General features: G+C 64.7%; 115 protein-coding genes and 3 pseudogenes (2 of these 118 running past the window's edge). 59 read left to right on the plus strand and 59 right to left on the minus strand.

The genetic code is table 11. The features are described 5' to 3' along the window. A protein-coding gene (locus ACWW36_RS23955) for a purine-cytosine permease family protein (protein ID WP_456138436.1) crosses the window boundary here: on the plus strand, window positions 1-618 show its 3' end. It extends 759 nt beyond the left edge of the window; 618 of the gene's 1,377 nt are visible here — the last part of the coding sequence; the start codon falls outside the window, past its left edge; it ends in the stop codon at window positions 616-618. Here the strand turns inward: ACWW36_RS23955 and ACWW36_RS23960 are convergent. The 4 genes from ACWW36_RS23960 to ACWW36_RS23975 are packed head-to-tail and all read right to left on the minus strand — an operon-like array spanning window position 548 to window position 4,101. Next, window positions 548-1,444 (minus strand): alpha/beta fold hydrolase, encoded by an 897-nt coding sequence (locus tag ACWW36_RS23960; RefSeq protein WP_456138437.1) that lies wholly within the window; start codon window positions 1,442-1,444, stop codon window positions 548-550. The two genes, ACWW36_RS23955 and ACWW36_RS23960, sit on opposite strands and share 71 nt — an antisense overlap. A 35-nt stretch (window positions 1,445-1,479) precedes the next feature. After that, on the minus strand, window positions 1,480-1,992 hold the full coding sequence (locus ACWW36_RS23965) for a GNAT family N-acetyltransferase (protein ID WP_456138438.1): 513 nt from the start codon (window positions 1,990-1,992) through the stop codon (window positions 1,480-1,482). 58 nt (window positions 1,993-2,050) lie between these two features. After that, window positions 2,051-2,971, minus strand: a complete 921-nt coding sequence (locus tag ACWW36_RS23970) for an RNA polymerase sigma-70 factor (RefSeq protein ID WP_456138439.1) — start codon at window positions 2,969-2,971, stop codon at window positions 2,051-2,053. Beyond that, window positions 2,941-4,101, minus strand: coding sequence for an NAD(P)/FAD-dependent oxidoreductase (locus ACWW36_RS23975; RefSeq protein WP_456138440.1), 1,161 nt, complete (start codon window positions 4,099-4,101; stop codon window positions 2,941-2,943). The genes ACWW36_RS23970 and ACWW36_RS23975 overlap by 31 nt, the downstream gene beginning before the upstream one ends. Before the next feature lie 141 nt (window positions 4,102-4,242). Between ACWW36_RS23975 and ACWW36_RS23980 the strand changes: the two genes are divergently transcribed. The 5 genes from ACWW36_RS23980 to ACWW36_RS24000 all read left to right on the plus strand — a co-directional run bounded on the left by ACWW36_RS23980 (window position 4,243) and on the right by ACWW36_RS24000 (window position 8,653). Then, window positions 4,243-5,208, plus strand: a complete 966-nt coding sequence (locus ACWW36_RS23980) for a substrate-binding domain-containing protein (protein WP_456138441.1) — start codon at window positions 4,243-4,245, stop codon at window positions 5,206-5,208. A 7-nt stretch (window positions 5,209-5,215) separates the two neighbouring features. Next, window positions 5,216-6,310 (plus strand): CapA family protein, encoded by a 1,095-nt coding sequence (locus ACWW36_RS23985; RefSeq protein WP_456138442.1) that lies wholly within the window; start codon window positions 5,216-5,218, stop codon window positions 6,308-6,310. Window positions 6,311-6,483: 173 nt separating this feature from the next. Further along, on the plus strand, window positions 6,484-7,068 hold the full coding sequence (locus ACWW36_RS23990; RefSeq protein ID WP_456138443.1) for a TetR/AcrR family transcriptional regulator: 585 nt from the start codon (window positions 6,484-6,486) through the stop codon (window positions 7,066-7,068). 33 nt (window positions 7,069-7,101) lie between these two features. Continuing rightward, the gene (locus tag ACWW36_RS23995) at window positions 7,102-7,803 is read left to right on the plus strand and encodes an SDR family NAD(P)-dependent oxidoreductase (RefSeq protein ID WP_456138444.1); all 702 of its coding nucleotides are present in this window, start codon (window positions 7,102-7,104) and stop codon (window positions 7,801-7,803) included. Window positions 7,804-7,831: 28 nt separating this feature from the next. Then, complete coding sequence (locus ACWW36_RS24000; protein ID WP_456138445.1) at window positions 7,832-8,653, plus strand: acyl-CoA thioesterase domain-containing protein; 822 nt, start codon at window positions 7,832-7,834, stop codon at window positions 8,651-8,653. Window positions 8,654-8,656: 3 nt separating this feature from the next. On the opposite strand, the gene upp is transcribed toward ACWW36_RS24000, so the two are convergent. The 6 genes and pseudogenes from upp to ACWW36_RS24030 form a co-directional block, all read right to left on the minus strand. Further along, on the minus strand, window positions 8,657-9,286 hold the full coding sequence (gene upp, locus ACWW36_RS24005) for a uracil phosphoribosyltransferase (protein ID WP_456138446.1): 630 nt from the start codon (window positions 9,284-9,286) through the stop codon (window positions 8,657-8,659). Between the two features lie 17 nt (window positions 9,287-9,303). Continuing rightward, complete coding sequence (locus ACWW36_RS24010) at window positions 9,304-10,548, minus strand: URC4/urg3 family protein (RefSeq protein ID WP_456138447.1); 1,245 nt, start codon at window positions 10,546-10,548, stop codon at window positions 9,304-9,306. Further along, complete coding sequence (locus ACWW36_RS24015; protein ID WP_456138448.1) at window positions 10,545-11,819, minus strand: GTP cyclohydrolase II; 1,275 nt, start codon at window positions 11,817-11,819, stop codon at window positions 10,545-10,547. Before ACWW36_RS24015 ends, ACWW36_RS24010 begins: the two co-directional genes overlap by 4 nt. Before the next feature lie 238 nt (window positions 11,820-12,057). After that, window positions 12,058-12,822 carry a hypothetical protein gene (locus ACWW36_RS24020; RefSeq protein ID WP_456138449.1) on the minus strand — a complete coding sequence of 255 codons (765 nt, stop codon included), beginning with the start codon at window positions 12,820-12,822 and terminating at the stop codon, window positions 12,058-12,060. Between the two features lie 222 nt (window positions 12,823-13,044). Beyond that, window positions 13,045-13,281, minus strand: a complete 237-nt coding sequence (locus ACWW36_RS24025) for a hypothetical protein (protein ID WP_456138450.1) — start codon at window positions 13,279-13,281, stop codon at window positions 13,045-13,047. 803 nt (window positions 13,282-14,084) lie between these two features. Then, window positions 14,085-14,324, minus strand: a pseudogene (locus ACWW36_RS24030) (DivIVA domain-containing protein); the annotation flags it as partial. Between the two features lie 516 nt (window positions 14,325-14,840). On the opposite strand from ACWW36_RS24030, the gene ACWW36_RS24035 reads away from it, so the two are divergent. The 10 genes and pseudogenes from ACWW36_RS24035 to ACWW36_RS24080 all read left to right on the plus strand — a co-directional run bounded on the left by ACWW36_RS24035 (window position 14,841) and on the right by ACWW36_RS24080 (window position 25,938). Further along, a complete protein-coding gene (locus ACWW36_RS24035; protein WP_456138451.1) occupies window positions 14,841-15,782 on the plus strand; it encodes a cupin-like domain-containing protein in 942 nt (313 codons plus the stop codon). Continuing rightward, on the plus strand, window positions 15,782-16,357 hold the full coding sequence (locus ACWW36_RS24040; RefSeq protein ID WP_456138452.1) for a hypothetical protein: 576 nt from the start codon (window positions 15,782-15,784) through the stop codon (window positions 16,355-16,357). The genes ACWW36_RS24035 and ACWW36_RS24040 overlap by 1 nt, the downstream gene beginning before the upstream one ends. A 3-nt stretch (window positions 16,358-16,360) precedes the next feature. Then, complete coding sequence (locus ACWW36_RS24045) at window positions 16,361-17,167, plus strand: hypothetical protein (protein ID WP_456138453.1); 807 nt, start codon at window positions 16,361-16,363, stop codon at window positions 17,165-17,167. Between the two features lie 27 nt (window positions 17,168-17,194). Further along, window positions 17,195-18,346 carry a hypothetical protein gene (locus tag ACWW36_RS24050; RefSeq protein ID WP_456138454.1) on the plus strand — a complete coding sequence of 384 codons (1,152 nt, stop codon included), beginning with the start codon at window positions 17,195-17,197 and terminating at the stop codon, window positions 18,344-18,346. A 2,082-nt stretch (window positions 18,347-20,428) separates the two neighbouring features. Continuing rightward, complete coding sequence (locus ACWW36_RS24055) at window positions 20,429-21,691, plus strand: hypothetical protein (protein ID WP_456138455.1); 1,263 nt, start codon at window positions 20,429-20,431, stop codon at window positions 21,689-21,691. Window positions 21,692-22,381: 690 nt separating this feature from the next. Beyond that, window positions 22,382-23,062, plus strand: coding sequence for a DUF3887 domain-containing protein (locus ACWW36_RS24060; protein WP_456138456.1), 681 nt, complete (start codon window positions 22,382-22,384; stop codon window positions 23,060-23,062). 257 nt (window positions 23,063-23,319) lie between these two features. Further along, window positions 23,320-24,216, plus strand: a complete 897-nt coding sequence (locus ACWW36_RS24065; RefSeq protein WP_456142607.1) for an aminoglycoside phosphotransferase family protein — start codon at window positions 23,320-23,322, stop codon at window positions 24,214-24,216. 56 nt (window positions 24,217-24,272) lie between these two features. After that, a pseudogene (locus ACWW36_RS24070) lies at window positions 24,273-24,794 on the plus strand (peroxiredoxin); the annotation flags it as partial. Between the two features lie 126 nt (window positions 24,795-24,920). Then, window positions 24,921-25,256: pseudogene (locus ACWW36_RS24075) on the plus strand (DUF742 domain-containing protein); the annotation flags it as partial. A gap of 280 nt (window positions 25,257-25,536) precedes the next feature. Further along, window positions 25,537-25,938 (plus strand): type II toxin-antitoxin system VapC family toxin, encoded by a 402-nt coding sequence (locus ACWW36_RS24080; RefSeq protein ID WP_456138457.1) that lies wholly within the window; start codon window positions 25,537-25,539, stop codon window positions 25,936-25,938. A 132-nt stretch (window positions 25,939-26,070) separates the two neighbouring features. Here ACWW36_RS24080 and ACWW36_RS24085 read toward each other — a convergent pair whose 3' ends face one another. From ACWW36_RS24085 to ACWW36_RS24100, 4 genes are read right to left on the minus strand one after another with little or no spacing between them, the layout of a single operon-like run. Further along, window positions 26,071-26,946 carry an SMP-30/gluconolactonase/LRE family protein gene (locus ACWW36_RS24085; protein ID WP_456138458.1) on the minus strand — a complete coding sequence of 292 codons (876 nt, stop codon included), beginning with the start codon at window positions 26,944-26,946 and terminating at the stop codon, window positions 26,071-26,073. Between the two features lie 45 nt (window positions 26,947-26,991). After that, window positions 26,992-27,372: a DUF4267 domain-containing protein gene (locus ACWW36_RS24090; RefSeq protein ID WP_456138459.1), complete on the minus strand. Its 381-nt coding sequence runs from the start codon at window positions 27,370-27,372 to the stop codon at window positions 26,992-26,994. A gap of 20 nt (window positions 27,373-27,392) precedes the next feature. After that, the gene (locus ACWW36_RS24095; protein WP_456138460.1) at window positions 27,393-27,710 is read right to left on the minus strand and encodes an NIPSNAP family protein; all 318 of its coding nucleotides are present in this window, start codon (window positions 27,708-27,710) and stop codon (window positions 27,393-27,395) included. A 58-nt stretch (window positions 27,711-27,768) separates the two neighbouring features. After that, window positions 27,769-28,245: a DUF1772 domain-containing protein gene (locus ACWW36_RS24100; RefSeq protein ID WP_456138461.1), complete on the minus strand. Its 477-nt coding sequence runs from the start codon at window positions 28,243-28,245 to the stop codon at window positions 27,769-27,771. A 97-nt stretch (window positions 28,246-28,342) separates the two neighbouring features. On the opposite strand from ACWW36_RS24100, the gene ACWW36_RS24105 reads away from it, so the two are divergent. Next, window positions 28,343-28,933 (plus strand): TetR/AcrR family transcriptional regulator, encoded by a 591-nt coding sequence (locus ACWW36_RS24105; RefSeq protein ID WP_456138462.1) that lies wholly within the window; start codon window positions 28,343-28,345, stop codon window positions 28,931-28,933. A gap of 18 nt (window positions 28,934-28,951) precedes the next feature. Here the strand turns inward: ACWW36_RS24105 and ACWW36_RS24110 are convergent, their stop codons facing one another. Further along, a complete protein-coding gene (locus ACWW36_RS24110; RefSeq protein WP_456138463.1) occupies window positions 28,952-29,539 on the minus strand; it encodes a TetR/AcrR family transcriptional regulator in 588 nt (195 codons plus the stop codon). 138 nt (window positions 29,540-29,677) lie between these two features. On the opposite strand from ACWW36_RS24110, the gene ACWW36_RS24115 reads away from it, so the two are divergent. After that, window positions 29,678-31,228, plus strand: a complete 1,551-nt coding sequence (locus ACWW36_RS24115; RefSeq protein WP_456138464.1) for a PE family protein — start codon at window positions 29,678-29,680, stop codon at window positions 31,226-31,228. A gap of 64 nt (window positions 31,229-31,292) precedes the next feature. Beyond that, the gene (locus ACWW36_RS24120; RefSeq protein WP_456138465.1) at window positions 31,293-31,571 is read left to right on the plus strand and encodes a hypothetical protein; all 279 of its coding nucleotides are present in this window, start codon (window positions 31,293-31,295) and stop codon (window positions 31,569-31,571) included. Window positions 31,572-31,687: 116 nt separating this feature from the next. Here ACWW36_RS24120 and ACWW36_RS24125 read toward each other — a convergent pair whose 3' ends face one another. After that, window positions 31,688-32,470 carry an alpha/beta hydrolase gene (locus ACWW36_RS24125; RefSeq protein WP_456138466.1) on the minus strand — a complete coding sequence of 261 codons (783 nt, stop codon included), beginning with the start codon at window positions 32,468-32,470 and terminating at the stop codon, window positions 31,688-31,690. 259 nt (window positions 32,471-32,729) lie between these two features. Between ACWW36_RS24125 and ACWW36_RS24130 the strand changes: the two genes are divergently transcribed. Further along, window positions 32,730-33,398, plus strand: coding sequence for a class I SAM-dependent methyltransferase (locus ACWW36_RS24130; RefSeq protein WP_456138467.1), 669 nt, complete (start codon window positions 32,730-32,732; stop codon window positions 33,396-33,398). Window positions 33,399-33,411: 13 nt separating this feature from the next. Here ACWW36_RS24130 and ACWW36_RS24135 read toward each other — a convergent pair whose 3' ends face one another. Further along, the gene (locus ACWW36_RS24135) at window positions 33,412-35,292 is read right to left on the minus strand and encodes a putative bifunctional diguanylate cyclase/phosphodiesterase (protein ID WP_456138468.1); all 1,881 of its coding nucleotides are present in this window, start codon (window positions 35,290-35,292) and stop codon (window positions 33,412-33,414) included. Between the two features lie 285 nt (window positions 35,293-35,577). Continuing rightward, entirely contained in the window at window positions 35,578-36,945 is a 1,368-nt protein-coding gene (locus ACWW36_RS24140) for a cytochrome P450 (RefSeq protein ID WP_456142608.1), read from the minus strand. Window positions 36,946-37,326: 381 nt separating this feature from the next. Between ACWW36_RS24140 and ACWW36_RS24145 the strand changes: the two genes are divergently transcribed. Together ACWW36_RS24145 and ACWW36_RS24150 are read left to right on the plus strand one after the other, a co-directional pair. Next, window positions 37,327-38,031 carry a dienelactone hydrolase family protein gene (locus tag ACWW36_RS24145; RefSeq protein ID WP_456138469.1) on the plus strand — a complete coding sequence of 235 codons (705 nt, stop codon included), beginning with the start codon at window positions 37,327-37,329 and terminating at the stop codon, window positions 38,029-38,031. A 131-nt stretch (window positions 38,032-38,162) separates the two neighbouring features. Next, entirely contained in the window at window positions 38,163-40,283 is a 2,121-nt protein-coding gene (locus ACWW36_RS24150) for an Rv1355c family protein (protein ID WP_456138470.1), read from the plus strand. Window positions 40,284-40,376: 93 nt separating this feature from the next. Here the strand turns inward: ACWW36_RS24150 and ACWW36_RS24155 are convergent, their stop codons facing one another. Together ACWW36_RS24155 and ACWW36_RS24160 are read right to left on the minus strand one after the other, a co-directional pair. Next, window positions 40,377-40,808 carry a hypothetical protein gene (locus tag ACWW36_RS24155; protein WP_456138471.1) on the minus strand — a complete coding sequence of 144 codons (432 nt, stop codon included), beginning with the start codon at window positions 40,806-40,808 and terminating at the stop codon, window positions 40,377-40,379. A 557-nt stretch (window positions 40,809-41,365) separates the two neighbouring features. Beyond that, window positions 41,366-41,908: a putative immunity protein gene (locus tag ACWW36_RS24160; RefSeq protein ID WP_456138472.1), complete on the minus strand. Its 543-nt coding sequence runs from the start codon at window positions 41,906-41,908 to the stop codon at window positions 41,366-41,368. 109 nt (window positions 41,909-42,017) lie between these two features. On the opposite strand from ACWW36_RS24160, the gene ACWW36_RS24165 reads away from it, so the two are divergent. Beyond that, the gene (locus ACWW36_RS24165; protein ID WP_456138473.1) at window positions 42,018-42,704 is read left to right on the plus strand and encodes a DUF899 domain-containing protein; all 687 of its coding nucleotides are present in this window, start codon (window positions 42,018-42,020) and stop codon (window positions 42,702-42,704) included. Between the two features lie 92 nt (window positions 42,705-42,796). Here the strand turns inward: ACWW36_RS24165 and ACWW36_RS24170 are convergent, their stop codons facing one another. Next, entirely contained in the window at window positions 42,797-43,228 is a 432-nt protein-coding gene (locus tag ACWW36_RS24170) for a hypothetical protein (RefSeq protein WP_456138474.1), read from the minus strand. A gap of 344 nt (window positions 43,229-43,572) precedes the next feature. Between ACWW36_RS24170 and ACWW36_RS24175 the strand changes: the two genes are divergently transcribed. Beyond that, window positions 43,573-44,544 (plus strand): alpha/beta hydrolase, encoded by a 972-nt coding sequence (locus ACWW36_RS24175; protein ID WP_456138475.1) that lies wholly within the window; start codon window positions 43,573-43,575, stop codon window positions 44,542-44,544. Between the two features lie 103 nt (window positions 44,545-44,647). Here ACWW36_RS24175 and ACWW36_RS24180 read toward each other — a convergent pair whose 3' ends face one another. From ACWW36_RS24180 to ACWW36_RS24205, 6 genes are all read right to left on the minus strand, one after another. Beyond that, the gene (locus ACWW36_RS24180) at window positions 44,648-44,911 is read right to left on the minus strand and encodes a hypothetical protein (protein WP_456138476.1); all 264 of its coding nucleotides are present in this window, start codon (window positions 44,909-44,911) and stop codon (window positions 44,648-44,650) included. Between the two features lie 154 nt (window positions 44,912-45,065). Continuing rightward, window positions 45,066-46,538: an FAD-dependent monooxygenase gene (locus ACWW36_RS24185; protein WP_456142609.1), complete on the minus strand. Its 1,473-nt coding sequence runs from the start codon at window positions 46,536-46,538 to the stop codon at window positions 45,066-45,068. Window positions 46,539-46,900: 362 nt separating this feature from the next. Continuing rightward, on the minus strand, window positions 46,901-47,500 hold the full coding sequence (locus tag ACWW36_RS24190) for a hypothetical protein (protein ID WP_456138477.1): 600 nt from the start codon (window positions 47,498-47,500) through the stop codon (window positions 46,901-46,903). Window positions 47,501-48,196: 696 nt separating this feature from the next. Next, window positions 48,197-48,571, minus strand: coding sequence for a VOC family protein (locus ACWW36_RS24195; protein WP_456138478.1), 375 nt, complete (start codon window positions 48,569-48,571; stop codon window positions 48,197-48,199). An 84-nt stretch (window positions 48,572-48,655) separates the two neighbouring features. Continuing rightward, window positions 48,656-49,168, minus strand: a complete 513-nt coding sequence (locus ACWW36_RS24200) for a DinB family protein (RefSeq protein ID WP_456138479.1) — start codon at window positions 49,166-49,168, stop codon at window positions 48,656-48,658. An 86-nt stretch (window positions 49,169-49,254) separates the two neighbouring features. After that, window positions 49,255-49,398 (minus strand): hypothetical protein, encoded by a 144-nt coding sequence (locus tag ACWW36_RS24205; RefSeq protein WP_456138480.1) that lies wholly within the window; start codon window positions 49,396-49,398, stop codon window positions 49,255-49,257. Window positions 49,399-49,761: 363 nt separating this feature from the next. On the opposite strand from ACWW36_RS24205, the gene ACWW36_RS24210 reads away from it, so the two are divergent. Continuing rightward, complete coding sequence (locus tag ACWW36_RS24210; RefSeq protein ID WP_456138481.1) at window positions 49,762-50,100, plus strand: hypothetical protein; 339 nt, start codon at window positions 49,762-49,764, stop codon at window positions 50,098-50,100. Window positions 50,101-50,132: 32 nt separating this feature from the next. Then, window positions 50,133-50,789: a maleylpyruvate isomerase N-terminal domain-containing protein gene (locus tag ACWW36_RS24215; RefSeq protein WP_456138482.1), complete on the plus strand. Its 657-nt coding sequence runs from the start codon at window positions 50,133-50,135 to the stop codon at window positions 50,787-50,789. 380 nt (window positions 50,790-51,169) lie between these two features. Here ACWW36_RS24215 and ACWW36_RS24220 read toward each other — a convergent pair whose 3' ends face one another. Both ACWW36_RS24220 and ACWW36_RS24225 read right to left on the minus strand, forming a co-directional pair. Next, window positions 51,170-52,435, minus strand: coding sequence for an MFS transporter (locus ACWW36_RS24220; RefSeq protein WP_456138483.1), 1,266 nt, complete (start codon window positions 52,433-52,435; stop codon window positions 51,170-51,172). 238 nt (window positions 52,436-52,673) lie between these two features. Further along, on the minus strand, window positions 52,674-53,048 hold the full coding sequence (locus ACWW36_RS24225) for an NYN domain-containing protein (RefSeq protein WP_456138484.1): 375 nt from the start codon (window positions 53,046-53,048) through the stop codon (window positions 52,674-52,676). Window positions 53,049-53,090: 42 nt separating this feature from the next. On the opposite strand from ACWW36_RS24225, the gene ACWW36_RS24230 reads away from it, so the two are divergent. Next, window positions 53,091-53,813 carry a hypothetical protein gene (locus ACWW36_RS24230; RefSeq protein ID WP_456138485.1) on the plus strand — a complete coding sequence of 241 codons (723 nt, stop codon included), beginning with the start codon at window positions 53,091-53,093 and terminating at the stop codon, window positions 53,811-53,813. Window positions 53,814-53,858: 45 nt separating this feature from the next. Next, window positions 53,859-55,280, plus strand: a complete 1,422-nt coding sequence (gene proS / locus ACWW36_RS24235) for a proline--tRNA ligase (RefSeq protein ID WP_456138486.1) — start codon at window positions 53,859-53,861, stop codon at window positions 55,278-55,280. A 57-nt stretch (window positions 55,281-55,337) separates the two neighbouring features. Here proS and ACWW36_RS24240 read toward each other — a convergent pair whose 3' ends face one another. Continuing rightward, a complete protein-coding gene (locus ACWW36_RS24240; protein WP_456138487.1) occupies window positions 55,338-55,886 on the minus strand; it encodes a TetR/AcrR family transcriptional regulator in 549 nt (182 codons plus the stop codon). Window positions 55,887-55,986: 100 nt separating this feature from the next. Between ACWW36_RS24240 and ACWW36_RS24245 the strand changes: the two genes are divergently transcribed. Further along, window positions 55,987-56,472: a hypothetical protein gene (locus ACWW36_RS24245; RefSeq protein WP_456138488.1), complete on the plus strand. Its 486-nt coding sequence runs from the start codon at window positions 55,987-55,989 to the stop codon at window positions 56,470-56,472. A 110-nt stretch (window positions 56,473-56,582) separates the two neighbouring features. Here ACWW36_RS24245 and ripD read toward each other — a convergent pair whose 3' ends face one another. The 3 genes from ripD to ACWW36_RS24260 all read right to left on the minus strand — a co-directional run bounded on the left by ripD (window position 56,583) and on the right by ACWW36_RS24260 (window position 58,741). Further along, window positions 56,583-57,176, minus strand: coding sequence for an NlpC/P60 family peptidoglycan-binding protein RipD (gene ripD / locus ACWW36_RS24250; protein ID WP_456138489.1), 594 nt, complete (start codon window positions 57,174-57,176; stop codon window positions 56,583-56,585). Between the two features lie 244 nt (window positions 57,177-57,420). Beyond that, window positions 57,421-58,407, minus strand: a complete 987-nt coding sequence (locus ACWW36_RS24255; protein WP_456138490.1) for a squalene cyclase — start codon at window positions 58,405-58,407, stop codon at window positions 57,421-57,423. Further along, window positions 58,391-58,741: an MmcQ/YjbR family DNA-binding protein gene (locus ACWW36_RS24260; protein ID WP_456138491.1), complete on the minus strand. Its 351-nt coding sequence runs from the start codon at window positions 58,739-58,741 to the stop codon at window positions 58,391-58,393. The genes ACWW36_RS24255 and ACWW36_RS24260 overlap by 17 nt, the downstream gene beginning before the upstream one ends. Window positions 58,742-58,889: 148 nt before the next feature. On the opposite strand from ACWW36_RS24260, the gene aceA reads away from it, so the two are divergent. Then, window positions 58,890-61,190, plus strand: a complete 2,301-nt coding sequence (gene aceA, locus ACWW36_RS24265) for an isocitrate lyase ICL2 (RefSeq protein ID WP_456138492.1) — start codon at window positions 58,890-58,892, stop codon at window positions 61,188-61,190. Here aceA and ACWW36_RS24270 read toward each other — a convergent pair. Next, window positions 61,187-61,681 carry a hypothetical protein gene (locus tag ACWW36_RS24270; protein WP_456138493.1) on the minus strand — a complete coding sequence of 165 codons (495 nt, stop codon included), beginning with the start codon at window positions 61,679-61,681 and terminating at the stop codon, window positions 61,187-61,189. The two genes, aceA and ACWW36_RS24270, sit on opposite strands and share 4 nt — an antisense overlap. A gap of 52 nt (window positions 61,682-61,733) precedes the next feature. Continuing rightward, window positions 61,734-62,168, minus strand: a complete 435-nt coding sequence (locus ACWW36_RS24275; RefSeq protein WP_456138494.1) for a PAS domain S-box protein — start codon at window positions 62,166-62,168, stop codon at window positions 61,734-61,736. A gap of 81 nt (window positions 62,169-62,249) precedes the next feature. Here ACWW36_RS24275 and ACWW36_RS24280 point away from each other — a divergent pair, with 81 nt between their 5' ends. Next, window positions 62,250-64,322 carry an MMPL family transporter gene (locus ACWW36_RS24280; protein WP_456138495.1) on the plus strand — a complete coding sequence of 691 codons (2,073 nt, stop codon included), beginning with the start codon at window positions 62,250-62,252 and terminating at the stop codon, window positions 64,320-64,322. Between the two features lie 57 nt (window positions 64,323-64,379). After that, a complete protein-coding gene (locus ACWW36_RS24285; protein WP_456138496.1) occupies window positions 64,380-65,222 on the plus strand; it encodes a class I SAM-dependent methyltransferase in 843 nt (280 codons plus the stop codon). 3 nt (window positions 65,223-65,225) lie between these two features. Here ACWW36_RS24285 and ACWW36_RS24290 read toward each other — a convergent pair whose 3' ends face one another. Both ACWW36_RS24290 and ACWW36_RS24295 read right to left on the minus strand, forming a co-directional pair. Continuing rightward, a complete protein-coding gene (locus ACWW36_RS24290) occupies window positions 65,226-67,730 on the minus strand; it encodes a hypothetical protein (RefSeq protein WP_456138497.1) in 2,505 nt (834 codons plus the stop codon). Between the two features lie 47 nt (window positions 67,731-67,777). Then, complete coding sequence (locus tag ACWW36_RS24295; RefSeq protein WP_456138498.1) at window positions 67,778-68,548, minus strand: peptidoglycan-binding protein; 771 nt, start codon at window positions 68,546-68,548, stop codon at window positions 67,778-67,780. A gap of 652 nt (window positions 68,549-69,200) precedes the next feature. On the opposite strand from ACWW36_RS24295, the gene ACWW36_RS24300 reads away from it, so the two are divergent. Together ACWW36_RS24300 and ACWW36_RS24305 are read left to right on the plus strand one after the other, a co-directional pair. Next, a complete protein-coding gene (locus tag ACWW36_RS24300; protein WP_456138499.1) occupies window positions 69,201-70,493 on the plus strand; it encodes a septum formation family protein in 1,293 nt (430 codons plus the stop codon). A 10-nt stretch (window positions 70,494-70,503) separates the two neighbouring features. After that, on the plus strand, window positions 70,504-71,271 hold the full coding sequence (locus ACWW36_RS24305; RefSeq protein WP_456138500.1) for a glutamine amidotransferase: 768 nt from the start codon (window positions 70,504-70,506) through the stop codon (window positions 71,269-71,271). 1 nt (window position 71,272) lies between these two features. On the opposite strand, the gene ACWW36_RS24310 is transcribed toward ACWW36_RS24305, so the two are convergent. Further along, window positions 71,273-71,641, minus strand: coding sequence for a hypothetical protein (locus tag ACWW36_RS24310; protein WP_456138501.1), 369 nt, complete (start codon window positions 71,639-71,641; stop codon window positions 71,273-71,275). A 186-nt stretch (window positions 71,642-71,827) separates the two neighbouring features. Between ACWW36_RS24310 and ACWW36_RS24315 the strand changes: the two genes are divergently transcribed. Continuing rightward, complete coding sequence (locus tag ACWW36_RS24315) at window positions 71,828-72,271, plus strand: Fur family transcriptional regulator (RefSeq protein ID WP_456138502.1); 444 nt, start codon at window positions 71,828-71,830, stop codon at window positions 72,269-72,271. Window positions 72,272-72,307: 36 nt separating this feature from the next. After that, window positions 72,308-74,539 (plus strand): catalase/peroxidase HPI, encoded by a 2,232-nt coding sequence (katG, locus tag ACWW36_RS24320; protein ID WP_456138503.1) that lies wholly within the window; start codon window positions 72,308-72,310, stop codon window positions 74,537-74,539. Between the two features lie 68 nt (window positions 74,540-74,607). Here katG and ACWW36_RS24325 read toward each other — a convergent pair whose 3' ends face one another. The 3 genes from ACWW36_RS24325 to ACWW36_RS24335 form a co-directional block, all read right to left on the minus strand. Then, entirely contained in the window at window positions 74,608-75,300 is a 693-nt protein-coding gene (locus ACWW36_RS24325) for an Rv0518 family GDSL lipase (RefSeq protein WP_456138504.1), read from the minus strand. A gap of 91 nt (window positions 75,301-75,391) precedes the next feature. Then, window positions 75,392-76,636: an acyltransferase family protein gene (locus ACWW36_RS24330; protein WP_456138505.1), complete on the minus strand. Its 1,245-nt coding sequence runs from the start codon at window positions 76,634-76,636 to the stop codon at window positions 75,392-75,394. 249 nt (window positions 76,637-76,885) lie between these two features. Next, window positions 76,886-77,545: a cysteine hydrolase family protein gene (locus ACWW36_RS24335; protein WP_456138506.1), complete on the minus strand. Its 660-nt coding sequence runs from the start codon at window positions 77,543-77,545 to the stop codon at window positions 76,886-76,888. 66 nt (window positions 77,546-77,611) lie between these two features. Between ACWW36_RS24335 and ACWW36_RS24340 the strand changes: the two genes are divergently transcribed. Beyond that, window positions 77,612-78,274 (plus strand): alpha/beta hydrolase family protein, encoded by a 663-nt coding sequence (locus tag ACWW36_RS24340; RefSeq protein WP_456138507.1) that lies wholly within the window; start codon window positions 77,612-77,614, stop codon window positions 78,272-78,274. A gap of 51 nt (window positions 78,275-78,325) precedes the next feature. Here the strand turns inward: ACWW36_RS24340 and ACWW36_RS24345 are convergent, their stop codons facing one another. From ACWW36_RS24345 to ACWW36_RS24355, 3 genes are read right to left on the minus strand one after another with little or no spacing between them, the layout of a single operon-like run. Continuing rightward, complete coding sequence (locus tag ACWW36_RS24345; RefSeq protein WP_456138508.1) at window positions 78,326-79,066, minus strand: DUF899 domain-containing protein; 741 nt, start codon at window positions 79,064-79,066, stop codon at window positions 78,326-78,328. A 29-nt stretch (window positions 79,067-79,095) separates the two neighbouring features. Then, window positions 79,096-79,815 carry a DUF899 family protein gene (locus ACWW36_RS24350; RefSeq protein ID WP_456138509.1) on the minus strand — a complete coding sequence of 240 codons (720 nt, stop codon included), beginning with the start codon at window positions 79,813-79,815 and terminating at the stop codon, window positions 79,096-79,098. After that, window positions 79,812-80,588, minus strand: a complete 777-nt coding sequence (locus tag ACWW36_RS24355; protein WP_456142610.1) for an ArsR/SmtB family transcription factor — start codon at window positions 80,586-80,588, stop codon at window positions 79,812-79,814. Before ACWW36_RS24355 ends, ACWW36_RS24350 begins: the two co-directional genes overlap by 4 nt. 99 nt (window positions 80,589-80,687) lie before the next feature. Between ACWW36_RS24355 and ACWW36_RS24360 the strand changes: the two genes are divergently transcribed. From ACWW36_RS24360 to yaaA, 3 genes are all read left to right on the plus strand, one after another. Next, window positions 80,688-81,824 carry an alkaline phosphatase family protein gene (locus ACWW36_RS24360; protein ID WP_456138510.1) on the plus strand — a complete coding sequence of 379 codons (1,137 nt, stop codon included), beginning with the start codon at window positions 80,688-80,690 and terminating at the stop codon, window positions 81,822-81,824. A gap of 474 nt (window positions 81,825-82,298) precedes the next feature. Beyond that, window positions 82,299-82,904 (plus strand): NlpC/P60 family protein, encoded by a 606-nt coding sequence (locus ACWW36_RS24365; protein ID WP_456138511.1) that lies wholly within the window; start codon window positions 82,299-82,301, stop codon window positions 82,902-82,904. A gap of 37 nt (window positions 82,905-82,941) precedes the next feature. Next, entirely contained in the window at window positions 82,942-83,688 is a 747-nt protein-coding gene (gene yaaA, locus ACWW36_RS24370; protein ID WP_456138512.1) for a peroxide stress protein YaaA, read from the plus strand. Window positions 83,689-83,696: 8 nt separating this feature from the next. Here the strand turns inward: yaaA and ACWW36_RS24375 are convergent, their stop codons facing one another. Beyond that, entirely contained in the window at window positions 83,697-83,987 is a 291-nt protein-coding gene (locus tag ACWW36_RS24375; RefSeq protein WP_456138513.1) for a DUF1330 domain-containing protein, read from the minus strand. Window positions 83,988-84,318: 331 nt separating this feature from the next. On the opposite strand from ACWW36_RS24375, the gene ACWW36_RS24380 reads away from it, so the two are divergent. After that, window positions 84,319-84,801, plus strand: a complete 483-nt coding sequence (locus tag ACWW36_RS24380) for a hypothetical protein (protein WP_456138514.1) — start codon at window positions 84,319-84,321, stop codon at window positions 84,799-84,801. Here the strand turns inward: ACWW36_RS24380 and ACWW36_RS24385 are convergent. After that, complete coding sequence (locus ACWW36_RS24385) at window positions 84,798-85,304, minus strand: hypothetical protein (protein WP_456138515.1); 507 nt, start codon at window positions 85,302-85,304, stop codon at window positions 84,798-84,800. The two genes, ACWW36_RS24380 and ACWW36_RS24385, sit on opposite strands and share 4 nt — an antisense overlap. A gap of 235 nt (window positions 85,305-85,539) precedes the next feature. Between ACWW36_RS24385 and ACWW36_RS24390 the strand changes: the two genes are divergently transcribed. Beyond that, the gene (locus tag ACWW36_RS24390; protein ID WP_456138516.1) at window positions 85,540-86,400 is read left to right on the plus strand and encodes an oxygenase MpaB family protein; all 861 of its coding nucleotides are present in this window, start codon (window positions 85,540-85,542) and stop codon (window positions 86,398-86,400) included. Between the two features lie 23 nt (window positions 86,401-86,423). On the opposite strand, the gene ACWW36_RS24395 is transcribed toward ACWW36_RS24390, so the two are convergent. Continuing rightward, window positions 86,424-88,055, minus strand: coding sequence for a fatty acid--CoA ligase (locus ACWW36_RS24395; protein WP_456138517.1), 1,632 nt, complete (start codon window positions 88,053-88,055; stop codon window positions 86,424-86,426). A 130-nt stretch (window positions 88,056-88,185) separates the two neighbouring features. On the opposite strand from ACWW36_RS24395, the gene ACWW36_RS24400 reads away from it, so the two are divergent. Together ACWW36_RS24400 and ACWW36_RS24405 are read left to right on the plus strand one after the other, a co-directional pair. Then, window positions 88,186-88,551 (plus strand): hypothetical protein, encoded by a 366-nt coding sequence (locus tag ACWW36_RS24400; protein ID WP_456138518.1) that lies wholly within the window; start codon window positions 88,186-88,188, stop codon window positions 88,549-88,551. Between the two features lie 60 nt (window positions 88,552-88,611). Then, entirely contained in the window at window positions 88,612-88,851 is a 240-nt protein-coding gene (locus ACWW36_RS24405; RefSeq protein ID WP_456138519.1) for a hypothetical protein, read from the plus strand. A 79-nt stretch (window positions 88,852-88,930) separates the two neighbouring features. Here ACWW36_RS24405 and ACWW36_RS24410 read toward each other — a convergent pair whose 3' ends face one another. Beyond that, on the minus strand, window positions 88,931-89,803 hold the full coding sequence (locus ACWW36_RS24410) for an alpha/beta fold hydrolase (protein WP_456138520.1): 873 nt from the start codon (window positions 89,801-89,803) through the stop codon (window positions 88,931-88,933). Between ACWW36_RS24410 and ACWW36_RS24415 the strand changes: the two genes are divergently transcribed. From ACWW36_RS24415 to ACWW36_RS24425, 3 genes are read left to right on the plus strand one after another with little or no spacing between them, the layout of a single operon-like run. Beyond that, a complete protein-coding gene (locus ACWW36_RS24415; protein ID WP_456138521.1) occupies window positions 89,794-91,245 on the plus strand; it encodes an amidase in 1,452 nt (483 codons plus the stop codon). The two genes, ACWW36_RS24410 and ACWW36_RS24415, sit on opposite strands and share 10 nt — an antisense overlap. A 9-nt stretch (window positions 91,246-91,254) precedes the next feature. Continuing rightward, on the plus strand, window positions 91,255-92,106 hold the full coding sequence (locus ACWW36_RS24420) for a hypothetical protein (protein ID WP_456138522.1): 852 nt from the start codon (window positions 91,255-91,257) through the stop codon (window positions 92,104-92,106). Window positions 92,107-92,137: 31 nt separating this feature from the next. Then, a complete protein-coding gene (locus ACWW36_RS24425; protein WP_456138523.1) occupies window positions 92,138-93,052 on the plus strand; it encodes an alpha/beta fold hydrolase in 915 nt (304 codons plus the stop codon). A 3-nt stretch (window positions 93,053-93,055) separates the two neighbouring features. On the opposite strand, the gene ACWW36_RS24430 is transcribed toward ACWW36_RS24425, so the two are convergent. Next, on the minus strand, window positions 93,056-94,267 hold the full coding sequence (locus tag ACWW36_RS24430) for an enhanced intracellular survival protein Eis (RefSeq protein WP_456138524.1): 1,212 nt from the start codon (window positions 94,265-94,267) through the stop codon (window positions 93,056-93,058). A 91-nt stretch (window positions 94,268-94,358) separates the two neighbouring features. Between ACWW36_RS24430 and ACWW36_RS24435 the strand changes: the two genes are divergently transcribed. Further along, window positions 94,359-94,733, plus strand: a complete 375-nt coding sequence (locus ACWW36_RS24435; RefSeq protein WP_456138525.1) for an ACT domain-containing protein — start codon at window positions 94,359-94,361, stop codon at window positions 94,731-94,733. On the opposite strand, the gene ACWW36_RS24440 is transcribed toward ACWW36_RS24435, so the two are convergent. Then, window positions 94,734-94,958, minus strand: coding sequence for a hypothetical protein (locus ACWW36_RS24440; protein WP_456138526.1), 225 nt, complete (start codon window positions 94,956-94,958; stop codon window positions 94,734-94,736). A 47-nt stretch (window positions 94,959-95,005) separates the two neighbouring features. On the opposite strand from ACWW36_RS24440, the gene ACWW36_RS24445 reads away from it, so the two are divergent. Together ACWW36_RS24445 and ACWW36_RS24450 are read left to right on the plus strand one after the other, a co-directional pair. Beyond that, entirely contained in the window at window positions 95,006-95,500 is a 495-nt protein-coding gene (locus tag ACWW36_RS24445; protein WP_456138527.1) for a macro domain-containing protein, read from the plus strand. After that, window positions 95,497-96,597, plus strand: a complete 1,101-nt coding sequence (locus tag ACWW36_RS24450; protein WP_456138528.1) for a carboxylate-amine ligase — start codon at window positions 95,497-95,499, stop codon at window positions 96,595-96,597. The genes ACWW36_RS24445 and ACWW36_RS24450 overlap by 4 nt, the downstream gene beginning before the upstream one ends. On the opposite strand, the gene ACWW36_RS24455 is transcribed toward ACWW36_RS24450, so the two are convergent. Both ACWW36_RS24455 and ACWW36_RS24460 read right to left on the minus strand, forming a co-directional pair. Beyond that, on the minus strand, window positions 96,581-97,285 hold the full coding sequence (locus tag ACWW36_RS24455; RefSeq protein WP_456138529.1) for a 2OG-Fe dioxygenase family protein: 705 nt from the start codon (window positions 97,283-97,285) through the stop codon (window positions 96,581-96,583). The two genes, ACWW36_RS24450 and ACWW36_RS24455, sit on opposite strands and share 17 nt — an antisense overlap. Before the next feature lie 48 nt (window positions 97,286-97,333). After that, the gene (locus ACWW36_RS24460; protein ID WP_456138530.1) at window positions 97,334-98,608 is read right to left on the minus strand and encodes a competence/damage-inducible protein A; all 1,275 of its coding nucleotides are present in this window, start codon (window positions 98,606-98,608) and stop codon (window positions 97,334-97,336) included. A 39-nt stretch (window positions 98,609-98,647) separates the two neighbouring features. Here ACWW36_RS24460 and ACWW36_RS24465 point away from each other — a divergent pair, with 39 nt between their 5' ends. Further along, complete coding sequence (locus tag ACWW36_RS24465; protein ID WP_325332924.1) at window positions 98,648-99,034, plus strand: PaaI family thioesterase; 387 nt, start codon at window positions 98,648-98,650, stop codon at window positions 99,032-99,034. A 9-nt stretch (window positions 99,035-99,043) separates the two neighbouring features. Here the strand turns inward: ACWW36_RS24465 and ACWW36_RS24470 are convergent, their stop codons facing one another. After that, the gene (locus ACWW36_RS24470; RefSeq protein ID WP_456142611.1) at window positions 99,044-101,818 is read right to left on the minus strand and encodes a glycosyl hydrolase 2 galactose-binding domain-containing protein; all 2,775 of its coding nucleotides are present in this window, start codon (window positions 101,816-101,818) and stop codon (window positions 99,044-99,046) included. A gap of 75 nt (window positions 101,819-101,893) precedes the next feature. Continuing rightward, on the minus strand, window positions 101,894-102,640 hold the full coding sequence (locus ACWW36_RS24475) for a glucose 1-dehydrogenase (protein WP_456138531.1): 747 nt from the start codon (window positions 102,638-102,640) through the stop codon (window positions 101,894-101,896). Window positions 102,641-102,708: 68 nt separating this feature from the next. Here ACWW36_RS24475 and ACWW36_RS24480 point away from each other — a divergent pair, with 68 nt between their 5' ends. Then, window positions 102,709-103,782, plus strand: a complete 1,074-nt coding sequence (locus tag ACWW36_RS24480) for an NAD(P)H-dependent amine dehydrogenase family protein (RefSeq protein ID WP_456138532.1) — start codon at window positions 102,709-102,711, stop codon at window positions 103,780-103,782. Here the strand turns inward: ACWW36_RS24480 and ACWW36_RS24485 are convergent, their stop codons facing one another. Together ACWW36_RS24485 and ACWW36_RS24490 are read right to left on the minus strand one after the other, a co-directional pair. Beyond that, window positions 103,783-104,217 carry an ATP-binding protein gene (locus ACWW36_RS24485; protein ID WP_456138533.1) on the minus strand — a complete coding sequence of 145 codons (435 nt, stop codon included), beginning with the start codon at window positions 104,215-104,217 and terminating at the stop codon, window positions 103,783-103,785. It abuts the gene before it with no gap. Window positions 104,218-104,261: 44 nt separating this feature from the next. After that, window positions 104,262-104,657 carry an STAS domain-containing protein gene (locus tag ACWW36_RS24490; RefSeq protein ID WP_456138534.1) on the minus strand — a complete coding sequence of 132 codons (396 nt, stop codon included), beginning with the start codon at window positions 104,655-104,657 and terminating at the stop codon, window positions 104,262-104,264. Between the two features lie 249 nt (window positions 104,658-104,906). On the opposite strand from ACWW36_RS24490, the gene ACWW36_RS24495 reads away from it, so the two are divergent. The 5 genes from ACWW36_RS24495 to ACWW36_RS24515 all read left to right on the plus strand — a co-directional run bounded on the left by ACWW36_RS24495 (window position 104,907) and on the right by ACWW36_RS24515 (window position 110,376). Next, window positions 104,907-105,719: an HAD family hydrolase gene (locus ACWW36_RS24495; protein WP_456138535.1), complete on the plus strand. Its 813-nt coding sequence runs from the start codon at window positions 104,907-104,909 to the stop codon at window positions 105,717-105,719. A gap of 99 nt (window positions 105,720-105,818) precedes the next feature. Further along, window positions 105,819-106,952 (plus strand): nitronate monooxygenase, encoded by a 1,134-nt coding sequence (locus tag ACWW36_RS24500; RefSeq protein ID WP_456138536.1) that lies wholly within the window; start codon window positions 105,819-105,821, stop codon window positions 106,950-106,952. Window positions 106,953-106,993: 41 nt separating this feature from the next. Further along, window positions 106,994-107,401 (plus strand): hypothetical protein, encoded by a 408-nt coding sequence (locus ACWW36_RS24505; RefSeq protein WP_456138537.1) that lies wholly within the window; start codon window positions 106,994-106,996, stop codon window positions 107,399-107,401. 150 nt (window positions 107,402-107,551) lie between these two features. Then, window positions 107,552-108,130, plus strand: a complete 579-nt coding sequence (locus ACWW36_RS24510; RefSeq protein WP_456138538.1) for a TetR/AcrR family transcriptional regulator — start codon at window positions 107,552-107,554, stop codon at window positions 108,128-108,130. Further along, the gene (locus ACWW36_RS24515) at window positions 108,127-110,376 is read left to right on the plus strand and encodes a molybdopterin-dependent oxidoreductase (RefSeq protein WP_456138539.1); all 2,250 of its coding nucleotides are present in this window, start codon (window positions 108,127-108,129) and stop codon (window positions 110,374-110,376) included. Before ACWW36_RS24510 ends, ACWW36_RS24515 begins: the two co-directional genes overlap by 4 nt. 1 nt (window position 110,377) lies before the next feature. Here the strand turns inward: ACWW36_RS24515 and ACWW36_RS24520 are convergent, their stop codons facing one another. Together ACWW36_RS24520 and ACWW36_RS24525 are read right to left on the minus strand one after the other, a co-directional pair. Next, window positions 110,378-110,779, minus strand: a complete 402-nt coding sequence (locus ACWW36_RS24520) for a VOC family protein (RefSeq protein ID WP_456138540.1) — start codon at window positions 110,777-110,779, stop codon at window positions 110,378-110,380. Between the two features lie 17 nt (window positions 110,780-110,796). Further along, window positions 110,797-111,642, minus strand: coding sequence for an SDR family NAD(P)-dependent oxidoreductase (locus ACWW36_RS24525; protein ID WP_456138541.1), 846 nt, complete (start codon window positions 111,640-111,642; stop codon window positions 110,797-110,799). Between the two features lie 101 nt (window positions 111,643-111,743). Between ACWW36_RS24525 and ACWW36_RS24530 the strand changes: the two genes are divergently transcribed. Continuing rightward, window positions 111,744-112,340 carry a DUF2867 domain-containing protein gene (locus ACWW36_RS24530; protein WP_456138542.1) on the plus strand — a complete coding sequence of 199 codons (597 nt, stop codon included), beginning with the start codon at window positions 111,744-111,746 and terminating at the stop codon, window positions 112,338-112,340. A gap of 8 nt (window positions 112,341-112,348) precedes the next feature. Then, window positions 112,349-112,753 (plus strand): acyl-CoA thioesterase, encoded by a 405-nt coding sequence (locus ACWW36_RS24535; RefSeq protein WP_456138543.1) that lies wholly within the window; start codon window positions 112,349-112,351, stop codon window positions 112,751-112,753. On the opposite strand, the gene ACWW36_RS24540 is transcribed toward ACWW36_RS24535, so the two are convergent. After that, window positions 112,750-112,754 carry the end of a hypothetical protein gene (locus tag ACWW36_RS24540; protein ID WP_456138544.1) on the minus strand. Its footprint extends 517 nt past the window's final position, so 5 of the gene's 522 nt are visible here — the last part of the coding sequence; the start codon falls outside the window, past its right edge — the gene reads right to left on this strand; the stop codon is at window positions 112,750-112,752. The genes ACWW36_RS24535 and ACWW36_RS24540 overlap by 4 nt on opposite strands.

The following is a 112,754-nucleotide window of genomic DNA, read 5'->3' on the forward strand; positions in this document are numbered from 1 at the left end:
ATTGTGTTGGCGTACATCTTCGTTCAGGGCATCGGCATTGCAGCGGGTGACGTTGTCTCGGAGCAGACGGCCGAGGGGGTGCGGTCGGTGATGGGTGGTGGCCTGCTGGGCGGCGTGGCCCTGGCCGTCATCGCGCTGGCGTCGGTCGGTTCGGGGGTGATGAACGACTACAGCGGATCTCTGGCGTTGCAGACCATCGGTGTGAGGGTGCGGCGACCCGTGTCGGCGGTGATTGTCACCGCGCTTGCGTTCGCGTTGATCCTGTGGCTGCACGCCGCCGACACTGCGACGCGCTTCCAGGACGTGCTGCTGCTGGTGAGTTACTGGATTCCGGCGTTCGTCGCGGTCGTCGTCATCGACTGGCTGTTCCGCATCCGTGGCCGCGCCAGCATCAACCCGGCCGAAGAACCGACGGACCGCCGCGACGCGGTCGTCGCGCTTCTGGTGTTCGTACTTGCCTACGCCGCCGCGATTCCGTTCATGAACACGTCGCTGATCGAAGGTCCGGTCGCCAAGGCGCTGCATGGTGCCGACATCGCGTACTTCGTCAATCTGGCGGCGGCAGTGGTGCTGTATGGCGGGTATCGATTGATTCGGTCGTCATCTCGCTCGTCTTAGCGATGAAGTCGTCGATCAGGTCGACCACTTCGGTGGGCCGCTCGACGTGCGGAAAGTGGCCGACGCCCTCCAGTACTTCGAGGCGGCTTCCCGGCCGTGCCGCCTGCGCCGCGTAGGCGTGGTCGACCGGGATGATCTGGTCTTTGTCGCCCCAGATCGCCATGGTCGGCAATTCCGACCTCACATGCAGTCGATTCAGCGCGCTGACGGCCTGGCCGCGGTAGTCGACGACGGAGCGCAGGGTTCGCAGGAACGCCTGCCGCGTTTCCGCATCCGACAGTGACGAATAAGCACTCCACAGCTCGGCGCCACGAGGAGACTGAACGCCCGCGGCGGAGAACCATGAACGCAGCTTGTTGCCGACAGTGAGCACTGGCCGCGGGGCGATCACCGGCAGGATCAGTTCGGCGCCGGGAGCCGACAGCAGTCGCAGCGTCCACCCGACATCGGGTCCCAGGCCGCCGCTGCTGATGAGAATGAGCCGTTCGCAGTAATCGGGGTGCTGGTAAATGAACTGCATGGCCACGCCGCCGCCGAGCGATTGACCGATGATCGTCGCGCGGGTAACGCCCAATTCGTCGAGCAGATCCCGCAGCCACACCGCGAACGCGCCAAGCGAATAATCGCCCCGCGGCTTCGCGGAGTGGCCATGCCCGAGTAAGTCGGGCGCCACCACACGGTATTTCTTCGACAGCTGCGGGATGACCGCCCGCCATGTTTCCGAACTACCCGCCATACCGTGGATGAGCAGCAGTGTTTCGCCGCTGCCAACGTCCCGGTATGCGACGCGATCGCCGTGCAAATCCAGATACTTCAGTTCGCTCATGTCTGGTTTCCCCCTTCGGCGCACTGCGCGCCATGCTAGCTGCGGCCGTCGAACCGTGACAGGTATACCCAAGTCGGCTGATAACCCCCCCGTTCGTAGAGGCGGATGGCGTCGGTGTTGCCGGGAAGCGCCCCCAGGATCAGATCGTGCGCACCATGTTCGTGCAGATGCGCTTCGAGGCGGCTCAGCAGCTCTGAGCCCAAACCGCTTCCGCGGAATTGCGGTAGCACGCTGAGGGATTCGATTTCGCCGATGCGCGAACCCGTCGACCAGGTGTCGGGGATCCAGGTGTCCTCCACCGCCATGACGTGCGCCAGGCCGTAAGCGACGGCTTTGTCGTCGACGAAGGCGAGCAGTAGCAGCGTGTCGGGTTTGGCCAGCAGCTCCTCGTACAGCGCCTTTCGAACGCGCCACGTCTCGGCATCGCTGACGTAGGGCGCAAGCTGGGGCATCGTCTGGGCGTGCTGGTGATGAACCGCGACCCACAATGGTTCGAGAAGGTCCAGATCGTCCGCGCTGCCGGTGCGTATCCGCCATTCGTTGGCCATCGGGTTACGCTAGCCCGGCGCGGGGGGCGTTGACAGCGGCGAACGAAACGCCGACTGTTCAGATTCGCTTCACGCCGTCGGCGACCGCATGCAGCTTGTCGGGGTTGGCGACATTGTGGACGGTGACGATGTGGCCGTCGGCGTCCAGATCGACGGTGATGGTGGCGATGACGCGGCCCGCTCCGCTCATCACGATGCCCGGGCCGCCGTTGATCTCGACGAGTTCGGCTGTCATATCGGCGATTTCGACGCCCTCATAGGGGCGCTTGATCGTGCCTGCGATCCAGCGGGCGACGTTGACCGCCCCGATGATCGGGCGCATGGCCTGGCGGACCTTGCCGCCGCCGTCGGTCCACAACGCCACCTCCGGGGCCAGCAACTCCATCAGTTCGTTGATGTCGCCGCCCGTGACCGCCGCGAAAAACCGCTCGGTGGCTTCCCGCTTCTTGGTCCGGTCCGCTTCGAATCGGGGACGGCGGGCCTGGACGTGTTCTCGAGCGCGGTGTGCTGCCTGACGCACCGCCGCCTCGGATCTCTCGACGGCGTCGGCGATTTCGGCGTAGCTGAAGTCGAAAACCTCCTTCAGCACGAACACCGCGCGCTCGAGCGGGCTGAGGGTCTCCAGCACGACGAGCATCGCCATCGACACCGATTCGGCGGTGGCGATGTCGTCGACGGCGTCGCTTTGAGTCAGGATCGGCTCCGGAAGCCATGGCCCGACATAGGTTTCGCGTTGCCGTCGGGTCGAGCGCAGCCGTTCCATCGACAGGTTCGACACGATCCGGGCGAGATAGGCCTTCGAATCGGAGACCTGTGAGCGGTCGTCCGCCGACCACTTGAACCATGCGTCCTGGACCACATCCTCGGCGTCCGCGGCGGAGCCGAGGATCCGATAGGCGATCGAGAACAACAGGTTCCGGTGATCGGCGAACGTCTGCTGGTCGGCATTCATCGCGTCGACCGGCCGCCCCGGCGCCATGTCGCGGCACCCAGCGCAGGCAACGCCTTGATCAGGCGGTAGGTCGTCCACGGACTGGCGCTCACCGTCTCTTTGTACGCGACGGCGAGACTGCCGGCCAAGTAGAACCGACCGGGACTGTCGTCGGCGTGGGTGAACTGGATGACGGCGTCGTTGCGGCCCAAGCTGACCGGCTGGTGTACGTAACCGAAGCGGAAGTTCTTGGGTTGCTTGCCCTTCAGCTCCCGCACGATTGACGACGCGGCATGCATGGCGGTCGGAATGCCGCTCTGGCAGGTGCCGTGCATGACGCCATAGCCCTGCCGGATTGCGGCCGCATCGCCGACGGCATAGACGCTTGCATGCGAGACGGAACGCAGTGACTCGTCGGTGACAATCCGGCCGCGCTCGTCGACCTCCAACCCGGCGGCCGCGGCGATAGGCGAGACCCGCACGCCCGTAGTCCACAAGACCGCCTGCGCCGCGACCACCTCACCGTCGCCCAGAGCCACACCGTCGGACATCACCTTGACGATGTCGACGCCCGACCGCACCTGAACACCCAGGCGCTCCAGGCCGGCGTGCAGCCGCGCCCGCGCTTTGTCGCCCATCATCGCTCCGGGCACGTGCCTACTGAGCAGCACGACATCCAGCTCGGGATGCTGCTCGGCGATCTCGGCCGCCGACTCGATTCCGGTGAGCCCGCCACCGGCCACGACGACAGTGCCGTCGGCCATCCGGTCGAGATGCTGGGCGAGCAGCATCGCGTCCTGCGCGCTGTTGAGGGTGTAAGCGAATTCGTCGACGCCGGGCACCACCTCGGTGTCGGCGACGCTGCCCAGCGCGTAGACCAGCGTGTCGTAACGCAGCGTGTACGCGTCGTCGATCCGCACGGTCTTTGCGTTCGCGTCGATGCCGGTCACCCAGCCCTGGACGAAGTCCACGCCGGTGCCGGCGAGCTGATCAGGAATTTGAAGATCGGCCAGGGTCTGGCCCGAGGCGATCTGGTGCAGCCGCAGCCGCTCAGTGAAGCGGCTCTGCGGGTTGACCAGGGTGATGTGGACGTCGTCACGACCCTTGAGGCGGCCGGCCAGCCCCGTAGTGGCGGCCATACCGGTGTATCCCGCGCCGAGAATCAAGATCTCGTTCATCGTTCTGCCCTTTCGTTCTGCGGTGGATACACCCAAGACGCATGCAGGGCCCCGATTTGTGACATCCCGAACTTTGACCTTGCTTACCTGGGATTATGGAGATCGGACCACTTCGTCTCGGACGTCCGCTGGGGGGTCGTCATGAAGTTTCAACCGATCTGCTGCGCAGTGATTGCGATGACGGTGGCCGCGTGCTCGGGGGGAGGGGGAGGCACCACCTCGACCAAGACGACGGCGGCCGGCGTGCCGCGACCGACGATCGCGTTGGTCACGCATCAGGCGCCGGGCGACACGTTCTGGGATCTTGTCCGCAGAGGTGCCGAAGCCGCGGCGGCCAAGGACAACATCGACCTGCAGTACTCCCACGACCCCGACGCTGCCCGTCAAGCCGACCTCGTCCGCGCCGCGGTGAACACCAAGGTGGCCGGCATCGCCGTCACCCTCGCGAAACCGGAGGTGATGGCACCCGCCGTGCAGGCCGCTGTTGCCGCGGGAATCCCTGTCGTCGCGCTGAATTCGGGGATTGCGGACTGGCAGGCCATGGGTGCGCTGGAGTACTTCGGCCAGGACGAAACGATCGCCGGGCAAGCCGCGGGCGAGCGCTTCACACATGAGGGCGCCAAGGACACGTTGTGCATAATCCACGAGCCAGGTCATGTCGCCCTTGAATCACGATGCGCGGGACTGGCCAAGGGCTTCAACGGCAAGACGCAGAATCTGTACGTCGACGGTGTGGACAGGTCGATGGTCAAACGCGCCGTCATCGCCAAGCTTCAGGAGGACTTCGGCATCGACCGTATCCTCGCGCTCGGCGCGCCGGTTGCGCTGGCTGCGTTGGAAGCGGTCGGTGAAGCCAACAGCTATGCGCGGGTTGCCACATTCGACACGAACTCCGCAATCGTCGGTGCGATCAAGAACGGGACCGTGGAGTGGGCGATCGACCAGCAGCCGTTCCTGCAGGGTTATCTGGCGGTCGACTCGCTGTGGCTGTACTTGACCAACAAGGACGTGATCGGTGGTGGACTACCGACATTGACCGGCCCATCGTTTGTAGACCAAACCAACATCGAATCGGTCGCCGAACGGGCCGAGGCCGGTACCCGATGACCATGCCGTGACGACCGTCTTTCTCACCGGCGACGTGATGACCGGGCGGGCGATCGATCAACTGCTGCCACATCCCGGCGATCCGGCACTGCGCGAACCCGTTGTCCGCGATGCCCGGACCTACATCCGGCTTGCCGAGCAGACCAACGGCGACATACCCGCCCCGATCGAATTCACTTGGCCCTGGGGCGAAGCGCTGACGATGCCCGACGAGTTCGCCACCGATGTCCGATTGATCAATCTGGAAACCAGCATCACCTGCAGAGGCGCGTTCGTGCCAAACAAGCAGGTGCACTACCGGATGCATCCAGACAATGCCGGATGCCTGACCGCCATCCGTCCCGACGCGTGCGCGCTCGCCAACAACCACGTCCTCGACTTCGGGTACGACGGGCTTGCTGACACGCTGCGCGCGCTGGATGACTGCGGAATCAACGGTGCGGGAGCAGGTTTGGACGTCGGAGAGGCGGAGCGACCCGTGGTGGCGAAGGTGCCCCACGGCGGCCGAGTGGTGATCGCTTCCTGCGGCATGGCGTCCAGCGGCATCCCGCACAGCTGGGCAGCGACCACCGACCGTCCGGGTGTGGCGTTCGTCCCCGACATGAGCGACCGCAACGCCGACCGCGTGGCCGATCGTGTGCTAGCCGTGAAGAGACCAGGCGACATCACGATCGTCTCGCTGCACTGGGGCTCGAATTGGGGCTACGACGTTGACCCGGCTCAGATCCGCTTCGCCCATCGCATCGTCGACGCGGGTGTCGACGTCGTCCACGGCCACTCGTCACATCATCCGCGGCCGATCGAGGTCTACCGCGGCAAGCTCATCCTCTACGGATGTGGTGACACCATCGACGACTACGAAGGCATCCGAACCTACGAATCATTCCGGCACGAGCTGCGCTTGCTGTACTTTCCGCTCATTGACTTCACCGGCAGGCTGTGCGCGTTGCGGATGATGCCGATGCGGATGCGCAGAATGCGGCTCGAACGCGTGCCCGACGAGGACGCCGAATGGTTGCGCAGCACCGTCGAGCGGGCGAGTAAGCGCTTCGGCACCCGTATCGAGCGAACAGGGGACGGGGTCCTTACGGTCGGAGCGTGAACGCGAGATGCAACTCGGTCAGCCCGCGAAGGATGAATGTCGGAACGTATTGGTAATGACGGTCATCTACGTCATCCATCGCGTTCCCCTTGCCGATCGGCTAGCCAGTTCCTAGTCGATCGTATAGTATTTTCTTTACGATCGTAAAGTCGACCGGAGAGCGAGGAGCAGGCATGAGGGCTGCCGCGCTGGAGACAAACCGCGCGACGAATACGCGCCAGCGCCTGATCGACGTCGCGGTGGACCTGTTCACCCGGCACAGCTTCGCCGGCACGTCGTTGCAGATGATCGCCGACGAACTGGGCTTCACGAAGGCCGCGATCTACCACCATTTCCGCACCCGGGAACAGCTGCTGGCAGCCGTGCTCGAGCCGATCCTCGGCGAGTTGAGGGTTCTTGTCGAGGCCGCCGAGACGCGCCGCACCGCCCATGCGCGGGCCGAACACATGCTCAGCGGCTACGCGGCGCTGGCAGTGCGCAATCGCGGGCTCGTTGCGGTCCTCGCCGCCGATCCAAGCGTGGCCACCGCGCTGCACGAGCGGCCCGAATGGAGGGACCTGATCACACGACAGTTGGCGCTACTGGCCGACGTCGAGCCTGGACCGGTCGGGCAAGTGAAGGCCTCGATGGTGTACGCCGGGATGGCCGGAGCAGCGGGACCGGCGTCGAGCAATCTCGACGATGACGTGCTGCGGGACGTCTTGGTCGAGGTCGGCAGGCGCGTCCTAGGCCTGCGTACCCCGCGACGCTCCGCCTAGTCCTCAAAAACATTGGCAAGAAAGGAAAATTCTATGAAAACGGCTGTCGTCACTGGAGGCGGCTCGGGAATCGGACACGCGATCGCCGATCGTCTGCGTGCAGACGGCTATCACGTCGCCACGATCGACCTGAATCCGGCCGATGACGAGTTCGCACACACGGCGGACGTGACCGATCGGGCGCAGATCGATGCCGCACTTGCCGCTATCCGCACGCAGTTGGGTCCGGTGACGATCCTGGTCAACGCCGCCGGCCTTGACGGGTTCAAGAAGTTCAGGGACATCACGTTCGAGGAATGGCAACGCGTGGTCGACGTCAACCTCAACGGCGTCTTCCATTGCATCCAGGCCGTGCTGCCCGACATGGTCGAGGTCGGCTGGGGGCGCATCGTCAACATCTCCTCGTCGAGCACGCATTCGGGGACGCCGTACATGTCGCACTACGTGGCGGCCAAATCCGCGGTGAACGGCCTGACCAAGTCGCTGGCGCTCGAGTACGGACCAGCAGGCATCACCGTCAACGCCGTGCCGCCTGGCTTCATCGATACACCGATGTTGCGCAAAGCCGAGTCCCTCGGCCGCCTCGGCAATATCCAGGACACCATCGACCGGACACCGGTGCGCCGCATCGGCAAGCCCGAAGACATCGCCGCCGCATGCGCATTCCTCATCTCGGAGGAAGCCGGGTACATCACCGGCCAGATCCTGGGCGTGAACGGCGGCCGCAACACGTAAGTTAGCGACGCTATGCGACCATGATCGGATGTCGACGGAACCGGCGCACTTCACGCTGACCGAAGGCGGCGCGTTCATCCCGACGCCTTTCGCTCAGAGCCGTTGGGGCGATGACCATCTCAATGGTCCCGCCGTCGTCGGGCTGGCGGCGCGGGCACTGGAGAACCACAGCGGATCGCCCGAGTTCATGCCGACCCGCCTCACAGTTGACCTGTTCCGGGCGGCGCGCAACACGACGACGACGGTCGGCGTGCGGGTGGTGCGTGATGGGCGCCGGGTACGCAGTTCGGAGTGCGACGTCATGCAGGACGGCCGCGCCGTTGCGCGCGCGACCCTGGTGCAGTACCGGCGTTCATCCGCACCGCCTGGCCAGTTGTGGACATCCGATGCCTCATTCGGGGACATGCCGGAGCCCGACGACACGGTGTTCCCGTACGTCAGCAGCGACGAGGTCGGCTGGACCCGCTCACCCGGCGCTCACCAGAATGACTCGCGCAAGCGGTTTTACAATGATTCGGTCGCAGTGGTTGCGGGGGAGAAGAACTCCCCTTTCGTCCGAGCTGTGATGATCGCCGAGGCGACCAGCCTGGTGACGAATTTGGGAACCGAGGGCATCGGCTACATCAACGGTGACCTGACGGTGGGCTTGTCGCGTCTGCCGGTTGACGAGTGGATCGGTATCCAGGGCGACTCGCATTGGGCGTCCGAGGGCGTCGCGGTCGGAACGGCAACGCTGTTCGATCATCAGGGTGCCTTCGGCTCCGGCATGGTCACCGCTGTAGCCAATCCCGCGGCACAGATTGACTTTTCGGCCGGCGCCTTTCCGTTGAAGGGCATCAACTACGAGTAGGTGCTACTTGGTCCCGAAGATGCGGTCGCCGGCATCGCCGAGGCCGGGCACGATGTAGCCGTGGTCGTCGAGTTGGCGATCGATAGCGGAGGTGTAAATCGGTACGTCAGGATGCGCCGTCTGCATGGCCTCGATGCCCTCGGGACATGTCAGCAGGCAGACGAACTTGATGGACTTGGGGCCGAATTCCTTCAACCGGTCGACCGCGGCGACGGCGGAGTGGCCCGTAGCCAACATCGGGTCGACGACAACGACGTCGCGCTCGTGCAGTTCACCGGGCATCTTGAAGTAATACTCCACGGCGACCAGCGTTTTCGGATCGCGATACAAGCCGATATGGCCAACGCGGGCACCGGGTACCACGGTGAGCATGCCGTCCAGAATGCCGGTGCCTGCCCGCAGGATCGAGACGAACACAAGCTTCTTCCCGTCGATGACGTTGCCGGTTGTTGTTTCCAACGGCGTCTCGATGTCGATCTCGTGCATCGGCATGTCGCGCAGCACCTCGTATGCCATCAATGCGGAGATCTCGTGCAGCAGTTGGCGAAAGGTGTAGGTTGACGCCTCTTTTCGACGCATCAGCGTCAGCTTGTGCTGTACCAGCGGGTGGTCGATCAGATGTACGTCGCCCATGGTGTGCAAGCCCTCTTTCAGAACACAGTGCCGTCGCTGAGGATGGTCAACGGCGGCAATCCATCGCGCAGGCGCTGAGCCAGCGCACGTCCGGCAGCCCAGGTACCGCCCTCCAGAATGCGGGGCAGCGAAAGCTGTTCTGCGCCAAGCTGAGTGCGCACCAGCGGCGCGAGTTCATCGAGAAGTGCCACGGTCAGGGCTCGCCACTCCACCACGAGCTCGTCGCCGACCGCCCAGGTGCCGGCCGCCCACTCGGGGTCACGTAGGCGTAGCACCCCGGTGTCGAGAAGCAGTCCGCCGTTACGGTATTCGGGCAATCCGGTCAGCGTGTCGATGCCCGTCACCGGGACACCTGCCCAGCCAAAGGGCTCTAGTAGCGAATACGTCAACCACTGCGACAGCTTGTGAAACGGCATCCATGACCGGGTGAGACCCGGCCCCTGCACGGCCGCGTGGCGCCAGCAGTCACCGAGGGGCTGGGCGTCGATCACATTGTCGGACAGCCAGATTCCGGACAGCGAGGTCAATATCTGCGACAAGATCGCCTCGGCGGTAACCGAGCGACGCGACGCGGTCAGGGTGTCGAAAAGGCCGCCTGGACGGCCCTGCGTGCCGAACACCGCGGGCTGTGCCGCCAGGGCGTCGCTCAAGCGCCGCAGCAGCGATACACGGCCTTCCAGGCCGACGAGCGGATTGGACGGTCCGGCCTGGAAGGCGTCGGCCAGCTGTGCAGTGGTGAATTGACCCAGTGCCGTGGCGTCGACCTGCAGCGGATTCGCGAGGTCGCTGGAGAACAGCCCATCCAAGAATGCGTGCCAGCTGGCCACGGCCAGGCCCTCGGAGCGCGTGAACCGTTGCCCGGTGGCGGCCTCGTCGTAATGCCAGCCCGGTCCGGCCCCCGCGTCGAGCAATACGCTGATCACGGTCAGGTCCATCATCGCGCGGGCCTGTGCAGGGGTATCGAGCGCGGACAGGCCAGCATCCAAGTCCGCCTTGCGATCCACCCCGCCAGCCTCGAAATGCCGCCACCTGCTGTGGAACGGGATGTCGAGGCCCGGATATCGACGAAGCGTCACGCCGGCGACCTCTGCGGCCGCGGCCTCCAGTGCGTCGTCGTGCACACTGAACCAGCGAGAGTCGCCGGCACGCGCCCGATGCAGGAGCTGCCCGGCGCGTTCCCTGACCGCGGTCGTGGTGCGCAGGGCCGCTGCGGCGCCGTCGGGCCGAGAGGTGTCCACGTCGGGGCTGACGCCGACACTCATGGGTGCAGTCCCCGGCCTTTGGCTTTCTGCAATTCGTCGACGCCGGGAACCGGTCCCGTGGTGAAGTAGCCGGCCGCCATCTTCGCGTCGATCTCCACCCGCGCATCGGCAGGAATGAGGTCGTCCGGGATGTCGACGCGTTCACCGACCTCGATACCCGCGCCGGTGATGGCGTCGTACTTCATGTTGCTCATCGAGACCAGGCGGTGGATCTTCGTGATGCCCAACCAGTGCAGGACGTCGGGCATGAGTTCCTGAAAGCGCATGTCCTGCACGCCTGCGACGCACTCCGTGCGGGCGAAGTACTGGTCGGCGGTGTCGCCGCCCACCTGGCGTTTGCGCGCGTTGTAAACCAGGAACTTGGTCACCTCGCCAAGAGCGCGACCCTCCTTGCGGGAGTAGGCGACCAGGCCTACGCCGCCGCGCTGCGCGCCCCGGATGCATTCCTCGATGGCATGGGCGAGGTACGGCCGGCAGGTGCAGATGTCGGAGCCGAACACGTCGGAGCCGTTGCACTCGTCGTGCACACGTGCGGTCAGCTCGACCTTTGGATCGGCGAGATCGCGGGGATTGCCGAAGATGTAGATCGTCTGCCCGCCGATCGGCGGCAGGAACACTTCGAGGTCCGAGCGCGTCACAAGCTCGGGGTACATGCCGCCGGTCTCCTCGAACAGCACACGACGCAGATCCGCCTCGCTGCAGCCGAATCGCTGAGCGACGCCCGGCAGGTGCCAGACGGGTTCGATCGCCGCCTTCGTGACCAGCGCCGCACCGCTGGGCATCAGGATGCTGCCGTCGGGGTGAAGGCGGCCTTTCTGTATGGCGTCGTTGATCTCCGGCACGATCACGTTCGCTTTGGTGACAGCGATCGTGGGACGGATGTCGAAGCCTGCGGCCAGCTCGGCCGAGAAGGCGTCGGCCACCATGGCACCCCACGGGTCGAGGCTCACGATCGTGGCCGGATCGCCCCACTGGGCGTAGGGGCCGATGACGTCGGTGGGTGCGGTGTTCGTCAGGTCGGCTTTGTGCTGACGGGACAGCGCACCGGCTGCGACGGCCAGTGCCCGGTAGACGCTGTAGGACCCGCTGTGGGTGCCGATGACATTGCGGTGGGCGCGCGTGCTGGTCGTTCCGATCACCGGCCCACGGTCTGCCGCGGTGGGCGCGCCCCACCGGATGGGCGGAGCGCCGATCCCACCCGTGTGCGAGGTCAGGCGAATATGGCCGCTGGCGGGTTTGGGTAGCGGCGCGGCGCCGGCGTCAGCGGTCATGGTCGCTCCTTCGTGAAGAAGGCCCGGTGGCTGGCGGCCATCGGAAAGCCGCCAGCATAGCGACTCTGCAGCAATGATGTCGGCAGTCGCGAACGCTGGTCCTGGGCATGTCGAGGAATGCTGACGAAAAGACATCCCGCGAAATGCGTCCGTGAGTCGAAAACCCAAGCGGCACAACGCTGTCGGTGACGGTGACAGTTTCCGGTGGTGCCGCGGGAGGAGCAATGAACAGCCCCGGTCACCACCCCCAGCCGCCGCCCCTTCGTCCGTCGCCGGGGGTGGCGGAGTTATGTCCGGGTGCCGGCCGCGGGGGTGGCGCGACGCTGATGGGCGCCCGCGTCACGTCGATCTGGGGTGGCTTCTGCGACGACGGCGCGGACGGTTCCCATTGGCTGCCGCCGGTGTAGACGGGTGGGCTGGCCGGCTCCGCCGGCGGGGGCGGCGGTGGAGGTGGCGGCGGGGGTGGGGGTGGGGCAGGGGGTGTGGACTCCACGTGGGTCAGCGTCGGCTGGGCGCTGGAAGGCGACGGCGCGGCGCTGGTAGAAGCGTCGGGGACCACGGTCGTGGTTTCCTCAGAGGCCCCACCAGGCATACGGACTATCAGCAGGCCGACCGCTGCGACGGCGGCGACGGCCGCGGGGACGATCAGCGCCTTCTTGGTGCGGTACCACGGCGGCGTAGGCGGCTTGAAGCTCAGTGAGCGGAAACTGTCCGCAAAATCGGAGCCAATCGGCCGAGGCCGGAAGACCGGAGGTGGGATCGAGGGGTCGTCAGCCCTGACGCGTTCCCGCGACTGGTCCTCGAGAGCCTCGGGCTGATCATCCAGATAGTTGGGCTGATCCTCCAGCAGGTCAGGTTCGTCGACCAGGTGGTCGTGAATGTCAGCCACGGGGATCGGCTCGGTACCCGGATCGTGGTCGTGCCCGTACCAGCCGTCGCCGTAATCAGGCTCGGCTTGCAGGTAATCGAAGTCCACATCGCTGCGGACCCCGCGCTCGGTCACGTGTCGATGCTAGCGCGCCGACATCGCCGCCACATGACCGCGCGCGATCGGATGGAGGCCCCGCCTTCGCCTGTGTGCGCTGGTAGAAGGCGTCAATGCACTGCGAGCCGAGACGGAAGACGCAGCGCGGGAACGACATTCACCATTAGCGGAAAGGGAGGCACCCAAGGAGCCAATCGTCACTGTGACGTTTTGCATTCAGCCGGGGCCGACTGGTTTGCCTTATAGCGGGCAGACTTGCTTGATCCAGTTTTCGATGGCGTTGTTGTACTTGTCGTAATCGGGGTCGTCGAACTGCGCGCCACCCGTGCCGACGAAATGCTCAACCGCCTCTTTGACCGCCGCGGGGAGGTCGTATTTCTCGAAAGTATCGCCGGCCTTGCGCGCGGCATCGGCGTCGGTTGCAGTCGCCAGATCGAGGTTCGCCTGCGTGATTTCGACGCACGCGCTTCCGTCCAACGGCTGGCCAGCCTCCTCTGTCTCGGACGCGCTCGTCTGAGTCGATGGCGAAGGTGTCGACACGCTCGGCTTGGACGATGCCGGGGACGGGACGGTCGGCTTGGTAGTCGTGCATCCCGACACGACCAAGGCGACGGATGTGATTGCAACCGCCATCATTCGATACATAGAGATAGACCTCCCACACAATCGCGTCATCAGCGCGCCCTAACCGGCGCGCGCCAAGCTAGCAACGCGGGTTTGGAATCTGATTGGAGTGGTCGACCCGCCTACCGATGTCTCGCGTGTCGTTCCCGCCGGGAAGCCCGGGATGGACGCTGGGGGAGCACGGCCCAGAGCACTACAGCGAGGACAAGGCTTCCCAGAAGAAGGTCCGGCACAGGCAATCGCAGCGAGTTCGTGTACGCCTGGTCGCCGTGCACGCGGACGTCCACGGTCTGCGTAATCATCGGCGATGGCCGCTTCGTCACGCCGTGGACGGTCACTATCTGTTCGGTTCCATCAGCCAGCCGTCCGGCGCAATCGTATGTGCTGAACAGCAAGGAAAGGTTGCTGTGTGTAGGAGATGGGTGCGTGGTGCGCCAGCACTGCAGCAGTTCGACGCGGGCGTGGCCGCCGGAATGCTGCGCCCACAGGTTGTGCACCCCTAACCCGATCAGCCACACAGACAGAACGGCAAAGAACAAAGCTGCCACCATACGGCCGACGCTGGCGAATGGCTGGCGTTCCGTGCGCTGAGGCGGTGGTCCAGGGGCCGGCGGAAAGGCTTCTTGCCGAGAGCCCTGGTCTGCGCCGCCCGCGCGGCGTGTCATTTCCTGCTCGACGAGGTCGAGAAACGCGTCAACCTCGTCCTCGTTATAGCCGCGTTTTCCGATCGGCGGCTTCGAGAAAGCCACGTTGCGGACTTGCTCTGGGGTGAGAGTGCGTCCCGTTGCGTCCCGGCGCGCCGCTTCAACGAGGTCGAGAAACGCGTCAACTTCGTCTTCGTTGTAGCCGCGTTTTCCACGAGGGGGTTTCGAAAAAGCCGTGCCCCGGACCTGCGCGCGATCGACAACGGGATGTTCAACCGGGGAGGACTGCTCGGCGCGGTTCTCCGGATCGTCCTGATCCATCGGCAAATCGTCCCACCCCGCACGCCGCGGCACGCCGAGATTGACAGGCTTAGCCGTCGAGATTGCCAGCTAATTCGCAGCACTCTCACAGACTGTGCGCTCTTGCGTCTCTGATGTGCTGGAACACGTGATCCGGGGCTAGGCGGATCGATCGCCCGCGTCATGGCGACACTTTCCGGATCAGAGCGTTGTCAAGCGACGCCGAAACCCAACCTGTCCAGGCGGACGTCCAACAGTATTGGACCACAACATAATTCGATACGGCGTAGAGCATCGCCGATGCTTGAGAGAACGGAGTGGCGAATCGCCGACTAAACGGCGGGCCGTGACGAGCGAACCGTATGTTCACTTATGTTCGGTACGGCCAACGACAGTCGGTTGGCCAAGGGGCTGACGCGGTACGACATTTTCCTAGCGAATCCAAGGTGGCAGTGTCATGATCAATCGGTGATCAGCGGGGGGCAGTCGCCGCGGGCCGCGGTGCTGGACGCACCCTTCCGTCGCGTGTCCCGGGTTGCGCCGCACGAACTTCCGCGGATCGACCTCGCACGCTGGATGGAGATCGGTGAACGGGCACGGCACGAAGCGGTGCCGCTGGTGATCGCCGGGGCGGTCGCGGAGTCGACCGCGGTGCGCGAATGGTCGCCGCGGGGTTTGGCGACCCGGTTCGACACGACCGTACCGGCCGCATTGGATCTGCCAGGTGGCCGAGCACCCTACATGGATGCGGAAGCCGCCCATGGCGCACAGATTCCGTTCTCCGAGTTGATCGATCGGATAGAGCGGGGCGAAAGGTGCTACCTGGCTCAGGCATCCCTGGAACGCTTCGACGGACTCGAGGATGAACTCGACCTGTCGGCGCTCATCGCGGTTCCGCGCTACGGCGTCAATCTATGGGTCGGTGGCCAGACCCGTTCGGGACTCCATTTCGACAGCGCCGACAACGTGCTAGTTCAGATATACGGCCGCAAGCGCGCCGTCCTCGTCGCGCCGAAACACGTACGCGCGCTACGGGTCCTACGAGACGTGCCCTCTAAGAGCTCATTGTCGCCCGACGAGATCGAGTCCGAGGACGACGGCCCCCTGAGTCTGGTCGAGCGATGGCGCACGACTCTCGACCCGGGCGACGCTCTCTACATACCGCGGGGGTGGTGGCACTATCTCGCCAGCCCCGGCGCTTCGATTTCGGTCAATCACTGGCACGGAGACCACCTCTCGGCCAAGGATCACATCACCGCGTTCGTTCTCGCTGGGCCGCGCGTCTGGAGCCGGACGGCACGTGACTTCCTGTGGTGTGGCGTGCTCGGCCGTCCACACCGGCAACGCTTGTTCAGTCCACCTTCTCTGGGAATGGACTTGCATCGCCGGCTGATCCGAAGAAGTCGGTGATGAACATGGTGGGCAACGTCGCGCAGTGGATCGTCCAGATCGTGGTCATCGCCGTGTTCGCGGGCTGGCTGGTAGTGAGCGCCGCCAATCAACGCAAGAACACCCGCCGCTGGGTCAGCCGGATCACCAACGTCGACATTTGCGGTTTGGTGCCGATCTGGACCTTCTTCGCGCCGAATCCAGGTGACTCCGATACACACTTGTTGTTCCGCGACCGCGGCCACGACGGTCGAACCACCTGCTGGCGCGAGGTCAGGTTGGCCGGCCGTCGCTGGTTCTTCGATCTGTGGAGTCCGACGCGGCGGATCCACAAGGCCATCGTCGACGTCGCCTTCGACCTGTCCCGGCCGGACGACCCCGGTCCAGAAGCATCCGCGACCCCCGACGGGCCCCGGGTGGTGAACAAGCAGCGGGTGCTCAGCTTTCCGTACTTGCTGATCCTCAACTACGTCTGCAATCTGCCCGGCGACTTCGGCGCTGCGGAACGACAATTCGCCATCGCCCGCACCCCGGGCATGCACGGGCGAAGCCAGCCGCACGTCATGCTGGTTTCGGCGTTTCACCGGTTGGGCTGAACGATGACGTTGTCGTTGAACCTTCTGACCGGAATGCGGCTGGCCGCCGTCATCGCGGCGATCGGGATCGTCTGGGATACCACCGAACTGCTGGTGCACCGCGACACGTTGGGCCGCTTCTTCGAGTGGCCCGTCATCCGCAGCCGGTACTACATCCTCTTACGACACAAGACGCTTGCGGCGCTTTTCGACGTGGTGCTCACAGGACGGATATTCATCGCGTTGATCGTGGCCCACGCCATCGCCGCGGTCGCGTTCGCGGTGCTGCTGCCCGTTGGGCGGCCGTGGGTCGCCGTGCTGGCAATGCTCGTACTGGCGGGGCATTGCGCCATTCACCTGAGGCTGCTGGTCGGCATGGACGGTGCCGACCAGATGCAGTCGATCGTCTGGGCGGGTCTCGCCGTCTTCGCCCTCGACCTAGGGCCGATCGCGAACTGGGCCGCCGCGATCTTCATCGTCGCCGAGCTGCTGTTGTCGTACCTGGTGGCCGGCATCGCCAAGCTGGTCTCGCCCGCGTGGCGCAGCGGAACGGCCATCGCGCTCATCACGCGTGCAAGTACCTACAGCTCACCCGGAGTGTCCGCAGCATTGCGACCGTGGCCAGTTTCGGCCGTGATCAGCTGGGCGACCATGGGTTTCGAACTATTGGCGCCCATGCTGCTGTTCGCCGGGCACCCGGGGCTCGCGTTGTTCGTCGCGGCGGGTGTGGCTTTCCACTTCGGCATCGCCATGACGATGGGTTTGTCGACGTTCGTTTTCGCGTTCCTGGCCGCCTATCCAGTGCTCGGCGCTGTGGTGCTCTCGATATGAAACCTGTTGATGTGAAGGAGAATTGCGATGGACGATAACAGCCTGCTCTACACCCTGGTCGCCGACAAGCAACTGGACCTCGAGCTCGACAAGCGGGTCGTTCACCGATTCGCCCCGACCATCGTCGAACCAAAAGGGCTGGCTGAACTCGAAGCGCCGTTGTTCAAGGAAGGCAGCATCGTCCTCTTCATCGCCGTGCCCGACCGATCCAAAGTGGTGGCGAAATTCCTCAAGAGCGTGGCCGCGGCCGATCTCGGGGCGATAGACGAGTTCGACGCCATGATGCGCGCCGCCCAAAGCGCAGGACTCCACATGGCAAGGGACACTTCGGTGTTCGAGACCCCGCATCTCGTGGACGTGTCCTACGGCACCGAGAAGCTGGCCCGTGGCGTCGCGCCCTCGATGGTGGGTGGTGTCGCAGTGGCGATCGCGATCTGGAACGGTGGCGAATTGGACCACGCAAAGTTCAGTGTCGCCGACTACGTCACGGACGCAAAGGCCAAACCTGTGTCGGTGCACGCCGTGCTGACGCGCCCACGGCTGTCCAAGCTCGAGCAGGCTGTACTCAAGGCCGTACCCGCCGACATCGACGATCTACGTGTCGAGGGCCCGTCGCTGGCGTGGGCAGCGGTGGCCCGCGAGGGCGATCACGTGCCTGCCGACCACCGCGGGCCGGTGGTGGGCCACCAAGAGGCTCAAGGCCCCGTGCTTGGCCAGGAAGTGCAGCAGGACGCCTGGACCAACCAAGTGGAACGGATTCAGCAGCAGCAAGACAACACCCAGGTCCAACAGGAGCAGGTTCAGGTACAACAGGCAGACCATCAATATCAGGACCAATACCAAAACCAGCAAGACAACAATCAGCATGTCCAGCAGCAGCAATTGCAGGAGCAGTACTTCACCAAGGGCATGGCGCAAATTCAGCAGCAGCAGGACGGCCAGACCAGGCAAGAGCAGCAGCAAAAGGTACAGACGCGGCAGGGCAAGCAGGAGCAACAGCATCAGGGCAGCACCGAGAGCTGGCTCGACGACCGGCAAGGGGCGAGCTTGAATCCCTTCGACCGCGACGCATATCTCAACACCATTGCTGCGACCGACTTCGACGCCCTCGATACCACTCAGTCCGCGCACGCCCTGTTGCGCATCCGCAGCGAGTTCGTGCGTCGGGGAATGGGATAGTCGGGCGTCCGCAAAGTCGCTCGGAATCGCATTGGATATGTGTAAACCGGTGCAGGACAGGATTTCCCGTTGAGCATCGGAGGGGGCTTACCCTAGCCGATCTCGCCACGAAACTTTGGGCCCGAGAGGTGCCGTACGCGCGAACGACAGACATTGCGTCACTGTGACGTAACGTCAATGGCTATGCCGGACAGGCGAACTGGGGCATAGGTGGCATTATCTTCCCGCGCAGCGATTTCGGCCGGATCCACTCGGTATCCATGCAACTGATCCCGCTGACGCGTCGTCCCGGCCGGCATAGCGGCCCGCAGGCACGCGACTCGGAATGGTCATGGTCATCCGGTCGACTTGTCAATGCACCTGCACCACAAGACAATTCGTCACAGTGACGTATCACTGATGCTGCAGCGGACGGAAGGAAGGGTGGTCGGGTGCGGATACGCCGGTTGCCGGGGACACGCTCAAGGTTCCACGGCTCGAATATTCATTGAGTTGACTGAGCCGCAAGACCACACACAACAGAAGCAGCCGTCGCTGGCTTGGGCGAGTACCCGCCGGCTACGCCGGTGAGGGCGTGCCGGAATCGGACATTGCCGTGTATCGAATCAGCTTGCGCAACAATGCAGTCCACAAGTTGTGCCGATAAGCCACATTATGTCAAGTCAAGCTCGCCGTGTTCATCAGATGAATCAGCTCTCATCGCAAGCGCGCGCTCCCCCGGCATTTGAGATCCAGGGCATCCGCACCGTCGGTCCGGATCAGTGACGCCGAACCGTCAGGTCCCAAATGGTGGCCGTCAGGCGGGTTGGTCGGCTTGGTGCCGTTCGCGCAGCACCCTCAGCCCGTGGGCCGCGTAGGCAGCGATGGCGAACACTACCTCGGCCCGCGTATGGCGCAAGCACTGCTGAATGACGACCGGGCGGGCAGGCCCCTTTTTGGGCCGGCGGGAACGACAACTGCTCGTCGCCTTGTTTCAGACGAGCACAAGGACGCGGTCGCCAAGAGATTGTTCATCGAGCCGTCCACGGTGGCTACCCAGAGGGCGCGCCGTCGACTCATCGGCAGGTTGGCGTGCAGTGCCCATTCGCTGCTGACGTTTAAGTCAATTTCCGATCGCGGCCCTCGATGCGGGCGTACCTGCTGGCTGTGATGTCCTCTCAACAGATGAATTCGCCCGCATTCGTTTACCTACCGTCTGTCAGTTGTGTTAGCTGTAAGGCGGTCGCGTCCGCCGGCGCGACCCGGTCGGCCGGAGTGGCCCAGCCGAGATGTGTAAGGACATGTGCGGTGAGAAGTGGTTGTTGCCGCCCGGTCCCGCCACGTGGTGATCATGCACACCAACTGCAAGTGCAAGGGAGAGCACTGATGAATTCAAAGCACCTTTCGCGGATCGGGGCCGTCGCCGTTTCGCTTGGTCTGGGGACGATCGTCGCCACCGGCGGTGGTGTCGGTGCCGCGTCCGCCGCACCGGCTGATTCGACCGGTTCCACCTCGAGCTCATCTTCAGGTTCCTCTGCCGCTGGCCCTTCGGTCTCGCCGGCGATATTGGGCGCCGGAGGAGCCGGGCCGGTTTCCGGCGTCACGGCCGGCAGAAGTGACCCATTCGGCGCGCTATTTAGATTCGGGGCGACCGTAATTAAAGAAGCCCTTGGACGGAAAACGCTCTTAAACCCCGTGCAAAGATTAGACGACCTAACCCCGAAGCATAAGAGCTTATTCGACTTGATCCCGAAGATCCCTGTACGGAAGAGGTAATTCACCTGGGAGCGGGATGTTTGTAGAGTCTCACGGCCGACTGCATATCTCGTGACCCACGGCAAACAAACCGCAGTCAGTGCCGCGGCAAGCTCAGCCAATCAGCATGTGTTGAGCAAATTGGTGAGATGCCCTCCGGCCCGCATCTACAGCTTCGAATTTCGCGGTTTGCCATGGGAGATTGCACGTTGTTTGGTCGCCTAATAGGTGGCAGTTCGTCGCATAAAATGTCCTCCGAAATCAATTCACTGAAACGTGTCCTATTTCAAACTTACTTTTGAATAAAGTAAGCCAGGCTGTGTCACAGCTATGTCAAAAGGAGATGTCATGCAGGTTGCTGTTCGTCCGTATCTCAACGCGGGTGTCGCCCTTGTGGGTGCAAGTGTGATCGCCGCTGCGCCAATAACGCTGCCACCGACACACATAGAAGTCCCGAAGGTCGTTTCAGCGGCAGTCGACCTGGTGGCTTCGGTAAATCCGATCGAGGCCTACGGGCTGCTGCTCAGCAACACCATCAATAACACCAGCGCCTTGGCGGGCCAGGCCTTCGCTAAAGGCGTTGCGCCGCTGCTACAGCAGTTCATCGCGAACCAGCTAACGATGTTCCAGGGCCTCGGCTCTGCATTCAACGAGGTGTTCTCCCCGTCCAATCCCTCGGGTCTGCCCGCCATACTCGGAACCGCGTTGAATCAACTTGCCTCGGGCCAAGTTCAGGCCGCGGCTGAGACGATCACCACCGGCCTCGTCCAGTCGGCTTTCCCGTTCCTGCCGCCTTTGCTGCAGCCGCTGGAGAATCTGGTCAGCGTCATCGATACACTGCCGAATATCGCCCTTATTGGCGGCATTGGGCTGATTAGCCCGCCACTCGCGCTGTTTCAAGCAGCAGGCGCAGCCGTCCAATCCATTATCACCGCCATTTCCACCGGTGATATCGGCGGAGTTATCGGCGCGATCGTGAGCGCACCCGCGGTCATGCTCGATGGCTTCATCAACGGATATGAGCCGACCCAGACTGGTGGATTGCTCACCCCCGGCCTCGGCACGCTCAGCATCCTGGTCACCATTCGGGACCTCATCGTTGAGGCGATCACCCCGACGACGACCTTGGCTGCGACGACGGCGGCGGCCCCCAAGATGGTCACGCTGGACGTCGCCACCGCCAAGACCGCCGCCGATGAAACCGGCACCACGGAGAAGACGGTAGCGGCCGAAGAGAGCACCGCAGCGACTGCGGTTACCGACGCGAAGACTGCGGCCACCGACACGGCGGCCACTGCTGCGGCCACCACACCGGCTACGGCTTCCCCCGCGGAAGCCACCGCCGCGGCGACTGCCACAAAGGTCAAGGCCGACGAGGCCAAGGCGGATACCACGACGAAGCCAGCCGACGCCGAGGCCGACGATACGGCCAAGGCGGACAACAACACTGGCAAGTCCGGTGCCGACACCAAGACCGACACCACCAAGACCGGCGGCGAGACCAAGACCGGTGGCGAGACCAAGACCGGTGCGGATGCCAAGGCCGGCGCCGACAGCAAGGCCGGCGGCTCGGGCAGCTCAAGCAGCTCTGGCAGTTCGGGCAACGAGTAACCGTCGAGGAAACGAATCGGCCCCTTCCACTTCGGAGGGGGCCGATTTGCGTGCAACGACTATTGCGGTGCGCCAACACGATCGGCGACCCGTGCTCGGGCCCGTGCCGATACACCCTGTCGCGCCAAATCGCGTTACAACATCACACGTTTCGACCGCCGTCGGGCTCGCCGCCATCACCGCCTGGCAGGTAGCGAGATAGCGGGCTTCAGCGTCTGCATCGGGGAATACCCCACGCGGGCAGGAGCTTCCACACCGCCAGCTAAGCACGCTCATGCCGCCACAGCAGAACTCCGCACCCGACCTCCAGCGCGCCGCGCCGTCACGACCGTCCATGCGGAGTTCGCCTGTCAAGCAGTTCATGCCTGTCCGAGTCGGCATGCCACGCCGATTGCACGCTTTAGCAAACAAACTCACCTTGGAGTTGTGCAGGAACGCCACTCGGTTAGGCCACAGCCATCCCCGCAATCAGTCGCTCTCCCCCGCCACGTCTCGACCGACGCGCAGTTGCGTATCGGACGAATACTGCGGAATCGAATATGCAGGGTTACCAGTAAATCTCGTCGTGGAGCCATCGGCACTCCATGGCTCTTCCCCAGCAGCCGACCAGGCCGACACATCGACCCCCAGGCGATCATGCACCGAGCACTGCATGGCCGTTATGTCATGGTGCGCAGTATCCTTCGCGCCATGTCAACGGTGATATCAGGCATCCGCGTTAAGTTCGGCAAGACTGAAGGCGATGTTCGGGTGACGCGCGGCGGAAAGCTCGTAGCGGGTGGCTTCATCGCAGGCACACTCACAGTCGAGTCAGGCGGTTATGCCTACATACTTGGCATGGTGGGCGGGCTCGTAATGGAGCCGGGGGCCAGGGCCAAACTCCCCGGAATGTGTACGGGTGACGTCTCCAACGATGGCGGGGACCTGACGATCAGCGGCACCGTCAGTGGGGCCTTGCACGGACGCTCGACCACACGGGTGAAGCCTCGAGCGAAGATCGGCCGTTACGGCGAGTCAATTGATCTTCAAACAGCAGAAGTTCCACTTCCTGAGGCCGCCGAGCTGGCCAGGACGGTCATCGACGATCTCACTCATGCCCGGTGGGCCGAGGTCCGCGCTCGCTTCGATGCCACGATGCGCGACCAGCTCAGCGAGATGGAGCTTGCCGCGCCGTGGCCTCAGATGAAACGTTTGGTCGGAAACTACAAGGGCCACGGAGACACCGACGTCACCCGCGCGGGCGACCTTACGAGAACCAACACACCATTGACCTTCGAGGCTGGTGAATTCGTCGCTCGCATCACCTTCCATGACGATCGAACGATCGCAGGCCTCTACATCCTTAATCCCGATGCGGCCAGGCGAACCTGACGCATCCGCGTCGCTAATCGCCAGCAGCGACTTTCTGTCCCACCGTGCCCCGCGACGCCTACACCTTACGAGTCGCCACGACGGTAAGGCGCACCTGTCCCGTCACGAAAAACTGTATGGACATACCCGCTGAGCTCCTGCGGGGAAGAGGTCGATGCCACTTCGACGGCTACTCGGCGACAGGCAGCATCCCGTGCGGTGGGAACGCGCGCAATTCGAGTTGTTGATAATTAGTGGCGCGTGCGCGGGCCGTGGATATGCATCCCGGCCAATTGTTGGTTTCGGCCGTTACGGTGCGGGCGCTCGTCGCCGAGCAGTTCCCTCAGTGGCAAGACCTGCGGGTCGTAGCTGTAGCGAGTGCAGGCACGGTAAACGCCATCTTCCGCATTGGCGACCAGTTCGTGGCACGCTTCCCGCTGCTGCCAGACGATGTGCTGGCCGTACGGGATCGACTACTGCGTGAGGCAGCAGCCGCCAAGGAGTTGATCGGTCAGACACCCTTCGCCACCCCGCGACCAATCGCCATCGGCGAGGCCGGCGCTGGCTATCCCCTACCATGGTCGATCAACACCTGGCTTCCAGGCGAGCCCGCCACCGCTGACAACTGCAGTGAATCCAATTCTCTCGCTATGGATCTGGGCGATTTCATCAATGCCGTGCGATCAATAGATACTCGCGGACGAACCTTCGACGGCAACGGGCGCGGCGGCCACCTGTCCTCCCACGACAATTGGATGCAGGAATGTTTGACATACTGCGAAGGCATGCTTGATGTCGCGACCCTTCGATCCATCTGGGCCGAGATGCGCGACCTCCCCCGAGGCGATGCTCCCGATGTCATGAACCACAGCGACCTCATCCCCCCAAACATTTTGGTTGCCGACGAGCGCCTTGCTGGGGTCCTTGATGTTGGAGGCCTCGGTGCCGCCGATCCCGCTCTCGACCTGGTGAGCGCCTGGCATCTCCTCGATACCGAACCTCGCGAACTGCTCCGGGATCACGTCGGTTGCGACGAAGCGGAATGGCAGCGAGGACGGGCCTGGGCCTTTCAGCAAGCTCTCGGCGCGGTCTGGTACTACGTCGACAGCAGCCCAACGATGAGCGCAGGATGCCGGCGCACCCTCGAACGCATCGCCACCGACATCTGCTCCTAACGACCGAATTATCCGAGTCGTGCGTCGCGCGGAGCTTCCCGCGTTAATCTTTGCCGATGATCGCGGGCGACAAGGCGCCTGACTTCACTCTGTACGATCACGCTGGTCGGCCTCGGACGCTGTCCGCGCTGCTTTCCCATGGGCCGGTTGTGCTGTTCTTCTTCCCGATAGCGTCCTCACCGATCTGTACAGCCCAGGCTTGTCATTTTCGGGACCTGAGTAGCGAATTCGCCGCTGTGGGCGCCCAGCGGGTCGGCATCAGCACCGACACCGTCGACAGGCAGGCCCACTTCGCCCAACAGCGCTCGTTCGACTATCCCCTTCTCTCCGACGCGGACGGCGTGGTCTCCGAGATGTTCGGGGTGCGCCGAGGCAGGTTCGCCAAGCTCCGCAAATCCGTCGTAGCGCGTGAGCCGGATCGGCGCGGGCGGCACACTCGGCGCCGTGGGCTGCTGGCACGGCTACTACCGGTCAGACGGGCCACATTCGTCATCGACACCGACCGCACCGTACTCAAGGTCGTTTCCAGCGAGCTGCGCGCATCGGTGCACGCCGACCAGACCTTGTCGTTCTTGCGGAACCACAACGTGCCGCATAGCTCGCCACATGTCCGGAACCACACCGGCGCGCATCGGCAGTCGGAGGGCAAGGGCGGACCGATCGGCGACGGGTTCACAGAACCGGAAATTGCGGACAAGCCGAGCCTGGTCCGGCCGTACACGCTGACCGCAGGCCGTACCGACCCTGGTATCGAACTGCCACTCGAGGCTTCGGTCGAAGCGCTCAACACCACAGCGAAGCCGCCGCGCTGGCCGAGAAATGATGTGCGGGGCCAGATCCTGACGTGTTGCGCGCACAGCCTCTCGGTCGCAGAGATCGCCGCTCAACTGTCCTTGCCGCTCGGTGCGACGCGGTTCCTGGTCGGCGACCTTGTGACACAGGGTTATTTGCGGGTCCACGCCACCCCCGGTGACTCGATGACAATCGATGAACGACGTGAACTGATAAGAAGGACCCTGCGCGGACTTCGAGCACTCTGAGGGGCCACGTCGACGAAGATCGTCATCTCCGGCCGGCCTGCACCGCTTCAATGCCAGGCGGGAATACGGCCAAATCGAATGCGGCGGGCTACCTAGATGAGGCATCTTTTACTCAGTACCGCAACCTTTTTCAAGAAGCGAACCGTATATGTGTTCAGGCTCAGCAAGTCTGACGCCCCCTCATGACATCGTGGGTCACGATTATGTGGCGAGGCGCTGTCACGCCAATCGCGGACAATCGTGGTAGCGGAACACCTGCGGTCCATGCGAAAGTTCTGATATGACAACGTTCGTCATCGATGCACAGGTGGCCATCGACCTTGCCGTTGACGGAGCGGCAATTCCACCCGAGCACAGCCTGGCGGCTCCCACATTGCTGCGCTCGCAGGCGCTCGCCCTCGTATACGGATCGGTGCACCGCGGCGAGATGGATGAACAGATCGGCCGGAAGGTTCTCGACGATATCCGTGGGCTACGGATCCGGCTCCTTGGTGACCGAGTACTGCAGGACCACGCATGGCGAATAGCCGCCAAACTGAACTGGCCAGACACCTACCAGGCCGAGTACATCGCACTGACCCAACTGCAGGCGGACGCGCTGGCCACCGCTGACAGGAAACTCGCTGCCGCGGCACGCGCATTCGTCGAAACCGTGTCCCCCGCCGATATCCTGCGGCCGTAGATTATCCGCGCGGTCTGAGGCCTCTCCCCCTCTGCATCCAGACTCCTCCAGGCTTTTCCTGGATGAATGCGGCGGACACGAATATGGCGGGTTACCAACAAGATCCGGCACCCCGCCGCCCCCGCAGACCGCTCACGGCCAACCCACACCCGGCGCAGGCGCGTGAACAACGAGCACTTGTCCGGTTCGCGCGGCGAGCGCGCGCTCTACACCGGCGGTGCCGCGCCATTCGGCGGCAAGCATGAAAAGCGATCGACGATCGGGGCCGCCCAGCATGGCGGCGAAGATGGCCCGATCGTGTTCGATCCGTTGCAGCACCCTGCCGCCTTCTTCGACGCGTATGCACGCACCTTCCGCCGAATCGGGGCTGCCTGTGTGCGTGCGTGTGTCGGCTGCCTGTGTCCAGATCGCGCCGTCGGCGTCGAGGCAGATTCCGTCGGGTCCGACGTTGTCGGCCCACACCCGACGGTTGGACAGGCCACCATCGGCGCCAATGTCGAACGCGGTAAGCCGTCCGGCGAAAGACTCGGAAATGATCAGGGTGGAGTTGTCGGGCGTGATCACCATCCCATTCGGAAAGTCGATATCGGTGGCAACGCAGCGAGCTGTCCCGTCGGGAGTGACCAGCGCGATGATCCCGGGTTCGGGCCGCTCACCGCCGAGGAAGTCGAAACCGAAGCCGTTGACATAGATGTTGCCGCGGCCGTCGACCACTAACTCGTTCCAACGGTGGTCAGCGACGGCGCGGAGATCGGCATGCTTGACCATCGACCCGTCTGGCTCCTGCCGCAACAGTTCCGGACCGGTGACGAGAAGCCGGCCGTCTGGCAGCCAGCCGATTGACCACCCCAAACCGGGCGGCCCATGTGCCACCACTTCGCTTTGCCCCTCGAGATCGACTGCGACGATCTCCCCAGTCCCCCAGTGGGCGAACCAGAGTCGACCTTCGTGCCATCGCGGCGATTCCACATATGCAAGTCCGTCAAGCAAGATGCGAGGTTTGTCCATATCCCTATGACGACTGGGCACCCCGCGAATCGACAGGCTCGGCCCCTAGGAAATGAGCAGGAGCGCAGACGTGATGAGCATGACGGCGGCGGTCACTCCGTGCACTCCCCAAGCGATCGACTTGGGGCCGCCGTTGCCGAGCACGATGGTCGCGTCGGCGACCGGAATGATCGTGGCGGCCAGCATCACCCAGCCGAGCAGGTGGGTCTCGCCCGCGGCCATCAGGATGAAGACGAACAGCCCCGATGCGATGTCGCGGACGCCCTTGACACTCAAGTAGGCGCCGGCGGATGGCTGGCCGAGGTCTGGTTGCACACCGTAACCGGCGGCGGCGACACGCGGCGCGACGATGAATCGTGCGCCGATGAAGACGATGCCCGCGGCGATGAGTCCGGCGAGCGTGTAGGCGATGGTGGTGACGGTCATGCGAGTGCTCCTGAGGTATGTCAGTGAATCGGTGAGAGGGATGTCGGATCAAGCAGTACCGACTGAACGTCGATGATCTCGTCGACGTTGAAGCCGGCCATGTCGGCGGCGAATTCTGCGCTGGTCATGATGTGCCGCGTGAGTTGTTCGGGATCGGCGCCAGGTGGGTAGCGGATGAGCGCGACGAGTCGATTGGCGCCGCCGCTTCGCTCGGTCCACACACCGTGGGTGGTGACCCCGAATGTCGTGAAGGTTGCCAAGTGTCGGGCCCAGTGAACAGTCGCGTATCGCTGTAGAGCTTCAGGTGACCGCAGAGTGTAGATCCGGAGCTGAAACATCGAATGCCCTTCTCCGACAGTCGATGTCGGTTCGTGTGGATTCTTGGGTGTGGGCGTGTCAGATCATCAGCACCACGCATAGGGCGGCCACTGCCAGGCCTTGCAGCATCGCACGGGCGCCGATGATTCTGTCCCACTTCGCTTGCAGCGCACGCCCATTCGGTAGGGGCTGGCTAGCGTCGGCAGCCGCTGTCAGTTGTCGATTGATCGGTGCGCTCACCTGTGTGTAGAGCACAATCCAGATCAACAGCAGGACCAGGGCGACGCCTGCCGCGATGGCCTGTGCCCAGTGTGCGGCGACCGTGGCCAGCACCGCGCTTGCCGCGGTGGCGAGAACCCCGAGCACGCCCGGCACGGGCATTCGCCGGTCTCCGTATCGATGCACGCTTCCCATGACTGCGACCAAGGCACGGTCGTCGACCGACGCCAAGGCCGGTCGCAGCACCACCGCGCAGAACACGTCGGTGCCGTAGACCGCCGCGGTGCCCAGCACCGCGATCAGCGCGGCGGCACGGGTGATGAGGTCAATGCTCATGTCGTAACTCCTACGTCGTAACTGCTAGCAACGCTAACCCCGTCGAGTTCCTGCGTCAATAGCAGTGCTAGTTTTTCTAGCTGTGATACCATTAGGTATGGCCATTGAGGATCGCCGTCAGCGTGAGAGGTCTGCCCGTCAACGGCTGATCGTCACAACCGCCCGCAAGTTGGCCGAGGCCGAAGGCTGGGACGCCGTGACCACACGTCGGCTGTCCTCCGAGATCGAATACAGCCAGCCTGTGTTGTACAAGCACTTCAGCGGCATGGAACACATCGCCGATGCTGTCGCCATCGACGGATTCGGCGAGCTCGCCGAGGCAATCCAGGCCGCGCGGTCCAGCGCCGGCGCGGCCACCGACACCCTGACCCGGATTGCACGCGCCTACCTCGATTTCGCCCGCGACAATCCGGCGGTCTACGACGCGATGTTCACCCGTGCGACAACCTTGCGCTTCGCCGCCCAAGACACACCGCCTCAGCTGAAGGCGGCCTTCGCCGAGCTACGCCACGCGGTCGGCGTGGTGGCTGACGAGCAGGATGCCGACGCGCTCACTGAGCTGTTCTGGGCAGCGCTGCACGGACTAGTCGCCCTCACCCGTGCCGGCCGACTACGCCCCGGCTACGACTCGGAACGTCTCCAACTGCTCGTCGATGAGTTCACCAACAGACGAGAAGCAACGGGCTAGGCCAAGCGTTGACTGGCCCTACCCTCCAGGACTACTCCCCTGCCGTTCGGCGCGATGCCCATCGAGAAACGCGGCGACCAGAGCGTTCGCGTTGAATTCTGGCGCGACAGCCGAGGCCCCGGCGCGCGTCCAGACACCAGATACCAGGAGCGGGGCGATCAACATCACGAGCTTCTGCATAGGGTCGCCATCGGTTAGCCGCCCGTGATCTTGATGTGCAGCGATCACGCTTGCCGCGTTGAGCAGATTCGGTACGAGCGCCGCTGTGGCCTCGCGCAGCTCCGGATGACGCGCCACGTCGGTGAGCAGCGTGGTGACGGCGCCTCCGTATTTCCGCGTCGTCTCCTCATATGCCTCGACAAGCCTGGTGATGTCCTTGGTGACGTCGTCGGTGGCTGCCACCCGTGCAAACGGCGATCCAGCGAACGCGTGCTTCAGGGCCGCGTTGATCAGTGCCGCCTTGCCGCCGTAGCGGCGGAAAAGCGTCACCTCGTTGACACCCGCGCTGCTTGCGATCTCCTGGGTCGTTGTGGCGCGGTACCCATTTTTCGCGAAGACCGCGACCGTCGCCTCGAACAGCCTGTCCTCGTCGATGTATCTGGGCATCTACCTCCAAACGTCTCGCCTACGTAAGGCTATACGCCACATTTCTTAATGCAAGTGAATACTTGCATTAAGGCCCGCGCGGAGTTAGCCTCCAATTGTCGTGGCCGGAAATTACCCGAAAGGCTGGCGGTGGTTGACATGAGACTGCAGCGCCGCGCGGCTACACAGGACTTCCGCGTTGCCGCGTTCGCGCATGCTCGTTGCAACCATCGGCACGTCATCAGCGGCTTGATCCGGCCGTCAATCGCTGCCGGGATCGCGATGGTCGGGGGCGGCATCTGGCTGGCCACTATCCACGGCGGCCACGCGCCCCCTGACATGCCGTCGGTGGTGTTGATGTCGGCGCAGTTGAGATCCGGGCCGGCGCCGCTGACCCCGCCGACCAATACGGCGGCGGACTGTAGTGATCCGCTGTGCCTGCTCACCAGATCTTCGGGACCGACACCATCGCGGCCGACAAAGGCATCGTCGACCGCGCCGGCAGCCGCCAACCCAGTCACATCGCTGATCGGATTCTTTATCGGCGACGGCGCCGACGCACCCGCCGACTGCACCGGAGCGGCGTGCAACGGCGGCAACGCTGGGTTGCTGTTCGGCAACGGTGGCGCGGGCACCAACGGCGGCGCGGGTGGCAACGCCGGGCTGTTCGGAAACGGCGGGCGCGGAGGTGACGGAAAAGTCGCAGGCGTGGCGGGGGGAAACGGCGGCACCGGCGGCCTGTTTATCGGTAGCGGCGGCGACGGTGGCAGCGGCGGGCCCGGCGCCCGCGGCGGGAACGGTGGCAACGCTGGGGCGTGGTCGATACTTGGCGACGGCGGCGACGGCGGCAACGGTGGTCAGGGCGCTTCCGGCGCGAACGGGGTCAATCCCACGCCAGGTTCCCCGGCGCAGAACGGCGACGACGGCAGCGGTTCGAAGCTGACTCGCACCACTATCAGGGGAAATCCCGGCGGCGACGGTGACGCGGGCAGCGCCCCAGGTCAGGCTGGCGGCAACGGCGGCAATGGATTTCCGACGGACGGGCGAGGCGCATCGGGTTTCTTGTCGACCACCAGCGGTGACGGCGGTAATGGCGGAAGCGGCGGCCCCGGTGGAGGCGTCGGCGGCAATGGCGGTGACGGTGGCGACTGGGGCGTGGTGTCCACCGGAACGAGCACCGGGGGCGCAGGCGGCAACGGCGGCAATGGCGGCGACGGCACCGCCCCCGGCGGTCCGGGCGGCAACGGTGGCAATGGCGGCGCGGGCGGCAGCGGCGGGCTGTTAGGCAACGGCGGCCGCGGCGGGGACGGCGGCGGCGGCGGTGACGGCGGTATCGGCAGCCCCGGTGGCGCCGGTGGGGGCGGCGGGAAAGGCGGCGACGCAACAGCTTCCGCCGGTATAGCCACCGGTGGTCCTGGCGGCACCGGCGGCATGGGCGGCGCAGGCGCCGCCGGCGGCAACGGTGGCACCGGTGGGTCCGGCGGAACCGGCGGGCCCAGCGGGATCTTCGGCCAGTCCGGCGCGGACGGCAAGGGCGGGACCGGCGGCTCGGGAGGAGCTGGCGGTGCAGGCGGCTCGGGCGGCGTTGGCGGCAAGGGCGGGATCGCAACCGGGGCCCCGGAATCCAGCGACGGCACGAACGGCGGCACTCTCGGCCCGGGGAGGGACGGCGCCCCCGGTATAAGTGGGGCCGACGGCGCCAGCCACTAACTGGCAAACACGTAGCGAATCGACAGGACAGGCGGTGCTGCCGCAAAGATGAAAGGAGTCAGGGATGGCCGTTGGTGTGGTTTGGTATCCACCAATTGATCAGCAAACCTACGACGCGGTCCGGGAGAAGGTGTTGCAGGCCAGCATCGACAAGGGCCAGCAGTTCCACGCCGCCGGACAAGCAGACGGGCGCTGGTGCATCATCGAGGTCTGGGGATCCCGCGACAGCCTGCAGCGGTTCCTCCGTGAGGACCTGGGCCCCGCGTTTGAGGCCATCGGTCTGGGAGAAGGTGACCCACCGGTGCCGGAGCTGGTTTTCGACGTGCACTTCCACCGCTTCTAGCGGCCGCTCCGACGTCCTGCCACGCCCCGTCTGCCTGCCCGGCATGGCCAGTGCCCCATGTGGTTTCGGCCTTGCAGCTTCACCGGTTTGGCAACCGCGGGGTACGGAGTGCCTTTCTATAGCGGCTCGTCAATCGGTCCCCGCGATCGCCGTCGGTCAACCTGGCCGAGGTGGCGGGCGAAGAACCGAGCCGAGCTGTCGCGCTCGTATTCGGGCACCGGGTAGTGCCTGCCCGAGTAGGCGTGCAATGCCTTCTCCTTCGAGGCGAAGGCGTCGAACAACGCGAGCCCGGAGGTGCGGTCGAATTCCTCGTCGTCCCAAGGAATCCGGTACTCGACCGGGACGGTGATCTTCCGTGCCGCCTCGATCAGCGCGTCGTTCACGAATACCCCGCCGAAGCTCACGGCAACGATCCGGGATTCGACCGTCGTCAACATCAGCCCGGTCACGACGCCCAACGACACGCCGCCGTAGCCGATCGGCGCTTCGACGTCGATCTCAGGCAGCGCCTGCAGGGCGTCCAGGGTCGTCTGCCATTCCGGCACCGCACGCTCCGCCAGCGACATGCTGTAATCGATGACGATCGGGGCGATCGGCTCGCCCGCCGCCCGGGCCTGATGGATCGCCTTGGCCCACTGTTGATCCTGAAGGTTTCGCGGCCGACCACCATGTCCAGGCGCGTCGATGGCCGCGACGGTGAACCCGTAGGTGATCACGCAGTGAATTGCACTGGCTAAAAGCCCCGGCGCCTTCTTGTGCATGCCTCCGCTGTGCCCCGCCAGCAGCAGTGGTGAGCCGACGCTGCCGGATGTGGGCGACCAGAGCACACCGGTGATCTCATCCAGAATGAAATTGCGTTCGATGACACCGTTCGACGATGTCTCAGAAGTGAATTGCATGGTGTTGCCTTTCGGGATTTCGCCTGTTTCAGGCGCTCCCGGCGACACCTACTTCTATCGCTCGACCGTGAACACGAGTGGGAGCACCCACATGGTTACTGCGTTCATGGGTCTCACCTCCTCGCGTGATGTCACGGTCTCGCGCACGCTATCAACCTGAGCCGAATCCGGTCCAACCTATTTTCCTGCCACCGATCCGACGTGGCTGATCGATTCGTTCGACGCCTGAATGAAAGCGCCCGGCCGGTACAGTGCTCTCATGTCGGAAGTCATGGATTGGGATGCGGCCTACCGCAACGAGGTATTTGGTGGACCGCCGCCCTGGAACATCGGCGAAGCACAGCCAGAAGTCGCCGAGCTTATTCGCTCGGGAAAGATGCGCAGCGAGGTACTCGATGCCGGCTGCGGCGTCGGTGACGCGTCCCTTGCGCTAGCCGAGCAGGGCTACACCGTCGTCGGCATGGACCTGACGGCCACAGCGATCAACGCCGCGTCCAAGGCCGCCGAGGAACGTGGGCTGACCAACGTCAGCTTCGTCCAAGGCGACATCACTTCGCTGGACGGGTATGACGGGCGGTTCGCCACCATCTTGGATTGCACACTGTTTCATTCACTGCCCGTCGAGGCGCGCGAGGACTACCTCCGGTCGGTGCACCGCGCCGCAGCACCGGATGCAGTGATGTACATGCTGGTGTTCACCACCGAAGCGTTGCCACCTGACTCGCCGTTTCCCGTGCCAAATCTGGTGACCCAAGACGAGCTGCGTGAGGTGGTGTCGAAGCACTGGCATATCGACGACATCCGTCCGGCGTTCGTGCATGTGCAACTGCCACCGTTGCCCGACATGCCGCCACTTCCTTACGATTTTGACGACAACGGCCGTGCGAAGTTGCCCGCATTTCTGCTGACCGCCCACAAGGCGATCTAGAGGCGCGGAGGACCTAGGGACGCCGTCGCTGCCCGTTGATCGGGGTCACTGACGGCAGTATCGAGTCGAGCGAGATGCGGCCCTGGGCGAGCAGCGTTTCCATTGCCGCACTGTCGAGCGGCGGCGACAGCAGGAAGCCTTGTGCGCGTTGACAACCCAGACGGAGCAGCGTCGTGGCGGCGGCGCTCGTCTCCACGCCTTCGGCGACGACTTGAAGGTCGAAAGCGTCCGCCAACGCCATGATCGCCCGCACGATCGCCAGATCGCTCGGGTTGGTCCCCAAGTCGCGAACGAAGCCTTTGTCGATTTTGATGGTGTCGATCGGTAGCGACTTCAGATGGGTCAGTACGCTATAGCCGGTGCCGAAGTCGTCGATGGCGATTTGCACGCCGACGTTCTTCAAGCCGGTTAGGGTGTTTCGTGTGGCCTCAATGTCTTGGACCACAACGCTTTCGGTGATTTCCAGACATACCGCGGCACCGTCAAGGCCGAACTCTTCAAGAGTTGCCCCGACCGTATCGACGAAGTCGTCTGAGACCAGCTGCACCGGTGACACATTGATCCGCAGTACACCGTCTGTGCACAGGCCGCGTGCTCGCCATTGACTGAACTGTGCGCAGGCCGAGCGCATCACCAGCCGGCCCAATTTGCCGGCAAGGTTGATGGATTCGGCAATCCGGATGAATGCGTCGGGTAACAGCAGCCCTCGGGTGGGGTGTTGCCAACGCACCAAAGCCTCGGTGCCGAGAATGGCACCGGTGCGCATGTCGACTTCTGGAAGGTAATGCAGCACGAGGGCGCCGTTTCCGGAGTCGATTACCCCTTCCAGGTGCAGCTCGACGTCGTTGCGGATCGAGTGCTCGGCCGACATCTCGCGGGTGAAGACCGCGGTCTTACTGCCGCCGGCGCTCTTGGCCGATAGCGCAGCCTGATCGGACCAGCGCAGCAGATCGGATGTGCCGTGGCGTCCGGGCGTGCCCACGGCGATGCCGATGCTAACGGTGCGGGTGAGCATCTCGCCGTCGATGACCACCCGCTGTTGAAGGCGTCTTTGCAGATCTTGCGCGAATGACTCGACGGCTGTGATGTCCATCGGTTGGCCAGGTACCACCACGAACTCGTCGCCACCGAAACGGGCGATTACCGTCCCGGGGTCGACGTTGTCACGGAGCCGTCGGGCAAAGATCTTGATGAACGCGTCGCCGGCGTTATGACCGAGGTAGTCGTTGATCGCTTTGAGCCGGTCCAGGTCGAGGAACAACACCGATACCGGGCCGGGCTGGCCATCGGCGAGCCGCTCGTCTAGGTAGGCGTTGAGCGTCCGGCGATTGATGAGGCCGGTGAGGTCGTCGTGTTCGGCGAGGTAATGCAACTGTTGTTCGGCGACGACGCGGGCTTGCAGCTGAGCGAACAGCGTGGCGATGGTTTGCAGCGCGTTGAGTTCATCGTCAGTCCATTCGCGATCGCCGTACTTGATGAAGCCCATCGTGCCGGTGGTGATGTCGCCGGACAGCAGCGGCACGGAGGCAAGTGAGACCTCGGGAACGGTGGTGCTTTCCTCGATGCGCTGCTGAAAATCTTCGTTCGCCGGTTCCGGTCGCAGCACCAGCGGGGTCTTGAGATTTTCCGCCATCGCGAAAACCGGGTCCGCGTCCGCGAAGTACACCACTCCAAGGGGGTCGGGATCAGGAATGTATTCGCGCGGCGGCCACTGCGCGACCAGAGTGGTGGCGTGGATGGTGTGGTCGTTGTGCCGCAGAAAGCTGACGTCGACGCCGAGGTAGTCGAAGAGGTCGTGTAGGACTCGTTCGCTGATTTCTACCGCGGTCGTTGCCGTGGCGCCCATCAACTCAGCGGCCACCGACGTGACCAGCTGATCCAGACCGCGTGTCATACCGTAAACGGTAGCCTCTAATTGACGTTTAACCGGCGTCGGCGGCCGGACCTCGGCTGTTTGTGATGCCGCCGATACAAATCGAAACCGAACGCCTCGATCTGCGCCGCGGTACCGATCGCTGGCCGCCTCGTCGATCGCCACATACCCGAGCCCTTCCCCACACCTGCACAGCTATGGCGCTGGGACACCGCGGTGACCAGCCTGATACGTGAGGGGCAACTTCAACATCGGGCCGCCCCGTCGGATGGACCAGAGGTCACACATAAGCGGCGTCACGGCTGATCAGCGCAGCCGCACCCTGGCCCAGATCGGACCGCCGGCAACCATCGTGAACGGAACCGCGAGGGGAAAGTCGTCGTCCACCGAGGTGATGTCGGCGTGGCGAACGATCGTCGCCAACGCCAGCGTGGCCTCCAGCATTGCGAAATGATCGCCGATACACGACCGTGGCCCTCCGCCGAACGGCACGTACTGCCAACGGTCCCGGCCTTGCGAACCTTCGGCGCTGAAACGGTCGGGATCAAACGCCAGCGGATCATTCCACAAGCTGGGATCGGTTTGTACCGACATCCGTCCGAACGCGACCATCGTGCCGGCGGGCACACGGTAGCCATCGACTTCGATATCGGCCATTGTCATCCGCGTCCCGGTGGGACCCGGCGGGCACAGCCGTAACGCCTCGTGAAGTACCTGAACGGTATAGCCAAGCCGCGGAACATCATCGGGGGTTAGTTCGCGATCACCGAGTTCGGCGACCTCGGCGGCGACGCGGTCCTGCAGCTCACGATGACGGCCCAATTCCCACAGCGCATATGTCAGCGTCGTCGCGGTGGTGTCATGGCCGGCGAACAAGAAAATGACCAGTTCGTCACGGATTTCGCTGTCGGACAGGGATTTTCCGGTCTCAGGATCTGTCGCGGCGATCAGCGCCTGCACCAGCGGCGCGTCCTTGGTGGGGTCAGCCCGACACTCCCGCACGATTTCATCGGCCAGCTCACGAATCGCTGCCGCGGCGGCGCGAGCCCGCCGCCTCGCCGGTGTGGGCATCCAGCTCGGTGCACGCAAGGGCCGCAACGCCCGCCCGACTGCGTAACTCGTTGCTATGCGCAGGGGTTCGGCGATGTCGGCGGACCTCTCATCGAGGTCTAATCCGAGTACCGAACGACCGAGCGCTCGCAACGTCAGCGTGCGGCACTGCGCATCCAGATCAATTGTCGCGCCGTCGCGCCACGTCGCGCACACCTTGTGCGCCGCCTCGGCCATGTGGCCGCCAAACTTGCGCACCTGCTGCCTGGTGAACACCGGCTGCAGCGTGCGACGGCGCGGTAGCCACTCCTGATGGGGCAGCACGAAAAGGTTTTCGCCCAGCAGCCGACCCAGCTCCGCTGACACCGCGCTTGTCTTGTCCACCGAGCCATCCCGCACACTGACTACATCGCGAATGCCTTGCGGGGAGGTCACCGCGACGATCGGCGGCATCAACCACTTGGGCCCCAAGCTGAACCGGGTTACCGGCCCGCCGGCATCGCGTAGCTTGTCCATGCCAGTGTGAAATGACCGAAGAGCCTTGACGCGCTCGCGATATGGCAGCGGGTTTTTCGGGGGCAACGGCAAGGAAGCCACGTCACGCGTGCCCGATCTCTCGGCCATGTCCCTGCTCACGGAGACCACCGCGCCAGCCTACAACCGGAAGCCGTGGCCGCCGAGCAGTCCGGTGCGTGACATCCTGTTCGGGCGCGGCGCGCCCCATGAGCGCCGGTGCACAGACGACCGACGAAGGTTGATGCGGCTATACCGTAAAACCGTATGACGGTATGGTGCGACGGTATGCGCGTGTCGCCCCTCGTTGAGTTGCCCGCAGCACCCCCACATTTGGCCGATGTGAACGGTGCCAGCGGCACTGCGAACCAGATTCAGCCAGCGGGTGCTTGGCCGTTGCCGTCGACCTCCCAAAGCGCCCTGCGCACACAAGCGCCAGGGCACTCTCCAAATACGCACGCCCACAACGCAATTGCACTTTAGGTCAACGACGTGCCAGTTATCAGCTATTCCGCTCCGACCAGCCCGCTACCCGGCTACCTTGCCGTTCCCGCAGGGCCCGGTCCATGGCCGGCGGTCGTTATCGTGCAGGACGTGCTTGGTGTGACAGCCGACTTGCGGCGGATCACCGATCGCATGGCATCTGCCGGGTATCTGGCGCTGGCGCCGGCACTGTACGGTCGCGGCTCGAAAATCACGTGCATGCTCCGCACCATCCGCTCGCATTTCACCGGCAACGGTCCCGCCTACGACGACCTTGTCGCCGCACGTGACCACCTACTGTCCGATCCGCGCTGCACTGGCAAGGTGGGCCTCATCGGGTTCTGCATGGGCGCAGGATTCTGTTTGCAGCTGGCCCCGCGAGGGCTGTTCGACGCGACCGCGCCGAATTACGGTCTCATGCCAGCCAACACGGACACGCTCGCCAAGTCATGTCCTGTCGTGGCGAGCTTCGGCGCCAAGGACCGCATCGTCGCACGCGGCACCGCCGACAAGCTCGAGGCGGCCCTGGCCGCCGGTGATGTGCCACGCGACATCAAGGAATACCCCGACGCCGGCCACAGCTTCATGAATAACTGGGGCATTCCCGGGCCGATCCGGATAGTGGAGCGCGTCGCCGGGATGGCCTACTCCGAACCCGAGGCCGAGGACGCTTGGCAACGCATCCTCACTTTCTTCAACGAGCACCTCAGCTAGGCCGCACTGCCGAAACGGTTGGCGCAGGCGACAATCGACCCCGAACCGCTTAGTTGATGGCGGTCGCCCGGTACTCCCAGGTTGGGCGAACCCGCGCCAACTCAACACCCCGATGCTATACACAGGGCACCATGGACAAGCCGTACGCCGCCGCCTACAGCGCCCAGATTCTGAACGCCGACGATCCGACCGACGACTCGCTGTTGCAGCAGCTGCGCGCGGATCCCGACGTGGAATTCATCGATCACCGCGACGGGCAGCTGGCGAGCCTGCGCAACCTTCGCCCCTCACCGGCTACCGACCTGCTCTCAGAACCCATCCGGTGGGCGTACTACCCGTGGCGGCGAACGGTTGTAGCGGTGCTCGGTCCGCGGGGGTTTCGCACCGTGCGGCTGGACCGCAACCGCAACAACATCACCACCGAAGAACAGGACCGGCTTGGCACGCTGCACATCGGCGTCGCCGGCCTCAGCGTCGGGCACGTCATCGCGCACACCTTGGCCGCCGAAGGACTGTGCGGCCGCCTCCGGCTGGCTGACTTCGATCACCTCGAACTGTCGAACCTCAATCGCGTGCCGGCGACCGTCTTGGATATCGGCATCAATAAGGCCTACGTGGCGGCGCGCCGGGTTGCCGAGCTCGACCCCTATTTACCGGTGGAGGTTTTCGACGAGGGGCTCACCTTCGACACCGTCGATGAATTCCTCGATGGGCTCGACATCCTTGTCGAAGAATGCGATTCACTCGACATAAAGGCCGGCCTGCGTGAAGGCGCCCGGGCCCGCCAAATTCCGGTATTGATGGCCACCGCTGATCGAGGACTGATCGACGTGGAGCGCTTCGATCAAGAGCCCGAACGCCCGATTTTGCACGGCCTGCTTGGCCAGTTGGACATCGGACTATTGCCCGGCATGAGCAGCCGGGAAAAGGTCCGACACATCCTGCGTCACCTTGAAGCTGAACGATTGTCCTCGCGCACAGCTGCGTCCCTCGTGGAGATCGACCGGTCACTGTCGACATGGCCGCAACTGGCCTCGGATGTGGTGTTGGGTGCCTCGGTACTAGCCGAGGCCGTGCGCAGAATCGGGCTCGGCGAAGAATTGCGCTCGGGGCGCACCCGCATCGACATCGGGTGGGGAATCAGCCAGCTCGCCGAACCCGACATGGCTCAGCCGCGCCCAGCGTCCGCCGGGGATCGCGAGACGCCTACGCTGCCAGGATTACCCGGCGTCATCGCCTCCGCGGCAATCCGCGCGCCGTCGGGCGGAAACGTGCAACCCTGGTCTATCCATGCCAGCCCCACCGCCATCACCATCGACCTTGCGCCGCCGCACGTAGGTATCGACGTCGGATTCCGCGGCAGCGCTGTCGCACTCGGGGCGGCGGTGATGAACGCGAGAATCGCGGCGGCCGCGCACAACGCGCTGGGGCCGGTCACGCTGACCGAGAATACCGGCGAACCGCCGTTGCGGGCGATCCTTACCCTGGGTGAGGGTACGGACAGCGACCTTGCCGAGCTGTATCAATCGATGCTCGCACGTGAAACCAACCGCCACTACGGAGACCCCAAATCACTTGACCCCCATACGATCCAGGCGCTCGAGGGGGCAGCCCAACGGGAAGGAGCGCGGCTGCAGCTGCTCACCGAACGAGACGACATAGCCGCGCTGGCAACGATTTTCGCCGCCGCCGATCGCATCCGGTACCTGACGCCGCAACTGCACAGGGAGATGATCTCCGAACTGCAATGGCCCGGCGACCCCGATCCTGACACCGGAATCGATGTTCGCAGTCTCGAACTCGATGACGGTGACCTCGCGGTGCTCGACATCCTGCGACGACCCGACGTCATGGCCCACCTGGCCGAGTGGAAGGCCGGCAGTGCGCTGGGCGAGGATAGCCGCGACCGGATCCTCGGCAGTTCCGCGGTAGGCGTGATCACCGTGGCAGGATCGACACTTCGCGACTACGTGAAGGGTGGTTCCGCCGTCGAGCTGCTCTGGATCATCGCCCAGCAGCGAGGGCTTACGGTTCAGCCAGTCTCACCGGTGTTTCTCTACGCCCACAATCGGGCCGAGCTGGAAGAGCTGTCGGCATCCTTCGCCGACGAGTTAGGACAACTGCAAAGCAACTTGTGGCATCTGGCCGGCACACCTCCCGGCGAATCCATCGCACTGGTGTTGCGGTTCGCCGCCGGACCACCACCATCAGTGCAGAGTCGTCGCAGCTTTGGCCGAGTCAAGATCAGCTGACAAGCCTATTCCCGTCACCGTCGGCCTCGCCTGTGCGCCAACATATTTCGAAACAACCATCGTCGCCTTGACGCCTCAACGGTTTTCAAACCGCTACCCGGCGCGCTCGCTGAACCACGCGGCTACCGCCTCGATGCCTTGGCGCTGCGTATCGCCGCCGCCGAGCTTCCCGAACAATCCGGCACCCCGCATCATGGTGAGCTTCAGCTTCTCGCCGTCGGTGGTGCGGACCTTGAGCGTTACCGCGGCGCCGCCCATGATCGCCATCCCGACGTTCATCCACCCGCCGCCGGCGCCCTCAGCAGACGCGCCGGCGATCCGGTCGGGCGGCAACGAGATGGCGTCCCCGACGGGCTCGAACTTGCGATTCATTCCCTGCACGAGCAGTCGGCGGTCGGTGACGGCGAGAAGCACTTGTCGGCCCTTGAACATGCCGACCTGCGTCGCGACACACACGCCGCACAGCTTCTCCCCTTGCACGAGAAGAGCCTCGGCGACGGGACGCAGCTTCGAGCCGAGGTCCACGACGGTCAACCTACCAACCGCTGGAAGTCCGGCTATGTCGTTGAAGTTCCCCTGGAAACCGCAGCGATCAGATTGCGCGGTTACCGAGAGAGGCTGCAACTTTCATCGCGTGAGTCAGCGGCTCCCCGGATCGATTCGTCGGCGAACGCGGCGGCAGCAGCTACATCATTAGCAGCGGCCCGCGGTGACGTTACGACGGACGTGTCGGCTTCGGGAGCGGCCGGTTGCCATCTGTGTCGTGGCTCTCGGTAGCCGTCTTTTCCCATGCTGAAGCCGATCAGAAGCAGCGCGGCGATCAACCCCAAAAAGACCAACCGCATCGTCATCTCGGCGCTCATGAGTTGCGCGCCTTTGCTGTCGAGCATCCAGTGGAGGGAGATAGGGGATCATTATTTGCTGACACTTCACTCCTCGAGCGACGCCCCACCCGACACGTATATTACATGATCGACAATATTTGCCAAGTCCACACGCTGCTGCAGGAAAGCGCCACCAGCCCTCGCGCATGTTGGCCAACTCTTCGTCTCGACCGGACACCCGAACTGGTCGTCGGACCGTCAACGACGGCTACTGCGAAGGTGTGCGTCCAGCATGCGGATCAACTCACCAACCCGTCCCCCGCCTCCGGGAGCCGCCGGAAAGCGCTTGAGCACATCAACGACGGCTGGTGTCGCACGACGCGCCGCTTGCTCGACAAGTTCCGTACCTACGGCCGGGTCGTCACCAGCGAAGAGTTCGGCGGCTCTGGCTGCGTAAGCACCTGCACCGACAATATGTTTCACCTGCGTGGCCTTAGCCAACGGATGCAAGTAGGCAGCGCCTGCCGCAGACATCGCCGCACGCGCCGACTCCCTCGCCGCGGCAGTGTTCGCGCCCCTGGCTGCGTTGAGCGCCGCCCACGCTGCGTCGCGCAGTGATTTCTTACGCTCGCCACCCCGAGCGAACTCCCACGCAGCAGCAATCGCCTTTCGAGGTCGCGAGTCGTCGGGCTGATCGGCCTCGAATATCTCGAGCCCTGCCTGCGCGCACGCAGCGGCAAACGCCGTCACCTCACGAAGATCTTCCGTGCTCAGAACGACATCGCTGGCTTCACTTGCCACAGTTCCATCTTCGACACTGCGCCAAATCGTGACCCGGCCCGGGACGCGATGAGTAACAGCCATCGACGAAGTCCATACCTCAAACAGCGCTCAACCACGAGGAGAACCGATGACCACTCGCATATCCGCGAAGCCACCCGTCGTAGACCACTCCACCTGGCGTGCCGCTCTCGATGAGCTGCGCATCAGGGAAAAGGCGGCGACTCGAGAGCTCGACGCGATCGCCGCGCAGCGCCGCCGGCTTCCCATGGTGCAGTTGCCCGACTACACCCTGGTCGGCGAAAACGGCCCCGTCCGTCTCGCCGACATCTTCGACGGGCGGTCGCAACTCATCGTCTACAACCACATGTGGTCAGACGGCGCCGAATGGCAGTGCGGCGGGTGCACCGGCTTCACGTCGCAGTTCACCCGGTTGGAGTTCCTCGACAACTACGACGCCCGGTTCGTGATCGTCACCAACGGACCGATCGAGGAGGCGCTGGCCTATAAAGCCAAAGTGGGCAACAAGATGGACTGGTATTCGTCGTCAGACAGCTCCTTCGCCGCGGATGTCGATGCACCTCCAGGCCAAGGATTTGGAGTCAACGTGTTTCTGCGTGACGGCGACACAGTCTACCGCACCTGGCACACCAACGGACGCGGCACCGAGCAACTCAGCCATTCCTTCCCGCTGATCGACATCCTGCCGTGGGGCCGCCAAGAGGAGTGGCAGGACTCCCCCGACGGTTGGCCCAAGCGGCCGACCTACTCCGGCTGGCTGGACTCCCCGGACATCGCCCGGCTCTACGGTCAGTAAAGAGCGGAACAGGTTGAACGCCAAACCGTTTGGCGCGACCCCCGCGCGGCCCGCCACCAACGAACCCCGCGGTGGCGGGCCGACGTGTGTTTTTAGTTCCGCAGCGAACCGGGCGGCCAATCAACGCCGATCTCGTCGCAGATCGGCGGGATGATGATCAGCGCACCGCGCGGACTGCAGAACGGCGTACCTGGCGGCGGACCCTGCGGTGGCGGTGGTGGAGCGTTGAACACCGGTGGAGGCGCAGCCTCGTGCGGAGCGCCGTGCCACGGGTACATGATGTTGGTCGTGACATCGACGATGCCTTCGGAGTTCCAGTACCAGTCGTGGCAGACGTTCCAGTCCCAGCTGACCACCTGACTGCCCGGAGGCACAGGATCGCCGGGGCACCAGTGGGTGCACGTGAGTCCGTCCGGACAGTTGCCACCCTCATAGCTCGGACCCTGAGCTTGCGCAGTGGCAGATGTCAGCCCAGCAAGACCTAGACCGCCAGCCAACACCAGCGTCGTCGCAAACCGCGACATTCGATTCATTGTCGCTTCCTTTCATGAGCGCCGATCCGGTGGCGCTGCTATTGCGGTTCAGTACACACAGCGAGTGGGGCTACCGATCCCAACATCGTGCGCTTCCCCGATCACAACCCAAGCAGTTGATCAGCGGTACCGCCGTGAAATCAGCGGGGACGGCCCGCCTCGGCGGCGACATCGGAGCCGTCGAAACCGCACTGCAAACCTTCCGGGCCTTGGGTGCCCGTACGCCCACCAACGATTGCCGTCGGCGCGGTGAATGCGGCTTCAAGTTGACGACACGCCCAGCGGCAAAGGACCTTAGGGTTGTCTAAAGGTTCGCTGAACTACATAATCAGCCGGTGATCTTGACGAATCCTGTTCGCGCGCTCGCTGTTGTGATGCTTCTTGCGCTGTCGTTGGTGTCGGTTCCTGTTGCGTCGGCGGAGGCTGCGCATATCACCGACATTCAGCATGTCAATGACCGTTGGGACAAGGTGTCGGTGTATTCGCCGTCGATGAACCTGGTCATCGTCAACGACGTGTTCAAGGCCCCCAAGGCTGGTGCGCCGGTGTTCTACTTGCTGCCCGGTATCGATGGCGGTGACGACCTGGACGGCGGCGGCATCGCACCGGGGGGCAAGAGCTGGTTCGGCATGACCGACATTCAAGGGTTTTTCGCCACCAAAAACGTCAACGTGGTGTCCCCGCTGGGCGGCCCGTTCAGCTGGTGGACCAACTGGGTCAACGACGCCAGCAAGCAATATCAGACCTACATGACCCAAGAACTGCCCCCGCTGATCAACAAGCAGTACAACACCAGCGGCAAAAACGCCGTCGGCGGATTGTCGAGCACCGGCGGCACCGCCGTCGACTACGCCGTGCAAGCACCCGGATTGTTCAAGGCCGTGGGTTCCTACAGCGGGCTGCTCAACCCCGCCGATAACCCCCAGCAGGTGGCGATGACCCTGATGGGCGGCGGCCAAAGCGCCGACGCCATGTGGGGCCCGGCCGGCGGCCCGCTGTGGATCGCCCACGACCCGTCCAAAAACGTCGCCAAGCTCAGCGGGGTCGCCGTTTATGCCGCCGCCTCGGCCAGCGGCGGGGTCGGCGCGGTCGACCGGCTGCCCGAGGGCTTTGGCCCCAACATCACCGGCGGGTTGATCGAGCGCATCGTCGCCGACAGCACCAAGGTCTTCGCCGACTCCGCCGCAGCAGCAGGCATCCCGATCACCTACATCGTGCGCCCCGAAGGCTCCCACACCTGGGGCCTGTTCGAATCCGAAATGCAAGAGTCCTGGAACACCACCATCGGACCAGCACTCGGGGCATAGCGGCTAGTGACGCCGGGGCCCAATGCCCCGGTATGGCCATAGACGCCAAGCAAATTCGCGGTGCTTGGCTGACTTGACCGGCGCTTGTCGTCGCGGCGCCCGATTACGCCGCGCCGGCGCCGGCCGCACTATCCGGAAGCGGCGTCGTCGGTCGCTCATGGCGTCGACGGTCAGCCACGAAACACATCAGGCTCAGCAGAAATGCCCCTGCTGCGACGGCTCCAGCCAATCCGGCCCGACTGCTCCCGGCGGTGTACACGGCGTTCAGAGACATAGCCGTGGCGATCACGGCGGCGATATTGAGGAGAAGGCCCAGCGTTCCGAGCAGTTCGCTGGTGGCGTTCTTTCCATTGTCGCTGTGTTGCATTCCGGTCCGCCTATCTGATCACGCAGTGGTGGCTATGGGTATCCCCACTTGGTTGCCTGTCAAACCTTTAGCAACATGCGATACCCCCACCGCAGTGGAATGGACGATGGAAACACGACGTCATCGACGACATTCGCCACCGCGGTTGATGAGCTCATGCCCGCCCGAACCAGGTACCGAGCGCATCGCGTAGGCCCATGTCGGTTTGGTCTCCGACCCAAGCAACATGCCCGTCGGGCCGAATCAGCACGCCAGTCGGAGCAGTTACTACCCCGACTACCGGAAGCTCCCACCTACCAACATATTTCGCGTCGACCAACTGAACCCGATCCTCCCATCCTGTGATGTCGACGCCGCCCGGCTCACCGAGGTTGAGCATCACCGGCTGAGCACCATGCAGGAGCGTGAAGACACGCAGCGGTCCGTTGGCCGTGACCACGTCGAGGTCTGGCATGCGGCGTCCGAGCAAGGGATGTCCCCCACCGAGGTCGTAGTGAATGTCCAGCCCTGACATCATGCCGGCGAATCGTTTGCGTGGCTCCTCCATGCTTAACAGTTCGGAAATGCTCTCGCTCAACGCCTTTCTGCGGTCGTCGAGACGACGAAGCGCAACTTGAGCCATCGTGGTGCGCAGCACGCGGGCAGCGACCGGGTGGCGCTCCGCATGGTAGGTATCGAGAAGGCTTTCTGGCGAGGACTCCTTGACCACCTGGGCCAGTTTCCATCCCAGATTCACTGCATCCTGCACACCTGTGTTGAGACCCTGCCCACCCACAGGGTCATGTATGTGTGCGGCGTCGCCGGCCAGCAGGACCCTTCCGTTGCGATAGGCTGCGGCCTGCCGAGTCATGTCGGTGAACCTCGAAATGTAAGTGGGACTGTGGATCCCGTAATCGGTGCCGTACACGGCGATCAGCGCCTCGCTCAGATCCTGCATGGTCGGTTCGTCAGTGTTTCCGAGCCGCTGTTCGGTCACCACGATGCGTGCCCCGCCCCCATCCTCCAACCTGCTGAGTCCATTGACACCGAGTGCGTCTTGCCGGACAACGCCCCATTCCGGCGCTTTGCCTGGCTCGGGGGCCACCTCGACCTCGGCAATCAGACAGCTCGTTGATGGATCCCACCCGGGAAACTCGATGCCGGCCGCTTTGCGGACCAGACTGCGCCCTCCGTCACACCCGACGAGATACTTCGCGCGCAGCGACTTGCCTGCAGACAGGTGCACGTCGACGCCGGTGGCGTCTTGGGCGATACCCGTCACTTCGTGTCCGCGGTACATCCGTACCGGTAGCTCATCGACCCAGTCGGCCAGTATGCGTTCAATGTGCTTCTGCCACAGTCCCAGGCTGTACGGGTGCCGGCTCGGAAAGTCGCTGATGTCCAAACGACTACCGGCGAACTGGTTAACCTGCACCACCCGACCCTGGCTCAGGAATCTCTCGGCGATTCCCCGCTGATCGAGAACTTCGATGGTGCGTGAATGCAGACCGCCCGCACGCGAGCCGACGACGTCCTGGGTGGGCCGCCGTTCGACGATCGCGACATCGGCCCCCGCCAATGCCAGCTCGGCTCCCAACATCAGCCCCGTCGGGCCTCCCCCAACAATCACCACCGCATGGTCGGTCATCGGCACAACATCTCCCATTCGCAACTCCCAAACTTGGCCGCTCTTGCCTAGGGCGGCGATTCTGCATCGCGACCCGGGTCTTGCCGCAAGCCCCCGGGTGCCCTATAAATTGAGAGTGGGAAGGGGTACCCCCCTTCCCTTTGTCGTCCTAAGTGGACGGACATCCTCCTCGCGGCAGCGCGACGCTGACCGCCCACATCCCTTCACGATGTTCCCGCCGTATGGGTGTTCTGCCCTTAACCGTGGCGGTAGGTATTACCTAACGTGTTGCAAGGCAAGCTATTTGGCGACAAATTGATTTGCCGAAAGGTATCGCGATGTCAGCGCCAGCCGAGGCGTGACGCATACCTCAGCGCGACGAGTCAGGGCGTCGGCGGGACCGGCGCGGTCGTGACTGGCGCGGCCGGATCGGCCGGCGCCGGAGAGTCGTAGTACCCGGGCGGAGGTGGTCCGTTCAACGGGTAGTACCCCGGCGGCAGCGGGGGGCCGCCCTCGGCGGGTCCTGCCGGCGGAGGGCCGTTGGACTCGGGGGCGTTCAGCGATATGTATCCGGGCGGAAGCTGCGGCGGCGGAGGGGCTCCCGGCGGTGGTCCTGGCGCCGCTTCATCGGGCGCGGTGATCGCCTCGAGCGGATTGCCACTGTGGAATGAGTGCCAAAGATCCCTGAGGTACCCCAGCTGGCCCGGTGTCTGCCCCTGGCCGTAGACCTGGTTCTCGATCTCCGGCACCGGTGGAGCGCCGACAGGCGGGGGCGGGGGCGGTCCCACCGGTACATCGGAAGAGTCCATCACCGGCTGTCCAGGGGCCGGAGTGGCGGGACCCGGAACCGGCGTCGGGTAAGGCACCACCGGATCCGCTGCGGCTTGAGCCGCCATTGTCAGTGCGCCGGCGGCAATGAACGCGCCCGCGACCGCGATCTTCGCGGCGTGGACGGATGATGTAGCGCCGTGTCGTTCCGTCATATGTCCCAGCTGTCCTCTCTGATGGCGCGCGCAACGATTCCTTTAGGAGCGCAGCGGAGCGCCCGGACCCGACTTCCGAGCAAGGCTAGCGCCTTCCCGCGTGCGGCGTCAGCATCATCGCGATGCTGGACTCCCGCGTGCGCTCGCCAGAGGGTGATCGATAGCGGGCTACGCTGACGCGCCGCCGCAGCAACAGCAGGCGGCGCCGCGCCTGCCCACTCATTCACTTTCGACCGGCGACGTCACCGCCCTGGCATGCGCAATCAGCGCATCCACAGAACTGGTTACCTTCGCGTAATATCTTTCAGCAAATATTACTAGCAAACGCTACGCACCGTAGCGTAGTGTTCCAAGCTGCAACGATCCGACTTTTACACTAAACTATCCGCCAGTGAGCTTCGTCTCAGTTAAGGGTAAATGGTTTGCCCTAACGGCAGTATGAGTGGCAAGTTGCGCTAGCGTAAATTCGACACCCGAGAGGTTCGCGATGTTCCTACAGAACACCCGCTTAGCAGTGCCGGCGCAGATGGTCGGCACTGAGACCGGCACATCGCCGGTGCGACGGTGGCGGGTGGTCCTCGATCGGCTGGGACAGACTCGGCCGTTGGCGTACTTGGTCGATGACGCCACTTCGTGGATGAATTACTGACCGCATCCGCTTCTGCGCAGCGGCCCGGCCGATTAAGAGCTCTCCCACTATGTTTCGGAGAACTCCCAGCGATTGCCATCGAGGTCCTCTGTCTGGAAGAACCGCGTGAGGGTGCTCTGCCGAATCCCGGTGGTTTTGAGCCCTTTTGACACCAGCGCGGCGTGGGCGGTGTCGAGATCATCTGTCACAAACACTGGATATGGGCAGACGTCTGTGTTCGGACGTTCGTTGCATTCGGCAGGCAGCTGCCACAGTGAGACCACGAGGCCGCCCAAGGCGTAGGTAGCGATTCGATGCTGCCCGTCGGCTCCCACCCGCAGCGGTTCGATCTCGAAGTTCGCTCTGTACCAGTCGACCGCGGCATCAAGGTCGGCAACGCGCAGGATGATCGCGCCCATCGAAACGCTGTCGAACAATCCCATCGCCTGCGCCCTTCTCAAGCCGCTTGCTTCGAAGTTTCGCCCGCGGCCGCCGGCTACGGCAACACGCCCATCCGACGTGGGTGATCAGACACCTGTTGCGCCATCGACATTTTCGCGGATCAAGTCGGCATGGCCGCAATGACGGGCGTACTCGCCGATCATATGGACGTATATCCACCGCAGGCTCACACGAGCGCCGCGAAACGGGCTCGTGTCATCCAGCCGGCGGGATTCGCAATTCTTGCGCGCCTGCGCTATTTCGTCTTGCCAGGCCGCCACTGCGCTGCGGTATGTCGCCTGATCCGACACATCGAAACCGCCATCGTGTCCTGTCGGCGGGGCGGTTTGGGTGTAGATGGGCGGTGCCTGCTCACCGGCGAGGACCCGACGAAACCAGTTCCGTTCCACCTCCGCCATGTGTTGGACGAGGCCGAGAAGGGTCAGCTGCGACGGCGGCACCGCTGCGGTTCGTAATTGGTGATCGTCGAGTTGGTCGCACTTGCGCGCCAGGGTGCTGCGGTAGAAGTCCAGCCAAGACTCCAGCGTGGTGCGCTCGTCAGCCTCCATTGGCGGCATGAGCCGTTCGATTGTGGTCACGCTGCGATCGTGCCAGCTGCGCCTGACAATGGCGATCAGGCCGACGGGTCGAGGCATGCTGTGCCACAACGCATCCGCCCAGCGGCTCAGCTTCGAGACATCTCACTTACTGTCCAGCACCACACGGCATAGGCCGCGGTCATGGCGATACTGTCGACGTCTTTCTCGTCGCCGCCGAGCTCCCGAACTTGCTCTGCGATGGCATACCGAATCAGGTCGACAGATGTCATTAGCGGGTCCTTCACCGCACGCCTCCACTGGTCCTGACCCGGCACACACACGATGCACAGCGCGTACACCGGTACGTGTGTCAACGGCAAACACGATGCCGAACACGAATCACCGTAGCTCAACGCTCGCATCTACCGCTTTACCGACATACCGAACACTACACACCATACCAGGCAAATCAATTAGTGCAGCTAGAGGGTTGATCTTGGCGACTGCGTGCGTAATCGCGGGCGTGGCCGTGACCCGCTACGGAAATCGTCCGGTTCGCAACCCAGCTCGGCGATCGGATCGACAGCGAAATTTCGTCAGTTCCAGCTTCGCGCCGCGGACGGCCGTCCTGTTCGGCCTGCTAGCCTCCCGGGATGGTCGACCCAAGTGGCCACCCCATCGTGCTGGTGGACAGCGCCACCGCGACTGCACTTGCGCAGATACTGCCCGTGCTGCTGCTCACCCTTACGGTCGAGCTCCGGCGAACGCGGTTGCATCGGGAGCTACGCCGTTTGAGCCTCGGTGTCTTCTTCTTCGCCTTCGGCGTGGTCGAGACGATCCTCGTACTGTCGATCGACGGCGCTCTCTATCCGTTCCAGTGGTTTGACCTTGCCTCCGCGCTCATCATCTTCAGTCTGCTCGCCATCATCTTCTCGATTTCACTTGTAGACCCACCACCCGACGCGCTGTCTGACGAGGGCGATGGTCCGTAGCGGGCTGGACCGGCGCTGCTAGCTTTCGGGGCGTGGATCTCTTTTCACGCGCTTGGGCAGCGTTGTGTGCGGCGGTCGCCGATCTTCCGGACGAGGACTTCGCGCGACCTTCCGGATGTAGCGGCTGGCTCGTGCGAGACCTGGTGTGCCACCTGATCATCGACGCTCAGGACGTCCTGATCACCCTGGTGACGCCCGCCGATACCGAGCCGACGCGGAACGCAATCACGTATTGGCACGTCACTCGAGAACCGCCGAGTGGCGATGACCCCCTCGACGCGCTGATAGTCAGGCTGGCCGCCGCGTACGAAGAGCCGCGGCTGCTCAAGTTCCACCTCGACGACGTCGGCGCCGCCGCCGGCCGCGCCGCTGAATTGTCCGATCCGGACATGCGCGTGCGCACCCGCGATGAGGTCCTCACCGCTGGTGACTACCTCTGCGCGTACGTCGTGGAGTGGACGCTGCATCATCTCGACCTCATCGCGCACCTTCCCGGTGTGCAGGGACCTCCGGCGCAGAGCCTCACCCGGTCACGCGAGATGCTCGAGCAGATTGCCCACAGCGCATTTCCGTCGTCGTTTTCCGACAAGGACGCCCTACTGGTCGCCACTGGCCGGCGTACTCCGACCGACGCGGAGACAGCTGCACTGGGAGAGCTGGCGGCGAAGCTGCCGTTCGTCCTCGGATGACACTGGATGTCGGACTACCCTCAAAGGCGTGGACAGGCTTCGCCGCCGGGCGTGTGTAACGGAATCCGTTGGGAGCCTGGGCATGTCCGCGATGAGGAGATGCCTCGTGTTGGCCCTAGCTGGTACGTGCGGACGGCAGCCCCAAATTCTCGGCGCGGGTCTTCGATGGCGAAACCGTTGCCAGACAAGCACTCTCAAACGAATCTGCGCCGCCTGCTCCAAGTCAACATCTTGTCGCGATGTACGCCGGCGGCCGGAATACGGGTCTCGGCTATCCATACGACATTGCCTGGTACCCCGGAGCTTTCACCTACACCCCCAACGTGGCTCGGTACGTGGACTCCGAACAGTGGAAGCCAGAGGCCTGAAGCCGACGGCGTCTAGACGCGGCTGTAAACCGTCGCGTCATCGATATCGGCGCGCGAACGGTCCGGCAGTGCAAGGCAACACACCACTGTGATGACTGCAGCCACGACGATGTACACCGAGATCGAGTACGGGGTTCCAGTCTCGTGGAGCAGCCACGTCGCCAGCAGCGGAGCCGGTCCGCCCGCGAACACCGAGGCCAACTGGTAGCCGAGTCCGGCGCCGCCGTACCGCAGGTTTGTTGGGAAGCTCTCGCCGATCAGCGCGGCTTGCGGGCCGTACATCATCGAGTGCACGACCATGGACAGCACAACCGCGATGAAAATCGGCACCGGCCCGCCGTAGGTCAGCACGGCGAAGTACGGGAACGCGAACAAACCCGCGAGGACCGCTCCTGTCAGGTAAACCCGCTTTCTGCCCACCGAATCCGACAAGTGCGAGAAGAACGGAATCGTCGCAAGCTCTACGGTGGCGCCCACAAGGACCGCGGTCAGCACGAAGGTCTTGCTGTAGTGGTGGCGCTGGACGACGTATGTCAGGACGAATGTGGTGAACAGGTAGAACGGCATCTGCTCGACGAAGCGCAGCCCCGCGGAGAGCAGGATTTCCCGCCAGTGATGCCGGATCACTTCGGCAACCGGGGTAGTCGCGGTCTTGCCTTGCTCCAGCACCCTGCTGAACATCGGTGTCTCAAGGATCTTCAGACGGATCACCAAGCCCACGGCGACCAGGATGAGGCTGGCCAGGAACGGTATCCGCCAGCCCCAGGAGTCGAAAGTCTCGTCCGACATCGTCGCGGATAGCAGCGTCATTCCGCCGGTGCCGAGCACCAGGCCGACGGGGACACCGACCTGCGCAAAGCTGCCCAGCAGGCCGCGCCGTTTCTGGTCACCCCATTCCATCGTGAGCAGCACCGAGCCGCTCCACTCCCCCCCGACCGCGATGCCCTGGAGCACGCGCAGCGTCACAAGCAACAGGGGCGCTGCAACGCCGATGGATTCGGTCCCTGGCAGGATCCCGATGACGGCCGACGCGAGACCCATCACCAACAGCGTGATGATCAGCGTGGTCTTGCGGCCGATCCGGTCTCCCCAGTGGCCGAAGATCGCCGCGCCGATCGGCCGTGCGGCGAACCCCACGAAATAGGTCGCGAAGGACTGCATCGCGCCGGCGTACGTGCTGGATGCGGGGAAGAATAGGTGCGGAAAGACCAGCGCCGCAGCGGTGTTGTAGAGGAAGAAGTCGTACCACTCGATGGTCGTGCCGATGGCACTCGCCATTGCGGCCCGTCGTACCTGTACCCGCTGCGATCCTGCTTCAGCTTGGGCCGTGGGGCTGACTCCACTGTCTCCAATAGCCATCGGGTTCGCCTCCTGTGACCGACGTCACCTCTAGTGTTAGCCCCAGCGGCCGGTTCTAAAACGGGAAAACGGCCTGGTTGCCGCCCCCGCAATGATCACGCGTCCCGGGCTGCTACGTAGGGCAATTCCGCCTCCGGCTGTATCTTTGCGGCGACGGTCAGCGCGGCGGATCAATGAGGTTGCGGAAGCTCGCCGCAGGTGAAACCGACGCTCCTGCGTCTCGTACGCGATCGGCCAGCGCGGCGTCCGACGTCACGACGGTGATCGCCTCTGGTCGAACGTCCTCCGACACCAGCCGGACGATCTCGTCGTCGGCCGCGTTCGCGATTGCCTTCGGCGCGTACGCAATGTCAATCACAGACGAGCGAATCGGCGGCAACGGCGGCCGCTCGAACACCACTGTCACCTGACGGCCTTCCGATGCCCATTGCTCGAGCCGATCGACCAGCGCGAGCATGGCGCCATGACGGTTCGCCCACCAGCCGTCGGGGCGACTCCCAATCACGTTCATGGCGTCGACGATCCACCGCACAAAGCCGACGGTACGGGCACATCGGTCCCCTACAGTCGTGACGTGGCGTCGACAAGCCCAGCCGGAGACCACGTACAGCTGGCAGCCGACCACGTCGAGAGCACGGTGGCGCAGCTCGAACGCCGTATCCACGCACGCTTCGGCGAGCGCGGACTGACGAAGGCCGCCCGCGACCTTGGCGACCTCGTCGTTCTGATCCAGAGCGAAGCGGGCCAATCGCACGCTCGCTTGCGCCGCATGACCATGGCTGCCCGCGCGGGAAGCATCACGATCGTCGCGGCAACGGTGATCGCGCTCGCGTTCACCCTGCGCTCGGCCGTCATCGAAGGCCTCGCCCACACAGCGGACTGGGTGCCGCTCGTGGAGAGTTTCGTCAACGACCTAGTGTTCGCCGCCATCGCGGTGGTGTTCCTCTGGGCCTTCCCCGAACGCCTGGAGCGCCGCTCGTTGTTGCGAATGCTCCATCGGCTGCGCTCGCTGGCGCATGTGATCGACATGCATCAGCTCTCCAAGGATCCGGAGCAGCTGAACCCGACATACGTGCCGACCGCACAGAGTGTGCTGCACGGGCTGGACGCCGACCAGCTTTACCACTACCTCGGCTATTGCTCGGAGATGTTGAGCCTCACCGCCAAGACTGCGGCGCTAGGTGGCGAGCACACCACCGACGGCGTGGTGCTCGAAACCATCTCCTACATCGAGAACCTCACCACCGAGCTTTCCAACAAGATCTGGCAGAAGATTTCGCTTCTGCCGCGCGCGTAGTTGCGGCGCGGCACTCAGTACGATCGACCAGGTCCAATCTTGGTGATGGGAGACGTCCAGATGGCAGTGCTGACCCCACAGCAAGAAGATTTTCCGCGGTGGTACCAAGACGTTTTGACCAAGGCCAAGCTCGCCGAGAACGGTCCGGCGCGGGGCACCATGGTCATCCGGCCCAACGGCTACGCGATATGGGAACGGATGCAGGCGGAGATCGATGCACGGATCAAGGCCGCCGGCGCACAAAACGCCTACTTCCCGTTGCTCATCCCGATGCACTTCTTCGAACGCGAGGCAGAGCATGTCGAGGGGTTCAGCCCTGAGCTTGCCGTCGTGACCCATGGCGGCGGTAAGGAATTGACCGAATCGCTTGCCATCCGCCCGACAAGCGAAGCTGTCATCGGTGAATACATGGCCAAATGGGTCGATAGTTACCGCGACCTACCGCTGCTCCTCAATCAGTGGGCCAACGTGGTGCGGTGGGAACTACGACCGCGAATCTTCTTGCGCACCACCGAGTTCCTGTGGCAGGAAGGCCACACCGCGCATGCGACGGAAACCGATGCGCGACAATATGCGCGCCGCATCCTGCACGACGTGTATCAGGATTTCATGCGCAACGTGCTGGCCGTCCCGGTGATCGTTGGCCGCAAGACCGCCAAGGAGCGGTTCGCCGGCGCGGAAAACACCATGACGTGCGAGGGCATCATGCGTGACGGCAAGGCGCTGCAGATGGGCACGTCGCACGAGCTGGGTCAGAGGTTCAGCCGCGCCTTCAACATCGGTTACTCCAACGCCGAAGGCGCGACAGAGCTGTGTTGGACGACGTCGTGGGGCGCGTCGACTCGCATGCTGGGCGGACTGATCATGTGCCACGGCGATGACTTCGGACTCGTCGTGCCGCCGGCGTTGGCGCCTGTGCAAGTCGCCGTCGTGGTGGTCAAAGACGGCGATGGTGCGGTCACTCGCGCAGCGTCTGCCGTGGTTGACGAGCTCAATGCGCGGGGTATACGGGCAAAACTTGACGACAACGTCGCCCAGGCGTTCGGCTGGCGGGCCACCGATTGGGATTTGCAAGGTGTACCGATCCGCGTGGAAGTCGGCCCTCGCGACCTCGCCGAGAACACCGCACTCCTCTACCGCCGGGACACTCGCGACAAGACCAAGGTCGCGATGGACGACGTCGTCGACGAAGCACAGCGGCTGACCGTCCACATCCAGACGGACATGCTCGACGCGGCTACCGCACGCCGTGACGGCATCACCTCCGACTGCACCACCCTCGAGCAGGCGCGTGACATCGCGCAAACGGGCGTCGCCCGCTTGCCATGGGAGTCGGTCGGCGCCGCCGGAGAACAAGACCTCGCCACCAGCGGCCTCACGGTGCGGTGCTTACGACTCAGCGACGGCTCGCTGCCCGAAACAGAAGACGATACGGGCGTGCTGGCTTACATCGCGCGAGCATACTGAGTGACACATGAAATGCATTGTGCCGCAACAACAGTTCGACACGGGACAGCACCGCTGCTAGGCGAGCAGATGTTTCTTGGCGATTTCCAGCACCTGTTTACGGCTACGGCCGCCGTGGTCGGCGGCGATGAAGTGGTTGCCGATCGCCAACGAGAACGCGAGCATGCTTCGCGCTTCGACTTCATCCTCGTCGGGGCAGAACGAGCCGATCAGAGCGCGTAGGTAATCGATCCTGAGGTTGTCGACGCGGCGCAGCCGCTTTGCGACAGCCCGGTCGCGACGGGCCCAATCGCGCACGGCGAGGTCGATCGGCAGCAGATCTTTGGAGAAGGTGAGCATGCCTGCGCGCCAAACCTTTTCGCGGGCATCACCACCTTCGCTCTCGACCTGCTCAAGCGTGGTGACAGTGCAACGGCGCTCCCATTCGTCGAGCATCTCCTCGAGGAAGGCCTCCCGGCTGCCGAAGTACCAGTAGAAGCCGCCCCTGGTGACACCCAGCTCCTGAGCGAGGACGTCGACGCGCACCGCATCAGGGCCGCCCGCCGCGAGTGCGCGCAAACCAGCATCGATCCAGCTCGTGCGAGGGGTCCGGGTAACAGCGGGCATATTTCCTCACTTTCCGCTGAAGCCTACCGTTGACAACCAGCATTGCGTATCCATACAGTACTGTACTGTACAGACAAGCGGAACAAGGACAGGCGCCGCCATGGACACATTGAAGAATCCCACCGCTCGCCAAATCGCAATGCCGGAAGCTGCACGAGCGCTGTGCACGTTGTCTCGCATCGACTACGAGGACGCGTTTCTGCTCGAAGCTGATGCGGCACAGGAGCCGACGGCTTCCGACTGGCTCAAAGCGGTTCTCGAGGACGCGCCTATTGCGGTCAAGGCCAAGCTCATGTTGGGCTGGTCCGCGATCGGCCTGATTCCGACCCTGAACAGATCGACAGACTCCGTGCTCGGTTGGGAGATCCGCTCCCGCACACCTGATTTCGTGTTGCTTGGCCGCTCGTCGCTGATTGGAATGCCCGGTGAGCTGCTCTTCAAGCGTGAGTCAAATGGTTTGTTGTTCGCCACATTTGTGCAACACGACAACCCGATCGCGCGGACAATCTGGGCGGCGACCGAGCCTCAGCATGTGCCGATCGTCCACGATCTGCTCGAGCAGGCCGGCCGTCGCATAGCGGCCTGATCCCCGCCACGCAAACTCTCGAAACGCACGTTTTGCAGACAAAGTACAAGTGCAGGCCTGCAAAACGTGCCTCTCGCGGATTCCTGGTGCGAGCTAGGGCCGAGTCTCCATCACTGCTCGATGATCCGCGTCAAGTACGGCGTCATGTTGTTGGTGCGGACCGGCGACACTGCAACCCCCGAATCGGTGGTCTCCACCATCTGTCCATTCCCGATGAACAACGCAACACTTTGGGTGCCTTCCGGACCGTAGAAGATCAGGTCGCCGGGCAGCGCCTGCGCCGGCAGAACCTTCCGGCCGACCTTGTACTGCTCACCCGAGGAACGCGGCATCTTGATGCCGACACCCGCGAACGCATACACGATGAGCCCGGAGGCGTCGAAGCCGACGGCCGTCGTCGTCGGGGCAGGCTCAGTGGCAGGAGCCGGGACAGCCGCGGGCAGAGGAGCCGGGCTGAGGGGATCGACCCCGACGGTCCCCGCGGCTTGATCGACCACAGCGCTTGGAGCCGAGACCGTGCCGAGGCTCGGACCTGACACGTTCCCGCCGCCGTAGGCGAAGGGAACGCCACGCTGAGATAGCGCGCGGGTGATCACATAGTTGATGGCCTGCTGGCGCGTCCCGTTCCACGGGTCGGCGCTAGCGAGGCCGGGCGTCGCTACCACCAACAGCAGACCGATGGCGACGGCGCAGATGCGTCTCATTCCAAATCCCCTATCTTGGGCGTCATTGGGTGGACTCGCACGTGCGCTGCCACACCATATTGAATTCACAAGAGTCACTTGAATCAGTCTTGCAACAAGAGCCTGCCTTACCGCGAGGCCGCATTGTGCCCCGTGGCCTGATTCTTTTTCGTACCGTGACCGGGTTGCAGGCTCATTGTGATCGGCCGACACGTATTCGTTATCGTTCTGTGTCGCAGCAGATTTCAGTGCAGCCTCGACCGCCTTACCGCGTTGCCGGGTCCCACCACGCGAGCACGCGCATCCCGAACAAGGTCAGCCATTTCGATGGCTCACCCGCGGGCACGTCGACCTCGAACCACACCCGGCCAGGGTGCCGACGGCCCTGCAGCCAGGTGCCATCCGGACGTCTCGCGGCCCTGATCAATCCGATCGCATCAGCCATCCGAGGATCAGGCGTCGTGCCGTCGAGCAGCGAGACCGCACGGAAGTACTCCGCTGCATTGAGGACGCTGTAGGACCACCGAAACGGATAGGCGAAGCGATCCACCCACGGTGCCACCGGCTCACCCGTCGACAGACGCCGAAATAACCCGCGCTGCAAGAGATATTCCTCCCCCGCCTTGCGCGCGGCCCGAGTCGCGTCCGTCCCTCCCGTCGCGGCGTCATAGGCGAGAAGGCCCTTGAGTGAGTTCAGGGTCGAATGGAACGACGATCGTGTCGAACCTTCGACCCACTCGCAATTCCAGCCGCCGTCGGGCAGGCGATGTTCGAGGAACCAGTCGACTATGCAGTCGACGTCCGCGCCGAGCCACACGCCGTTCGCGACCGTCCAACCGTTGATGCAGCAGTCCACCTCGCCGCTCCAGTAGGGCCGATCCTCGTACTCCCACCGGCTGTTCTCGGCGAGAAGCTCGGCCGTGCGGCGTGCGCGCAGGACAGCAGGATCAAATCCCCATTCCCGAAGCGAATTCAGCGTCCACGTCGTCGCGGTCCAGGGCTGCCCGGCGCCGTCTGCCGCCTCGGGACCGTCGAAGTCGAAATCCGCGGGAAAGAACGCGCCGCCCGCCCATTGCCCGTCCGGATCTTGGCGCTCGAGCAGCCGCGCGCCGAAGCCTTCCGTGGAGACCCTCGCTCGCGTCGATTCCCAGACATCTGGGGGCTCGTGCACAAGATCGCGCTCTACCTGCCAGCGAAGTGCTGGATCGGAGTCCAGCAGCCACGAAATCAGGGGATCACTCGAGCCGATCACGTATCGCCTTCGGAAGTCGGCGGACGACCAAGTCGTAAGAGTGGTCGATCATTTCACGCAATTCGTCATCGTCGACTAAGCCGTCGAGTTCGACTGAGTTCCAATGACGTTTGTTCAGGTGATAGCCGGGACGAACGGCCGCATAGCGTGCGCGCCACTCCAGAGCCAGCCCCGGGTCGCATTTGAGGCTGACGCTGCCGGGGGTTCCGTCCAACGCGACGAGGGCGAAAATGCGGCCGCCGACCTTGAACACGGCGACGCCGTCCCCGAAGGGATACTCCTCGACTGCTCCGGGAAAATCGGCGCACAGACCGAGCACGTCGTCGCGCGTCATGAGCCAACCGTATCGCCACCTAGCGCGCGCCCACCTCTCGATGAGGATTACGGCAACGCCATAACACCGGCGTCGTATTGTCGGGTGATGGAGTGGTCTCGAGTCGAGAGACCGCAGGGGGAACTGGCTCAGCGAGGAGCGTGAACCGATGGCCATCATCGAAGCGGATGCCCAGCCGCAGACACCGTTCGACCGGGATGTCGCCGCCACGCAGCGGTATTTCGACAGCCCGCGTTTCGACGGAATCATTCGGCTCTACACGGCCCGCCAGGTCGTAGAGCAGCGCGGCACGATACCGAGCGATTACATCGTCGCGCGAGAGGCCGCGGCCGCATTCTATGATCGCCTGCGCGAGCTCTTCGCCGATCGCAGGAGCATCACCACCTTCGGTCCTTACTCACCGGGCCAAGCGGTGACGATGAAGCGCATGGGCATCGAGGGCATCTACCTGGGTGGCTGGGCGACGTCCGCGAAAGGGTCCACCAGCGAGGATCCCGGGCCCGATCTCGCCAGCTATCCCCTCAGCCAGGTACCCGATGAGGCCGCCGGTCTGGTGCGCGCCCTTCTCACCGCCGACCGCAATCAGCAGTACTTGCGCCTGCGAATGACCGAACAGCAACGCGCTGCGACGCCGGCGGTCGACTTTCGCCCGTTCATCATCGCCGACGCCGACACCGGTCACGGCGGAGATCCCCACGTACGAAACCTGATTCGCCGCTTCGTCGAAGCCGGCGTGCCCGGCTACCACATCGAGGACCAACGCCCCGGCACGAAGAAGTGCGGCCATCAGGGCGGCAAGGTCCTGGTGCCATCCGACGAACAGATCAAGCGCCTCAACGCCGCTCGCTTCCAGCTCGACGTGATGGGCGTGCCCGGCATCATCGTCGCGCGGACCGACGCCGAGGCCGCCAACCTGATCGACAGCCGCGCAGACGAGCGCGACCAACCGTTCCTGCTCGGCGCCACCAACCTCAAGATTCCGTCGTACAAGGCCTGTTTCCTGGCGATGATGCGCGAGTTCTACGACCAAGGGGTCAAGGAGCTCAACGGCTTCATGCTGTATTCGCTGGCCGACGGCGAGTACACCACCGCACGCGCCTGGCTGGAACGTCAGGGCCTGGTAGACGCGATCGCCGAGGCGGCAGCCATCTGGCTCGAGCACGGAACTCCGCCGAACGACGAACTGTACGACCAAGTCGAGTCGCGGTTCATCGAGGCCTGGGACAACGATGCCGCCCTACAGACGTACGGCGAGGCCATCGCCGAACTGCTCGAATTCGCCGAGAACGAAGGCGAACAGCTCGACATGAGTGTCGAGGAATGGCGGGTATTCGCCAAGCGTGCGTCGCTGTACACCGCCCGCGAGAGGGCCAAGGAACTCGGCGTCGTGGCCAAGTGGGATCCCGAGTTGGCGAAGACGCCCGAGGGCTACTACCAGCTTCGCGGTGGCATCCCGTATGCGATCGCCAAGTCGCTCGCCGCGGCACCGTTCGCCGACATCCTGTGGATGGAGACCAAGACCGCGGATCTCGCCGACGCGCGCGAGTTCGCCGAGGCGATCCACGCCGAGTTCCCCGACAAGATGTTGGCCTACAACCTGTCCCCCTCGTTCAACTGGGATACCACGGGGATGAGTGACGACGAGATGCGAAAGTTCCCTGAGGAACTCGGCAAGATGGGCTTCGTCTTCAACTTCATGACCTACGGCGGACATCAGATCGACGGCGTCGCCGCCGAGGAATTCGCGACCGCGCTCAAACAGGACGGCATGCTGTCGCTGGCTCGTCTGCAGCGCAAGCTGCGTCTGGTCGAGTCGCCGTATCGCACACCGCAAACCCTGGTCGGCGGGCCGCGCAGCGACGCCGCGCTGGCCGCCTCGTCCGGCCGCACAGCGACGACCAAGGCGATGGGCAAGGGCTCCACACAGCATCAGCACCTCGTGCAGACGGAGGTGCCGAAGAAGCTGCTGGAGGAATGGCTGGCGATGTGGAGCGATCACTACCAACTCGGCGAGAAGCTGCGTGTGCAGCTGCGGCCAACGCGCCCCGGATCGGATGTGCTGGAGCTCGGCATCTACGGCGAACGCGACGGCGGCGAGGAGGAGAAACTCGCCAACGTGATTGTCGACCCCATCAAGGATCGGCACGGCCGCAGCATCCTGACGGTGCGCGACCAGAACACATTTTCCGAGAAGTTGCGTCAGAAGCGGCTGATGACGCTGGTCCACCTGTGGCTTATCAACCGCTTCAAGGCCGACGCGGTGTACTACGTCACGCCCACCGAGGACAACCTGTATCAGACGGAGAAGATGAAGTCGCACGGCATCTTCCGCGACGTCTATCAAGAGGTCGGCGAGATCGTCGTCGCCGACTTGAACCACGAGCGCATCGAGGAACTGTTGGCACCCGACCGCGAAGCGCTGTGGCGGTTGATCCGCAAGGAGGACTAGCGGCTGGTGTCAGCCGGGGTCAGTCGGACCGCGGCGAGCCCTCCTCGATCGACCGCCTCGGCGAACTCGTCGAGCGTGGGCACACGCTGATCACGGAACTTCAATCCCATCATGCGTTCTGCGGTCTTGACGCCATACGATTCTGCGCACCGTCGGGAGAGGTCGGCGACCACCGAACGATCCGTGATCAGCTCACCGCGCATGGTCGTCGATTTCCCGTTGTGCAAGACCTCCGCGCTGGCGCCGTCGCGGAAATTCCACTTCCACGGCGCGGAGGTCAACGCGTACAGGGTGCCGTCGATCCGGTGCGCGCTCAACGGAATCGCGTAGCGGCGACCCGTCTTGCGGCCGGTGAAGCTGACGGCCATCAGTTTGTCGCGTCCGGCCCCCATGATCGGAGTGCGTAACAGAAACCGAAGGATCGGGTTGACGGCCTTGAGCAACGCATCCGGCGGATGCGATACCACGACCGCGGGTGACTGCTCTGTCATGTCTTCACGGTAGGACTAGCGAGCATGTCGTCGCGGCGATTGCGCCGATTGCCTAGCGCTCGTCTCGGTCCCGGTGCATGATCCGGCGTGCGACGTCGATCGGCGTGAGTACGGCTTTCCACGCCGTGCCTTGCCATCTCGGCCCGACGCCGACAAATGTCACCGCGGCGGCTTCGGTTTCTCCGTTCTTGCCGGGAATCAACTGAATCGTTGCGTGCGCAACCACTATTCGGCCGTCCTTGCATAGCGCCGGGAGCTTGAGCGTGTCTGCGCTCATCTCACCTCGCTTCATCGCCCGGTCGAAGCCCCACCAATGCACCGGGCGGAAAGCGGGCGGAATGATGACATTGAGGCTGCGCCCGACGGTTTCGCCTTCTGAATAGCCCACCATCTCGGTGACCGCGTCACCCCACTGCAGGATGACGCCATCGCGATCAACGGTCACCGTGGCGCGCTGACCATTACGAGTCGCCTCGGAAGCGTCCATAACGTGAATACGGTTCGCGCGGGAGGCCGGTTCACCCATACGGTTGCCCAGTGCCGCCGGTGCGGCGAATAGTCGTTGACTATGGCCCTGTGGGATCGCATCGCTGCCGCGGTCACAGGCCGCCGTTCCTGGCTCATCCCGCTGCTGATCGCGGTCGGTGCCGGAATCTTCATGGCAATGGCAGGATCGAACACGGATGCTGACAAGCCTCCCCTGCAGCTGCCTGCGTCGTCCGAATCAGCAAGGGCCGCAGAAGTATCGAAGGTCTTTCCAGGTGCAGACACCGTACCGGCGATACTGGTCCTGGCCCGCCACGACAGATCAGCGCTGACACCGGGAGATCTTCGCGCCGCCGAATCCGCCCGGCAACGGGTCAGTGCGACAAAGGACGGCCCACCGCTGATGGTCTCGCCGGACGGCCGGGTGGCAGCGGTGCCGATTCCGATCTCCTCCGAGTTGTCGGGGTTTGCGCTGAACAACGCGATCACCAGGCTGCGCACGTCCGCTGCGGCCGGATTGCCGAACGACCTCGGCGCTCAACTGACCGGCGGGCCGGCGTTCGGCGCGGACATCGGCGGCGCGATGAGCCACGCCAACATCACATTGCTGGCCGTCACCGCGTCGGTCGTCGCTGTTCTGCTGATGGTCACGTACCGCTCCCCCATCCTCTGGTTTGTTCCGTTGGCCGTCATCGGGTTCGCCGATCGGCTCTCCACGTCGGTCGGTTCGGCCGTGTCGCACGCCACCGGTTTGACGTTCGACGGCGCGACGTCCGGAATCACCAGCGTGCTGGTCTTCGGCGCGGGCACGAACTACGCACTGCTGCTGATCTCTCGCTACCGCGAAGAGCTCACCCACAGCGAGGATCACCGGTTGGCGCTGCGTACCGCGGTCGCCCGCGCCGGGCCTGCGATTGTCGCGAGCAACGCCACCGTGGTGTTGGCGTTGTTCACGCTTGTTTTCGCCGTTGCGCCTGCCACCCGCAGCCTCGGCGTGCAGGCCGCCTGCGGGTTGCTGGTCGCGGTGCTGCTCGTGCTGCTGATGTTGCCGCCACTGCTGGCAGTGTTCGGCATCCGGCTGTTCTGGCCGTTCATCCCGCGCGGCGGCGCAGATACGGCTGTCACCGGTGCGTGGCACCGCATCGCCACGTGGGTAACGGGGCACGCGGCCGGGGTGGCCGTCGCGACCGTGGCGGTGCTCACCCTGTTCGGTTTCGGGTTGGTCGGCACCCCGATCGGGTTGTCGCAGACCGAACAGTTCCGCGTAAAGGCCGAATCGGTCACCGGTTACGAAACACTTGCCGCGCACTTCCCGAGCGGCTTTACCGACCCCACCCGCGTTGTCGGCGCCACCACCCGCGCCCCCGATGTTCGTCGGGCGATCGCAACGACACCGGGCGTGGTCTCGGTGAACGATGCCGGGTCATCGGCGTCCGGGCTGACCCAATGGACCGTTGTGTTGGATGCCGCCCCCGCTTCGCCGGGGGCATTCAAAACCATTGGCGCGCTTCGTGATTCGGTGAAGGCTGCCGATACGCAGGCCCTTGTCGGTGGCTCGGATGCGCAGGCACTTGACGCGCGAGACGCCGCGGTCCGCGATCGGCACGTGCTCATCCCGGCGATCCTGGCCGTCGTCTTGGTGGTGCTGTACGTGCTGCTGCGCGCAGCGGTGGCGCCCTTGGTCTTGGTGGCGGTCATGGTGCTGTCCGCGGTGTCGGCGCTGGGTCTGGGCGGCTGGGCCTGCGTGCATGTCCTTGGCATGCCGGCGTTGGACTACACCACCCCGCTGTTCGCGTTCTTGTTCCTCGTCGCTTTGGGTGTCGACTACACGATTTTCCTGGTGACGCGGGCGCGCGAAGAAACCCCCGGGCACGGCACGCGCGACGGCATCGTGCGCGCGGTGTCGGCGACGGGCCCGGTGATCACGAGCGCGGGCATCGTGCTGGCAGCGGTGTTCTGCGTGCTCGGTGTGCTCCCGCTGATCGTGCTCACCCAACTCGGGGTGATCGTCGGGCTGGGCATCCTGCTCGACACATTCGTGGTGCGCACCGTCGTCGTGCCTGCGTTGTTCACCGTGATCGGTTCGCGCATCTGGTGGCCTGCGCGGGTGGACACCACCGACAGCGGCTCGGCGTCGAAATTGACGCCAGCGTGAAGGATTTCAGTGCAGAACCTCGTGAACCATTCAGCGTTCGGGTGCGTGACTCTAGGTATGACCGCTCAACGGTCGGGGGTGGAGTCAGAATCCGACGCGATGTGGACACCTGCGCTCGCGCGCGGGCTGATCCGCGATGACGTGTTGCGCTCGATGCGTTATTGCGATGGCTATACCGATCTGCTCGGCCCCGCTGTGCCGGACCGTCGCAGCATCGCCCGAAGGGCCATGCACAACCCGAAGGTTGCCGCAATCTATGAGCGCATCTGGCGACCGATCATGGTCGCGGCCATGAGCCTGCACGGGATGTCCATTACCGCGGAACGTGAAAGAGCCGCCGCCGCAGTGGATCTCGGGGGCGGGCAACGGGTCCTCGATGTGGCATGCGGGCCAGGCAACTTCACCGGTTTCTTCGCTGACCAGCTCAGCGGCGACGGGTTCGTCATCGGGCTGGACACCTCGGTGGCGATGATGGAGCGCGCCGTGCGCGACAACAGTCACGCCCGCGCCGTCTACATGCGCTCCGACGCGATCAGCCTGCCCTTCAACAACTCCGCATTCGACGTCGTGTGCTGTTTTGCCGCTTTGCATCTCGTGCCCGAGCCGTTGGGCGTGCTGCAGGAAATGGTTCGGGTGCTGGCACCCGGCGGACGGATCGCCCTGATGACGAGCTACGGTCGCGAATCCTTGCTGCTGCGCAAGGCTCTCGAGCTCGGCGCAACAGTGTGCGGCGTGCGAATCTTCGACCGCACCACGGTCCCCGCGTTCCTGGCCGCCGCCGGACTGATCGACATCGACCAGCGATTGCGCGGGATCTCCCAGTTCGTCGTGGCCCGCCGGCCCGAAGGAGATACCGGCCGCAACTCGTGGGACACGCGGTCGGCGTTCCGGCGGAGTTGAGGCTTACGGCGATGTAGCCGTGCCACCCGACGTGGTACCGCCGGATGTCGTCCCACCCGATGCGGTCCCATCCGACGCGGTGCCCGTCGACGTCGAATCACTCGGCGCGGTTGAAGCGGTGGAGTTGGTGCCCGAAGTCGTCACGGTCGACGTAGAACCAGCCGAGGTCGTGGGCGCGGTGGACGTGGACGGAGCCGTGGTCTGCGTCGGGGCTGCCGTAGCACTCGGCGAGGGTGTCGGCGCAGAACTTGTCGACGGTGCGACCGTCGCCGCAGCGGAAGTTGACACAGAAGCGGTCGGTGAGCTGGTGGGCGCTGCGGTTGTCGAGACCGCCGTTGAGGTCATGAACGTGCCAGGCTGGTCGGCTTCGACGATGGCCTTGATCTGGTTCGTGTACACGTGCAGCTGGTCGTCGATGTCATCGAGCTTCACCTGTCCGGCCTCGATCTTGTCCTGGTAGGCGGCGATCTCGGCCCAGATCTTGTCGAGCGCTGCCATGGCGTCCGGAGACAGCGGCTCATCGAGTGTGACGAACAACTGCTGTGCGAGCGCGTATGTCAGGCAGTTGACGCAGTTGTAGTTCAGGGCACCGGCGAGGTTCTGCGGCGCTGCGACATTGTCATTGGTGTCGTCGTTGTCGATGACAAACACCACTTGATACGCGACTGCGACCGCGCCGCAGCTGTTGCACGACGCGTAGGCCTCTGCATCGTTGATGTTCTTCGCGTAGTTGTCGTCGGTCTCCCAGACCATCGCGAAAGCGGCTTCGTAGTCGACGGTGCCGTCGGTCGTGTTCACCGCCAGCGCTTGATTGTCGCCGGGCTTGGGAGCAAGTGGCTTGCTGACCGGGAAGACCCAGCCCTTGTCCAAGGTCGTCGACGCGGCGCTGGCACCGCCACCTCCTACCCGTGCTCCCGGCACCCCTTTCGGAACGAGGATGACGGCAAGTTGAGGCTGGGTGTACGTCGGCGGCCTGGTACGCATGTCCCAGACAGTGCGCATGACGCCGCGCTGGCCCTTGATGAGTTTGGGCGCGACGGCAGGCCGAGGTGTGTAGTTGACCGTTCGGTGCGGCATCGGCTTCACGCCGAGGGCGTACACGATGTCGCCGACCGTGCCGCGCTCCCAGGGTTGAATGGGCTGATACTTGCCATCCCCGGGCCACCAGGCGTACGCAATCCCGCTGATCACCGCCCCGCCGAGCAGGATGGCGAGGACACGCATGAGCGGCTTGCCGGTTGTCCCTCGCCACGCGGAAAGTGCACTGCGCCGGACGATCCGGACCATCATGTAGACGACGCCTGCCACGGGAATGACGATCGCGATGATCGCCAGCACCCGCGCGGTGGCTTGGATCATGTCGCCGTCGGCCCAGGCACCGGTCAACACATCTCGCTGCTTGGCTAGGGCCGACAAAGCAGTGCCGATCAGACGGGGCAACGCGATGACCGCCGTGGCGAGGGTGAATAGCAGCAACGGAACAACGACCATCACCCACGCGGTCACCACGATGCGTGCCCACGGCTTGAGTGCTCGCGCCTGCGGATCACCCCACCTCCACGGCAACGCGCCGAGCAGCGTCGGCTTGATGCGGGAGTAGAGATCGGGAACGCCCGTGATGTCGGCGAGGACGTGGTAGCCGTCGAACCTCACCATCGGACCGAGCTGGCGAAGCATCTGCAGGATCTGGGTGGCCACGACCAAAAGCAGTGCGTCGTAACGCAACCACCACCACAAGCCGGCGATCGCGACGGCGACTATCGCGTTGAAGTACAGGCCGCCGAGGTCCGTGCGCACCCGTCCGCCGCGGCCGAGGCGGTATGAGTCGGTGACGTCGGTGTAGAAGGCCGGCCAGACCAGATAGACGCCGAAGCCCATGACCCCGGGCGTCGCGCCGCCGTATCGTGCCGCCGCGGCATGCCCGAACTCATGGAAACCCGCCGACACGATGGTGATCGCGAAGACCAGGATCAGCAGTCCCGGACGTTCGAACGCATCGTATGCGGCATGAGCCAGCCCCTTGCTGAAGAACACCCACCAGCACACGACCGCGAACGCCGCGAGGATCGGGATGGCCATCCACGGACGGAACAGAAACCGGAAAGGCCCAGTGAGCCGCCGGGTCCGCTCGGGATCGGTCACAGCATAGCGAAACCGAAGGCCCAGCAACGGGTTTCGCTTTTGCACCTTGGGCTGGCCGCCATCGGCGCGCACCAGCAATCCGAGGGGCCGTAGCTGCTTGTCCACGAGGTGGCGAACGTTGTCCTCACTGACATCCCGACCGGTCGACTCGGACACGGCGGCGGCCACCTCCGCGGCGCTGCGGCTGCCATCGATCTCGCTCAGGACCGCGTACAGCAGCGGGGTGAGTTGAATCGTTTGGCCGTCGGCGCGGCGTACCAGGGAAGGCGGGGTGCGGTATCCGGACCCCGCCATTTCCCCGATCAGCTCGACACCGTCCGCGCGGTGCAGAACCGCCTGCCCTACGCCCTCGGCGATCGCGGTCACCAGAGTGCTCCCACTCGTCTCATACCTTCAGCGATTCGCCGTCAGCATCATCCGGCGGTGCTGCCGCCAGAAGTGCCGCCGCTTGTACCGGTGCTGGTACTGGTCGAGCCGGCAGTCGTGCCACCCGTGGTACCACCGGTTGTGTCCGTGCCCTGGGCAATGCTGGACGTCTGATCGGAGTCGGCGGTGGCGTGGACGTCGGTCATCGTCTGCGTGATGGTCGCGTCCTGGATCGAGACAGCGTCGGCGGTCGAGTCGATCGAGCCGATGTTGGCGGCGACTCCGGCGTTGATCGGCGCGGCCACGTTCGCGTTGGCCGCCACTGCGCCGGCGATCGGCGCGGCGAGATCGGCGTTGAGGTCGACGTTGACGTCCACATTGAGCAGCGAGCCGTCGGTGAACGAACCCGTGGATGTGTCGACGGTGGCCCCGGTATCGGTGCCGGTATCGGTGCCGGTGCCCGTGTCGGTGCCGCCGGTCGACGTATCGCCCGTCTGGTCGATGCCGCTGTCCTGGATCGACGTTGCGTCGGCGGTCACGTTGTCCATGGTCTGCGTGATGACGACACCGCCGTCCGCCGAGTGCGTGACGGTCGCGTCCGCGCCCGAACCGTAGGTCAGCACGTTGGCGCCGGCGCCCGCTTGAATCGGTGCCGCGACATTGAGGTTGGCGGCCGCCGACAAGTCGATCGGTGACGCAGCATCTATCCCGACGTTTATGTCGGCGTTGACGTCGATGATCGACACGACCTCCTTGTCGGGAAGCGCGATGCCAATCTCGGCCTGCAGCTCCTCGGGGGTCAATCCGTTCTCGCTCATGGCTCCCTCTCCTGCGTCCCAATCCCGCCCGGCGTAGGTGTTGCCGGGGCACTTTCTGCAAGGGGGGATGCCATGATCAACCGGGTTTCCAAACCAAAACCTTAAGAAATCCTCAGATCTGGTGCCGAAAACACGCTTTGCTAATTAACTTGTGCGTAGATATTTCGGTCCGTTTGTCGCTGGTCAGGCGGCCTTTGCGGGCCCGTCGAGCCAGGCGTGGCAACGTAACTTGTTGCCGCCGCGGTGCTTGCAAATGCAACTAGCCCGACTCCATGTCGGTCAGCCCGCACCCTTTCGAACTTGAGGCGACGCCAAGGAGCCCACGATGACGACGCCATTGCGGCGCTGACGTGCGCGCCGATGAACATCGAGACACGTCTGTGCGAGAGGGATCCACGGGTTCCGCCCCCGCCGCCGCCCGCTCGTGCGAGCCCAGCCCGAGCGACGCAGGTTTGTGCCGCCGTAAATTACGACAAGGCGACAGAACCGAAGCATTGAAGCCGTCGGATGGCGAGACTGCATCAGCTATGCGATCGTAGGTGCCCATGCCTGGCAAACCGTCGCGACTCACGGCCATGGGTAGCGCGGCACAGCTGAGACTGTTGCGCCGCCGGCCGCACTTTCGGTCGACCCACCCGCCCGGGCGCAGGTGATGGACGCCCCGTCAGCATCCCCGCCACAGGAGGAAACCGTCGACCTGGCGAACGCACTGAACGCGCTTGTACCTGAAGACTCCCGAACCAGCGAAGGCACCGCAGGGTTGACCGACGAGCCCCGGCGTTCCACTCGACGGCACGGGGCAGCCCGCCAGGTGCTGATTACAGCGCTGAGCGGACTGTTGGTGGCCGGGATCGTCACCGTACTTCGCACCGAGGCGAATCACACCGCCAATTCCGTGGACACGAGCGGGAACCACCGCGCGACCGTCGTGTTCGGCAATGCCACCAGCGGCGCCTGCTTGAACTGGCCACCCGACGCGCCCGACCGCCCCAGCTTCGTGTTCTGCAGGGACGACCACATGTTCGAGGTCGCCGAGCCGGTCGACATGCGCAACTTCCAAGAACCATGCCAACTGACAGTGCGCCGCTATCTCGGCAGCCGTTACGACCCCGACAGCAGGTTCACCATCGCAGTGCTCTGGCCCGGAAACGCAGGGCCGCAGGCCGCTGAGCGCCGTCTGCTGTGCGGACTGCAGTTACTCGGGCCGAATGGCCAGCCGATTCCCTTCAAGGGAAAGGTGGCCGAGCAAGACCAGTCGAAGGTGTGGCCGGCAGGCACATGTTTGAGCATTGACGCGGCCACCAATCAGCCGACGGACATCCCAGTCGACTGCGCAGCCACTCACGCCGCAGAGATCACCGGCACAGCGAACCTCGCGGACAGATTCACGGGCGGGCCGCCGGCCCAGCCGGAGCAGGATGCGTTCGTCAGGGACGTGTGCACGCACATGACCGACGCCTATCTGGCACCCGAAACCTTGGCCGGCACTGGCATGACTATTCACTACGGCACGGTCACGCCGGCGAGCTGGTCGGCGGGCAGCCGCCAAGTGGCGTGTCGCATCGGCATGGTTCATGACGACCAGAGTTGGGCACCGATGGCCGGCAGCGCCAGACGCCAACCGGCGAGCAATGTCGAGGCCCCCCCACCGCCACCGCCGCCGACGCCGCCGCCACCGCCGAGCCCGGAGCCCGCCGCGACGCCGCTGACGGCCACTCAAACCCCGGAGCCGACGGCGAGCACCACCCCGAGCGCATCACCGGCCGCGAGTTCACCGCCTACGACAAGCCCGCCACCCCCACCTCCGGCACCCCCAGCAACGACGTCGGAGACGCCGGGGCCGCCGGTCATCGAGATCCCAGGCCTGCCACCGATCACCTTGCCGATGTTCGCGCCAGCGGAGCAGCCGCCACTCTCCGACAATGTCGGGGCCGAATCCCGATAGTGTCGACGGTATGCGCGTCGCCACGCCGACAGACGCCGACCACGCCCCTTTTCTGCTCCTGTCGATTCGCGCCGAAGACGCGGCGGCTGACGACGAGTATCGCGCGATGATGCGCTTCGGCCGACTCGATCAGCGTGGGCTTCGCCGCATCCGGTTGACCCATGAGCAGATGGGGAGGATCGATCTCGGCGAATGGTCAGGCATCATCCTGGGCGGCGGACCGTACAACATCAGCGACGCGCCCGACACGAAGTCGGCGACCCAACAACGCGTCGAGTCTGAGCTCATGCCACTGATGGCGCGCATCGTCGACGATGACTTCCCCTTTCTCGGATGCTGTTACGGCGTCGGCACCCTCGGTTCGGCAGTCGGCGCCGTCATCGACCGCACATACCCCGAACCGGTCGGCTCCGTCACGGTGGAAGTCACCGGGGAGGGCCGAGAGGATCCCCTGTTTGAAGATCTCCCAGATGTGTTCGACGCATACGGCGGGCACAAGGAAGCGGCCAGTTCCCTTCCCGCCGATGTTGTGCGCCTCGCGACCTCGGACGACTGTCCGGTCCAGGCGTTCCGCGTCGGCGACAACGCATATGCGACGCAGTTTCACCCCGAACTCGACGCCGACGGCATCTGCACGCGCATAGACGTCTACAAGGATTACGGCTACTTCGCCCCCGAAACAGCCGACTCGCTGAAATCGTCTGCCCGGCAACGCAACATCGAACACCCCCCGACGATTCTGCGCAGATTCGTCGAGAGGTACGCGCGGCGAACCTGACCTACGGGCTCGCGTTCACCAGTACTTTCGATCGATCCTGCGGGTCCACCCGGACCGGCACCTGCGCGCCGACGCGGATATGCGGCGATGCCGAAAGTTCGACGCTCACCCGGCGTGTGGCGCGATACGGGTCGCGGTTCGGCACCTGCACGTCGAGTACCAACTCGTGCCAGGTGCCTATCGAGGTGGTGGCGACGTTCTCGTGGATGTCGGTGATCGTCGCGGTGCCGGCGAGACCGTCGCGCATGAGCCGTTGTCGTTCCGCATTCAACGCGTTGAGCTCATCGAACGTGGTCATTGCCCGCTGAACATCCGAACGGGTGACACGCTGGCCGGCGCTGGCCTTTCGCGCGCGGTCGAACCAACCCATGGCGACGAGGGTACGGCGATCTGTTGCGATCAGCGTGATGACCACTCCCCCGCCGCGTATTGTGTTCGCGGTCAAGCAGTTTCGAGGGCTGTGGACGACGTCCGACGGTCTTGCCGGTCCACGGAACGCGAAAATAAACCCGCGCGAAGTCTTGACTGATTCCAGAAACGGGTACATATTGGTCACGTGCCCTCGATGTCGGATTACACGGAGCGGCTGCGTGCGGCCGACCTTCGCGTCACCCGCCCTCGGCTTGCCGTGCTGGAGGCCGTGCACACCCATCCGCACGCCGACACCGACACGATCTTCTCGGCAGTGCGCACCGAGCTTTCCGACGTATCCCGCCAGGCGGTTTACGACGTACTGGCCGCGCTGACCTCGGCGGGACTTGTCCGACGCATCCAGCCGTCCGGCTCTGTCGCACGTTATGAGTCGCGGGTCGGCGACAACCATCACCATGTCGTGTGCCGGTCCTGCGGAACAATCGGAGACGTCGACTGCGCCACTGGTGAGGCACCGTGTCTGGTCGCGTCGGACGACAACGGCTTCTCTATCGACGAGGCCGAGGTCATCTATTGGGGCCTGTGCCCCGACTGCTCGGCATCCCAAGCTTCCCGATCACACCCGTGATCACAGCCCGATTCACCCACCCCCGGAAGGAATGCTGTGTCATCTGATACATCCGAAAGCCGCCCACCCGCTCCCGACAGCGGTACGGCAAGTAAGAGCGAGAGCGAAAACCCGGCGATCGCATCGCCGAAGCCCAAGGCGCATGCGCCCCGGACGAACCGGGACTGGTGGCCCGATCAGGTCGACGTGTCGACGCTGTATCCGCACTCCCCGCAGTCCAACCCGCTCGGCGAGGACTTCGACTACGCCGAGGCGTTCAAGAAGCTCGACGTCGAGGCTCTCAAGTCCGACGTGCTGTCGGTGATCACTACGTCACAAGACTGGTGGCCCGCCGACTACGGCAGCTACGCAGGCCTGTTCATCCGCATGAGCTGGCACGCCGCGGGCACCTATCGCATCCACGACGGCCGTGGCGGCGGCGGGCAGGGCATGCAGCGATTCGCCCCGCTCAACAGCTGGCCGGACAATGCCAACCTGGACAAGGCGCGTCGGCTGCTGTGGCCGGTCAAGAAGAAGTACGGCAACAAGATCTCGTGGGCCGACCTGCTGGTGTTCGCCGGAAACGTCGCGCTCGAATCGGCAGGTTTCAAGACGTTCGGCTTCGGCTTCGGCCGGCCGGACGTGTGGGAGCCCGAGGAGATCCTGTTCGGTGAAGAGGATGAATGGTTGGGCACCGACAAGCGCTATTCGGGCGAGCGTGACCTCGCCGAGCCCTATGGCGCGACCACGATGGGCCTGATTTACGTCAATCCCGAAGGGCCCGAGGGCAAGCCAGATCCACTGGCGGCTGCACACGACATCCGCGAGACGTTCGGCCGCATGGCGATGAACGATGAGGAGACCGCGGCGCTGATCGTCGGTGGCCACACCCTGGGCAAGACCCATGGGGCGGGCCCAGACGATGGCATCGGTCCCGAGCCTGAGGGCGCCCCCATCGAGCAACAGGGCCTGGGCTGGAAGTGCCCGTTCGGCTCCGGCAAGGCCGGCGACACTGTCACCAGCGGACTCGAGGTCGTGTGGACCACCACGCCAACCAAGTGGAGCAACAGCTACCTGGAAATCCTTTACGGGTACGAGTGGGAGCTCACCAAGAGCCCGGCAGGCGCGTGGCAGTTCGAGGCGAAGGACGCCGAGGCCGTCATTCCGGATCCGTTCGGCGGCACGCCGCGTAAACCCACGATGCTCGTCACGGATGTCTCGATGCGGGTGGACCCGATCTACGGCGAGATCACCCGTCGCTGGTTGGAGCATCCCGAAGAGCTGAACGAGGCCTTCGCCAAGGCCTGGTACAAGCTGCTGCACCGCGACATGGGGCCGATCTCTCGGTACCTGGGCCCGTGGATCGCGGAGCCTCAGCTGTGGCAGGACCCAGTGCCGACCGTCGACCATGAGTTGATCGACGAGCAGGACATCGCGGCGCTGAAGAGCAAGGTGCTCGAGTCGGGGCTGTCGGTTGCCCAGCTGGTCAACACCGCATGGGCGTCGGCGGGCAGCTACCGCAACACCGACAAGCGTGGTGGCGCGAACGGCGCACGGATTCGCCTTGAGCCGCAGAAGAATTGGGTTGCCAACGAGCCTGCCGAGCTGGCCAAGGTGCTGCCTGTGCTCGAGCGGATCCAGCAGGACTTCAACGCCTCGGCCTCCGGTGGCAAGAAGGTCTCGCTGGCCGACCTGATCGTGCTCGCGGGATCCGCCGCGGTCGAGAAGGCCGCCAAGGACGCAGGCGTCGAGGTCACGGTTCCGTTCACCCCGGGGCGCACCGACGCCTCGCAGGAAAGCACGGACGTCGAGTCCTTCGCGGTGCTCGAGCCGCGGGCCGACGGCTTCCGCAACTTCGTGCGGCCCGGTGAGAAGGCTCCGCTCGAGCAACTCCTGATGGAGCGGGCATACATGCTCGGCACCACCGGGCCCGAGTTGACCGTGCTCGTCGGCGGTCTGCGTGCGCTTGGCGCCAACCATGGCGGCAACAAGCACGGTGTGTTCACGGACCGGCCGGGAGTGTTGACCAACGATTTCTTCGTCAACCTGCTCGACATGGACACGGAATGGCGGTCGGGCTCCGCTGAGAACGTCTACGAGGGTGTGGATCGCGCATCGGGCCAACTCAAGTGGACGGCGACCGCCAACGATCTGGTATTCGGCTCGAACTCGGTGCTGCGCGCGCTGGCCGAGGTCTACGCCCAGGACGACGCCAAGGAGAAGTTCGTGAAGGACTTCGCCAAGGCGTGGGCGAAGGTGATGGACAACGACAGGTTCGACATCAGGTAATACCGGAGGCTGACCGATAACCTCTGGCGACACCCGCTGGCCAATCCGGCCGGCGGGTGTCGTGCATTTCACACCCGGCGCAACAGCTGGCCGGCGATGAGCGGGGCGATCTTGTCCGCCATGTAAGCGTGCCCAGCGTCTGTGGGGTGCACGCCGTCCTTGCCGATCAGCTCGGGCCTGCCGACGAACCAGCCGGCTGCGATCGGGTCGACGAACTCGGCCCCCGCGATGCCGGCTTGATATCGCAGGGCATCGCGGATCCGTAGTACGGCATCTGGTGGATCGGCGGTCGGCCACGGCGGCCCGATGACCAGAAACCTCGCGGACGGCGCGAGACGCCTCGCCAGTTGGAAGGTGCCGTATGCCAATATCGACAGCTGCGTCGGATCGACTCCCTGGTCGTTGCGCGACCCGTAGAACACCACCAGCGCATCGTCCGGCTTGAGCGTGCGCTCGGTCAGATCCTCGAAAACGCTTCCGCGGTTGCCGCGCGTGCCGTATCCAGCTCCACCCTCGGCACCGACGTCGGCCGCGATCGGTACCCCCTGCCGGGCCAGCGTCTGCCACGCGAGAGCGGTCCACCCGTTTTGCCCGTTTCCGCCCTCGTTACTGCCCGTGGTGTACGAGTCGCCGATCACCGCGACGCGGTTGGCGGTGTAGTCCAGCGTCAGTATCTCTTTGTGGCTCACCGGTGTTGAGCGCTGACAGGCGACGCCCACCAACAGAGCGAAGGAGATGATGACCGTGACCAGGCGACTCACGGCTACAGCCTAGGGCCCAATTATTGGAAACTTGCTGTCGACGCACTACCGCGCGGTGATCGCACAGAAAGCATTCGCTTGTCGCGCATGGTCACCCGGCGCGCGCGGAAACCGCGGGCGATCGTGCTTCGCGGACACCATGAATGGGCTGCAGCTTGCCGTGGCTCGCGTCGGCGGGTGGCTCGGCCGTGGCGTCGACGGGTGGCTTCCTGACCCCGACCATCCTGCGCATCCATCGACGGGCGGGCTCCTCGACAAAGTGATACAGCACAGCGGCGCCACCGACAGCGATCGCGAGCAGTCCGACAAGCGTCAGCTTTCCGGCGATGTCGGACCCGAGCGTGAGTTCAAATTGCGCCACCGTCCAATTCCACGCGGTGTGCACCAACTCGTGAACCATGTACAGGCCGAACGAGATGTGCCCGCAATACACCATCACCCTGGTCGAAAGCATCGCCGGCAAGCTGCCGGTCCCCACGGCGAGCGTCACCACTAACGGGACGAACAGCACATCGACGAAACCGCTCGCGTCGAGGACCTTCGCCGGCGGATAAGCGTCCAGGTAGTACAGCGCGCCGACCATTGCCGCCAAGAGCACCGCAGACAGATACCCCGCGCCGCGACGGGCGCGGCCAGACAGGCGCAACTTGCGCACGGCAGCACAGGCCAGTGCGCCCGCGGTGAACTGCATGACGATCCGCGGCAGCCAGCTCCACGGTGTGTAGAACAGGCCGGTGGCCGACAACAGCAACAACGGTGGCAGTGATGCGGCCAGCGCCAGCCACAACAAGCCACGCGCCCGCGTCGCGGACGCGATACGGAAGATCACCATCACGAGCGCGCCGAACAAGAGGTACGCCAGCCATTCCGCGCTGATCGACCAGGCCGGTCCATCCCAGCTCGAGCCGTCGAAGTACGGCTGAAACCACAGCTGAACCAGCAGGACCTGGCGCACGTAGCTGACCGCGGAAAGCTGATCGGCGACCGGCGACGGGATGTGACCGACATGAAGCGTGAAAATGATCCACGCGGCGGCCAGATGCAATGTGACCACGTAGACCGGCCACACACGGGCCAACCGCAGCCAGAGAAAGTGAAGGGTTGCCCGTGTCGACCAGGACTCCCCCATGCGGTCGAGATAGTTCCACGTCAGCACGAATCCGCTCAGGATGAAGAACAGGTCGACACCCTGAGCGCCGCAGTTGAGGATCGGCGCGAGCGCCGACCTGAACCCGGGCGCCGCCTGTTCCAAGAGCGGCCGGAAGTGAAACAGCACGACCCAGACGGCAGCCACGATGCGCAGTCCGGATAGGGCTCGTATCTCTCCGGTACGCACAAGACTCGTTTCGTGAGGGACTCTGCTGTTTCGTTCGGGCCACGCCGTTGTATAGGCCGTCGGGCGGTCAGCCTCCCCGCGACCTACAACCGGCAGCGATCGAAGGGTACCAGTGTCGGTGGCTGGATTGCGCGTCGCAACGCTGTGCGATTCCTGCGAGTCGCGTCCGGCCTTAGCTGGGTGGCATTCCCGCAATTACCTGCGGAAACCGTTGCTGGGCAATAGCACTGGCTGACGGAGGTGCGCCTGCTAATGCAGGTTCATTCGCTCAGGAGTGGGCAGATTCGCGATGACGGTCTCGGTCTCTGCCGCGGTGGCCATGCTCGATCCCAGGAAGCGGACCGACCACTCGTGTGATGCCTTGACGAATGTCGCGCACGCGTCACTCACCAGAACGACCTCGAAACCGCTATCGGCGAGCTCACGTGTCATCCCGGTCACGCACATGTCCGTCATGACGCCCGTGACCACGACGGGGTCCGCATTCACCGCCCGAAGATGCGCATCGATGCGCGTGCCGGCCAGCGGGCCGCTTGTCGACTTCCCGAATACCGGCTCTGCGGCTTCCGGTCGCAGGTCGTCGATCACGCGGGCGGAGGGATCGCTCAGCGGCGGGAAGCATCGCTCACCAAGAGCGGCCACCGCGCCGTCGTTCATGCGGCGGGCCCACGGCGGAAGATCCCGGCCATCGGCGGTATGGCTTCCGAACTCGGTGAACGCGATCTGCAGCGTTCGGTCGCGAAACGCCTCGATCAACCGCGCAATGTTCGGCACCACGGTGTTCTTCAGCGTGTCGAAGTACCAATCGGTGTCGTCAGGAATACCCATGCTGATCAGCCGGTCCAGCGGGAATTCCCGTTCGCAGAAGTAGCGCTGCATGTCCACCACGACCAATGCCGGTTCACCCATCCGCGCGCTCCCTTCAGCTCGTCGAGGACTCCCAAAGTATGGTGCGTCGTCGGGCAGACTCGTGGTGTGGAAACCGTCGAGTACGCCCCTGGCCGGCTGGTCGACGTCTTCGGCTCCCCCGGCCAACCGACCGCACTGCTGTGGCACGGTGCGCAGACCGATGCCCGCGCCGCCATGCGGCCACTCGCCGAAAGGCTGGCCGGCCACGGAATCGGCGTGGTGTTGCCTGATTGGAACTCGCATGCCGACGACGGTGGGCGTGACGACCTGCTGCGATCCGCGCGGTTCGCCAGCGACCGCGCTGAGGAATCCGGTGATCTGGTGGTCGTCGGCTGGTCGCTTGGCGGCGTCGCTGCCGCGGGCCTGACCTTTCAGGCCCGGCGCCTCAATGTCCGGGTGGCGCAGACGGTTTGCCTCGCCGGCGCGTTCATGGCTCGCGATCCGGTCAGCGGCGAGGTCCTGCCGACCGAACTTCCGGCGGATCGTTCGCCGTTCAGCTTGCTCCATGGCACCGGCGACGATGTCGTGCCGATCGAGGCAAGCCGGGTGTTCGCCGCGACACTGCAGCGCAATCACTGGCCCGTCGAGCTGGTGGAGCTGGCCACCGATCACGGCGCTATCGCCGGCGCCGTATATGACCCAGCGGCCGACCGTTATTCGGCTGCAGACGACGCGGCGACGCTCGCCGTCGCGGCCGAGGTCGCCGAGCGGGTCGCCGCCGCCTTTTGACGTGTCACCCTGAATTCCTGCATGGCACCACCGGTCAGCCAGGCGCTAAACCTACTTGCGCGGTGGCCGTTGGTCATTCGGGTCGTTGGGGTCCGGATCGCCGAACCATCGCCACGGCGTGTGCTGCGCATAGGTGTCGTGCCAGCTCCACCACTCGTATGGCGGGCTCTGCGGATAACCCTCTGGTGAGTCTTCCCAATCCTCTTGTCGCCCAAGGGCGGTCATGTCAAGGAAGTTCCAGGTGTTGACAAACACCTCATCGCCGCGGCCGTTGATGAAATAGGTGCGATAAACATGGCCGTCGTCGTCGCGGATGAACGCGTTGGTGCCGTGCCAGTCTTTGACGCCGAAATCCACGTCGAAGTCGTCGGTCATCGTGTACCACGGGATGTGTCGCCAGCCCATCTTGGCCTTCATCCGCTCGAGCTCGGGTTGCGTTGCGCGCGAAGCGTAGATGAATGTGGTGTCGCGCGCGTTCAGGTGGGCGAGGTTGGGAACGTGGTCAGCCATCAAAGAGCAACCGGTGCAGCCGTGTTCGGGCCAGTCGCCGGTGCCGGGTTCGATGAAGGCGCGGTAGACGATCAGCTGGCGCCGACCATTGAACAGATCGAGCAGGCTCGCCTTGCCGTCGGGCCCGTCGAAAACGTACTCCTTCTCCACTGCCTGCCAAGGCATGCGCCGGCGTTGGGCGACCAGTGCGTCGCGGGCATGCGTTACTTCCTTTTCCTTGACAAGCATCTCCTGCCACGCAGACTGCCACTCCTGTGGCGATACCACCGGCGGTGTGTTCATTTTCCTTGTCTCCCTTCGTCCTTCGCAGCTCAGTTCAGCTTGTCCGAGCGTCCGGCTTCGAGCCGCGACCACTGGGCGATCGGACGTCCGTTCAAGCGCACTCGTTCACTGTTGTTGGCCACCGGGCGGACCGGCCAACCAGCCGGAGAGTCTTCCCACGCCTCCTGGCGTCCGTACACTGTGAGGTCCATGAGTGCGAAGCTGTAGTCCATTGCCTCGACGCCGCGGAAATTCGTCCAATAGGTTTCGAAGACGCGGTCGCCGTCGCGTAGATAGCACACGAGGTGCATCAGGCCGATTTGGCGCCCTTCGAGCAGCGTGTCGAGGGAGTCGAGCGCCGAGTACCACGGCACCTCCCAGCCCATGAAGTCGCGGTAGCGACGGCTTTCGTCGTATGGCCCCTGGCAGAAGACCGCGTAGGTGATGTCACGAGAGTGCAAGTAGGACAACTCCGCTACGTGGGTGGTGCACCAGGTGCAGCCTTCGCACTGCTCGGCCGCCGGATGCCCGGTATGCCACATGAAGTAATAGGCGATCAGCTGGCTACGGCCCTCGAATGCGTCCAGGAGTGTGACCGGCCCCTGCGGGCCGGTCAGTTCGGTGGCGGGATCCATCTCCACCATGGGCAGCCGCCGACGGGCCGCGGCGATCGCGTCGCCTTCGCGTGTGTGCGCCTTCTCCCGCACCCGCAATGCGTCGAGCTCGCTTTGGAAGCCGGCCCGGTCGACCACTCGGGGCATCGCGGTCATGACTGTTCGAGGGCGGTCTTGAGGTTGGAGAGCTTCCATGGCCAGCCGCCGGAAATGAGCCCCAGCACCGTGCTGTCCGGGCCGAAGTCGTCGTGGATCACGGTCAGCTTCACCATGTCGCCCTCGGGTTCCAGGTCGAACGACACCTTCGAGCGTCGTTCAGCCGCACATGTGGCGACCGTCTTTTCGTCGAGTTGTTCGACGGCAGTTGCGAGTTCGGAGACGAACGTGTGGAAGGTGAACGCGAGCCGGCGATACGGGTCTGACTCGAGGATCACTTGCTCGGGGTGCTCGATCTTCAACCCGTGGTCCTCCCAGGCGTAGGTGGAGCCCTTCTTGAAGTCCGACACCATCGCGTGCCCCATGTAGCGGTGCGAGAACGCGGGGTCGGTTATTGCTTGCCACAGCTTCTCAGGTGTGGTCCGGATGTAGGTGGTGTAGACGAATTCCCCAGTGCTGCTCATTGATTCGGTCTCCAATGCTGTTTTCAAGTCCGCGAGTGCCTGTACCCGCGCACGGTCGTATTGAGTGATCCAGCGGTCGGCGATCGCATTGATCGGTTCCGCGTTGAGGTAGTGCAGCTTTTCCCTCCCCCGCCACACCGTGGTGACCAGGTTGGCTGCTTCGAGGACGGCCAGATGCTTGCTAACCGACTGCCGTGCCATCGACAGTCGCGCGCACAACTCCTGCAGGTTCTGCCCGTTGCGCGTGTTGAGGCTGTCGAGCAACAGGCGCCGGCTCGGGTCGGCCAGCGCCTTGAACACCTCGTCCATCTCTGTCATATCCCTAACATGCAGCTGACTGGCTGCATGTCCGACTATAGGCAGCCGCGCGGCTGCATGTCAACGGCTGGAATGTGGCACCCTCAATTTGTGCAGCTGCCGCGCCCGAATCCGGATCTCCCGCATCTCGCCGACGTGGTGCCGTCGGTGCTGTCTGCCATGGGCGCCCCCGGCTTCGACGGCCCGATTCCCCTACCCGCAGACATTTCCGCCGCGTGCGTGCTGCTGATCGACGGACTGGGCGCCGAACTCCTGGATACCTACGCCGATGACGCACCTGTGCTGGCTGGTATGCGTGGCGTGACATTGCAAGTCGGATTCCCGTCCACCACCGCCGCCGGGATCGCCGCGATCGGAACGGGGTGCCGCTCTGGAGAACACGGAATGGTCGGCCTTTCGTTCCGGGTGCCAGGCGACGGCGTCATCAATGCGCTCGGATGGCGGCTACATCCGCATGGCCGCGACCTTCGGGATGATTTTCCGCCCGAAGACTTACAGCCCACGCCAACCGTTTTCGAGCGTGCGGCCGCCTCCGGAGTCGCGGTAAGTGTGGTTTCCGGCGCGGAGTTCACCAGCTCCGGGCTCACTCGTGCCGTCCTGCGGGGTGGCCGCTACATAGGCGTGAAGGCCCTTGGCGACCTCGCGGCGTCGGTGCGAACAGCGTTGATGGACAACGGATTCTGCTACGGATATCACGGCGAACTCGACCTGCTCGGTCATATCTACGGCCCCGGTTCACCTGCATGGCGAATGCAGCTGAAGCAGGTTGACCGACTGGTCGAATCGATCGTCGAGGAACTGCCGCGCGGCACCCTTCTCGCCGTAGTGGCCGATCACGGCATGGTGGAAATCGACGCGACAGACGTTGTGGATATTGACGATTCGGATGCCTTGATGGCCGGTGTCAAGGCTATCGGCGGTGAGCCACGCGCCCGCCACGCCTACGTTGCCGACGGTGCCGGCGAGTCGGTGCTCGCCGCGTGGCGGGAAATATTGGCACAGCGCGCGTGGGTGGTATCGCGGGAGGAAGCGATCTCGGCGGGTTGGTTCGGCGACCGGGTCTCCGATGACGCGCGGTTCCGTATCGGCGACGTCGTCGCAGCGGCACGCGATGCCGCCGGCCTCATGCGCCGGACGGTGGAACCACTACTGTCCGCGTTGATAGGCCAGCATGGTTCGCTGACGGACGCCGAGCAGCGAGTGCCACTACTTCTCGCTCACCGCTGATCAGACTGTGGAATACACTGTGGTCCAGCATATTTCGCCTAGCCCCTGCGTATTCGCCTGTGCCACACAATAATTTGGCGTTCAGTCCGAAACATTGAGGATTCGGCCACCGCGGATCCGCCGTTTCGCGCAATCGCGGTAGAGCTTGGGGTTCCAGCTGTGGCGTGAGCCACATTTCACAAGCCCGACATGTGATTGGTGTCACTCATTTTGGGATTCCGGTGCGCGGTTCGTGAGCTGCAACGACTACGGGCGGGCAACGCTTCTATCTCTATATAGACTGCGTGCAAGCGTGATTGCGCGCGCAACCACCCATCGCTACCAGCACGAACTCACGAATTCCGAAGCGTCGCTGCCGGATTGATTGTCCTGCCGGCTCGTGACATTTCGTGAAGTAGGTCCTGCTCAATACGAGTTGTGAAGGGTGTCACAGATTTTGGCGCGTTACAAAAACCTCTAGTAGCGTCCGGCCGCATGTTTGCCACCGTAACGCTCTTGACGCTCGTGAGCTCGGTTTCGGGCACGCCGTATGTCTCCGGCGGGGACTCCCCAAGGGGCACGGACTGTTCGGGCCTGGTCTCGTGGGTGACCAATGCCGCCACCGGCAGGCCGATCTATGGCGACCGGTTCAACACCGGCAATATCGAGCAAGCACTGCTTGCGCGTGGATTCCAGTACGGAACGCAGCCCGGCGCCCTCAACGTCGGCTGGAACGGCGGTCATACCGCCGCCACGTTGCCTGACGGCACTCCGGTGTCCTCGGGCGAAGGCGGCGGCGTGCGGATCGGCGGCGGCGGTGCCTACCAAAGGCAGTTCACCCACCACATGTTCTTGCCGATGCCGGCCGACGAGGCCGTCGCGCCTGACTCGGACGCGGCCCCCGTTGTCCTGATGTCCGGTGAAGCCCCGGCTCCCGAACTCCTGCCGCCTCCGCCGCCTGAGCTGGCACCTGCTCCCGCGCCTGAATTCGCGCCGGCTCCTGATCCGCTGATGGCCCCACCGCCGGCCCCTGAGCCGCTCCCGGCTCCCGAGGATCCGATGGCTCCGCCGCCCGCGCCGGATATGGGCGTACCGGCCTGACACGAGGGCACAGCCCGCACGAGTTAGCGTCTGCGACGTGATCGTGCTGCTTCCGCCCTCCGAGACCAAGCGAGTCGGTGGCGACGGGCCTCCCCTGCGCATGGAGGCACTGAGCTTCCCCACACTGGGGCCATTGCGCGAAACTCTGGTTGACGAGCTGGTCGAACTGACCGCGGACACGACGTCGTGTCGCCGGGCACTGGGCATCTCCGCATCGCAAGACGCTGAGATCGAGCGCAACGCCGCGCTGCGCAGCGCTCCGACGCAACCCGCCATCAACCGATACACCGGGGTGTTGTACGAAGCCCTCGACGTCGGATCCCTGCGCGGTGCTGCGGCCGTCCGCGCTCGCGAGCGGCTAGCTGTCGGTTCCGCACTGTTCGGGCTGTTGCGCGCGAACGATGAGGTGCCCGCCTACCGACTCTCTGCGACGTCGAAGCTTCCCGGGCGACCCACGCTGGCGGCGCGATGGCGACCGCTACTTGAACCGGTGCTCGCCGACCTCGCGACACACGAGTTGGTGGTCGACTTGCGGTCGGGATCCTATGCAGCGCTCGGAAAGCTACCCGGCGCGGTCAAGGTCGACGTGCTCGCCGAGTATCCCGACGGCCGGCGCACAGTGGTGAGTCATTTCAACAAGGCCCATAAAGGCCGGCTGGCCCGTGCATTGGCCACGACGAAGTCCGAGCCTGACGATGCCGCCGCCGTTGCAACGGTCGCCCGCCGGGCCGGAATGAGAGTGGAGCGTCGCGGCGACGAGTTATCCGTTGTGGTGCCAGCCTGACGCCGCCGTCAGGACAGCCCGTGCGCCAGCACCACCACTGTGTCCGCGCCCGCCCTGCGGTCCTGTGAAATTCGTTGGTATTCAGGCGAATCGGCCCATTCGCTGAACGCCGCCTCATCGGGAAACGACATCAGCACAACCTTGTCCCGATCCCACGTACCCTCCACTACTCGTGGCGACTCGTCGGCCGCCAGTACCGTTCCGGAATATCGTTGGAAGATCTCCATGAACGCCGCCTGGTAGCGGTTGTAAGCCGCGCGATCGGTGAACTTCAGCTGGGCGATGGCGTAGACGGTCATGCCTTCACGGTAAACCGCAGTGGCAACAGCCGAACCGAGGCGCGACAAAGGCACCACCGCAACTGGGCCACAGGTTGCTAGCAAATTCCGCAGGCGCTCAACACGATTCCGCATTGACGGCTCTGTATGGCCCATTGCCAATGGAGCGGTTTCTACGCCAAACGATTCGTGCAGAATATTTCAAATTGTTAGTGCGCGAAGCTGCATGACGGGAGCGACCTTGGTCACGAACACGGGGTACGTGTCACAAACTTCCCGACCTCGCGGCCGACATCGCAAGCAGCCTCCTCCCCGCGACACTCGGCGCCTCGCCGCCAGCGCAGCAGCGGCAATGCTCGCCGCGTTGGTGCTTCTCACCGGTGTGTGGGTGAAATGGGCTACCGCGCACCCGGTTCCCGTGGCTGAGCCCTTGCCGCCGCCGCGGGCGACCGCTGCCCCGACTCAACCCGGGCACGCTGCGGACCCGATCAGCCCGCCGCTCCACGCGGCGGCGCCGTTCGCCGTCGATGACAAGGGTTACGTCGACTCGAGCGCTCGCTGTGAAGCGACGCAGACCGCCGTCGCGATCGCCAGGACAGCGGGGTCACTTGTGGTGATCTGTTCCGATCAGAGTGGACACTACGGCTACCGGGGCGTCCGGCTCAGCGACGATGCAGTACTGACGACCACGGCGCGCGCGACACCCACGCACGGCTTTGTAGCTGAAAACTCCGCCGTCACATACGCGCTATCGCCGACCGAACTGCTGGTGACCTCTGGCGAGCGGGTCATCAAACATGAACCGACGATCGAGTATCGCGAGCCGCTCAGCTAGATCTTCACCACGTAATCGGTGGTGTAGAACTCCGCCGGCGTCTGCGAAAACTCGCCGGGCCGGCTGATGAACAACCACACCCCTGTCGCGCCCGGTGCGATGGGCCCGCGCACGGTCGTCGCGCCCGCACCCGCTTCGTCCGTGTCCAGCGCCGCCACCGCGACACCCGGATCACCGGCACCACATGGCGTGGACGACGGTCGCGGCATCTCGATCAATCGGACGTCGTAGTGCGTGCCGGGGACGGCGGTCGCGATCTGCACATCAGCGACGACCTCGCTGGAGGTGGTGCGCAGGACGGCCGTCGGCCTCGCGTTGCCTGACGGGCCTGAGTGGGTGTTGGTGCTGAAATCACAGCGTCGATACATCTGTGCGAATGGAAGGAGCGTTCCGCCGCCGTCGTTCGGCCCGCCTGCTGCGGCCGGCTCTATGCCGATACTCAGCGCCGCGGCAGGGATCGCCACAACTGCCACGGCAAGTGTGTTCAGAACGCGTTCACGCATGGCCCCTACCGCCTATTCGTTCTCGTCCCGTGCAACCACCGTAATAATTGACGCTCCGAACGACAGCAAAACAGGCGATCAATCTCGTCCGCGAGTGCGCGAGCCCAATAACGGGGGACATCCAGCGGCCCCAACAGGCCCGGTCACGACCACCTCCAGCTCGATAGTTACCGTAGCGGCAACGGTAAAGCCGATGGTCTGGCTCGGCCCCTCGCCGGCGCGTACCGTCGACACCATGACGGTGTTGCCCGATTTCGGGTCCGTGCGCAAGAACCTGGGCCGCAGCCTGTTCGGCATGGTTGCCGGACCGGAGGGTCCTGCCAACCGGGCGCGCATCCACCACACACCTGGCCCGCGGTGGTTCGACGAAGACCGACCAATCCGACGGGTACACGGGGACGCCTCGATGTTCGTCGGCGGCCTGCGCGCCCTGCTGCTGCAGTCTCTGCATCCGCTGGCGATGGCCGGAGTCGCGGGACACTCCGACTATCGCGGCGATCCCTGGGGCCGGCTGCAGCGCACCAGCACGTTTCTCGCGGTCACGACGTTTGGTCCGGCCGACGATGCGCAGCGCGCGGTCGATCGCGTCCGGGGAATCCACAGGCGAGTGCGGGGAGTCGCCCCGGACGGCAGGCCATATGACGCGTCAGACCCCCACCTGCTCGAGTGGGTCCACATTGCCGAGGTGGACAGTTTCCTGATGGCTCACCAGCTCTACGGTGCCGCGCCACTCGATCAGACGGGCCGTGACGGTTATGTGGCCGACACCGCGCGCGTCGCGGCCGCCCTCGGCGTGCCCGACCCGCCGCGGACCGAGCGGGAACTGGCCGACCGAATCGAGGCTTACCGGCCGGAGCTGTCCGGCACGCCAGCCGCCAGGGACGCCGCGCGCTTCCTTCTGTTGACTCCCCCGCTGCCGATCGTCGCCAGGGCTCCATACGGTGTTTTGGCGGCCACCTCGGTGGCAATGCTGCCCGGCTGGGCGCGAATGCCGTTGCTGCTGCCGTACTTTCCGCCAATTGAGGCAACCGTCATCCGGGCGACTGGCCGTGTACTGGTCGGCGGTATTCGGTGGGCGCTGACCGCAGACCGCTAACGTATTCCGACGAGTAGGCGTCCTCAGTCCCGACACGCGATGACGTCGTACTCGCCGTCGGCATAACGGGAACGGATCAACTTCTTGTCGAATTTGCCGACGCTCGTCTTCGGCACCTCATCGATGAAAGTCCACCGCTCGGGCAACCAGAAGTGGGCAACCTTGTCGCACAGGTGCTTTCGCAACTCCGCCGCCGTCGTCGACTCGTCCTTCTTCAACACCACCGCCGCCAACGGACGCTCCTGCCACCGGTCGTCTGGTACCGCGACCACCGCCGCCTCCAACACAGCCGGGTGTTCCATGATGCAGAGCTCCAGCTCGACCGACGAAATCCACTCGCCACCGGACTTGATGACATCCTTGGCACGGTCGGTAAGCGTGATGAAACCCTGCGGATCGATCCGGCCGACGTCACCCGTCCTCAACCACCCGTCGTCGAACTTCGACGGATCTGCGTTCTGGTAGTAGGAGCCGGTGATCCATGGTCCGCGAATCTCGATCTCCCCCACCGCTTTACCGTCGCAAGGGAGCACACCGCCTGCATCGTCGACGATGCGGACATCGACACCGCACAGCACCCGCCCCGCGGTGCTGCGCAACGTCCAGTGGTCCTCGCCGCTGACTTCCGGCGGCGGCGCCGCGAGAGCGGCCAGTGGTGACGTCTCGGTCATCCCCCAGCCTTGGCGGATGTGCACGCCGTACGTTTGCTCGTACTCCTTCATCATGCCCAGAGGCACCGCCGAACCGCCGCACGCCACCAGGCGCAGCGACGAGATGTCGCGTCCGGGATTGGCGTGCAGGTACTGCAGCACGTCGTTCCAGATCGTCGGCACCGCGGCGGAAATAGTGGGCCGGTGCTGTTCGATCATGTCCACCAGCGGGGCAGCTTGCAGGAACCGGTCGGGCAACAGCAGGTCGGCACCCGCCATGACCGCCGCATACGGCTGGCCCCAGGCGTTGGCGTGAAACATCGGCACGATCGGCAGCACCCGGTCGCCGTCGGCGATGCCGAGTCCGTTCGCCGCACAGACCGACATCGAGTGCAAGTAGTTCGAGCGGTGACTGTAGACGACACCTTTCGGGTGTCCGGTCGTTCCACTCGTGTAACACATTGCCGCTGCGCTGGTTTCGTCCAAGTCGGGCCAGTCGTACTCGATCGGCTTGCCATCGAGAAGCTCCTCGTAGCGAATCACCGTCTTGCCCGAGACCGTCAACGGCTCCAGATCGCCGTCTCCGACGGCCACGACCGTTTGCACCGACTCCATCTGCCCCACTACGCCGCCGAGCAGCGGCGCCAGCGACATGTCGACCAAGACAACGCGGTCCTGCGCCTGGTTGGCGATGAACGCGATCTGCTCACCCGCGAGCCGGATATTCAACGTGTGCAGCACCGCTCCCATACACGGGGCGGCGAAGTAGGCCTCCAGATGTTCTTGGTTGTTCCACATGAACGTTGCGACGCGGTCGCCGTCGGTCACGCCGATCTGGCGCAGCGCGTGGGCCAACTGTGCCACCCGGGTGCCGAGCTCACCGAAGCTGATTTCGCGATATCCGCCGGTGTTCGCGGTGATGACTTTCCGATTCGAATTCCAGCCGGTGCCGTGCCGCAGTATGCCCGTCACCGTCAGCGGGAAATCCTGCATAGTGCTGCGCATCGATACCCCCAAAGGTGCGTGTGCCCGCTCTGTGCTCATCCCCCCGCAAGAGCTGATGGCACCGATGATGGTCTATGCGTGAGCCAATCGGCCCAAAAACGCCAAAGAGTTGCCGATAGCATCGCTTGCCATGGGTTATCCCAGCTATCCCCCGCCGCGCGCCCCGAAGCCGGCCATAGCCACCGCGGATCTGCTGATCTCGATCGGCGTCCTGATTCTGACAGTGGCGCTCGGGGTGGTCGCGGCCGCGATGGGGCTGTTCTCGCTGGCGTTCCTGGACTACTGCCCGCCGGAAAGCTGCAGCGTGGACGGAGCGGTCAACGCAGTAGGGCTGGCACTGATCATCGCGTTCGGCATCGGGGTCGTCGGATTGGCGCTGACGATCATCCAGCTGTATCGGCGCAAACCCGGATGGCCGTTCGCGGTGGGCACTTTCGCGCTGTGCGCGGTCGCGATTTTCTTCGGAGGCGTCGGTTACGCAGCGGCCGTTGGCTGACCGGTGTGTCGTCGCCCGAAAGCGGCCCCGCACCGGGCGTATTCGCCTACCGTGGCGAGGGTGGAGACACACCATACGAAGGCCTCCGAGCTTGTGCCGGTCGAGGCGCTGCGTTCGGGGGAACACGTCACCGACGTCAATGGTGGCGGCCAGCACTACATCGTCTTGGAGTCCAAGGTTCTCGGCGAGGGATGCGTGGTCCTCGAACTGGAATCGAAGGCCAACGATCAGCTGCGGGTGATCGAGAAGTCATTTCCGGCCGGCTACGAGATGGGTCGAACACCCCGGCGCTTTATCTGACGACATGGGCCCGTCCTCGCCGATGCGCTCCTGGAGCCGCACGGTGACGTCTCGGCGGCACGCGAAAAGACATCGCGGCTCAGATTCCGGCGGCCTCCAAGATGAGGTTCGCGACGTCGGGGGCTTTCGACACGATCGATAGGTGGCTTGCATCCAGTTCGATGGTCTTGGCGTTCATCCGGCCGGCCATGAACCGCTCGAGGTCGGGATTGATGGTGCGGTCGTCCTTGGAGACGGCGTAGAAGGTCGGCTTGTCCCGCCAAGCCGCCTGCGTGGGTCGGCCCGTGAACAGTTCGCCGGAGATCCGACCCTGCACCGCATATAACGCCTTGGCGCGGACCGGGTCGACGTCCTGCGCGAAATCGTTCAAGAACGCTTCCTCACTGAGTTGGGCATAGCCGTCTGGCCCCTTGATCAGGCCCGCGCTCGCCGGCGGCGTCGGATACTGCGCGGCCAGCGCCGTGTAATCCTCACCGGCGTCGGGCGCTCGGGCTGCGATGTACACCAACGCGGTGACCTTCGGGTCGACACCGACTTCGGTGGCGATCATGCCCGAATAGGAATGTGCCACAAGGACTGTCGGACCGGCCATCAGGGCGAGGGTGCGGCGGGCATAGTCACAGTCTTCGTCCAGGGTGCGCAACGGGTTCTGCACCGACGCGACGTTGAGCCCACGCGCCTGCAACAACGGGATGACATCGGACCAGCAGGAGCCGTCGGCGTAGGCGCCGTGCACCAACACCACATTGCGCGCCTGCGGCAACTCCGGCGGCGGGGCCGTGGCCCGAGCGGATCCAACCCCGAGGGCGGCGGCCGCACCTCCGAACGCAACTGCAGCGGTGAACGAGCGACGATTGATCACCACCGCATTGTGACGGTCGGATTCCAGAAGCGCCGCAGTCGAGTTGCCGACCGTGCTGAGGCGCTGAATGATCCGTCCCAATGGACTCACGTCAAGCCTTCGAACTCGCCGAACTCGACGCAATTGCGCAAGCTGGGTTGGTCGCGTCCGGCGAGCTGTCCGCGACCGAACTCCTTGAGGCCGCCCTCATGCGGCTGGAGGCGGCGCGTCACCTGAACGCCGTCATCACCGACCTGTTCGACCGCGGACGCGAACAAGCCAACGCTCTCGACGCATCCGGCGAACTGCGCGATGGCGATGCCGGCCCCCTAGCGGGAATTCCGTTCCTACTCAAGGACCTTGGCGCATCGCTCGCCGGCGCGCCGGAGGCGATGGGGTCGCGCGCCCTGCGCACGCATGTCGCCACCGAGTCGACCTGGATCGTCGAGCGCTACCTCGCCGCCGGGCTGGTCGTCTTCGGCAAGACGAACACGCCCGAGTGGGGCAACCACTGTACGACGGAGCCGTCGTTGTTCGGGCCGACCGTCAACCCCTGGTCGCCGTCGATCACGCCCGGCGGGTCCAGCGGCGGTTCCGCGGCGGCAGTGGCCGCAGGCGTCGTCCCGGCGGCATCCGGCGGCGACGGCACCGGCTCCATCCGCGTTCCTGCGTCGTGCTGCGGACTGGTCGGCCTCAAGCCCCGCCGCGGCCGCACCTCCTTCGCACCCGGTGGCGGACACGGGCTCGAAGGACTGGTCAACGAGCATGCCCTGACCCGCACCGTCCGCGACAGCGCCGCACTGCTCGACGTCGTGACCGGCTCGGCGCCCGGCGATCCGTACACCGCACCGCTGCCGAATGCGCCCTTCCTGCAGGCAATTACGCAATCACCGGCCGCGCAGCGCATCCTGATCGCGACGGCGTCGCCGTTTCCCGGTCCGCCGACAGATCCCGGGGTAGTCGCCGCCGTCGAGGCGACGGGCCGACTGCTCGAGACCCTTGGCCACCACGTCGAGCCCGGTGCGCCGGTGATCGATCCCGACGCCGTCGCAGATGCCATCGCCGTCCTGCACACCGTCAGCAACGCACAGCTTCACGCCTTGGCCACCGCTCATCTCGGCCGCGAACCACATGAGGACGAATTCGAGGCGAGCACATGGGTGATGGTGCGCGAAGGCTTCACCACCACCGGCGTCGCGTACGCGAACGCCATCGCCGCCGTACACGCGCAGACGCGCCGCTTCGTCGCCGGAATGGGTGCACACGATGTGTTGCTCGTGCCGACACTGTTGACTCCGCCGCCGCCGTACGCGCTGTTGGACCAACCACGAGGCACCACCCGCGCGTTCTTCGACGTCGAGTTCGCGACGACGGGATGGACATCTCTGGGGAATGTGACCGGCTGGGCGGCGATCTCGCTGCCGCTGGGCACCACCTCCGACGGCCTTCCGATCGGTGTGCAGCTCATGGCGCCCGACGAGACGATCCTGCTGCAGCTGGCCGCTCAACTCGAAACGGCGATGCCGTGGTTACATCGGCGGCCGGTTATGTAATGTCGCTACATGCTGCGCGACATTCGGGACCTGACTGATTCACCCGAGGCCTACGCCGCCGAGCTTCGCCGCCGCTGGGGCGGACTGCTGAGCTATCGCTACATCGGCCGTAGTTACGCCTCGATGGACCTTGGACCCGAGGACAACACGGTCACCATCCGGCGCGACATGCGCAACCCGACCGGCGGGCTGCTGCTCGCCGTGCTGAGTATCGCGGCGCCCGAGGGCGGCCACATGTCCGATCTTGAGGCGGTGCCGAATCCCGTCATCCACTCGTGCCAGATCCTCGACCCCGCTCGCGACGTGCGCCGCATCGAGATGCGGTCCGAGGATCTCAAGCGCGGCAGGCAGATGGGCTACAGCCGATCGAAGATCGTCGACGCCGACAATCCGGGCCGCGTGCTGGCGTTGATCCAGGGCCAGGGCATCAGCATCGGCACTCCTCCCCACGGGCTCGAAAAGATGGACGCGAACCCACTCGAGGTGGTCGACTCCCCCGACCTGCCCCCGCTCTGGCAAGTGTTCGGCGGGCACCGCCGGGCAGATGGTCACTGGACGCTGCCGGAACTCACGGTCGAGGTCGCCTCGCCAGACGCGGCGCTGCACATCGGACCGCAGTTCGTCATCCTTGAAACCGCCGCCATCGACGCGGCCACCGAACTCGCGGGAACCGAACTCCTTCAAGGTGTTTCGTCACAGGTGATGTTCGTCGCGCGCGGCAAGGCGGGTCCGTTCCGCGTCGAGGCCGAGCCGATGCACGGCGCGGACGGTGCGGTCGGCGTCCGGGTGCTGATGCACGACGAGGGTGTCGACGACAGGCTCACCACTGTGGGGTCGTACCTGTTTCACCGGGCTGGCTAACCGCCCGCGGGACGCGTGAGACACTCGGGGCATGCCTGTCGCAATCGCCCGTCCGAAGTTGGAAGGCAACATCGCCGTCGGCGATGACCGTCAGATCGGCTTCGCCGAATTCGGAGATCCGCAAGGCCGCGCCGTCTTCTGGCTGCACGGCACGCCAGGGGCCCGCAGGCAGATTCCGATGGAGGCCCGGGTCTACGCCGAGCAGCAGCGGATCCGGCTGATCGGCATCGACCGCCCGGGCATCGGCTCGTCCACGCCGTATCAATACGACACCGTCGTCGCGTTCGCCGACGATCTACGGACGATCGCCGACACCCTCGGAATCGACAAGTTCGAGGTCATCGGGCTCTCCGGCGGCGGACCCTACACGCTGGCGTGCGCGGCGGCGATGCCCGATCGGGTGGTGGCGGTCGGCGTGCTCGGCGGTGTGGCTCCCGCACGAGGGCCGGATGCGATCAGCGGCGGCGCGATGGCCCTAGGCATATTCGTTGCGCCGCTGCTGGAAGTAGCCGGCGGGCCCGTCAGATTGGCGGCGAGCGCTCTGGTTCGGCTGGCACGGCCCATCGCCTCGCCGGCGCTGGACCTGTACGGCCGCATGTCGCCCGAAGCGGACCGTCGCATGCTGGCCCGACCCGAATTCAAGGCGATGTTCCTCGACGACCTCCTCAACGGCAGCCGCAAACAACTCGCAGCGCCGTTCGCGGACATCATCGTGTTTGCCCGCGACTGGGGTTTCCGGCTCGATGAAGTCAAGGTGCCGGTGCATTGGTGGCACGGCGACCGCGACCACATCGTCCCGTTCGCGCACGGGGAGCACGTCGTCGCCAAGCTGCCCGACGCCCAGCTGTACCACTTACCCGGCGAAAGCCACCTCGCCGGGCTCGGGCGCGCCGAGGAGATCCTCTGCACGATGCTCGAGGTGTGGGACCGCCACGAGCGGCGGTGAACGTCAGAAGCCGAAGCCGAGTTGCGCGGGCACGTCGCTGACGAACGCTGCGTCCAACCGGTGGATCAATCCGGAGTCGTTGCTGCGCAACCGATTTGCCGCTGCAAATGCCGATGCGCGATGTGCACCGAGGTATAGGCTGCCGAGCACGTCGAGGTCCATCTGCACTTCTGCCGGCGCATCGGTATGTGTGCAGCGCGCCTTGCCGTCGCTGATCTGCAGGACGAATCGCCCGCCGTCGCTTCGGAATCGGTCCGTGATCTCGATGACCGTGGACAGCTCCGCCTGGTAGCTGCGCGCCTCGAGCGCGGTGGGGATGTCCATGATCCGCAGCCACAGGTCGTCCTCCTGGTGGGTGAGACGGGCCACGCGTGGGTCGGCCAGCAGATACGGCAGCGGGTCGGCGGGGTGTGAACGGAAGACGACCTTCTCCATGAGGTCGAGACCAAGCAGCGCACGGCACAACGCGACGTGTGCGTCGGTCGTGACCGCCGTGAACTCACCGACACGCACGAACATGGGGTCGTCGCCGAAGACCCGGTACATGGCATAGCCGTCGGGATGCAGGAGCGCGAACCATTGGGTGCCGCCGCGGCGGTCCCGCTCACGGTCAGCAAGCAACTCGTCCCACAACCCTTGCGGCCGGACAAGTCCGCCCGGTGTGTTCACACGCCAGCGCTCGTAGATCTCCTCCAGATCGTCACGGTGGTCGGCCGGGTTGACGATCCGGACCCCGCGGGGGTCGGGGGCGTCGTCGCGGAAGCGGGCGAAGCGGCGATCGACGGTGAGGGCCTGCTCGATGGTCGCCGGCCCGTAGCCGAATCGGCCGTAGATTCCGCCTTCGCTGGCGGTCAGGCCCGCGATCGGATATCCCGCGGTGGCGATGCGGTCGTGTAGCTCGGTGTACATCGCGCGCAGAAGGCCGCGGCGGCGATGCGTCGGCGCCACGGCGACGAGCGTGACTCCCGCGACCGGCAGCACCGCCCCGCCAGGGACGGTCATTCGCAGGTCGAGGTAGTGGGCCATACCGACGACGTCGTCGCGGTCACATGCGACCACGGAGCCGTCGCCTGGTATCAGTGAGCGCCACGCGTCCAGCGACTCCGGGTGACCGAACACGCCGAAGCTGGTGGCATCCAACAGCGATATCGCCGACCAGTCGGTGTCGGTGGCGGATCGGATCTCTACAGAAGTCGGTGTGTCAGAAGCGAGCACAGGAATCGACGGTGCCACAAAGCGTCCGCCGAGCGCATCCGAATTTCGTGCTCAGCGGATACGGTTGAAGTGCACGGAAGGAGCGCTCGTCATGGCCACTGATCTGACGCTCTATCTCGATGACCAACCCGGCGAACTCGCGAGGGTGGGCGACGTGCTTGGCAACGCGGGCGCCAACATCGCCGGGCTGTGCGCTCTGAGCACAGGCGGAGGACAAGCCGAGGTTCACATCCTCGTGCAGGATGCGACCCCGGCGTTCGAAGCCCTGGAGGCGGCCGGAATCAAGATCGCCGCCGAACAGGAAGTCATCGTGCTCGACATCGAAGACCGGCCCGGCGTGCTCGGTGAGGTCGCTCGCAAGCTCGGCGCCGCGAAGGTCAACCTCACCACGGCCTATCTGGCGACCAATACCCGTCTGGTGCTCGGGGCGGACAATCTGGCCGAAGCCAAGTCCGCGCTCTCCTGATCAGCGCTTGAGCCAGCCCTGGACCGTGGCCAGATCCCGCGTGTAGGCCATCAGAACGTCGTCGTGGTACAGCGCGCCGCCGCTGATCGCACTCGTCCCCTGCCACACGACGTGGACGCGCACCGGAGAACGCGTGTAGTAGTCGGTGCGGTCTGCGTCTCTGCGGGCCCAGCCGGCCTGGACAGCGACCTCCGACAGCTCTTCGCGCTCGATGGTTGCAGTCATTGCCGTTCCTCCTGTGTTGCCCGGGTTCGGTGCGAGACGATACAGCGGTGATCGAGTTAGAGGTACTTGCGGCCGACGTGACCGAGCTCGATGTCGACGCGATCACCAACGCCGCCAATACCCAGCTCAAGCACGGCGGCGGGGTGGCCGCCGCGATATCGCGTGCCGGCGGTCCGCAGGTACAACGCGAGTCGAACGAGAAGGCCCCGATCGGACTCGGAGACGCGGTCGAGACGACCGCGGGCGATATGCCGGCGCGTTACGTCATACATGCCGCGACCATGGAGCTCGGCGGCCCGACATCGGCGGAGATCATCGTCCGTGCCACCCAGTCCACCCTGACGAAGGCCGACGAATTGGGCTGCCGCTCACTGGCTTTGGTGGCGTTCGGAACCGGCGTCGGCGGCTTCCCGCTTGGCGAAGCGGCGCGCCTGATGGTTGGCGCCGTGCGCGAGCACAAGCCCCGCTCGCTGCAGCGCGTGGTGTTCGCGGTGCATGGCGACGAAGCCGAGCGGGCGTTCCGGTCCGCGGTCGAACCGTGAGCACTGCCCCGACGATCGGGGTGGAAGAGGAGTATCTCCTCGTCGACCCGGACACGCGCACGCCGCAAGCCGGGGGTCCCCGCGTCGTCGCTCGGGCGGCCACAGATCTGGGCGATTCGGTCTCGGGCGAGTTCACTCAGTACCAGATCGAGGTCAAGACGCCGCCGTGTGGCGGGGCCGGTCAGCTTCGCGCAGAACTGCTGCGGCTGCGCGCGTCCGTCGCGACCGCAGCGTGTGCGGAGGGGCTTCGACTGTGCGCGTCGGGAACGCCGGTGCTGGGCGCAGCGGGGTTCGCACCGGTCGGCGATCATCCGCGCTACCGCGCCGGTGTGGCCCAGTACCGCGGCATGCTCGACGACTTCGCGGTGTGCTCGATGCACATCCACGTCCATCTTCCGGACCGCGAGCTCGCGGTGAGGGTGAGCAACCATCTGCGTCCGTGGCTGCCGCTGCTGGTGGCAATGAGTGCGAATTCGCCCTTCCACCAAGGGCTTGACACGGGGTATGCGAGCTGGCGTGCCGTCATCCGAACGCGATTTCCGTGCCTAGGCCCGCCGCCCTACGCCGCGAGCCTGCGCCACCATGAGGAGCTCGCGGCGGCGATCGCAGAATCGGGTGCGATGCTCGACGCCCAAACCCCGTTCTGGGACATCCGGCCCAACCCGCACGTCCCGACGCTGGAAGTCCGCGCGATGGATGTCACCGCCGACATCGACGATGCGATCGCACTGGCCGTGCTGCTGCGGGCGCTGGTGACCACCGCCGCGGCGAAGGCATCCGAGGGCGATCCAGGACCGCAGTCCAGCAGCGAGGTGTTACGGGCCGCATACTGGCGCGCCGCCAGGGACGGCTGGGCCGGCTGCGGTGTGGACGCGTTGACGGGGCAGGTTCTTCCGGCTCCGCTACAGGCAGCGCGGCTCGTCGACTACGTCGGCGCCCATCTCGAGGACCACGGTGACATGCAGACCGTCGCCGAGTTCCTGCGCCGTATCTCGTCGCACGGCACCGGTGCCGAACGCCAGCGCCGTTCCGCCGAGTTGCACGGGTCGCTGACCGGTGTCGTCGACGATCTGGTCGCCCTTACGGCGCGAAGGTGATCACCAGGACGTCTCGCTGAGCCGGCTGGGCCGGATCGATCGGGCGGATCGCGGAGACACCGTGCAATGTGCGCCGATCGTCGCCGAGAAGCAGGGTGCCCGGATCGGTAAGCGTGGTGGTCATCAGCCGGTTGCCGTCCATGTCGAACACCGAACTCTCGCCACCGAGGGCGTTGCGCCGTCCGACGAGCAGCGAGGTGACAAGCGTGACGCCGTCGCGGTGCAGGCCCTCGGGCGTGGGTTGTCCGTCGTCGCCTGCGGAGGCGAGAACGCGAAACGGTGTCACCTTCGCGTTCCACTTGGTTGCGTCGTCGAGCGCCGTGGCGAGTCGGCCCAGCAGCGTCAGGATCCGTTCTAGCAGTGGGTCTTTGGCGAAGGCATCGGTCAACGGCTCGAAGTGGCGATCCTTGCCGACGTAGAGCGGATTTGAGTTCTCCGGCTGAATGAACGCGGTGTGTGACGCCGGGGTGAAGGCGCCCTCCGCCGGGTTGAACAGGAAATGCCCGTAGCGGCGCAGCCGGCGTGTGCCGAGCTCGGCGGCGTAGGGATCGGCCGCCAGGTCCTCCCAATGTGCCGCGAACCGCGTCCACTCGGAGCCGTCGATACCGAGGCAGGCATTGAGGTCGGCCGGCCCCATCAAGTAGGTGCCGACCTGTGTGAGCCGCTGCGCAACGTGGTCAGGGGTCATGGCGCGAAATGGATACCCAAAAAAGTGTCAGACCCGTCGAGGGCGAACTTACTGCCGAAGTCGTGTGGTGAGCGCGCGGCGCAACATGTGCATCGCGACGGTCGTCGACCGTTCGCGGATGTCGGACCGATCGCCTGGCAACCGGAGGGTGCGGGTGACGACCTCGCCGTCGCCGAGTTTCACGGTGAAGCACACCGTGCCGACCGGCTTGTCATCTGTGCCGCCTCCGGGTCCGGCGATTCCGGTGATCGCGACGGCGGTGTCGGCGCCGAATCGGTGCAGCGCACCATCGGCCATCGCCTCGGCGACCGGCTCGGACACCGCGCCGTGAGCGGCGATGAGGTCGGCAGCGACGTCCAAGAGTTCGGTTTTGGCCTCGTTGGCGTACGCGACGACGCCGCCGGCGACGTATGCCGATGAACCCGGCAGGTCGGTCAGTCGCGCGGCCAGCAGTCCGCCGGTGCAGGATTCGGCGGTCGCGATCCGGCGCCCGCTCAGCAGCTTCGCGATCTGGTCGTCGACGCGGGACCCGTCTTCCGAGAAGATCTCCCGGTCGTGACGCTCGCGCAGCAGCTCCATCAGTTTGGCGTAGGTGTTCGCGGCGTCGGGTTCGTAACGGGTGACGATCTCGAGCTCGCCGCGGCGCAGGCACGTGGTGATCTCGAGCCGGTCGAATCCGTCGATGTTCTGCTCGGCGTCGCGCAACGTATCCGCGAGTCCAGACTCAGGCAGCCCGAACATCCGCACCATCTCTTGGCGATACGTGGTGCGCCCTGCGATCGCGCGCTGCACTGCCTCGGTTTCAACGGCGATCGGCCACATCGGTTGCAGTTCGCGCGGCGGGCCGGGCAGCACCACGATCGTCGGCTTGCCCGGCACGACGACGCCGGGGGCCGTGCCCACCGGGCTGATGACATGAGCCCCGGTGGGGATCATCGCCTGCTTGCGGTTGGCCGCCCGCACCGCGTCGATGTCGACGTTGTCGAAGCGCGCCATCAATCGCTTGAGGATGTCGGTGATGCGGTCCTCGAGAGCTTGATCCAGCACCAGGTCGAGTCCGGCGAATTGGGCAACGGTTGCCACCGTCATGTCGTCGGCCGTCGGCCCGAGACCGCCGCTCGTGACGATCAGGTCGACGCCTTCGTCTGCCAGGAACCGAAGTTGCGCCTCGATGTCGCCTGGACGGTCGCCGCAGATCGTGATGTGGGCGAGTTCCACCCCGAGTTCGAGCAGCCGGTCGGCGATCCAGGGGCCGTTGCGGTCCTGGACTCGACCGGTCAACACCTCGGTGCCTGTGACAACGATGCCGGCGCGTGCGCTCACGTGCTATGACACTACGGCAGCCCGGTAATGTCGTTCTCCATGACGGCGCCGAAGTCTCTCCGCGAGCTGTTCGAGCAACTCGAGTTGACCGAAGTCCCCTCGCCCGACGGCACCGTGACGATGGTGATGCCCGTCGACGAACGAACCGTGAACACGGCGGGCGGCCTTCAAGGCGGACTCATCGCGACAATGGCGGACGTGACCGCAGGTCAATTGGCTTCGCGCAGTACGCCTTTCGGCATGGCAATCGCAACGACCGATCTGTTCATCCGTTACCTGCGACCCATCAAGGTCGGTCCGGCGCGCGCGGTCGCCCGCATCCTGCGCACAGGTAAGCGGTCCGTCGTCGTGCAGGTGGACATCTACCGCGGTAACGACGATGAGGTCGGCGCGACCGCGACGGTCAACTTCGCCGCAGTCGACTGACTCGGCGAATTACTTGATGGCCACGGTCACTGGTGGCGTGTTGTATCCGGTGACCCGCACCCAGTTGGCGAACGCACCGGACCACGGCTGCCCCTGCAGTTCGACTGTCTCGCCAGGGAACACCGTGACGTAGTTGTCGCTGTATTGGATCGGCAGGATCTCATCGGCGTCCGGGGCGGAGACGAGTTCGGCTCGCTCGAAGAAGCCGACCTGCCGCGACGGGTTGTGCAGTCGGATGGTGACGCGGTTGTCGCCGGGGTTGGATGATCGTGATGCCGTCACGTCGAGCGGCACCCGCGCCATGCGGTTCAGCCCGGTCATGTCTGCCCAACTGGCCTGCTTGAGCTCGAATGCGGAATCGTTGCGCGGATCGCCGACGTCGTCGGGCTGTTGTGACTGCCAATAGACGTTCTCGGTGACCACCTTGCCGGTCTTGTCGAGCAGTTGGCAGCGCACGAAGAACACGCTGGAGTCGCCGGCCTGGCGCGGCAATGTCAGCGCCTGCACCGCTCCCCCGGACGCCACGCTGAGGTCGCCCGCGGTGCGGTCGTCACGCACCCGGCCCTGCAAGTCATACACCCGAACGCGCACTTGCAAATCCGTTTGGGCACTGGGCGTTTGGTTGACGACGGTGATGTTGGCCTGGTCGTGTTTGCCCGCCGCATAGGAATCGAAGACGACCGACAGCGGCCGCAGGCCCTTCTTGGCTCCGTAGTACGCGCCGCCCGGCCGCAGGTAGTAGTCGAACAGGTGCCCGAAAAACGACGGCCAGTGGTTGTTGAGCATCCAGTAGATCGTCATCTTGTGGTTGTCCCACCCGCTGGCGGCGAACGCCTCGAACTGGGCGCGAGTCGATTCGTAGTGTGCAAGTTGCGCTTTGTTCGCGAACTCTTCAGCGTCGTCCGACGGCCCATAGCGGCGATCGACCGCGCGCCGGATGCTTGTCAGCACAGCGTTTTTCGGGTCAGAACCGGCGTGGAAGAACCACGCGTCGCTGATCGGCCAGAGTTTGTCGGGCGGAATGAACCGCTTCAGGCTTGCAAAAGGCGGGATGTGCTCGTTGTCGCCTTGTTCGGCAGTGGCGCCGCGAGTCGCGGCATAGCGCCCGGAAAACCAGTAGCTCGGCGGGCGCCAACTGTACGGCCCCGCCATCTGGATGCCGTCCCAAAGCCGTTGACCTGTCGCGTCCTGAGCGAGCGACGACACGGTGTCGACGGTGGCGTTCTGCCAATGCAGATCCTCGAGGATCCCGTGGTATTCGCTGAGCACCGCCGGTGGCGCCAGGCCGTCGCTGCCGTTGGCCCAGATGAACGCCGACGGGTGCTGACGAAGCATCAGGATCTGTGAGCGCAGACTGTCCTGCGCCACCTGCTTGTCTTCGTCATCCCACTGCGACCACTTCTCCCATTGGTTGCAGCACATCCAGCCGTACATCAACGGGATACCGAGTTCGTCGGCCATCTCGACGATGTGGTCGCCAGGGAACTTGCCCTCCAGCCGGAGCATGTTCAGGCCAAGATCCTTGGCGTAGCCCAGGATCGCGGCGTCGCGGCTTGAATCGTTGGCGTAGAGCAGGTCCGGCGTGTACGTCGCGCCACGAACCAAGAAGTCCTTGCCGTTGACCTTCAGATAGAAGCTTCCACCCGTACCGAGTTCAGGGAATTGCTGGTCGGTGTCGCGGAACTGCTGGACCGAGCGGATCCCGAACCGCAGATGGCTGGTGTCAGTCGGGACGTTGAACTGCCGGAACTCCAAATGCAGGTCGTAGAGGTTGGGCTGGCCCATCGTGTACGGCCACCACAGGTCGGGATTGTCGACCGCCAGTAGCGCGAAATTGGCAGGATCGAAACTCACCTCCCGTTCCTCGCCCGCCGCCAGCGTGACCGGTTGTTCGACCTGAATGGGGGGCTTACCCGGTCGCGTGATCGTCGCACGCAGGACGCCCCGTGCCTGTTCGGGTGATGAATTGCGCAACGTCGTGTAGACCGTGAGCCGCGCGGAATCCGTTCGCGGAAGCGGAAGTTCGGAGTTGACTGCCGAAGGGCCGATTGCGACGGTGCCCGCGAACCTCAGGTAGACCGGTTTGAAAATGCCCGCATTGCGATCGGGCACAAAGGAATTGCCGTTGGCCGGATTCTTGTCCGGCCCTTGATAACCCAAATACTTCCAGTTGATCCAGTCATACCAACTGTCGGCGAGTTCGACACCGTCGACGTCCTGCAGAGTCCGCTCCGGGGTGATCTTGACCGCCAGCGCGTTAGGTTCTCCTTGTTTGACCCACTGCGACACGTCGAGCGCGTGAGCGGTGTGCATGCCCACGATCCGCCTGCTGTCGGCCGCCAGGTGCCCGTTGAGCCAGACCTCGGCACGGTAGTTGATACCCGGAAACTCCAGCACATACGTCGTGTGACCGGCCGGCGCCGTGAAGGTGGTGCGGTACCACCAATCCTGTTTGTAAAGGTCCTGCGGCACTTCGTCGGCCAGGTTGGTGCCGTAGTAGAGGTTCGGGTACGTGCCGTCCTGTTCAAGGGTCTGCAGCACCGTTGCAGGCATGCGGGGAATGGCGTGCCAACCCGGCGAGCGGTAATCCGGGCTGGAGAGCGCGGCGCCGTCGGCGTGGACGTCCTTGGCCGACGTCAGCGACCAGCCCTGCGCCAATTCCATCTCGCCGGCCGGTGGGCCTGGCCGCGCAAAGTCAGGAAAGTCCGCAGCGCAGAGCAGCAGGAGCAACGCCACGGAGAGCAAAATTCTTAAGACGATGTGCCGACGTCGTTTACCCGACATCTGCGACCCGTCCACCGGATCACCGTACCTGGAGTGCCCAATCGCGGCTCAGCCAAGCAGCGCAATGGAATTCGGTCAGCCCGGCAGCGCCCTGTGCGGAACGTCGGCCACCAGCCCGCCGTCCATCACGAACTCGGCGCCGGTGGCGAACGAGGACTCGTCGCTGGCTAGGAACAGCACGAATGTCGCCACCTCGTCGGGCGTTCCCGCGCGGCCCAGCGGCGCCTGGACCATGTCCTCGGGCAGGTGCTTGGTCATCGGCGTGCGGATGAAGCCGGGATGGATCGAGTTGACCCGGATGTTGGCGTGCGCGAGCTCCAGCGCAGCCGACTTGGTCAGCCCGCGGACCGCCCACTTGGACGCCACATAGCTGTGCACCCACGCCGCCCCGCGCAGGCCTTCGATGGACGACACGTTGATGATCGACCCGCCACCCGCGGCCGTCATCGGTTCCACCGATGCCTTGATCCCCAGCATCGTGCCGGTCAGGTTCACGTCGAGCACGTTTTGCCATTTGGCGACGTCGAGCGACTTCAGCGGGCCCAGCGCGACGATGCCCGCGTTGTTGACCAGAACGTTCAGCGTGCCGAACTCCTGCATTGCGGTCGCCACCGCGGTCTCCCATTGGTCGAACTGGGTGACGTCGAGGTGCACATAGCGTGCCGCGTCGCCGATCTCATCGGCCAATGCTTTGCCTTCGTCGTCCAGGATGTCGCCGATCACGACCTTGGCGCCCTCGGCTACGAGCATCCGGGCATGTGCGGCGCCCATTCCCCGGGCGCCACCACTGATCAGTGCAACTTTTCCGTCCACGCGTCCCATGACGGGTCAGGCTACCTTGCGCGCGTGCTACAAGTAGAACCTGTTCCAGTTATCAGAGGGGTGGCAGTATGGCGGTCCGCGTCGCGCTCATCGGCACCGGCAACTGCGGGCGCCTCGCGCTGACCGAGCTCATCGAGAACCCGCAGTTCGAACTGACCGCCGTATGGGTGTCCTCGGATGAGAAGGTCGGCAAGGACGCCGCCGAACTCGCAGGCCTCGATGGGGCGACGGGCATCGCTGCCACCAACGACCTGGACGCTCTCATCGCGACCCAACCCGACTGCGCGGTGTACTGCGCGATGGGCGACACCCGGTTGCCCGACGCGGTGGCGGACTGCATGCGCATCCTGACCGCAGGCATCAACGTGGTCGGCTCAGCTCCGGGTGTTTTGCAATACCCCTGGCAGGTGATGCCGGACAAGTACATCGCCCGCGTGGAAGATGCAGCCCGGCAAGGTGATTCGAGCATCTTCATCACCGGCGTGGATCCGGGATTCGCCACCGACTTGATTCCGTTCGCGTTCGCGAGCACCTGCCAGCGCATCGAGCAGGTCCGCACCATGGAGATCGCCGACTACGCCACCTACGACGGCGCGACGGTGATGTTCGATGTGATGGGATTCGGCAAGCCGCTCGACGACCTGCCGATCCTGTTCCAGCCCGGCGTGCTGAGCATCGCCTGGGGTACGGCGATCCGGCAACTGGCGGCCGGGCTCGGCATCGAGATCGACGACATCACTGAGACATTCGAACAAGAGCCCGCCCCAGAGGACTTCGACATCGCGGCCGGGCATATCGCCAAGGGCACCGTCGCGGCGCTTCGTTTCGAGATCAGGGGCATGGTCGACGGGAAGCCGGCCGTGGTGGTCGAGCACGTCACCCGCCTGCGCGGCGACCTTCGGCCGGACTGGGCGCAACCGGCCCAACCCGGCGGCTCGTATCGGGTCGAGATCGTCGGCGAGCCGTCCTACACGGTCGACATCTGCCCCACCAGCCGCAAAGGTGACCACAACCACGCGGCCATCGTCGCGGCGGCCGGACGGATCGTGAATGCGATACCCGCTGTGGTGGCGGCGCCGCCGGGTATCAGGACAACGCTTGACCTGCCCTTTGTGACGGGTAAAGGCCTGTACACCGACTAGTCAGCGTCGCCCGACGCCGTTCCACTGCAGACGGACCTTGGTGCCGCCGGCGGAAGTGTCCAGCGCCACGTCGTCGGAAAGCGCGCGCATCAATGGGAGTCCGCGACCACGTGTTCGTGATGCGGCCGTCGCCACCGGCATACGCCACAGCCCATGATCGGAGACGTGCACGGTCAGCCGTTCGCTGGCCGGGTCGTAGTCGGCGTACATATCCATGGTTCCCGGCCGGTCGATCAGGAGGTACGCGAATTCGGCGGCATTGGCCAGCGCCTCGTTGATGGCCAACAGCACGTCGCTGCGTTGGGTGTGATCGAGGTCAAAGAACTGGGACAGCCAATCTGCGAATTCCCGACGCGTATGGGCAGCAACGCCGGCATCGGCAGGAAGGCCGATGCGCTCGAACCGCTCGCCGTTGGCGACGTCGGCTAAGGACAAGGACTGGATCATCGCAATAGGCGTGTACCCGAAGGGGAAGCGTCCTACGCGCTTTGGGCGGCGAGCGCTTCGTCGAGTGTGGCGTAGAGCGCGACGATGTCGGCGATGCCGACCAGCTTCAGGGGCCGGCTGGTGGCGGGACCGTCGGCGACGACGCTGAACCGAATCTCGGGACCCGATCGATCATGGGCGGCGACGAGTACGCCCATACCGGCCGATGCCAGAAAGTCGACGTTGGTGAAATCGACCACAAGGGCGGCCGGCTTCTGTTCCAGGGCCGCCTCGATGGCCGCGTCGAGTTGTGGTGCGGTGAGCATGTCGACGACTCCGGTCGCAGAGACCACGACGACGCGGTCGATCCATCTCTCGGTGATGTCGACTGTCGTCGCCTCGGGCGGCGCGGCGGTGTTCTCAGTCGCCGTCTTCGATTGGGGATCCAAGGCTCAACCTTCCGTCAGGTCGCACTGTGCTGATACAACACACCACGACTTTCCTGCTCGCGAGGCTGCGGGCTGAACCTGCCACGAACAAACTACCGGCGTTGGATTTAGCCGATGCTCGTGGCGTCAGATTAAACCAACCTCGATGAAGTATCGACTTCCGCCTACCGCTGCGTGCCCAGCACCAGCAGGGCGATGTCGTCCACACGTAGCATGACAACTCACCGCAGCGCGAAAAACGGGAGTGAGATGAGCGCGCAGCCGAATCCACCGGATCCGGTCGCCGAGATCGCCGCGAGCGCGGCCGGGCCGCAGATCGGCGCGTTTTTCGACCTCGACGGCACGCTGGTCGACGGCTTCACCGCGTCAGCGCACGCCAGCGATCGCATCCGGCGCCGGCAAGCACGGATCGGCGAAATGCTGGGCGTCCTCGAGGCATCGATGCGCTACAGATTTGGCCGCATGCAGTTCCAGCGCCTCATGACCAGGGCAGCGGGTTATCTGCGGGGCGAATCGCTTTCCGAACTCGACCAGCTCGGCGAACGGCTGTTTGTCGAGCGCGTCGCCTTTCGGGTCTTTCCGTACATGCACGAGATTGTGCGGGCGCACCAGCTGCGCGGCCACACCGTGGTGCTCGCCTCGTCCGCCCTGACCATCCACGCCGAGCCCGTCGCCAAGTTTCTCGAGATCAATCATGTGCTGTGCAACCACTTCGAGGTCGACGCCGACGGCCGGCTCACCGGCCGGATCCGCAGGCCCGTCATCTGGGGTGAGCAGAAGGCCACCGCGGTGCAGCGGTTCTGTGAGACCAACGACGTTGACCTGCAACGGAGTTACTTCTACGCCGACGGCAACGAGGACGCCGCGCTGATGGTTCTGGTGGGCCAGCCCCGGCCAGTCAACCCGCGCCCGGGGCTTGCGGCGATCTCCGCTCAGCAGGGCTGGCCGGTGTTGAGCGTGGCAGGCCCGCGTCGGCGCAGGGGCGACTCGTTGCGACAACTGGCCACCTACGGCGCGGCGATGCTTCGGGCCGCTGGTACTGCCGCGCAGCGACGGGACTGACTGAATCGCCTTAGCGACCCCGACTGGCCACGACGCTTGCATCGCGTACTAAACTAGAACACGTTTCAATTCGCGATTCGCGCCATCAGAGGAGCCGGCATGCATACCCCCATCTGCGACGAGCTCAACATCGAGTTCCCGATCTTCGCGTTCACCCATTGCCGCGACGTCGTGGTCGCCGTGAGTAAGGCCGGCGGTTTCGGCGTGCTTGGTGCGGTCGGCTTCACCCCCGAACAACTCGAGATCGAGCTGAAGTGGATCGACGAGAACATCGGCGACCACCCGTACGGCGTCGACATCGTGATCCCGAACAAGTACGAGGGCATGGACTCCGCCGACCTGTCCCCCGAGGTGCTCAAGAAGCAACTCAACGCGCTCGTTCCGGAAGAGCACATCGAATTCGCCAAGAAGATCCTCGCCGACCACGGCGTGCCGGTCGACCACAGCGACGACGACGCCTTGCAGCTGCTCGGCTGGACCGAGGCAACGGCCACCCCGCAGGTCGAGGTGGCACTGAAACACCCGAAGGTCACGCTGATCGCCAACGCGCTGGGCACCCCGCCCGCGGAGATGATCAAGCACATTCACGCAGAGGGTCGCAAGGTCGCGGCGCTGTGCGGTTCGCCGTCGCAGGCCCGCAAGCACGCCGACGCGGGCGTGGACATCATCATCGCCCAGGGCGGCGAGGCCGGTGGGCACTGCGGCGAGGTCGGCTCGATCGTGCTGTGGCCGCAGGTCGTCAAGGAGGTCGCGCCGGTTCCCGTCCTGGCCGCCGGTGGTATCGGCAGCGGCCAGCAGATCGCCGCGGCGCTGGCCCTCGGTGCGCAGGGCGCGTGGACCGGCTCGCAGTGGGTGATGGTCGAAGAGTCCGAGCACACCCCCGTCCAGCACGCCGCTTACGCCAAGGCCACCAGCCGCGACACCGTCCGCAGCCGCTCGTTCACCGGCAAGCCGGCGCGCATGCTGCGCAACGACTGGACCGAGGCGTGGGAGAACCCGGACAACCCGAAGCCGCTGGGCATGCCGCTTCAGTACATGGTGTCCGGCATGGCCGTCGCCGCCACGCACAAGTACCCCAACGAGAGCGTCGACGTGGCATTCAACCCGATTGGTCAGGTCGTGGGTCAGTTCACCAAGGTGGAGAAGACCTCGGCAGTCATCGAGCGCTGGGTGCAGGAGTACCTGGAGGCCACCAACACGCTCAACGAGCTGAACGAGGCGGCTTCCGTCTGATCGGCGCCGCCTGCGGCGGCTTTCTGATCGCCGTGTTGTGGATGGACCTGATCTTCGACAGTCAGGTTCTTCGCCACCGCGGCGCCGATGAGCTACCGGAAGCGGTGCTGACGTCCATAGCGGACTACTACCGCCGCGCGACGACCACGTCTCGCCCGATGAGCTACCTCATCGCTGCGGTGATGGTAATTCTATTGGGGGCGTTCGGGTTTCGCGCTGTTCGCGGCGATGATCCCGTTTGGCTGCTTGCGTCATCGGCCGTGCTGGCCGGCGCTCCGATCCTGCTGGCGCTGACGCGCACCCTGCCGAATGCGGTTGCGCTGGGCAACCGCACCGGCACGCTGGCGGAGCAGTCGCGTCTGGCGCGCGCGATCTGCCGCGACCATGTGCTCTGCCTGACCTTCATGGCGGCCTTCCTCGTGCTTTGGGTCGTCGCTTTGGGAACCTGACACCGCCGAGACAACTGGCAGATCGCAAATGCGGGCGGAATCGCGATCTGGCTGGGCCCACGCGAAGCTGTCCCCAGCTTCGATGCAGGCTGGTGCCGCGTGCGGCGGTTATGTAAGGTGACATACATAGCCGAGACGGAGGTGAAGCCTGTGGCCACTCCCCGCGAGCGAATGGTGATCTCCGCCGCCCTGCTGATCCGCGAGCGCGGCGCCCATCCGACGGCCATCGCCGACGTACTGGAACACAGCGGCGCGCCGCGCGGCTCTGCGTACCACTACTTCCCCGGCGGCCGCACGCAATTACTTTGTGAGGCAATCGATTACGCCGGCGAGTACATAGCCAGGCGAATTGCGAAGGCCAACAGCGGCCTTGAGGCCCTCGACCGGCTGGTCGCCGATTACCGCAAGCAGCTGCTCGACACCGACTTCCGGGCCGGGTGCCCCGTCGTCGCGGTGTCTGTCGAAGCCGGCGACGACGGCAAACAAGCGCCGGTGATCGAGCGCGCTGCGGCAGCCTTCGGCCGCTGGACCGAGCTCATCGCGCAGCGGCTGATCTCCGACGGTGTGTCCGCCGAGCGTGCGGACGAGCTGGCGATGTTGACGACCGCCTCGATCGAGGGCGCGATCGTCGTCGCCCGCGCATCTCATGACGTCAAGCCTCTCGATGTCGTCCATGGCCAGCTGCGGGCGCTGCTGGCTGCCGAAGAGTCGAAAAGGAAAACCCGATGACCGATCAATGGCAGCCGACGGCATGCATCCTGTGCGAATGCAACTGCGGCATCGTCGTTCAGCTCGACGGCCGCAAGTTGGCCAAGATCCGAGGCGACAAGGACCACCCGGCCTCACAGGGCTACACGTGCAACAAAGCCTTCCGCCTTGACCACTATCAGAACAACCGGTCCCGCCTCACCTCGCCGATGCGACGGCGGCCCGACGGCTCCTACGAGGAAATCGACTGGGACACCGCCATTTCCGAGATCGCGGCGGGTTTCAAACGCATCACCGAGGCGCACGGCGGCGACAAGATCTTCTATTACGGCGGCGGCGGTCAAGGCAACCATCTCGGCGGCGCGTACAGCGGCGCCTTCCTCAAGGCGCTCGGCTCGCACTACCGGTCAAATGCCTTGGCTCAGGAGAAGACCGGCGAAGCGTGGGTGGACGCGCATCTGTACGGCGGGCACACCCGCGGCGAGTTCGAACACGCCGAAGTCTCGGTGTTCGTCGGCAAGAACCCGTGGATGTCACAAAGTTTCCCTCGCGCGCGTGTCGTCCTGAACGAGATCGCGAAGGACCCCGAACGCTCCATGATCGTCATCGACCCGGTGATCACCGATACCGCGAAGATGGCCGACATTCACCTGAGGGTACGGCCGGGAACCGACGCGTGGTGCCTAACCGCGCTCGCCGCGGTTCTTGTTCAGGAAAACCTTTGCAATGAAGCATTTCTGGCCGAACACGTCAACGATGCCGAGCCGGTGCGCGAGGTGCTTCACAACGTGCCCGTAGGCGACTACGCATTGCGGTGCGGCGTCGACGAGGAGCTGATCCGTACCGCGGCACGCCGGATCGGCGGCGCCGACAGTGTTGCCGTATTCGAAGACCTCGGGATTCAGCAAGCCCCGAACAGCACCCTGTGCTCGTACCTGAACAAGCTGCTGTGGATCCTGACCGGCAGCTTCGCCAAACGCGGTGGGCAGCATCTGCACTCGTCGTTCGGACCGCTGTTTCGCCATGAGCCCTCGGTCGGACGCACCCCCGTCACCGGCGCTCCGGTGATCGGTGGATTGATCCCGAGCAACGCTGTGCCCCAAGAGATCTTGACCGATCACCCCGACCGGTTCCGGGCGATGATCGTCGAGAGCAGCAATCCCGCGCATTCGCTTGCCGATTCCGCGGCGTGCCGTGCCGCGTTCGAATCGCTGGAGCTGATGGTCGTCATCGACGTGGCGATGACCGAGACAGCTCGGCTGGCCCACTACGTGTTGCCCGCCGCCAGCCAGTACGAGAAGCCCGAAGCGACCTTCTTCAATTTCGAGTTCCCGCACAACACATTTCACCTGCGCCACCGGCTGTTGGAGCCGCTCGAGGGAACGCTGCCCGAGCCCGAGATCTGGGCACGGCTGATGCGCTCGCTCGGTATGGTCGACGACGCTGAACTGACACCGCTGCGCGAGGCCGCCAAGGACGGACTCGCCGCGTACGCCGAGGCGTTCCTGACGGCCGTCGGGACCAATCCGATGTTCGGCAAGGTGCTGCCGTTCGTGTTGTACGAAACGCTCGGGCCCACGCTCCCCGACGGCCTCGAGGGTGCTGCGGCGTTGTGGGGCCTCGCGCAGAAAGCAGCGATGACGTATCCCGACGCCGTTCGTCGCGCGGGTCATGCCGACGGCAACGCGCTGTTCGAGGCGATCCTTAATAGCGGCTCGGCCGTGACGTTCACCGCGCACGAATACGAGGACGACTGGCAGTTGGTGAGCCACGCCGATCACAAGATCGCGCTACAAATGCCGGAAATGCTCGCCGAGATCCGCGCGCTGGCCGCCGCCCAACACTCGCTCACCACACCGGAGTTCCCGATCGTGTTGTCGGCCGGTGAGCGCCGCGCGTACACCGCCAACGACATCTTCCGCGACCCCACCTGGCGCAAACGCGACGCCGAAGGAGCGCTGCGCGTCAGCGTGGAGGACGCGCAGGCCCTGGGCCTGACCGAGGGCAGCCGTGCGCGCATCACCACAGCTGCAGGAAGCGCCGAGGCCAGTGTCGAGGTGAGCGAGGTGATGATGCCGGGCCACGCGTCGTTGCCCAATGGGTTTGGCTTGGATTTCACCGATGGCGACGGCCTGGCCCACGTCCCCGGTGTTGCCCCGAACTCGCTGACGTCCACCGATTGGCGCGACGCCTACGCAGGCACGCCGTGGCACAAGCATGTCCCGGCGCGTATCGAGGCGGTGCCCGTGGCGGTCAGCAGCACCTGACTCAGGGAATCGGCTGGCCGATGCCCAGCATGTTGCCTTCGCTGTCGCGGAACCAGGCGGCCATTTCGCCCGATCCCTTGCTGGGATAGTTGCCGGCCACTTCGGCGATGCCGTCAACGGTTTTCAGGCCCGGCACGTCGACCCCTTCGAAAACCACTCCACGCCTGCGTAATTCGGCCACTGTCGCAGCAATATCGTGAACAGTGAATCCCATCTGGGTGAACGTGCCAGGCGAGGCGCCCGCCGATTGGAACAACGCGAACTCACCGTTCGGGCACCGGTACAGAAGGCCGCCCGGTCTCTCCTCGCTGGGTTCCAGGCCGAGCTTCTCGGCGTAGAACGCCCTGGCTCGCTCCATGTCCTGCACCGGGAGCCGGGTGGCGATAGGGCGGTTGCTGAGCATGGCGGTTTCCTTCCTTGTCACCGTGGCGCGGCCGCGACTCCGGCAAGTAGCGCGGCGAACTCGGCGCGACGACTGGGATCCGCCAATGCACCTGCCGCATATTTCTGCGACGCCGGCCCCGACTGCACTGCGGGTGCCGGTTCATCGGCGGCGATGACGTCGGCCAGCGCCGCCGCGGCCTCGTCGGGCTCCTGCGGCGCCGGTCCCGACTCGGCCACCCACGCGTAGAGCTCGTCGGTGAGGTTGGGTCGAGGGTCGCCGCCCACCGGCGTGCGGTCACCCCAGACTCGCTCGAGCTCCGTCATCACCGGGCCGGGCTGAAAGCACGAGGCGCGTACACCGAACGGCGCGGCCTCCACGGCGACGCTGTAGAAGAGCGTCTCCAATGCGGCCTTGGCGGCCAGGTAGTAGCCCATTCCCATCACCGGAAGGCCCGCCACGAAACAGGACGAAACGAGTACCAGATGACCGTGACCCTGCTGACGCATGACCGGCAACGCCTCCTGCACCAACGCCATCGTTCCCCACACGTTCGTCTCGAAACTAGTCCGCGCCATATCGAGAGATACCTGCTCGACACCGCCGATCACCCCGTAGCCGGCGTTGTTCACAAGCACGTCGAGGCGGCCCTCCGCTTCGACGATGTCGTCGAGCAGCGGCCGCATTGCAGGTCGGTCGAGCAGGTCGAGACGTCGAACCTCGATGCGTCCCTTCCCGGTATCCGCAGCGAGTTTCTCGGCGGTCGCCGCGTTCCGCACCGTCGCATACACGGTGTGCCCTTCTGCCGCGAGGCGGCGAGCGGTGGCATAACCAATGCCCCGCGGGGATGACGTTCCGGTGATCAGGACGACTCGAGACGGCATACCACACCCATTCGCTGCAATGACGTGCTGGACAGTGTGATCGCGATCGTAACGCCGCCGGTGGTCTTGACGACATCTCCTCGTCAAGCATACAGTTCTGTATGTTTGGTTCACGACGACTCAACGCGACCGCACACACGACGCAACCGTGGCGAATTCATGAGATCGCCAACGATTTTCGGCTTCTGGACGTGTGGGCGTTGCCGACGCCCGGCGGGCAGGACGACTTTCCGCAACTGGTGAAGCTCATGTCGTCGTTCGACCCGTCGCAGACATCCCTCGTCGTGCGCGGACTGTTCGCGATCCGGTGGTCCATCGGTCGATTGCTGGGCCTGGACCGACCCCAAACCGGCCTCGGCGGGCGCGTCGCGACACTTCGTGATCGTCTGCCCGCCGATTTGTCTTCAGCACCAACGGGTTTCGAAGACCACTTGTTCACGCCGCTGTACGTGACGGCCGACGAGCTGGCGTTGGAGATCGCCAACAAGACCGTGCACGGCCTGATGCACATCGGCTGGGTTCCCGACGAGCACGGCGGCTATCGGGGGCAGCTGGCCATCCTCGTACGGCCGAACGGGGCGTTGGGAAATGCCTATCTGGCCGCGATCGCACCGTTCCGCCACACGCTTGTGTACCCGCTGATGATGCGCGACATCGGACGCGCCTGGCAGAGATCGGCTGTTGGGCCGGGCCAATGACCGGGACCGTGCGACAAACGGATACGTCGCCAACGCCATTCGTCTACTGCCAGCGCGTACGCCCGCAAGACTGTGCGGCCAGCACCATGCTCGGCCATCCCCGCTATCTGGAGTTCTTCGAAGCCGCATTCATCGAGTGCTGCCGTGACCGATTCGGCCAACTCGATGCGACGCTCGGACCGACACGACGGCTGACCGTCGCGGAGGTACACGTCCGCTACCTGGCGGCGGTGCGCAGCGACGACGAGGTAGGCGTCGCAGTCGTGCTCGATCGAATCACGACGCGCACGATCCAGGTGCATTACGACGCGTTTGTCGGTGACATCCGGGTCGCCGAGGGAAGCTCGCGCTACGTCTGCTTGGACACCGAATCGGGTAGCCCGGCTGCGCTGCCCGACAGCATCGCGAATTAAG

The sequence above is a fragment of the Mycobacterium sp. MMS18-G62 genome (assembly GCF_053877835.1).

Bases quoted from the DNA above. Each gene is read 5' to 3' on its own strand.
- ACWW36_RS24525 (WP_456138541.1), bottom strand. From the start codon at position 111,642: ATGCCGTCTCGAGTCGTCCTGATCACCGGAACGTCATCCCCGCGGGGC.
- ACWW36_RS24040 (WP_456138452.1), top strand. From the start codon at position 15,782: ATGAACATGGTGGGCAACGTCGCGCAGTGGATCGTCCAGATCGTGGTC.
- ACWW36_RS24170 (WP_456138474.1), bottom strand. From the start codon at position 43,228: ATGTCGCGGTTTGCGACGACGCTGGTGTTGGCTGGCGGTCTAGGTCTT.
- ACWW36_RS23965 (WP_456138438.1), bottom strand. From the start codon at position 1,992: ATGGCCAACGAATGGCGGATACGCACCGGCAGCGCGGACGATCTGGAC.
- proS (WP_456138486.1), top strand. From the start codon at position 53,859: ATGGGAGACGTCCAGATGGCAGTGCTGACCCCACAGCAAGAAGATTTT.
- ACWW36_RS24180 (WP_456138476.1), bottom strand. From the start codon at position 44,911: ATGCAACACAGCGACAATGGAAAGAACGCCACCAGCGAACTGCTCGGA.
- ACWW36_RS24015 (WP_456138448.1), bottom strand. From the start codon at position 11,819: ATGACCGCTGACGCCGGCGCCGCGCCGCTACCCAAACCCGCCAGCGGC.
- ACWW36_RS24500 (WP_456138536.1), top strand. From the start codon at position 105,819: ATGCATACCCCCATCTGCGACGAGCTCAACATCGAGTTCCCGATCTTC.
- ACWW36_RS24065 (WP_456142607.1), top strand. From the start codon at position 23,320: ATGCATCCCGGCCAATTGTTGGTTTCGGCCGTTACGGTGCGGGCGCTC.
- ACWW36_RS24520 (WP_456138540.1), bottom strand. From the start codon at position 110,779: ATGCTCAGCAACCGCCCTATCGCCACCCGGCTCCCGGTGCAGGACATG.
- ACWW36_RS24220 (WP_456138483.1), bottom strand. From the start codon at position 52,435: ATGGCGAGTGCCATCGGCACGACCATCGAGTGGTACGACTTCTTCCTC.
- aceA (WP_456138492.1), top strand. From the start codon at position 58,890: ATGGCCATCATCGAAGCGGATGCCCAGCCGCAGACACCGTTCGACCGG.
- ACWW36_RS24515 (WP_456138539.1), top strand. From the start codon at position 108,127: ATGACCGATCAATGGCAGCCGACGGCATGCATCCTGTGCGAATGCAAC.
- ACWW36_RS24350 (WP_456138509.1), bottom strand. From the start codon at position 79,815: ATGACCGCGATGCCCCGAGTGGTCGACCGGGCCGGCTTCCAAAGCGAG.
- ACWW36_RS24100 (WP_456138461.1), bottom strand. From the start codon at position 28,245: ATGAGCATTGACCTCATCACCCGTGCCGCCGCGCTGATCGCGGTGCTG.
- ACWW36_RS24425 (WP_456138523.1), top strand. From the start codon at position 92,138: ATGCCTGTCGCAATCGCCCGTCCGAAGTTGGAAGGCAACATCGCCGTC.
- ACWW36_RS24140 (WP_456142608.1), bottom strand. From the start codon at position 36,945: ATGGCCGAGAGATCGGGCACGCGTGACGTGGCTTCCTTGCCGTTGCCC.
- ripD (WP_456138489.1), bottom strand. From the start codon at position 57,176: ATGAGACGCATCTGCGCCGTCGCCATCGGTCTGCTGTTGGTGGTAGCG.
- ACWW36_RS24165 (WP_456138473.1), top strand. From the start codon at position 42,018: ATGACCACTCGCATATCCGCGAAGCCACCCGTCGTAGACCACTCCACC.
- ACWW36_RS24435 (WP_456138525.1), top strand. From the start codon at position 94,359: ATGGCCACTGATCTGACGCTCTATCTCGATGACCAACCCGGCGAACTC.
- ACWW36_RS24295 (WP_456138498.1), bottom strand. From the start codon at position 68,548: ATGAGCGAGAACGGATTGACCCCCGAGGAGCTGCAGGCCGAGATTGGC.
- ACWW36_RS24345 (WP_456138508.1), bottom strand. From the start codon at position 79,066: ATGAACACACCGCCGGTGGTATCGCCACAGGAGTGGCAGTCTGCGTGG.
- ACWW36_RS24095 (WP_456138460.1), bottom strand. From the start codon at position 27,710: ATGTTTCAGCTCCGGATCTACACTCTGCGGTCACCTGAAGCTCTACAG.
- ACWW36_RS24205 (WP_456138480.1), bottom strand. From the start codon at position 49,398: ATGACATCTGTCGACCTGATTCGGTATGCCATCGCAGAGCAAGTTCGG.
- ACWW36_RS24335 (WP_456138506.1), bottom strand. From the start codon at position 77,545: ATGGGTGAACCGGCATTGGTCGTGGTGGACATGCAGCGCTACTTCTGC.
- ACWW36_RS24380 (WP_456138514.1), top strand. From the start codon at position 84,319: ATGCTCGCCGCGTTGGTGCTTCTCACCGGTGTGTGGGTGAAATGGGCT.
- ACWW36_RS24135 (WP_456138468.1), bottom strand. From the start codon at position 35,292: ATGACACGCGGTCTGGATCAGCTGGTCACGTCGGTGGCCGCTGAGTTG.
- ACWW36_RS24385 (WP_456138515.1), bottom strand. From the start codon at position 85,304: ATGCGTGAACGCGTTCTGAACACACTTGCCGTGGCAGTTGTGGCGATC.
- ACWW36_RS24470 (WP_456142611.1), bottom strand. From the start codon at position 101,818: ATGTCGGGTAAACGACGTCGGCACATCGTCTTAAGAATTTTGCTCTCC.
- ACWW36_RS24440 (WP_456138526.1), bottom strand. From the start codon at position 94,958: ATGACTGCAACCATCGAGCGCGAAGAGCTGTCGGAGGTCGCTGTCCAG.
- ACWW36_RS24495 (WP_456138535.1), top strand. From the start codon at position 104,907: ATGAGCGCGCAGCCGAATCCACCGGATCCGGTCGCCGAGATCGCCGCG.
- ACWW36_RS23995 (WP_456138444.1), top strand. From the start codon at position 7,102: ATGAAAACGGCTGTCGTCACTGGAGGCGGCTCGGGAATCGGACACGCG.
- ACWW36_RS24305 (WP_456138500.1), top strand. From the start codon at position 70,504: ATGCGCGTCGCCACGCCGACAGACGCCGACCACGCCCCTTTTCTGCTC.
- ACWW36_RS24480 (WP_456138532.1), top strand. From the start codon at position 102,709: ATGGCGGTCCGCGTCGCGCTCATCGGCACCGGCAACTGCGGGCGCCTC.
- ACWW36_RS24150 (WP_456138470.1), top strand. From the start codon at position 38,163: ATGGACAAGCCGTACGCCGCCGCCTACAGCGCCCAGATTCTGAACGCC.
- ACWW36_RS23980 (WP_456138441.1), top strand. From the start codon at position 4,243: ATGAAGTTTCAACCGATCTGCTGCGCAGTGATTGCGATGACGGTGGCC.
- ACWW36_RS24240 (WP_456138487.1), bottom strand. From the start codon at position 55,886: ATGCCCGCTGTTACCCGGACCCCTCGCACGAGCTGGATCGATGCTGGT.
- ACWW36_RS24310 (WP_456138501.1), bottom strand. From the start codon at position 71,641: ATGGGTTGGTTCGACCGCGCGCGAAAGGCCAGCGCCGGCCAGCGTGTC.
- ACWW36_RS24195 (WP_456138478.1), bottom strand. From the start codon at position 48,571: ATGGGATTGTTCGACAGCGTTTCGATGGGCGCGATCATCCTGCGCGTT.
- ACWW36_RS24365 (WP_456138511.1), top strand. From the start codon at position 82,299: ATGTTTGCCACCGTAACGCTCTTGACGCTCGTGAGCTCGGTTTCGGGC.
- ACWW36_RS24010 (WP_456138447.1), bottom strand. From the start codon at position 10,548: ATGAGTGTCGGCGTCAGCCCCGACGTGGACACCTCTCGGCCCGACGGC.
- ACWW36_RS24375 (WP_456138513.1), bottom strand. From the start codon at position 83,987: ATGACCGTCTACGCCATCGCCCAGCTGAAGTTCACCGATCGCGCGGCT.
- ACWW36_RS24125 (WP_456138466.1), bottom strand. From the start codon at position 32,470: ATGCAATTCACTTCTGAGACATCGTCGAACGGTGTCATCGAACGCAAT.
- ACWW36_RS24110 (WP_456138463.1), bottom strand. From the start codon at position 29,539: ATGCCCAGATACATCGACGAGGACAGGCTGTTCGAGGCGACGGTCGCG.
- ACWW36_RS23990 (WP_456138443.1), top strand. From the start codon at position 6,484: ATGAGGGCTGCCGCGCTGGAGACAAACCGCGCGACGAATACGCGCCAG.
- ACWW36_RS23970 (WP_456138439.1), bottom strand. From the start codon at position 2,971: ATGGCGCCGGGGCGGCCGGTCGACGCGATGAATGCCGACCAGCAGACG.
- ACWW36_RS24085 (WP_456138458.1), bottom strand. From the start codon at position 26,946: ATGGACAAACCTCGCATCTTGCTTGACGGACTTGCATATGTGGAATCG.
- ACWW36_RS24115 (WP_456138464.1), top strand. From the start codon at position 29,678: ATGAGACTGCAGCGCCGCGCGGCTACACAGGACTTCCGCGTTGCCGCG.
- ACWW36_RS24280 (WP_456138495.1), top strand. From the start codon at position 62,250: ATGGCCCTGTGGGATCGCATCGCTGCCGCGGTCACAGGCCGCCGTTCC.
- ACWW36_RS24260 (WP_456138491.1), bottom strand. From the start codon at position 58,741: ATGACGCGCGACGACGTGCTCGGTCTGTGCGCCGATTTTCCCGGAGCA.
- ACWW36_RS24300 (WP_456138499.1), top strand. From the start codon at position 69,201: ATGGACGCCCCGTCAGCATCCCCGCCACAGGAGGAAACCGTCGACCTG.
- ACWW36_RS24080 (WP_456138457.1), top strand. From the start codon at position 25,537: ATGACAACGTTCGTCATCGATGCACAGGTGGCCATCGACCTTGCCGTT.
- ACWW36_RS24275 (WP_456138494.1), bottom strand. From the start codon at position 62,168: ATGGACGCTTCCGAGGCGACTCGTAATGGTCAGCGCGCCACGGTGACC.
- ACWW36_RS24415 (WP_456138521.1), top strand. From the start codon at position 89,794: ATGGACTCACGTCAAGCCTTCGAACTCGCCGAACTCGACGCAATTGCG.
- ACWW36_RS24505 (WP_456138537.1), top strand. From the start codon at position 106,994: ATGGACCTGATCTTCGACAGTCAGGTTCTTCGCCACCGCGGCGCCGAT.
- ACWW36_RS24000 (WP_456138445.1), top strand. From the start codon at position 7,832: ATGTCGACGGAACCGGCGCACTTCACGCTGACCGAAGGCGGCGCGTTC.
- ACWW36_RS24270 (WP_456138493.1), bottom strand. From the start codon at position 61,681: ATGACAGAGCAGTCACCCGCGGTCGTGGTATCGCATCCGCCGGATGCG.
- ACWW36_RS24475 (WP_456138531.1), bottom strand. From the start codon at position 102,640: ATGGGACGCGTGGACGGAAAAGTTGCACTGATCAGTGGTGGCGCCCGG.
- ACWW36_RS24045 (WP_456138453.1), top strand. From the start codon at position 16,361: ATGACGTTGTCGTTGAACCTTCTGACCGGAATGCGGCTGGCCGCCGTC.
- ACWW36_RS24130 (WP_456138467.1), top strand. From the start codon at position 32,730: ATGTCGGAAGTCATGGATTGGGATGCGGCCTACCGCAACGAGGTATTT.
- ACWW36_RS24190 (WP_456138477.1), bottom strand. From the start codon at position 47,500: ATGACGGAACGACACGGCGCTACATCATCCGTCCACGCCGCGAAGATC.
- ACWW36_RS24120 (WP_456138465.1), top strand. From the start codon at position 31,293: ATGGCCGTTGGTGTGGTTTGGTATCCACCAATTGATCAGCAAACCTAC.
- ACWW36_RS23960 (WP_456138437.1), bottom strand. From the start codon at position 1,444: ATGAGCGAACTGAAGTATCTGGATTTGCACGGCGATCGCGTCGCATAC.
- ACWW36_RS24285 (WP_456138496.1), top strand. From the start codon at position 64,380: ATGACCGCTCAACGGTCGGGGGTGGAGTCAGAATCCGACGCGATGTGG.
- ACWW36_RS24060 (WP_456138456.1), top strand. From the start codon at position 22,382: ATGTCAACGGTGATATCAGGCATCCGCGTTAAGTTCGGCAAGACTGAA.
- ACWW36_RS24400 (WP_456138518.1), top strand. From the start codon at position 88,186: ATGGGTTATCCCAGCTATCCCCCGCCGCGCGCCCCGAAGCCGGCCATA.
- ACWW36_RS24455 (WP_456138529.1), bottom strand. From the start codon at position 97,285: ATGACCCCTGACCACGTTGCGCAGCGGCTCACACAGGTCGGCACCTAC.
- ACWW36_RS24355 (WP_456142610.1), bottom strand. From the start codon at position 80,588: ATGGACGAGGTGTTCAAGGCGCTGGCCGACCCGAGCCGGCGCCTGTTG.
- ACWW36_RS24055 (WP_456138455.1), top strand. From the start codon at position 20,429: ATGCAGGTTGCTGTTCGTCCGTATCTCAACGCGGGTGTCGCCCTTGTG.
- ACWW36_RS24420 (WP_456138522.1), top strand. From the start codon at position 91,255: ATGCTGCGCGACATTCGGGACCTGACTGATTCACCCGAGGCCTACGCC.
- upp (WP_456138446.1), bottom strand. From the start codon at position 9,286: ATGGGCGACGTACATCTGATCGACCACCCGCTGGTACAGCACAAGCTG.
- ACWW36_RS24090 (WP_456138459.1), bottom strand. From the start codon at position 27,372: ATGACCGTCACCACCATCGCCTACACGCTCGCCGGACTCATCGCCGCG.
- ACWW36_RS24390 (WP_456138516.1), top strand. From the start codon at position 85,540: ATGACGGTGTTGCCCGATTTCGGGTCCGTGCGCAAGAACCTGGGCCGC.
- ACWW36_RS24465 (WP_325332924.1), top strand. From the start codon at position 98,648: ATGACGGCGCCGAAGTCTCTCCGCGAGCTGTTCGAGCAACTCGAGTTG.
- ACWW36_RS24105 (WP_456138462.1), top strand. From the start codon at position 28,343: ATGGCCATTGAGGATCGCCGTCAGCGTGAGAGGTCTGCCCGTCAACGG.
- ACWW36_RS24050 (WP_456138454.1), top strand. From the start codon at position 17,195: ATGGACGATAACAGCCTGCTCTACACCCTGGTCGCCGACAAGCAACTG.
- ACWW36_RS24245 (WP_456138488.1), top strand. From the start codon at position 55,987: ATGGACACATTGAAGAATCCCACCGCTCGCCAAATCGCAATGCCGGAA.
- ACWW36_RS23975 (WP_456138440.1), bottom strand. From the start codon at position 4,101: ATGAACGAGATCTTGATTCTCGGCGCGGGATACACCGGTATGGCCGCC.
- ACWW36_RS24530 (WP_456138542.1), top strand. From the start codon at position 111,744: ATGTTTGGTTCACGACGACTCAACGCGACCGCACACACGACGCAACCG.
- ACWW36_RS24185 (WP_456142609.1), bottom strand. From the start codon at position 46,538: ATGACCGACCATGCGGTGGTGATTGTTGGGGGAGGCCCGACGGGGCTG.
- ACWW36_RS24395 (WP_456138517.1), bottom strand. From the start codon at position 88,055: ATGCGCAGCACTATGCAGGATTTCCCGCTGACGGTGACGGGCATACTG.
- ACWW36_RS24210 (WP_456138481.1), top strand. From the start codon at position 49,762: ATGGTCGACCCAAGTGGCCACCCCATCGTGCTGGTGGACAGCGCCACC.